Here is a 93,157-nt window from a genome sequence, read left to right as displayed (position 1 = left end):
CTCAACTAACTAACGACCTAGGCTAGATAGGGCGCGCATGACGATATCAATGTCTTTGTTTTCCAATTCAGCGATGATATGAAGATAGGTCTTTTGTGTGGTCGTCATACTGGAGTGGCCCAGTCGTCTAGCGACACTGGCGATAGAAGCTCCTGCAAAAAGTAAGATAGAAGCATGAGTATGGCGCAGACCGTGGAGACTAATCACAGGGATATGGACATGCTGGCAATGGCGCTCAAGACGCTTATTTGGTGTTGAATTCCAGATAGGACCGTGAACGAAAATGGGTTGATCTTCGGGTAAATCTTTGACGAGTTCACTAAATTGGATGACCGTTTGCCAGTCAATCGGAACCTTTCGAATAGATGACATATTTTTGGTCGGTAGAAAGCCCGTGTTTCGTTTGTAGTCCCAAGTTTTGGTGACACTCAAGGTCTGGTGGTTAAAGTCAAAATCCAGTGGTGTCAGTGCCAGGGCTTCTGAAAAGCGAAGACCAGTCTTTGCGATGAGGAGAATCATCCAATCCCAGTCGGGACTTGCCCCCAGCTCTAAGTCCTCCAGTAATTTATGAAGTTCGTACTGATTGAGGAATTTTTGTTTTTTAGGTCGAGGGGCTCGACCTTTGATAATGGCTTTGCGTGTAGGATCCTTTGCCACCCAACCCTCGTCTACACAGTCTAAAATCGCAGCCTTGAGTTGATGGTGAAAATCAAGCGTTGTTTGTCTTTCATGATAGTCAGCATAGTCATTCAGCAATTTCTGATAAGTGGTGCGACTAATCTCTTCTATTTTTAGCTTGGGAGCTAAGCGTCTGACCCACTGCAAGCTCATCTGATATTTTTGCAAAGTGACTCTTTGGACGGCCCCCTTCTTATAGGTTTCAATCCAATCCGCGTAAAACTGGTGAAATAACGAATGACTATGAAATGGTGCGGTAGACATATCCTTGTCCTCCTCTGTAAAAGTTGTATTGTGGTTTGGGATAGAACCACTTTCATTGTACTCCTTCCTTGAGATAGGAGCTGTTTTGAAGCCTTCTGATGTTCTCCACGGAATAAAGAAACCATCCCAGCTCGGAGAACTAGGATGGTGTGATGGACTAGTGGGAGTTAGGATTTCCTGTATCAAAAAATTGAAACAGAGCCATTCTTAAAACAGATCCCAGTTGGGATGAGCATGTTTTTTGACTTGGGTCATGTAAAAATGGATAGAGTGAGCCTCGGCTAGAAGACTTGCGAGCGTCGCGATGGCGATGACAAGCGTGGCGTTCGAAGCTAGCAACAAGGACAAGATATAGCTGACGAGTAGAGTCGTCAGTTGAAGGGCGTAAAAACTGGTAGGATAGCGGAGGTAGTCCTTGTTGTAGCGACCGTTGGCCAGAGTTGCCAGTTGCACTAGCCCAATTCCCAGATAAAAGGAAGTGGTGGCAAAGAGAGCGTTGGCACTGGGATCCTGAAGGAAACTCATGGAAACGGTGATGAGGATAAGACCGATAAAGATCGGATAGTGGCTATAGATGAGAAAGACGCCGCCGGTATCCAGACCCTCGTCAATGGCATGGTCAAACTGCCCAAAGTAAAAGAGAAAGAGCAGAATCATGAGGATAAAGTAGAGGACGGAGCTAAGAGAGAAGGTCTCAGGTGTGAAGAAATTCGCAAGTCCCATGACCATCTCGCCAAAGGTAATGATCACAAGGAGCGAAATCCGCTCGATCAGATGGGGGAAGTTGACACGAAAGGCATTGGGGGTCTGGTTCAGTGTTAGGGGCAGGAGAAAGGTTCCCAAAATCCCAATCAGAAAGACGGGGAAGGCCATAGCGAGGGGAAGGAGTGCCGCTAGATAAACACTGGCAAAGCGAAGCCCCGTGATCCAGAGGAAGCGTTTGAGAATGGGGCGGTCTTCTTGAGGATTACTTTTACGAAGGTATTCTACCAAGTATTGGAAAAAGAGGGTGAAGGAGAGGGTTCCGACTGCCCAACTAAAAGGGTAGAAATAACCTTGCCAGTCTGCTGTGATCATATTTGAAATCAGGAGCAGCATAGCCATATTGATAAACATGATGACCATGTTAAAGAGGGAATTTTTCCCATAACGATTGGTAAAAACGGTCTGGATCATCCAGCTATTGATCAGGATGATGAGGGTGATAAGAAAAGACAGGATGGATTCCCAGCCCAGCACTCCGTGATGGAGATGGTGGATGAGGGCTGTTGTTTTAGAAATAGCATAGACAAAAACGAGGTCGTAAAAGAGTTCACTGAACTCCACTCGCTTATGCTTGATAAGTGACGACATGAAATTTCCTTTCTGAAAATAAAGATGGGATTACTAGTCAAAAAGAGCCTTGATGTAGATGGAAAATCGACAAGAGAAGGCTCCTTGATACTTGGTATAAGTGCTGGTTGGAGAAGGTCTGGTAGCTCTGCTACTAACTGTGCGCTATTGGATTTTCGAGTTATACTCAATGAAAATCATTCGCAGCTTGCTTAAAGCAGGGCTTTGAGGTTGTCGATAGAACTGCCTAAGTTAGCGTAGTTTGAAGAGATTCTCAAGGGTATTAGTATTTGACAGGGATGGTTTTGATAACGCGAGCGGGATTTCCAGCAAGAACGACATTGTCGCCAAAGGACTTGGTGATAACTGCTCCTGCGCCAGCGACAACATTGTCTCCGAGGGTGACCCCAGGAAGTACGATGACACCACCGCCAGCCCAGAAATTATCGCCAATGGTGATAGGTGCTCCGTACTCGACGCCCGAATTGCGCTCCTCAGGATCCAAAGGGTGAAGAGGGGTCAAAAATTGACAGTTGGGCCCGATCATGGCATTGGATCCGATAGTGATAGGACAGACATCCAGCATGGTCAAATTCCAGTTGGCATAAAAGTGTTCCCCGACATGGATATTGACGCCATAGTCGGTGCAAAAGCCTGTCTCCATATGGAGGTGTTGGCCGGTGCTTCCAAACCAAGATTTGATGATCTCGCTGCGCTTTTGAGCATCCTGCTCATTATTAAAGGCGTTTTGATGTTGGCGCGATTTCTGAGCTAGCTGTCGTAATTCTGGATCGCTAGGAAAGTAGAATTCCCCTGCGATCATTTTTTGATATTCTGATTTCATGCTTGCCTCCAGAGCTTTCTTACTATTTTACCAAAAAGATGAGTATTTTGTAAAAAAATGACTAGTGAGGGTCGGCTTGCTGTCGTCTGGCAAAGTCCACAAAGCGAAACTTCTCCAATTTGTGCCGGCTTTCGGTGAACTGAAATTGGCGCCCGTCTTGGAGATAGACCTTGGATTTGACAGAAACCACATAAGGGTCCTTGCCAATATCCATGAGAATCTTGTCGTGATCGCGGGCCTTATCAATGGTGATTTCCTTTTGAGCGTAGGCGATGACTAGTTTTAACTCCCCTTCTAGATAGGCGTAGATGGACTGCTCTGCAATGTCACGGCTCAGTCTGGGGATCAATTCCATGTCCAGATAGTCGGTATCTAAAACAGAAACTTGGTCGTCAACGACCCGCTGGCGAACCACCTTCCAGACCAGGCGAAATTCTGGGAAACCAGTCAAGAGGGCCGTTTTTTTGTCAATGATAATTTTATCTAGGCTGACGACATTGGTTTTGGACTGGAGGCCCAGTTCTGTGACCAGTTCTTGGTAGCTGGTCAGGTTGGAAACGGGGAAATTGACCGTTTCTTCCTGGATAACCTGGGAACCTTGACCTCGGATCTTTCGGATGAGTCCCTCTTCTTGCAGATTTTTCAGCGCCTTACGAACGGTATCTCGACTGACGCCGTAGAGCGCCATCAACTCATGCTCGCTGGGAAGAAAGTTTCCAACAGGATAGGTTTCTGCTTGGATTTGCTGTTTAAGCTTATAAAAGATTTCTTGGTATTTTTTCATACAAATTCCTTTCTGAATTTGGATTTCCATCGATAAAAAGCCAACTTGTTTTTATTTTACCATACAAGCGTCAAAAATTTTATCAAAAACAGGAGAATTTTATCCAAACAAGTTGCAGACAAGTTTGGTATCGATTACAATAGAGTTATCAAGTCAATTACACATTGACCATAAGGAGACTCAAATGGGAAAATTTGAACAAGAAGCTAAAGATTTGCTGCTGGCAATCGGAGGCAAGGAAAACATCACAGCAGTGAGCCACTGTGCGACACGCATGCGCTTTGTCCTAGGCGATGATAAAAAAGCCAATGTCAAGGCTATTGAAGCTATTCCAGCTGTTAAAGGAACCTTTACCAATGCAGGTCAGTTTCAGGTTATCATCGGAAATGACGTGCCACTTTTCTACAACGACTTTACGGCGGTTTCTGGGATCGAAGGGGTATCAAAAGAAGCAGCCAAGTCCGCTGCTAAGAGCAATCAAAATCCAATCCAACGTGTCATGACAACCTTGGCGGAAATCTTTACTCCGATCATTCCAGCCTTGATCGTTGGAGGGCTGATCCTTGGTTTTAGAAATGTCCTAGAGGGCGTGCACTGGTCTATGCTAGATGGCAAGACCATTACGGAAGTTTCGCAGTTCTGGGCAGGGATCAATCACTTCCTCTGGCTTCCAGGAGAAGCCATCTTCCAATTCTTGCCAGTAGGGATCACCTGGTCGGTGTCACGCAAGATGGGAACCAGCCAAATCTTGGGAATCGTGCTTGGGATTTGTTTGGTCTCGCCTCAGTTGCTCAATGCCTATGCCGTAGCATCGACGCCTGCTGAGGTGATTGCAGCGGATTGGGTTTGGAACTTTGGTGCCTTTACTATCAATCGAATTGGTTACCAAGCTCAGGTTATCCCAGCTCTTCTTGCAGGTTTGAGCTTGTCCTACCTCGAAATTTTCTGGCGCAAGCATATTCCAGAAGTGGTCTCCATGATTTTTGTACCCTTCTTGTCCCTGATTCCAGCCTTGATTTTGGCGCATACCGTTTTGGGACCGATTGGTTGGACTGTTGGACAAGGCCTATCAGCTGTCGTTCTTGCAGGCTTGACGGGTCCTGTTAAATGGCTCTTTGGTGCTATCTTTGGTGCTCTCTATGCGCCCTTTGTCATTACAGGTCTTCACCATATGACCAATGCCATTGATACGCAACTTATTGCTGATGCGGGCGGGACTGGTCTTTGGCCTATGATTGCCCTTTCTAATATCGCCCAAGGGTCAGCTGTTTTTGCCTATTATCTGATTCACCGCAAAAATGAACGTGAAGCACAGATTTCATTGCCAGCCACTATTTCAGCCTATCTCGGAGTGACCGAACCTGCCCTCTTTGGGGTCAATGTCAAGTACATCTATCCCTTCGTTGCAGGAATGATTGGTTCTTCAATAGCAGGACTCTTATCCGTTACCTTTAACGTCACTGCTGCCTCTATTGGTATCGGTGGACTTCCAGGAATCCTCTCCATCCAACCTCAATACATGCTGCCATTTGCAGGTGTCATGTTGGTTGCAATCGCAGTTCCAATGATTCTCACTGTTTTCTTTCGTAAGGCTGGTCTCTTTACCAAGACAGAGGATGATACAGACCTTCAAGCAGAATTTGAAGCCCAGGAAGAGCCAGAATTTACCAGTCACCATGAAGCTGCTAGTGGGGAAGTGGTGAATATCTTGAGCCCTCTTGCTGGTCAAGTCAAAGCATTGAGCCAAGCGACAGACCCTGTTTTCTCATCCGGTGTCATGGGTCAAGGAGTGGTCATCGAGCCAAGTGAGGGGCGCTTGCTAGCGCCTGTCAATGGAACGGTTACGGTGCTCTTTCCGACTAAACACGCCATCGGCATCCTTTCTGATCAAGGAGTGGAGCTTTTGATGCACATCGGCATGGATACCGTGAGCCTAGATGGCAACGGTTTTGAAGCCCATGTGAGTCAAGGCGACAAAGTGACCCTTGGACAAGCTCTGATTAGCTTTGACATCGAGACGATTCACGCAGCTGGATTGGTCGCAGAAACCCCAGTGATCGTCACCAATCAGGATGCCTTCCAAGTGGAGATCCAAGGAGACTTGCCACGCACCATCCAACAGGGTCAGGAACTCTTGAAGGGAACACGGATTTAATCCAGACGATTAGAAAATCATCGCACGACCGCATAGGAAGTGGCGAGGAATCTGCTAATGATGAAAATCAGATCCCTTCTTTGGAAAAAATTAAAAAAGCAAATCAAGTAGTTGAAACGAACTAGAACAAGCAACCGGGGTGGTGGCGCAAGCCCTCCCCTTTTTAAAAAAGGAAACGAAGATGACATTTGATAAAACAAAGGTGGTCTACCAAATCTACCCAAAATCCTTTAAAGATACGACAGGAAATGGGGTGGGTGACCTCCGAGGCATTACCGAGAAGATTCCCTATCTAGCAGAACTGGGCGTGGATATGATCTGGCTCAATCCTTTCTATCCTAGCCCCCAACGGGACAATGGCTACGATATTTCAGACTATACAGCTGTCAACCCACTCTTTGGGGATATGGTGGATTTCGAAGAAATGATTCGGGTCGGAAAAGAGCACGGGATTGATTTTATGCTTGATATGGTGCTCAACCACTGTTCGATAGAGCACGAGTGGTTTCAAAAGGCTCTTGGAGGAGATCCCTATTACCAAGACTTCTTTTTCATCCAAGACCAACCAACCGACTGGGTCTCTAAGTTTGGAGGCTCTGCCTGGGCTCCCTTTGGCGATACAGGCAAGTACTATCTCCACCTCTTTGATGTGACCCAGGCGGATCTGAATTGGCGCAATCCCAATGTCCGCAAGGAATTGTTCAAGGTCGTCAATTTCTGGCGGGACAAGGGGGTCAAGGGCTTCCGTTTTGATGTGATTAATTTGATTGGCAAGGACGAGGTGTTGCGGGATTGCCCTGAAAATGAAGGGAAACCAGCCTACACAGACAAGCCCATCGTTCATGACTATTTGCGGATGATGAACCAAGCCACTTTTGGATCTGACGATAGCTTTATGACAGTTGGGGAAATGTCGTCCACAACCATTGACAACTGCGTGCTTTACTCAGCTCCAGAACGTGAGGAATTGTCCATGGCCTTTAACTTCCACCACCTCAAAGTGGACTATGAAGACGGCCAGAAATGGACCCTTGCAGCTTTTGACTTTGAGGAACTTAAGCGTCTCTTTCACACTTGGGGCAAGGAAATGAGCGAGCGTGGTGGCTGGAGTGCTCTCTTCTGGAACAACCACGACCAACCTCGGGCCCTTAACCGTTTTGTGGATATTCAAAATTTCCGTCAGGAAGGAGCTACTATGCTGGCTGCCAGCATTCATCTATCACGGGGAACTCCTTATATCTACATGGGAGAAGAAATCGGCATGGTTGACCCAGACTATGAGGGCATGAGTGACTATGTCGATGTGGAGTCGATCAATGCTTATCAATCGCTTCTGGAACAAGGAAAAACACCAGAAGAGGCCTTCAAGATCATCCAAGCCAAATCCCGGGACAACTCCCGCACGCCCATGCAGTGGGATGCGTCTCTAAATGCAGGATTCTCCACCGGGACTCCCTGGCTAAAAGCAGGCAAGTCCTATAAAGATATCAACGTTGAAAAGGAAATAGAGGGTCCTATTTTCAACTTTTACAAAGAGCTGATTCGCCTGCGCAAGGAATTGCCCATCATCTCAGAAGGAAGCTACCTGCCAGCCCTAGAAGAGAGCAATCAGGTTTACGCCTTTGAGCGTCATTATGAAGATCAAAAACTGCTGGTGCTCAATAATTTCTACGGTAGAGAGGTAGTGGTCACTCTCCCAGCCGACTACCAGAAGGGGCAGGTGCTCCTTTCCAACTATCGAGGGACAGAAGTGGCAGAAACAGTCACACTCAAACCCTATCAAACCCTGGCCCTTTATACAAAGTAAAGAATGCCAAAGAGTCTGCTTTCAGGCTCTTTTTTTGAAACGTAACCAAATGAGCAGGAAAGGTCAAACTAGTCAGTCGGGGGACTTTGTGGTATAATGGATACAGATAATACTCTTTCTAAAATCTCTTCAAACCACGTCAGCTCTATCTGTAACCTCAAAACAGTGTTTTGAGCAACCTGAGACTAGCTTCCTAGTTTGCTGATGATTTTCATGGAGTATAAAAAAGAAATAGGAGATACAAATGGATCTAATTTTAGCAATCGTTTTGATTATCGTGGCCTTCCTGGGTGGAGCCCTTGGAGGCATGTACTTGGTGCGCAAGCAAGTGGAAAAAGAATTTGCAGACAACCCTCGCCTCAATGCAGAAGCTGTACGGGCCTTGCTGTCGGCTAATGGACAAAAACCAAGCGAAGCAAAAGTGCAACAAGTCTACCACCAAATCATTCGCCAACAAAAGGCAGCCCTTGCAAATAGCAAGAAAAAATAAGCAAGAAACCATATAAAAGAGGAGGTTGGAGTGTCACTCCAACCCTATTTTTAGAAAGAAGAGCTGATGGATAATCGACCTATTGGATTTTTAGATTCGGGTGTGGGGGGACTGACGGTCGTCAGAGAGCTGATGAGACAGCTCCCTCATGAAGAAATTGTCTATATTGGTGATTCAGCCAGAGCACCCTACGGACCAAGACCAGCGGAGCAGATTCGGGAATATACTTGGCAGTTGGTCAACTTTCTCTTGACCAAGGATGTCAAGATGATTGTTTTTGCCTGCAATACAGCGACAGCTGTTGTTTGGGAAGAAATCAAGGAAGCCTTGGACATTCCTGTTTTAGGAGTGATCTTACCAGGCGCTTCGGCCGCTATTCAAGCCACCAAAGACGGGAAAATCGGTGTTATTGGAACTCCCATGACGGTCCAGTCAGATATTTACCGTGAAAAGATTCAGGATCTGGCACCGACCTTGCAGGTAGAGAGTCTGGCTTGTCCGAAGTTTGTGCCTTTGGTGGAGTCAGGGGCGCTTTCAACCAGCTTGACTAAAAAGGTGGTTTATGAGACCCTGCGTCCCTTGGTGGGGCGCGTGGATACCTTGGTTTTAGGCTGTACCCATTATCCGCTCCTTCGTCCTATCATCCAAAATGTCATGGGGCCTGAGGTCACCTTGATCGATAGCGGAGCGGAGTGCGTGCGGGATATTTCCGTCTTGCTCAATTATTTTGAGATCAATCGCAGTCGGAAAGATGTCACCTTGCATCACCGCTTTTACACTACAGCCAGTAGCCAGAGTTTTAAGAAAATCGCCGAAGAATGGCTGGAAAAAGACCTTCACGTGGAGCATGTAACATTATGACAAAGAAAATTTATGAATACAAGGACGACCAAGACTGGTATGTCGGGTCCTATAGTGTTTTTGGTGGGATTCGCACCTTGACGGATGAGGAGATTGATTTTCCTCTCTTTGAACTGTCTCAAATCTTTCGGGACGAAGAACGGGGCTTTCCGCTTTCTGTCACTGTTTTACGCTATAACTCTCCTTACCGCCTGCTTTCCTTTGTACTTGACATCTTGAACCAAGAAGCAGGTCGCAATCTAGAAGTCATCCAACGTCAGGGAGCTCTGCTCTTGATTGAAAATGGACAACTCCTGCATGTCGAATTGCCTAAAGAAGGAGTCGATGTAGAAACCTTCTTTGAAACTAGTAAGGTCAGAGAAACCTTATTGATTGCGACTCGCAACGAAGGCAAGACCAAGGAATTCCGAGCGATTTTTGATAAACTAGGCTACGATGTGGAAAATCTCAATGACTATCCAGATTTGCCTGAAGTCGCAGAAACAGGTATGACCTTTGAAGAAAATGCTCGCCTCAAGGCTGAAACCATTTCTAAACTTACAGGGAAAATGGTTCTAGCAGATGACTCAGGCCTCAAAGTGGATGTTCTGGGTGGGTTGCCGGGTGTCTGGTCAGCTCGTTTCGCAGGAGTCGGAGCGACAGACCGTGAAAACAATGCCAAACTCTTGCACGAATTGGCCATGGTCTTTGAACTCAAGGACCGTTCAGCCCAGTTCCATACAACCCTAGTCGTAGCTAGTCCAAACAAGGAAAGCTTGGTTGTCGAAGCAGACTGGCCAGGTTACATTAACTTTGAGCCCAAGGGTAAAAATGGCTTTGGCTACGATCCCCTCTTTCTCGTCGGAGAAACAGGTAAATCCTCGGCCGAGCTGACTCTAGAAGAAAAAAATAGCCAATCCCACCGTGCACTTGCGGTGAAAAAATTAGTGGAGGTATTTCCATCATGGCAAAGCAAACCATCATTGTAATGAGTGATTCCCACGGAGATAGCTTGATTGTGGAAGAAATCCGTGACCGCTATCTGGGGAAAGTTGATGCCATTTTTCACGATGGTGACTCAGAACTTCGCCCCGACTCTCCCCTATGGGAGGGAATCCAAGTTGTCAAGGGCAATATGGACTTTTACGGAGGTTATCCAGAACGCCTCGTGACCCAGCTAGGGCCAACCAAGATCATCCAGACCCACGGTCACCTTTTTGACATTAACTTTAGTTTTCAAAAACTGGACCTCTGGGCCCAAGAAGAGCAAGCAGACCTTTGTCTTTATGGGCATCTCCATGTGCCGGCTGCTTGGATGGAAGGAAAGACCCTCTTTTTAAATCCTGGCTCTATCAGCCAACCTCGTGGTCCCATCCAAGAATGCCTCTATGCCCGTGTGGAGATTGATGACAGCTATTTCAAAGTGGACTTTTTGACACGTGATCATGAGGTTTATCCAGGTCTGTCCAAGGAGTTTGCTCGATGATTGCCAAGGAATTTGAAGCATTTTTATTGGAGCAGGAAGAGACTTTTCTTACACCTGCTGAGAATCTAGCGGCCTTGATCGATACCCATAACGCTGACCATGCGATTTTAGTGCTGAGCCAAATCACCTATACCCGTATCCCTGTTGTGACCTTTGACAAACGCTTTGTCGGGACTATTGGTCTGAGAGACATTTTGGCTTATCAAATGGAGCAAGGTTTGACGGATGAGCAGATGGCAAAGACAGACATCGTCAATATGACTAAGACAGATGTGGCAGTCGTCGCTCCTGACTATAACATCACAGAGGTCCTCCATAAACTGGTAGATGAACCCTTCTTGCCAGTGGTAGATGATGAAGGGATTTTTCAAGGAATCATCACGCGCAAGTCTATCCTCAAGGTCGTCAATGCCCTCTTGCATGACTTTAGTAAGGAATATGAGATTCGATGCAAATGAGAGAGAGGATTTCAGACTTTTTAGAGGGAAAGCAGGGTTTGTCTGCCAATTCCAAGCAGTCCTATAAGTATGATTTGGAGCAATTTTTAGACATTGTAGATGAGCGGATCTCTGAAACTAGTCTCAAGATTTACCAAGCACAGCTAGCCAATCTAAAAATCAGCGCCCAGAAGCGAAAACTTTCGGCCTGTAACCAATTTCTCTACTTTCTCTATCGAAAAGGAGAGGTGGACAGTTTTTACCGTCTGGAATTAGCTAAGCAAGCTGAAAAGAAGACTGAAAAACCAGAGATTTTAGACCTAGAGTCTTTTTGGCAGGAAAGTAATTATCCAGAAGGACGCTTACTAGCGCTTCTTATCTTGGAAATAGGCTTGTTACCGAGTGAGATTTTAGTTCTCAAGGTCGCGGATATCAATCTGGATTTTCAGGTGTTGCGAATTAACAAGGCTTCCCAACAGAGGATTGTCACCATTCCTGCGCCCTTGATTCCAGAGCTAGAACCCTTGATGGGGCAGACCTATCTCTTTGAAAGGGGTGGGAAAGCCTATTCTCGTCAGTGGGCCTTTCGTCAGCTAGAGTCCTTTGTCAAGGAGAAAGGTTTTCCAGCCTTATCCGCCCAAGCCTTGCGGGAACAGTTCATTCTAAGACAGATTGAAAACAAGGTCGATTTGTACGAAATTGCAAAAAAACTAGGATTAAAAACAGTCCTGACCTTAGAAAAATATAGATAATGGATATTAAATTAAAAGATTTTGAAGGGCCCCTGGACCTGCTCTTGCACCTGGTTTCTAAGTACCAGATGGATATTTACGATGTGCCCATTACGGAAGTCATCGAACAGTACCTAGCCTATGTCTCAACTCTGCAGGCCATGCGTCTGGAAGTGACGGGCGAGTATATGGTCATGGCCAGTCAACTGATGCTGATCAAGAGCCGCAAGCTCTTGCCAAAGGTAGCGGAAGTGACAGACTTGGAGGATGACCTGGAGCAGGACCTTCTCTCTCAAATCGAAGAATACCGCAAGTTCAAGCTCTTGGGTGAGCACTTGGAGGCTAAGCACCAAGATCGGGCCCAGTACTATTCCAAAGCGCCAACAGAGTTGATTTACGAGGATGCTGAGCTTGTGCATGACAAGACGACCATTGACCTCTTTTTGGCTTTTTCAAATATCCTAGCCAAGAAAAAAGAGGAGTTCGCACAGAATCACACGACCATCTTGCGGGATGAGTATAAGATTGAGGACATGATGGTCATCGTAAAAGAGTCCTTGGCTGGACGAGACCAGTTGTGCTTGCAGGATTTGTTCAAGGAAGCCCAGAATGTCCAAGAGGTTATTACCCTCTTTTTGGCAACCCTAGAGTTAATCAAAACCCAGGAACTGGCCCTCGTGCAAGAGGAGAGTTTCGGAGATATCTATCTCATGGAAAAGAAGGAAGAAAATCAAGAGGCACAAAGCTAGACTTGATAGAGAGGAAAGATGAGTACTTTAGCAGAAATAGAAGCGCTCTTGTTTGTAGCAGGTGAAGATGGGATTCGAGTCCGCCAGTTAGCTGAACTCCTCTCTCTACCACCGACAGGTATCCAACAGAGTTTAGAAAAATTAACCCAGAAGTATGAAAAAGACCAAGATTCGAGCTTGTCCCTGATTGAGACAGGCGGTGCCTACAGATTGGTCACCAAGCCTCAATTTGCAGCGATTTTGAAGGAATACTCCAAGGCACCCATCAACCAGAGCTTGTCTCGGGCTGCCCTTGAGACCTTGTCCATCATTGCCTACAAGCAACCGATTACCCGAATTGAGATTGATGCCATCCGTGGGGTTAATTCTAGTGGAGCTCTAGCTAAGCTACAAGCCTTTGAACTGATAAGAGAAGATGGGAAAAAAGAAGTTTTGGGCCGCCCCAACCTCTATGTGACTACGGATTATTTCCTAGATTACATGGGGATTAACCATTTGGAAGAACTACCAGTGATTGATGAGCTTGAGATTCAAGCCCAAGAAAGCCAATTATTTGGTGAAAGGATAGAAGAAGATGAGAATCAATAAGTATATTGCCCACGCAGGTGTGGCCAGTAGGAGAAAAGCAGAGGAGCTGATCAAGCAAGGTTTGGTGACGGTTAACGGCCAAGTGGTGCGTGAACTAGCAACCACCATCAAGTCTGGCGATAAAGTCGAAGTTGAGAGCCAGCCCATCTACAACGAAGAAAAGGTCTACTATCTGCTTAATAAACCACGTGGAGTGATTTCCAGTGTAACAGACGACAAGGGTCGTAAGACTGTTGTCGACCTTCTGCCCAATGTCAAAGAACGCATTTACCCTGTGGGACGTTTGGACTGGGATACATCAGGTGTCTTGATTTTGACCAATGATGGTGACTTTACGGATGAGATGATTCACCCCCGTAATGAGATTGATAAGGTCTATGTCGCGCGTGTTAAAGGTGTGGCCAATAAGGACAATCTTCGTCCCTTGACCCGCGGTCTTGAGATTGATGGCAAGAAAACCAAGCCAGCTGTCTATGAGATTCTCAAAGTGGATCCAGTTAAAAATCGCTCAGTGGTACAGTTGACCATCCATGAAGGGCGTAATCATCAGGTTAAGAAGATGTTTGAAGCTGTCGATCTTCAAGTGGATAAGTTGTCACGGACACGTTTTGGACATCTAGACTTGACTGGTCTCCGTCCAGGTGAAGCCCGTCGCCTTAATAAAAAAGAAATCAGCCAACTGCATACCATGGCTGTAACCAAGAAATAATGAAACGAATCTTAATAGCGCCTGTGCGCTTTTACCAACGTTTTATCTCGCCAGCCTTTCCACCTTCTTGTCGCTTTGAGCCGACTTGTTCAAATTACATGATTCAGGCTATTGAAAAACATGGCTTCAAGGGTGTTCTGATGGGCTTGGCTCGAATTTTACGTTGCCACCCCTGGTCGAAAACAGGCCAGGACCCCGTCCCAGACCACTTTTCCCTCAAACGAAATCAAGAAGGAAAATAAACCCAACATCACCTGATGTTGGGTTTTCTTGCTTATTTCAAAGCTTTTTGTGCGTCTTCAATCATGAGTTTTGTTGATTCAAGGCCGCCTCCGCTTAGATACCAGAGGTCTGGTGTTAGTTGGATAATTTTTCCATTTTTAGCGGCAGGAGTTTCAGCGATGAGGGTATTTTCTAGGACGCCGTCGTTACTAGAGTTATCTCCACCGATGGCAAGGGTACGGTTGATGACAAAGAGGATGTCAGGATTCATTTCCTTGATACCTTCAAAGCTGACTTCTTGTCCATGACGAGAATCTTCGATTTTAGCATCTGTTGGTTTGAATTTCAAGGTTTGATACAAGAAAGAGAAACGAGATTGGGCACCAAAGGCAGCCATTTTTCCTTCATTGAGGAGGATAGCAAGGGCTTTTTTGTCAGAACTTTCGTTTTTAGTAGCGACTTCTTGGATGCTCTTGTCTAGGTTGGCCAATTCTTCTTTGGCTTTCTGTGTACCAGTTTCACCAAAGGCGCTTGCTAGAGATTCGATGTTAGCCTTGGTAGAAGTCCAGTAGTCGTCCTTACTTGCTTGGAAGAGAACAGTTGGAGCAATTTCTTTGAACTTGTCTACGAATTTTTGGGTACGTGGTGAAGCGATAATCAAATCCGGTTCAAGAGCAGCAATGGCTTCTAGGTCTGGCTCAACCATAGAACCCACATTGTTGACATTTCCTGCGAGATCTTTTAGGTAAGTCGGAACAGTTTTTGTAGGCATTCCGACGATATTCTTTTCAAATCCTAAAGCGCGAATAGTATCCGCAGCACCGAGATCAAAGGTTACAATCTTTTCAGGAACCTTTGAAAGTTTGACCTCATCTAGTGAACTTTTAATGGTTACCTCTGTTGGAGCAGAGCTACTTGTCTCTGTCTGGCTAGTGCTTGAGTTTGTATTTGTACTACATGCACCAAGTAGGAGCAAGAAGCTAGCCACTAGGGCAGTGAGATAAAGTTTAAGGGATGTTTTCATGATTTCTCCTTTTTAAAATGTGATAACGATGTAGGGAGTCTCTTAGATAGGCTTGTTAGCTAAGAGACAGAGGGTTCTCTAACATGAGTTCAGAATAGCTAGCTATAGATACAGATCTTTTTGCCATTGATATCAGCCAGCGTGATGGGAATCTCATAGAGTTGACTGAGCAGGTCAGCCTGCATGATTTGAGCAGTCCTTCCCTTGCAAAAGACTTGACCGTCTTTAAAGGCAACAATTTCATCCGCATACTGGCTAGCCATGTTGATATCGTGGAGGACGATGATAATGGTCTTCCCTAGTTCCTCCACCAGTCGCCGAAGAATCTGCATCATGCTGACACTTTGCTTGATATCGAGATTGTTAAGCGGTTCGTCCAGCAAGATAAAGTCTGTATCTTGGGCCAGTACCATAGCGATAAAGACACGTTGAAGCTGTCCTCCAGACAGACTATCGATGTAGCGATCTTTTAAGTTTGTCAGTTCCAGATAGTCCAGGGTTTCTCGGATTTTTTCCCAGTCTTCTGCTCTCAGTCGACCACGGCTGTAGGGAAAACGTCCAAAGCTGACCAGCTCTTCAACGGTCAATTTGGCTTGATAATTAATCTTCTGCTTTAGGATGGTGAGTTCTTTGGCCAGTTCTTGCGAATTCCAACTCTCAATTTCACGCCCTTTGATACTAAGTATTCCCTGATCCTTCTTAGTCAGTCTGCTCATGATGGAGAGGAGAGTCGATTTTCCAGCACCATTTGGACCAATGAAGGCTGTCAGTTTTTGAGGACTGACTTCAAGGGAAATGTCTTGCAAAATATCCTGTTTTTGAATGGATTTGTCAATGTTTTCCAGTTTCACCGACGTGCCCTCCTGTATAGTAAGATAAAGAATAAGACCCCACCCACACTCTCGATGATCATGCTGATGCGAATTTCCAGTGCAAAGACTCGTTCGATGAGGGCCTGCCCCAAGGTCAAACTAATAAATCCAATCAGAATGGCTACGATAAAGAGCAACTTGTGCCGATAATCTTTGACAATGAGGTAGGTGAGATTGGCTAGCATAAAGCCGAAGAAGGCCATAGGCCCTACCAAGGCAGTGGCTGTTGAGGTCAAGAGCACGATGCCCCAGAGGAGTTCTCTCTGTTCTTTTTCAACATCCAGTCCCAGTATCTGAGCCGTTTCTCTTTGCAGGTGCAAGACATCTAGAACGACTGCTTTTCGAAAGAAAAAGATTGTCAAAGCGAGGATGATCAGAGAACCGATGGCTAGGATGGAAGTGTTGAGATGCTGAAAGGAGGCAAAGAGACTGTTCTGCAGTTTATCGTATTCATTTGGATCCATCAGGACTTGGAGGAAGGTACTGATATTTCGAAAGAGACTTCCGAGTGCTAGACAGATTAGCAGGATGAAGACTAGATCTTGCTTCATCAGCGTCTTCAAGTAGCCTTGTAAGGCAAGAAAGAAGAGGGATTGAAGCAGAAGCAAGACTAGGAACTCTAAGATAGGAGACTTTCCAAGCTGTAGAAATTTGCTTTCAAATATCAGTAGCAGGGTCTGTAGCAAGACATAGAAGGACTCAATTCCTAAAATACTGGGTGTTAGAAAGCGATTTTCCGTCAGGGTTTGAAAACTAATGGTCGAAATTCCTGTCGCGATAGCTACCAAGAGATAAACGATGATTTTTTGGGAACGCAGTTTCCAGGCAAAGGCAGACAGTTGGGTGATAGGCCAAAAGTAGAGGAGACAAGCTCCGATGGCCAGAATAATGAGAAGGCAGAAGAGTTTGGTATGTTTGCTTTTAAACTGCATCTTTTCGTCCCCCTCTCCAGAGAAGTAGGATAAAGACGAGGCTACCAATGATTCCTAGTAGGAGACTGACAGACAGCTCATAGGGTCGAATCAAGATTCGAGAGAGGATGTCGCAGGCCAGAACCAGATTGGCGCCGACCAGAGAGACGATAAGTTTGGTTTGACTCAGATTATCTCCATAGCGCTTGCGGACGAGATTGGGGACGATAACCCCGAGAAAAGGCAAGGCACCCACGGTAATCATGGTGACACTTGTCGTTAGTGCCACCAGAAAAAGGGCCAGCTTTTCAAGTAGGGAGTAAGAAATCCCCAAACTCTCACTGGTTTCCTTGCCCAGACTCATGATGGTGAAGGTTTGGGACAATTTCCAAACGGCTATCAGGATGATGAGGCCTAAGAAGAGCCACTCATACTGATGGGTCTGAATCATGGAGAAGGAGCCCTGAGTCCAAGCAGTCATACTCTGAACCAGATTGAACCGATAGGCGATAACTTCTGTGACAGAACCGATAATCCCACTATAGATAATCCCGATCAAGGGCAACATCCACCTTTCCTTTATAGAAAAAATAGTCATAAAGGCTAGGAAGAAGAGGGTAAATAAAATGGATGAGCCAAAAGCAAAGAGCATCTTTTGGGTCAGACTAGCCGACGGAAAGACAAAGAGGCTCAGCACCATTCCCAGTTTAGCGGCTTCTGTCGTTCCGACTGTACTCGGAGCAGCAAATTGATTTTGAGTAATGGTCTGCATGAGGAGTCCTGCCATGCTCATACTGGAGGCTGCAAGGAGAATACTGATGGTCCTTGGAAGACGCGACTCTTGAAAGAGAAGCCAAGTCTGTTGATCAAAAGCAAAGAATTTTTCCCAAGAAAAATCACTGGTTCCAATACTAATGGAGAGAAAGACCAAAAATAGAAGTAAGCCAGTTAAATAATGAGAAAGTTTCATATCCCGTCCTTTCATGTAGATTTGGTATCGAAAGATACCTGCGGATATAAATGTAACATGATTTCTTTAATCTGTCAATAAATTTTCTGACAATTTAATGTAAAAAGAAAGAAAAATTCCTGAAATAATATCTGTCCCTCTATTTTATAGGATAAACTAGTAAAAACCAATCCACCTTCCCACTATCCTTCTCCTATAAAAAGTGGTAAAATGGAGGACAGAAAGAAGGAACTGATATGACAACATTATTTTCAAAAATCAAAGAAGTAACGGAGCTTGCTGCGATCTCAGGTCATGAAGCGCCTGTCCGGACTTATCTTCGTGAAAAGTTGAAACCGCATGTGGATGAAGTAGTGACAGATGGCTTGGGTGGTATTTTTGGTATCAAGCATTCAGAAGCTGCGGATGCACCGCGCGTCTTGGTCGCTTCTCACATGGATGAAGTTGGTTTTATGGTCAGCGAGATTAAGCCAGACGGAACCTTCCGTGTCGTTGAAATTGGTGGCTGGAATCCTATGGTGGTCAGCAGCCAACGCTTTAAACTCTTTACTCGTGACGGTCGTGAGATTCCAGTGATCTCAGGTTCTGTTCCTCCACATTTGACGCGTGGTACAGGTGGCCCAACCATGCCAGCTATCTCTGATATCATTTTTGATGGTGGGTTTGCGGACAAGGCAGAGGCAGAAAGATTTGGCATCCGTCCGGGTGACACTATTGTCCCAGATAGTTCCGCTATCTTGACAGCCAATGAAAAAAATATCATCTCAAAAGCTTGGGACAACCGCTACGGTGTCCTCATGGTAAGCGAGCTAGCAGAAGCCTTGTCAGGTCAAAAACTGGGAAATGAACTCTATCTTGGCTCTAACGTCCAAGAAGAAGTTGGGCTTCGTGGCGCTCATACTTCTACAACTAAGTTTGACCCAGAAGTCTTTCTGGCAGTTGACTGTTCACCTGCTGGTGATGTTTATGGTGGTCAAGGCAAGATTGGGGATGGAACTTTGATTCGTTTCTATGATCCAGGTCACTTGCTCCTCCCAGGTATGAAGGATTTCCTTTTGACAACGGCTGAAGAAGCGGGCATCAAGTACCAATACTACTGTGGAAAAGGCGGAACGGACGCTGGAGCAGCTCATCTGAAAAATGGTGGTGTCCCATCTACAACTATCGGTGTCTGTGCTCGTTATATCCATTCTCACCAAACTCTCTACGCGATGGATGACTTCCTAGAAGCTCAAGCCTTCTTGCAAGCCTTGGTGAAAAAATTGGATCGTTCAACGGTTGATTTGATTAAACATTATTAAATATAAGGGAAGGTGGTCAGGATGGCAGAAGAAAATCTAGAAAGTCTTATAAAAGATCTCTACAACCATGCCCGTCAGGGCTTGAGTGAAGATTTAGTTACTGCTCTTATAGAGACTGCTAAAAAGCTACCTACTACAAATGAGCAATTATTAGCAGTTCGTCTCTCAGGACTTGTCAATCGTGAATTGCTCATCAATCCCAAACACCCAGCACCTGAATTGATCAACTTGGCTCGCTTTATCAAAAGAGAAGAAGCCAAGTACAGAGGCACTGCAGCTTCTGCTATTATGTTTGGAGAACTCTTTAAAATGCTTTGATTCCACTGCGAATCAAAGCATTTTTCTATATGCTAGAAAAGAAATTCTTGATGAGGAGACGAAAAAGCCATCCCATTCAGGATAGCTTTTAGGTACTTAAATTTGTTCAGCGATGACCTTTTCAGCTAGGTTCATGGCATGGTCAGACACACGAGTGTAGTGGGAAATGATGTCGATGAAGTTGACCCCAGCTTGTGTAGAACACTCACCCCTGTTAAGGCGTTTGATGTGGGTCTTTCTGAGAACACGTTCCATATTGTTGATTTCTTTATGGCGTTCAATCAGGCTTTGAGCTTTTTCAATGTCGTTATTTTCCACACTATCAAGTGCATCCTTGATAAAGTCAGTTGTTTTTTGATAGATATCAGCTAATTCCTCTAGAGCAGCTTCAGAGAAATGAACATTCTTACGTTGAAGGTAGTCGGTTAGGTTGAGCAAGCCTTCTGCGTGGTCCCCAATCCGTTCCAAATCACGAGATGAATCCAGAATGTTGGTCAACACTTCGCTTTCCTTTTGACTCAAAGATTCGCTTGAGAGTCTGATGAGGTAACGAGTGAGTTTTTCATCGATAGTATTGATGGCTTCCTCTGTCTTGTGCCCTTTTTCAGCTACCTTTTCATCCAAACCGATGATATAGGTATAAGAAAGGTCAAAAGCTTTGGCTGCATAGTTCCCCAAGTGCAAGAGTTCCTTTTTGGCATTTCCTAGAGCAATAGAAGGAGATTGCTGGATAAGTTGTTCGTCGAGATAAAGAGGCTCGTACTTGACAACCTCGTCTTCACCAGGGATGAGCTTGGTTACAAAGTAGGCCAAGGCTCCGATGAATGGAAATTGTACAATGGTATTGCTTACGTTAAAGGCACCGTGAGAGAAGGCGATGGTCATCTCAGGTGAGAGATGAAGTAAAGCTTGGAAATACTCAATCATAGCAGTGAAGGGGCCTAACAAGATTAAGCAAAGGATGGTTCCTAAAACGTTAAAGGTAACGTGAGTTGCTGCAACGCGTTTCGCAGAGATATTGGCTCCAGCTGCCGCAATGATAACGGTTAGGGTTGTCCCGATATTATCCCCGAAGAGAACTGGTAGCGAACCTTTAAGGTCAAGGAACCCACCTGCATAGAGACCTTGTAGAATTCCGATAGTTGCAGAAGATGCCTGAATGAGGACGGTAATCACTGCACCAGCTACTACTCCCAAAATAGGATTTTGTCCCAAGGTTACCATATATTCCTTGAATTGTGGTAAATCTTTAAGCGGACTCATACCGGCACTGATGAGGTTGAGGGCGTAGAAGATTCCCCCGACACCAAACAGGATGCGCCCGATATTGTTTGCTGTTCTGTTTTTAGTAAAGAATAGCAACATGGTTCCAAGGAAAATCAAGGGTAAAGCATACTCGCCAAGCTTGAAACCGATGATAAAGGAAGTAACGGTGGTTCCAATATTGGCTCCCATGATAATTCCGATAGCCTGTCGAAGAGTGAGAAGACTAGCGCTGACCAGCCCAACCGTGATAACTGTAACCCCTGTACTTGACTGAATCAGGGCGGTCACGACAATCCCAACTAGAACGCCTAAAAAGGGATTGCTAGTGTACTTGTCAATGTAAAAACGAAGGCGATCTCCAGCAGCTTGTTGCAAACCGTCTCCCATGGTCTTAATACTGTATAAAAACAGTCCTAGACCTCCTAAAAAGTGAAATAAAATTTCCTGCCAATTAATGGACATTTCTTTTTCCTCCGGAAAATAATAACGGAATTTCTCCTATTCTATTTTAAAGGATAAAAGTAAATCTCACAAGTGTTTTTCTGCCATTTCAGTAGGAAATAACTAAATTTTTTAATTTCCCCTAAAAGAAGGATTTTATTTAAAATACAGATGTTAAAATAGAACTTATCCAAATTTAACTGTTTTTTATCCTAGTTATAGTTTTTATATTAAATAGATTGACATCGCTTTCATATGAGATAAAATGAAGATGATCCTGTTCTGATGTCTTGGCATGAGAACAGTTACTTTTTATCAAAAAAGTAAAGCGCTTACTTTATATTTTGTTAGGAGGATAAGATGAAAAATCTATTCTATGAAAAACGTTGCCGTTACAGTATTCGTAAGCTGTCAATCGGGGCTTGTTCCTTGATGATTGGTTCAGTTTTATTTGCGAGTCCAGCTCTTGCCGAACAGGTCGCTGTCCCTGAAACAGCTACTAATACGAGCGCTCAAGCGGCAAATGTGAGTGAAACTGCTAATCCAGACACCGCAGCTATCGAAAAACAATTATCGGAAACAGAGAACAAAGTAGCTGAGCAACCAATTTCAGAAAACACTCCAACAATAACGGATCTGGTTAATGAAAAAGAAGAAGCGAAGCCAACTCCGACAGATAAAGCTGAAAAACCTGCTCAACCAACTGAAAAAGAAGAAGTCAAACCAGAGGAAGCTCCTCAAGTGGTTGAGAAGAAAGCCGACAAACCGATTCTAGCAGACGTTCCTAAAAATGAAGAAAAGAGTCTCCGACCTAAAGAAATCAAATTTGATACTTGGGAGGATTTGCTCAAATGGGAACCGGGTGCGCGTGAGGATGATGCCATCAACCGTTCCTCAGTTGAACTCGCCAAGCGCCATAGAGGCCAGTTGGTTAATGAAAAAGCTAGTAGAAGAGCCAAAGTTCAAGCACTAGCAAATACCAATTCGAAAGCTAAAGACCACGCTTCTGTTGGTGGAGAAGAATTCAAGGCCTACGCTTTTGACTACTGGCAATACTTGGATTCGATGGTTTTCTGGGAAGGCTTAGTTCCAACTCCTGATGTCATCGATGCGGGGCACCGTAATGGGGTTCCGGTTTATGGTACCCTCTTTTTCAATTGGTCTAATAGCATTGCAGACCAAGAACGGTTTGCGGAAGCCTTAAAACAGGATGCAGATGGAACGTTCCCAATCGCTCGAAAACTCGTTGACTTAGCAAAATACTATGGTTATGATGGGTATTTTATCAACCAAGAAACAACAGGTGAATTGGTAGAACCACTGGGTGAAAAAATGCGTCAATTCATGCTCTATACAAAAGAGTATGCAGCTAAAGTCAACCACCCTATCAAGTATGCCTGGTACGATGCCATGACCTACAAATACGGTCGTTGGCACTATGATGGATTAGATGATAACAATTACCAATTCATGCAAAAAGAAGGCGATCAGGTTCCCGCTGACCAGTTTTTTGCCAACTTTAACTGGGATAAAGAAAAAAATGACTACACGGTCGCCATGGCTAAATGGATTGAACGGAGTCAATATGATGTTTTTGCAGGATTAGAGTTGCAACAAGGAGGATCTTATAGAACAAAGGTTAACTGGGATGCCCTCTTTGATGAGCGAGGGAAATTACGTCTTTCTCTTGGTCTTTTTGCTCCAGATACCATTACTAGTTTAGGAAAAACTGGTGAAGACTACCACAAAAATGAAGATATCTTTTTCACAGGTTATCAAGGTGATCCAACTGCTCAAAAACCAGACGACAAAGAGTGGTATGGGATTGCCAACTTGGTCGCTGACCGCACGCCAGCAGTAGGCCGGACATTCACTACTTCCTTTAATACAGGTCATGGTAGAAAGTGGTTTGTAGACGGTAAAGTTTCTAAGGATTCTGAGTGGAACTACCGTTCTGTTTCAGGTGTCTTGCCAACTTGGCGTTGGTGGCAAACTTCAACAGGTGAGAAACTCCGTGCGGAGTATGACTTTACAGACGCCTACAATGGTGGAAACTCCCTTAAATTCTCAGGTGATGTAACTGGCAAGACAGAGCAAGATGTGAAATTGTATTCTACTAAGCTAGAAGTGACCGAAAACACCAAACTCCGTGTAGCCCACAAGGGAGGAAAAGGCTCTAAAGTTTATATGGCCTTCTCTACGACTCCAGACTACAAGTTTGAAGACACAGTTGCTCGTAAAGAGCTTACTCTTTCTGACGATTGGACAAATGAAGAATTTGACCTCAGCTCATTAGCTGGAAAAACCATCTATGCTATCAAACTCTATTTCGAACATGCTGGAGCTGTAAAAGATTATCAGTTCAACCTAGGGCAATTAACAATTACAGACAATCATCAAGCGCCCCAAGCACCAACAGGCTTCTCTGTGGTGAAACAATCCCTCAAGAATGCCCAAGAAGCTGAAGCAGTTGTCCAGTTTGTGGGAAACAAAGATGCTGACTTTTATGAAGTCTACGAAAAAGATGGCAACAACTGGCGTTTATTGACAGGATCATCTGCTTCCACTATCTACTTGCCAAAAGTTAGCCGTTCTGCTAATGCGACTGGTACGACTCAGGAATTGAAAGTCGTTGCAGTTGGTAAAAATGGACTTCGTTCTGAAGTGGCGACGACATTCTTTAACTGGGGCATGACGGTTCAGGACACAACTCTTCCAAGACCATTGGCTGAAAATATCGTTCCAGGAGCAACCGTTACCGGTAGTACTTTCCCACAATCGGACGGCGGAGAAGGAATTGAAGGCATGCTAAATGGCACTATCACGAGTCTATCAGACAAGTGGTCTTCTGGACAATTGAGCGGTAGTGTGGATATTCGATTGACGCAACCTCGACGCATTGTGAGATGGGCGATGGATCACGCAGGAGCAGGTGGTGAGTCGGTTAATGACGGCTTGATGAATACCAAGGATTTTGATCTTTATTATAAGGATACAGACGGCGAATGGAAACTAGCAAAGGAAATTCGTGGAAACAAAGCCCATGTAACCGATGTGACCCTAGATAAACCAATTACAGCTCAAGAGTGGCGCTTAAATATCCTCACTTCTGATAATGGAACTCCTTGGAAAGCGATTCGGATTTATAACTGGAGAATGTACGAAAGTCTAGATACTGAGAGCCAAAATATTCCGATGGCTAAGGTCGCAGCACGTTCACTTGGAAACCATCAAGTTCAACTTGGTTTCTCAGATGTTCCAGCAGGTGCAACTATCACCGTTTATGACAAGGCAGATTCACAAACGCCAATTGCAACTTTGAAGACTGAAACTGGAGGCGACTTGGCAACAGCACCATTGGGCTTTGACAAGCAACCAACTCTCCTCTACTATCGTACCCAACTACCTGGCAAAGAAATCAGTAACACCTTGGCAGTAGCGATTCCACAGGATGAGAGAAAAATTGCTGCAGTTAGCCTTGAAAAAGGACCTAAGAAGACGGTTTACAAAGAGGGAGAAAAACTTGACCTTAGAGGTGGAACCCTCCGTGTTCAATACGAAGGGGGAGAAGCAGACGAGCTGATCAACCTTACTCACTCAGGTGTGACGGTATCTGGCTACGACGCTCGACAAAAAGGGGAACAAAAGCTCACAGTCAGCTACCTTGGACTTCCAGTTACTGGTGACTTAAAAGTGCAAGTGACAGGACAAGACCAAGCGAAACCGAAAGAAGTAGCAGGTCTGTACATTACTCAGAAACCGAAAACAGACTATCTAGTAGGTGATCAACTGGATCTTGCAGAAGGGCGCTTTGGAGTTCTCTATGATGATGAGACAGAAGAAAGCCATGCCTTTACAGATCAAGGTGTTGAAATTACGGGCTACGATGCTCAAAAGACTGGTCGTCAGACCTTGACCTTGCATTACAAGGGGCACACCGCTGAGTTTGATGTCTTGGTTTCTCCAAAAGCAGCTGTCAACGATGAGTACCTCAAACAAGAAATCACTGCTGTCCAAGGTCGTCAGTCAACCCTTGCCTACACCTTCTCAAGCGAAGACAAACAAGCAGCACTAGTAGAGAAGCTCAATGCAGCGAAAGCTGTAGCAGAAAACCACAATGCTAGCCAAGAAGAAGTCAACCGGGCTTTGAATGAGTTGAAACAAGCAGGGACAGACTTGGATGGCAATCAACGCTATCAAACTGCTAGAGAAGAATTAGAAGCCTTGCTTGAATCCGTCCGTGAAAAAGATCCTAAAGCTGACTTGATTGAACAAGCAGAAACTTTGTTAGCTTCAGAGATGCCAACTCCACAAGCTTTTGCGGAAATGAAAGAAAAGTTGAATAAGAAACTAGCCCCCGCAGAAGAAAGTCATCATGTTGGAAGCATGGATCCAAATGAAGTGGCCCCAACAGTTGAAGCTCTCCCTGAACTAGTTGTTGAAACTGAAACAACAGCCTTCGAACGCCAAGAACGACCAAACGCCGAGCTTCTCAAAGGACAACGCCGTGTTGTACAAGCTGGAGTTGAAGGCCAAGTTCGTCACTTTATAGAAGTGGATGCCCAAGGCAAACGGACTCTCCGTTCGGCCGAAGTTCTCAAGGAAGCTCTGCCTGAAATCACCGAAGTTGGAACGAAAGAAGAGCAAGTCTCACAAACAAGGGATCAAGCGCCTTTAGCAGTATCAGCAAAAGGTGAAGAGGCAAGCAAAGAGCTTCCAAATACGGGAGCGACAAGAGATGCTAGTCTAGTAGCGCTGGGACTCCTCGGAGTAATGAGTAGCTACGGCTTGCTTGCTGGAAAGAAGAGAGAAGACTAATCAGATTTACGAATCTTGGATTTTCTCATAAAAATAAAAAAACAAGGTTTGACTGTAGATTAGTCAGACCTTGTTTTTAGTTTTGAAATTGAAGAGTAAATTTGAAGCTAGATTTTTGTTATTCAATTCCTTGGATAAATTTTTGGAAACGATAGGTGTCGAAATAAATATTGGATGCAACTAATTTATCAAACTCATCGAATTTCAGAAATTCTGCGACATCCAGTTCTAGTTCTTTTCCTTGAGGAGAATGTAGACGGTAGCGATTTAAAGCTGAGACTGTTCGACCATCAACAAGTAATTGCTTTACTTCAAGATGCTGGCTCAAAGCATAGAATTGGCCTGCGCCTTGCAAATAAATATCACGTCCTTGTCGAATTTCTATACTATCGCACATGCCATAATCAAAGTTTTCAGCTACGAAATCTTCCCAGCCTCCCTCATTTACTGCCGTAAAATAGCTTTCTGCAAGTGTTTTTGTATCCATTTGGAACCTCCTGTAAAATAATTGGGCTATGATGAATATCATGAAATATTTTGCCCACTTAAGAGTATACAAAAGGCAATATGACTACAGGTTGTCATATTGCTGAAGATTTTTTTTGAGAGTACTGACCAGTAGATTTTGTAAGTGACTTGGAGATACGACCTTTACTTGATAACCAAAGCTTAAGAGTAAATCAAAAAATGCAGGAGTTAAAGCTCTGAATGCCTGAACTTTTATTATTTCGTCCTCGACTCTGATTTCTTCTTCCGTGAAGTGATCGTAGATTTTTGGGAGTGCAAATCTTGTAAAAACTAGTTCGATTTCTTCTCCTTGCCCCTCCACTTTATGTTTTGGGGGATTTAAAAAAAGCTCTAACTTTTCTTGAGATAAACGTGGATAATCGAATGGTTTATCTTTTATCTCCACTAGTTCTAGTTCACGAATTCGAGTTAATTTAAAAATACGAAAATCTAATTTTTCTAAGCAGTAACCGATAACATACCAAGCATTCAGTTTATAGATCAATCTGTATGGAATAACCGTTCGCTGACTTTTCTCTTGCTTTTTCGAATAGTAAGAAAAAGAAATCATCTGTTCAGTTTGTATCGCTTCCTCAATTTCTAGTAAATAATTTGTATTAAGAGTCCAGGAACTGAGATCAAAGTAAAAAGGACTGTTTGCTCTCGTAATTTCTTGAGAAGACAGCTTGTGTTCGATACTGTCAAGACTTGAATGACCAACGATTTTACTAACATTTTGGCTCATATTAATGATAAACTGTCTCTCTTCCTCAGTGAAAAAGTTCCTGTCTATCTTATAGTCGCTTGGTATATAGAAACCTCCCTTATCTCCGCGTTCTGAATAGATTGGGATCCCCGCTAAACTGAGCGTATCCATGTCTCTATATACAGTTCGAGTAGATATTTCAAACCTATCTGCAATCTCTTTAGCTGTTATTCTTTTCTTATTTAAAAGAGACAGTAAAATATAGATTAGTCTTTCTAACTTCATGATAGCAATTCCCCTTCTTTTAATCTCAAATAGCACAAACTGAAGAAACTATTTTAGTTATATTGTATAATAAGAAACCCAGCAATTCAAAAAGAAGGACTGTAGAGTTTAGAATATTAAGGATTAAAATCTTAGAAAAAGAATGGTATAGAAGTAATTAGGCAGATCAATCAAGAAATTTGCCTAAATTATTCCAACCGAATTATGTGAAGATTACTCTTTTCCGGACTGCAATCCTAGGTTTTTAGGTTAATAGATAGAAGAATGAACAAGAAAAGTTTAGGGTTTTTCTATCTCTTTTGCTGATTTTGTGATATAATTAACACGTATAAAAAAAGAAGGAGTCATATCTAATGGCAAAATTGACTGTTAAAGACGTTGACTTGAAAGGGAAAAAAGTTCTCGTTCGTGTTGACTTCAACGTACCTGTTAAAGATGGCGTGATTACCAACGACAACCGTATCACTGCAGCTCTTCCAACTATCAAGTACATCCTTGAACAAGGTGGACGTGCAATCCTCTTCTCTCACCTTGGACGTGTAAAAGAAGAAGCAGACAAAGAAGGTAAATCACTTGCTCCTGTAGCTGCTGACTTGGCTGCTAAATTGGGACAAGAAGTTAAATTTATTCCAGGTGTTACACGTGGTGCTGAATTGGAAGCCGCTGTTAACGCTCTTGAAGATGGACAAGTTCTCTTGGTTGAAAACACTCGTTTCGAAGATGTTGACGGCAAAAAAGAATCTAAAAATGATCCTGAACTTGGTAAATACTGGGCATCACTTGGAGATGGTGTCTTTGTAAACGATGCATTCGGTACAGCTCACCGTGCACACGCATCTAACGTTGGTATCTCAGCAAACGTTGAAAAAGCTGTTGCTGGTTTCCTTCTTGAAAACGAAATTGCCTACATCCAAGAAGCAGTTGAAGCTCCAGAACGTCCATTCGTAGCGATCCTTGGTGGTTCAAAAGTATCAGACAAGATCGGTGTTATCGAAAACTTGCTTGAAAAAGCTGATAAAGTTCTTATCGGTGGTGGGATGACTTACACATTCTACAAAGCTCAAGGTATCGAAATTGGTAACTCACTTGTAGAAGAAGACAAATTGGATGTTGCGAAAGCTCTTCTTGAAAAAGCAAACGGCAAATTGATCTTGCCAGTTGACTCAAAAGAAGCAAACGCATTTGCTGACTACACTGAAGTGAAAGACACTGAAGGTGAAGCAGTAGACCCAGGCTTCCTTGGTTTGGATATCGGTCCTAAATCTATCGCTAAATTTGACGAAGCTTTGACTGGTGCAAAAACAGTTGTATGGAACGGACCTATGGGTGTATTTGAAAACCCAGACTTCCAAGCTGGTACAATCGGTGTCATGGATGCTATCGTGAAGCAACCAGGTGTTAAATCAATCATCGGTGGTGGTGACTCAGCTGCTGCAGCCATCAACCTTGGCCGTGCAGACAAGTTCTCATGGATCTCTACTGGTGGTGGAGCATCAATGGAACTCCTTGAAGGTAAAGTTCTTCCAGGATTGGCAGCTTTGACTGAAAAATAAATAGTTAACTAAAAGAAGATGGTGTGACCATCTTCTTTTTAATTTAATTTATAAATATGTGGAATTTTTCTATAAATAAAAAGAAAAAAGAGTAAATATTTGCATCCTGCCTTGTAAAGTGCTAGTATAAGAAGTAACGACTAAATTTAGATAAGGAAAGGGATTATAATGAAAAATAAAAAAGAAGTCTATGGATTTCGTAAAAGCAAAGTTGCGAAAACTTTGTGTGGTGCTGTTTTAGGAACTGCTTTGATTGCTTTTGCAGACAAAGCAGTATTTGCTGATGAAGTTACAGAGACAACTAGTACAAGTACAGTTGAGGTAGCTACTACAGGAAACCCAGCCACAAATCTACCTGAAGCTCAGGGGGAAATGAGCCAAGTTGCCAAAGAAAGCCAAGCTAAGGCTGGTTCTAAAGACTCAGCTTTGCCAGTAGAAGTATCATCAGCTGATTTGGATAAAGCAGTTGCTGATGCAAAATCTGCAGGAGTTAAGGTGGTTCAAGATGAAACAAAAGACAAAGGAACAGCCACAACTGCTACAGAGAATGCTCAAAAACAAGATGAGATTAAAAGCGACTATGCTAAACAGGCTGAAGAAGTAAAGACAACAACTGAAGCATATAAAAAAGAAGTTGCAGCTCATCAGGCTGAAACAGATAAAGTCAATGCTGAAAATAAAGCAGCGGATGACAAGTATCAAAAAGATCTAAAAAGTCATCAAGAAGAAGTTGAAAAAATCAACACTGCCAATGCAACAGCTAAAGCAGAATATGAGGCTAAGCTAGCACAATATCAAAAAGATTTAGCAACTGTCAAAAAAGCAAATGAAGATAGTCAACAGGATTATCAAAATAAACTTTCAGCTTACCAGACAGAATTAGCTCGAGTACAAAAAGCTAATGCTGAAGCTAAAGAGGCATATGATAAAGCAGTAAAAGAAAATACTGCAAAAAATGCAGCACTTCAAGCTAAAAATGAAGAAATTAAGCAACAGAATGATAAAGCCAAAGCAGACTATGAAGCTAAAGTTGCGAAATATGAAGCAGACCTTGCCAAGTATAAGAAAGAGTTGGCTGAGTATCCTACTAAATTAAAGGCTTATGAAGATGAGCAGGCCAAAATTAAGGCTGCATTGGTAGAACTTGAAAAAAATAAGGATCAGGACGGGTACTTGTCTAAGCCATCTGCTCAGAGTTTGGTTTATGATTTAGAACCGAAAGCTCAACTGGACCTCAAAACAGAAGGAAAACTTCTTACAGCAGCAGCTGTTGATGAAGCCTTCAAGAAAGATACTGACCAATATGGCAAGAAAAATCTTCAGTTAGACAATCTCAATGTCAAGAACTTGGAGAACGGTGCAACTACTTCTTCAGTGGAATTGTATGGTAATATTGGAGACAAATCAGACTGGACAACCAATGTAGGGAATAAAACGGAGGTGAAATGGGGCTCAGTTCTTCTAGAAAAAGGGCAAAGCGTAACTGCAACTTATACCAACCTTCAAAATTCATACTACAACGGTAAAAAGATTTCCAAGATTGTTTACAAATATACTGTAGATCCTTCTTCACAATTTAAAAATCCTAGTGGAAAAGTTTGGTTGGGGATCTTTACCGACCCTACTCTAGGAGTCTTTGCTTCAGCCTATACGGGTCAAGTAGAAAAAGACACTTCGCTTTTCATTAAAAATGAATTCACCTTCTATGATGAAAATGATCAGCCAATTAATTTTGACAACGCCCTTCTTTCTGTAGCATCGCTTAACCGTGAGCACAACTCTATTGAGATGGCCAAGGATTATAGTGGTAAGTTTGTCAAAATCTCCGGTTCATCCATCGGTGAAAAGAATGGCATGATTTATGCAACTGAGACGCTCAACTTTAGACAAGGACAGGGTGGAGCTCGCTGGACCATGTATACTAGAGCGAGCGAGCCGGGTTCTGGTTGGGATACTTCTGATGCACCAAACTCTTGGTATGGTGCAGGAGCTATTAGTATGTCTGGAACTACGAATCATGTTACGGTTGGCGCAACGTCTGCTACCAATGTGATGCCTGTAGCGGAAATGCCTCAAGTACCTGGACGAGACAATACTGAAGGTAAAAAACCAAACATTTGGTACTCACTTAATGGTAAAATTCGTGCGGTCAACGTTCCAAAAATTACTAAGGAAAAACCAACTCCACCGGTAGCACCAACTGAACCACAAGCTCCTACTTATGAAGTAGAGAAACCATTGGAACCAGCTCCAGTAGCACCAAGCTATGAAAATGAGCCAACTCCACCGGTAAAAACTCCAGATCAACCAGAGCCATCAAAGCCAGAAGAGCCAAATTATGATCCATTGCCAACACCACCGGTAGCACCAACTCCTAAGCAGTTGCCAACACCACCAGCGGTGCCAACAGTTCACTTCCATTACAATCGTCTTTTTGCACAACCTCAGATTAATAAAGAAATTAAAAATGAGGATGGAGTAGATATCGACCGTACCCTAGTTGCTAAGCAGTCTGTAGTGAAGTTTGAGTTGAAAACGGAAGCTTTAACTGCAGGGCGTCCAAAAACAACTTCGTTTGTATTGGTAGATCCACTTCCAACTGGCTATCAGTTTGATTGGGAAGCAACCAAGGCTGCAAGCAAAGGGTTTGAAACAAGCTATGACAAAGCTAGTCACACTGTAACCTTTAAGGCTACTGAGGAGACCTTGGCTGCTTTCAATGCGGATTTGACAAAATCCTTTGAGACTCTATATCCAACTGTTGTTGGTCGTGTCTTGAATGATGGGGCGACTTATACAAATAACTTTACATTGACAGTCAACGATGCCTACGGTGTCAAGTCAAACATTGTTCGTGTAACGACTCCAGGTAAACCAAATGATCCTGACAATCCAAATAACAACTACATCAAGCCTTTGAAAGTTAACAAGAACAAGCAAGGTGTGAATATTGATGGCAAAGAAGTTCTAGCTGGTTCAACGAACTACTATGAACTCACATGGGATTTGGACCAATACAAGGGAGATAAATCTTCTAAAGAAGCAATTCAAAATGGTTTCTACTATGTGGATGATTATCCAGAAGAAGCCTTAACCCTTCATCCAGAATTGGTTAAGATTCGTGATCTAGAGGGCAACCTTGTATCAGGTATCAGTGTTCAACAATATGATAGTTTAGAAGCTGCGCCTAAGAAGGTTCAAGAGCTGTTGAAGAAAGCCAACATCACTGTTAAAGGTGCTTTCCAACTCTTCTCAGCTGATAATCCAGCTGAATTCTACAAGAACTATGTAGCAACAGGAAAATCATTGCTCATCACAGATCCGATGACAGTTAAACCTGAATTTGGTCAAACGGGTGGTAAGTATGAAAACAAAGCCTACCAAATTGATTTTGGAAATGGCTATGCTACAGAAGTAGTTGTCAACAACGTACCGAAAATCACACCGAAAAAAGATGTGACAATCAGTATGGATCCAAGTAGTGACAATATCGATGGTCAAACCATTCCGTTGAACCAGTACTTCAATTATCGTTTGATTGGTGGTTTGATTCCACAAAATCATTCTGAGGACTTGAATGACTATAGTTTTGTAGATGATTATGACCAAAAAGGTGATCAATACACTGGAAATTATAAAGTTCTTGCCAAGGTTGATATCCGATTGAAAGACGGTCGTGTTATCAAGGCAGGGACAGACTTAACAGCTGAAACACAGGTTGAACATGATCAAGATAAGGGAATGATTACAATTCGCTTCAAGGAAGAATTCCTTCAAGAGATTCAGTTGGATTCTCCATTCCAGGCTGAGACTTATATTCAAATGAAACGAATTGCTGTCGGAACCTTTGAAAATACCTATGTAAATACTGTGAACAAAGTTGCTTACGCTTCAAATACAGTTCGCACGACAACGCCAGAACCTAAGAAACCAGAGGAGCCAACAACTCCTACTCCAAATCCAAAAGGTAACCCTACTCTACCTCAAACAGGTACAAATGATTCAAGCTACATGCCATATCTTGGTCTAGCAGCTTTAGTAGGAGTTTTAGGACTTGGTCAGTTGAAACGTAAAGAAGACGAAAGCAACTAAGCTCTAAAAGTTAAATAGAAAAGAGGAACTCTGTTTCCTCTTTTTTATAGTCTAAATTAAAAAACGCTTCCTATTGATTTTCACTCATAAAATCAACTAATTTATGTTAAAATGGTAGTAGAAAGTTGAAATTATGGGCTATTTTAAAAAATATAAATTTGATAAATCACAGTTCAAACTTGGCATGCGAACCTTTAAAACCGGTATTGCTGTTTTTCTAGTTCTCTTGATTTTTGGTTTTTTTGGCTGGAAGGGGCTTCAAATTGGAGCGTTAACAGCGGTCTTCAGTTTACGAGAGAGCTTTGATAAGAGCGTCCATTTTGGAACTTCGCGTATCTTAGGAAACAGTATTGGCGGTTTTTACGCCCTTGTCTTTTTCCTCTTAAACACTTTATTTCATGGAGCCTTTTGGGTAACCTTACTAGTTGTTCCAATTTGCACCATGTTAACCATTATGACAAATGTTGCCATGAACAACAAGGCAGGAGTTATTGGTGGTGTAGCGGCTATGTTGATTATTACCCTATCAATACCAAGCGGAGAAACATTTTTGTACGTGTTTGCGCGCGTATTTGAAACATTTATGGGAGTTTTTGTCGCAATCCTTGTGAATTATGATATTGAGCAACTGAAACTCTTTTGGGAGAAAAAAAGAAAATAATGTTACATTTTATGACATTATTCGTTGACGTTTGTCTTTTTTTAGACTATAATAGACAGAAAGAAGGAAATTGTAAATGAAGGAAAGAGAATTTCGCCGAAATATGGCTGTTTTTCCTATCGGCAGTGTTATGAAATTGACCGATCTCTCGGCGCGTCAGATTCGTTATTATGAAGATCAAGAGTTGATTAAACCTGATCGAAACGAAGGAAACCGTCGCATGTATTCATTGAATGACATGGATCGTCTACTTGAAATCAAAGATTATATCTCTGAAGGTTTTAATATCGCTGCCATTAAGAAGAAATATGCTGAACGTGAGGCGAAGTCCAAGAAAGCCGTGAGTCAGACGGAAGTGCGTCGTGCACTTCACAATGAACTCCTCCAGCAGGGGCGCTTTGCTTCAGCGCAGTCACCTTTTGGTCGCGGTTAGGCAATCGCAAGTAGTCAGATATTAAGGAGAAAACCCATGCCAATCACAGCTGCAGATATTCGTCGTGAAGTCAAGGAAAAAAACGTTACCTTTATCCGTCTCATGTTTTCAGATATCTTGGGAACCATGAAGAACGTCGAAATTCCTGCTACAGATGAACAGTTAGATAAAGTCTTGTCAAACAAGGCTATGTTTGATGGATCTTCTATTGAAGGTTTTGTACGTATCAATGAGTCAGATATGTACTTGTATCCAGACTTGGATACATGGACAGTATTCCCTTGGGGGGATGAAAATGGAAGTGTTGCAGGTTTGATCTGTGATGTCTATACAACAGAAGGAGAACCATTTGCAGGTGACCCTCGTGGCAATTTGAAACGTGCTCTTCGTCACATGGAAGAAGCGGGATTCAAATCTTTTAACCTTGGTCCAGAGCCTGAGTTCTTCCTCTTTAAACTGGATGAAAATGGGGACCCAACCCTTGAAGTGAATGACAAGGGGGGCTACTTCGACTTGGCCCCTACTGACCTTGCGGACAATACGCGTCGTGAGATTGTGAATGTCTTGACCAAAATGGGATTTGAAGTAGAAGCGAGTCACCACGAAGTGGCCGTTGGTCAACACGAAATCGACTTCAAGTATGATGAAGTCCTCCGTGCCTGTGACAAGATTCAAATCTTTAAACTCGTTGTTAAAACTATTGCTCGTAAACACGGCCTTTACGCAACCTTTATGGCAAAACCAAAGTTTGGTATTGCTGGATCAGGTATGCACTGTAACATGTCCTTGTTTGATGCAGAAGGAAACAATGCCTTCTTTGATCCAAATGATCCAAAAGGAATGCAGTTGTCTGAAACGGCCTACCATTTCCTTGGTGGTTTGATCAAGCATGCTTACAACTATACTGCTATCATGAACCCAACAGTTAACTCATACAAACGTTTGGTTCCAGGTTATGAAGCACCTGTTTATATTGCTTGGGCTGGTCGTAACCGTTCGCCACTTGTTCGCGTACCAGCTTCACGTGGTATGGGAACTCGTCTTGAGTTGCGTTCAGTGGACCCAATGGCAAACCCATACATCGCTATGGCGGTTCTTTTGGAAGTTGGTTTGCATGGTATTGAAAACAAAATCGAAGCACCAGCTCCTATCGAAGAAAATATCTACATCATGACAGCAGAAGAGCGTAAGGAAGCTGGAATCACAGACCTTCCATCAACTCTTCACAACGCCTTGAAAGCTTTGACTGAAGATGAAGTGGTCAAGGCAGCCCTAGGTGAGCACATCTACACTAGCTTCCTTGAAGCGAAACGTATCGAGTGGGCTAGCTATGCGACCTTCGTTTCACAATGGGAAGTTGATAATTATTTAGATCTTTATTAATATAGAAGAAAGATTGCCTGAGGGCGGTCTTTTTTATTACTGCAAATTTTAAATGTATTTTGATGTTGTTTTTAGTATAGTTATTATATTTAAAAATAGGAAATAAGAAAGGGTTGATTATGCATTAAAAAGAAATAATATTCCGAAAATAACTCCCAAGAATTTTCGTTATACCTATTTAATACATTGATATAGAGGATTTAGTGTGGGAAAGAAAAAGTTTACAATTTGGCAACATATTTCTTGAAATACGAATTAGTAAATGATAAAATGTTTTTTGGAATAGATGAGTTTTGGAGGATTTATAAATTTTTTAATATATTATTCATTTAAATTCTACTCGCCATATTTCATTAAAATTAAAAAGGAAAGGAGATTCTATGCAAAAAGATAAGTGGTGGCTTCCGTTTTTAGCAGTGGGAGTCATCATCGGATTGTCGGTGGGTTTGATTTATTATACTAGCCCCGTTAAGGACGGAGAAGTAGGGACTTCATCAGTTTCGCAATCAACTTCAAGTGCTGAGAAGAACACTGCCTTGAGTCTGAAAGGTCAACAATTACCCGAATTTAAAATGACCACTCGAGAAGGCGGTGTGATTGCCAGTTCAGAACTGTATGATAAACCCATGTTAGTTGTTGAATGGGCGAGTTGGTGTCCAGATTGCCAGAAACAACTGCCCATTGTTCAAAAAATGTATGAAAAGTATGGAGGACAGGTTCATTTTGTGTTGCTAAACATGAGTGATCCAGATAGGGAGACAAAGGAGAATGCTGATCGCTATATCAAAGAAAAAGGTTATACTTTCCCGTATTATTACGATATAGACCAGTCAGCAGCTGATACTCTACAGGTCCAAACCATTCCTAGTATGTATCTCGTAGATAAAAAACAAGAAATCAAGAATGTCTTGATTAGCCATACCACGTCAGAAACTTTCACGAAAGAGCTACAAGCGATACTAAACTAGCCATACAGTATAGGTATATAGAAAATAAGGAGGTAAAAGAAATCGTAATAGGATTTCAAAGGAGACAATGAGAGATTTTATTAAAAAAGTTTCCATTTTGTTTATGATTCTGTTTCTGTCTATTCCTTTAACGTTAGCAAGCATGCTGTTTGGAAGAACAGCTGCGGCTGAGGGGATTGATACGACACAAGTAGGAAGTGATACAACAATCACACAAAATGGATGTTACCGAAAAATTGAAAAGAAAGAAAAAATCGCTTGGCAATTGCCAAGACAACCAATTGACTTGGTTATCTTGCAGGATGCCAGCGGATCGTTTAAAAATACAATTGGCAACGTTCAGTCTGCTTTAAAGACCTTGACTGAACCAGTTGCTCTTGAAAAATACGATGAAAAAAATCCGCGTTTAGTATTTACAGGTGACGAGAAAACAACAGACCGTGTATTTATGTCTACTTATCAAGGTATTGATGCTATCCGCTATTATACTACAGTAGATAATAATGACTATGCTACATACTACGGAACGTATAATATGACTAGTGGTAGATATAGTTATCAAAATACAGGGTTGGTTTCAGATTATGACACTGTGCGAAATTTTGTTGATAATATTAATGTGGATGGTGGTACTCCTACAGTGCCAGCTATTTCAGACACTCTGATGCAATATAATGCTGCAAAATATCAGGGCGGTGGAATGGCTAATAATCGTAAAACAGTATTCTTACTGATTACGGACGGTGTTGCCAATGGTTACCGAAGAGAAAATGATAGTACTGTGTATTTTGATTCCAGTGAGAGAAGAAGACAGATACTAGCTTCGAATTACTTTAGTAATCATTTGGAAGCTACGCAAAATTATGTTGATCGTGCTAATGAATTAAAACAAGCTGGAGAAACAATTAAGGCTTCTATTGGGGATAACGGCACAGTAGTTGTTGGTTTTTGGGAAGATTTGCCATCGTTTATCACAAAGGGGCAATATGGGGAGTATTATCAAGGAACGGGATTAGATCCTAATGATACTCGTCCAGTTCAAACGATTTTCCATGAGGCTTTACGATCAGTGGCTTCTCCTGATAAAGATGTTAATGGGCAACAGGCTTCCTTCTATGTCAACGAGCAATCAGATCCAAAACGCTTTGCAGATAATATCCTTAAGGCTGTAACAGCTGCAATGGTGAAAGAAAACGTTGCCGGGGAATTTACTGTAACCGACGGTTACAAGGTTGATCAGGTACGGATTAATGGCAAAGTTGTTGTTGATAAAGTAACGGATGACTCTAAACAAATCCAAGGTACAGTGAAACAAAATGGCAATAATGTCACAATCTCTGTTCCGGAGAGTGTCTTTAATCCAGGAAACAATGAGTTTGATTATGATTTGAGTAAAGAAGCTCGTACTCCTGAAACAAATGAAGATGACGAAGTTGACCCACCGGCAGGTTATACTCCAAAGACAGAAGAGATTGAGTTGCCACAACTTGTTGGTAAGTTCAAGGTAGGTGATTATGAGACGACAGAAATTGGAAGTAAACAACCAGAGAAAGTTTCTGTTACAGAACTAGCCTACTGTTACCCAAGTGCCACCAAGAAAATTGCAGACCAAGATCAAAGCAATGATACTGGTACTATTGAAGATCCGCTTCAATTAACTAAAAAACCATCCTATGCAGCGAACTTGTCTGCGAAAGATGAAACATTTACTTATACAGTAGATTACAACTTTAACAACGTTCCTTATGAGTTTAAGCAAAACGTTATGTTGACAGACCCTCTTGACTATCGTTTGGAGGTTGTAGGTCACCATGCGTCTGGCCCAGAAGGTACTATCCTGACACGTGTTGTGAAGCAAAAGGATGATCTTGGAAACGACCGAGAAGTTGTTGTTGCGGACGTACCAAGTGTGAATGGTTATGATTACTTACTCTTTAAGAAGGCTCAAATGACCATTACGGTTCGCTTGAAGGAGCAATATCGCAATAATCAAGCGAGCAAAGAATTTATGGCTCTTCTTCAGGATAATGATGGCTTTGGTTTGCTGAACCAAGGTAATATCATGTGGAATGGTGAGGATAACACACCAGACCAAAGTAAACATGCTAAAACCGCTGATAAACCAAGTACAATCCGTCGCTCAAATCCAGTCTATGTGAAACCACCAGTTGAAACAGAGATTGAAAAGAAAGTAAACGACAAGGAACATGAAGATCTTAAGACGGAAGATGAAGTCTTCAAGTATAAGGTATCTGTTCCATGGCCAGGTATTGCGAATAACTTTAGCATTACCGATACAGTTGTTCCAGAATTGGAAGTTCAACCAAATTCTGTGAAGGTAACTATTGGCGGAAAAGATAATGCTGAATTGACAAAAGCGACAACAGTTTCAGGTCAAACTGTTTCAGTTTCATTGGATAAGACTGATCTTGAAAAAATTACACGTAAGGTAACGCGTCGTAAGACCAAAGACATCCAATATGTCGAACTGATATTTGATGCTAAAATTCGTCCTGGTGCGGACCTTTCTAAGTACAAGAAAGATGGTCAGGTTAAAGTGCCAAATACGGCAGATGTTGCCTTGAATGATATCAAGAAAACTTCTAATGAAGTAACGGTTACCCCACCAAAACCAAAAGAACCTTCTATTGATAAGAAGATTAATGAGAACTTGGATACATTCCAAACATTTGATGGACAACCATACAACTACAACATTACTACAGCTGTGCCGAGTGATGTTGCTAATTACAAGAAATTTGTGATTCGTGATACACTGGATGCTAATTTGGAACTTGCAGGAGACGTAAGTATTAAAGGTTCTGCAGCGGCCCTCTTTGATATCCACACCAATGGCCAAGAGATTACGGCAACGGTGAAGGATGGTCAGTTTGGTGAACTTGCAAAATACTCAACTGTTGAACTAGTCATTCCTGCAAAAGTTAAAAATGGTGTGACAGGTACAACCATTGAAAACAAGGCTTCTATTTCCTTTACAAATGAGAATAATGTAGAGAAAGAAGTTGAAACGAAACCTGTCACCGTAACGCCACCTCCTGTAACGAAGAAGATCAATGAAACCCTTGATCACTTAGATATCGCGACAGGTCAAGCGTATAACTACAACATTAAGACAAAACTTCCAACAGATATTACAGATTACAAGAAATTTGTGATTACAGATACACTTGAAGGAGATTTGTCAGTTATCAATGAAACTTCAAGCAAACCAGTTATCAAAGGAGCGGCTGCAGCCTTCTTCGATGTAACAGTTGAGGGTCAAACCGTGACTGCAACGATGAAGGACTTTGCGAACGCTACAGCTCTTGCTGGTCAAGAAGTGGAATTGATTATTCCGGCTAAGATCAATGATGGAGTGACTCGTATCAACATTCCAAATACTGCGAAGTTCAGCTTCACAGATAAGAACGATCATAGCGGAGAAAAAGAAACGAAACCTGTCACCGTAACCCCTCCATCAGAACCAGGTGTTGATAAGAAAATCAATGAAACACTGACAGAGGCAACAATCGGGGCAGAAACCGACTTTACTTATAATATCAAAGCGAAATTGCCAAATGATATTACAACGTACAAGTCCTTCGTTGTAACGGATACCTTGGATGAGAACTTGACTCCAGGTCAAGCTGAAATCAAGGGAGCGGCAGCGAAATTCTTCGATGTAACAGTTCAAGATCAAACAGTGACTGCAACGATGAAAGATTTTGCGAATGCGGGTGACTACGGTAACCAAGAAGTAGAGCTCGTGATTCATGCCAAAGTGAAGAAAGGCTCAACTGTTCCATCTATTGAGAACAAAGCTAAGATTACTTACACCAACAAGAATGACCAACAAGGTGAGAAAGAAACCAAGCCGGTCACTGTTACACCACCACCAATCACTAAGAAGGTGAATGGTCAGGAACACGCAGATCTTGGTAAGTTATCAGAAAGCTTTACTTATACGATTGACTCAACGGTTCCACATGTGGCAGATAGCTTCACCATTTCAGATGATATCGTCAAAGAATTGGCATTTGAAGGAGAAGCAACGGTCACTGTTGATGGCCAAGCTGTTCAAGACCTCACTGTAACAACAGAAGGTCAACGTTTGACGGTCACATTTGGTAAAGAGCAAGTGAAACAATATGCTGGTAAAGCTGTACAAGTTTCATTTAAGGCTAAGGTGAAGGAAGGCATTACCTTTGATGCACTCTTAGCAGCTTATCCAAATGAATCAAAAGACAAGCCGGTAGTACCAAATACTGCTAGCTACATCATTAATGATAATCCTGATTCTAAGAAAGAATCAAAACCAGTTACCGTTACACCACCACCAACCACTACTCCAGAGCTTAAGAAGGAAGTAAACGGAGCAGAACGTTATGATCTTGCAAAACGTAATGAAGAATTTACTTATACTTTGAAAACAACAATGCCTGCCAGCGCAACTGTGTTTGAGATGACAGACGAGTTGAAAGAAGTTCTAGAATTTGTCGGTGAGAATGCTTCAGCTACTGTTAAACTTGATGGTGAGGATGCAGGATCGAAGGCGACAGTGACACTTTCTGGTCAAGTCATCAAAGTTGCCTTTACAGAAGCTTCTGTAAAAGCAGATGCCGGTAAGTCAATTGAAGTGAATTTCAAGGCTAAGATTAGAGATAATGCCAACTTATCAGCTTATGTGAATAAAGATGGTAAGACAGAGATTCCGAATAAGGCTTCTTATGATATTGATCATAATCCAAAATACCACAAGGATTCAAATGAAGTTCCAGTAACGCCACCAACACCAGAAGAGCCAGAGATCAAGAAAGATGTGAATGGCAAGGCAGAAGCAACACTTGCGAAACGTGATGAAGTCTTCACTTATAATGTGAAAACAAGTGTAGCGCAAGATGCGACAGCCTTCAGCGTAACCGATAAGATCGAAGATGTTCTTGAGTTCGCAGGGACTTCAAGTGCTAAATTGAATGGTCAAGCTCTTGATGCTAGCCAAATCAAGGTAGAAGGTCAAACCATCACCTTGACGCTTACAGAAGACCAAGTGAAAGCCAATGGCGGTCAAGCAGTTGAATTAACATTCGACGCCAAGATCAAAGCTGGCGTAAACTTGTCTGCATATGTGAAGGAAGACGGCCGTACACAGATTCCAAATAAGGCTTCTTACGACGCAAGCTTCCCACACAAACCAGGTGTGCACAAAGACTCTAACGAAGTCCCAGTAACGCCACCAACACCAGAAGAGCCAGAGATCAAGAAAGATGTGAACGGCAAGGCAGAAGCAACACTTGCGAAACGTGATGAAGTCTTCACTTATAATGTGAAAACAACAGTAGCGCAAGATGCGACAGCCTTCAGCGTAACCGATAAGATCGAAGATGTTCTTGAGTTCGCAGGGACTTCAAGTGCTAAATTGAATGGTCAAGCTCTTGATGCTAGCCAAATCAAGGTAGAAGGACAAACCATTACCTTGACGCTTACAGAAGACCAAGTGAAAGCCAATGGCGGTCAAGCAGTTGAATTAACGTTCGACGCCAAGATCAAAGCTGGCGCAAACTTGTCCGCATATGTGAAGGAAGACGGTCGTACACAGATTCCGAATAAGGCTTCTTATGACGCAAGCTTCCCACACAAACCAGGTGTGCACAAGGATTCGAATGAAGTTCCAGTAACGCCACCAACACCAGACGAGCCAGAGATCAAGAAAGATGTGAATGGCAAAGAAGCTGAAACTCTTGACAAACGCGATCAAGTCTTCACCTATAACGTGAAAACAAGTGTAGCGCAAGATGCGACAGCCTTCTCAGTCACAGACACACTAGTGGACGTTCTTGAATTCGCAGGAACTTCAAGTGCTAAATTGAATGGTCAAGCTCTTGATGCTAGCCAAATCAAGGTAGAAGGACAAACCATTACCTTGACGCTTACAGAAGACCAAGTGAAAGCCAATGGCGGTCAAGCAGTTGAATTAACATTCGACGCGAAGATCAAAGCTGGCGTGAACTTGTCTGCATATGTGAAGGAAGACGGCCGTACACAGATTCCGAATAAGGCTTCTTACGACGCAAGCTTCCCACACAAACCAGGTGTGCACAAGGATTCGAATGAAGTTCCAGTAACGCCTCCAACACCAGAAGAGCCAGAGATCAAGAAAGATGTGAATGGCAAAGAAGCTGAAACTCTTGACAAACGCGATCAAGTCTTCACCTATAACGTGAAAACAAGTGTAGCGCAAGATGCGACAGCCTTCAGCGTAACCGATAAGATCGAAGATGTTCTTGAGTTCGCAGGAACTTCAAGTGCTAAATTGAATGGTCAAGCTCTTGATGCTAGCCAAATCAAGGTAGAAGGTCAAATGATTACCTTGACCCTTACAGAAGACCAAGTGAAAGCCAATGGCGGTCAAGCAGTTGAATTAACATTCGACGCGAAGATTAAAGCTGGCGTAAACTTGTCTGCATATGTGAAGGAAGACGGCCGTACACAGATTCCGAATAAGGCTTCTTACGACGCAAGCTTCCCACACAAACCAGGTGTGCACAAGGATTCGAATGAAGTCCCAGTAACACCTCCAACACCAGACGAGCCAGAAATCAAGAAAGATGTGAATACTAAAGCTGAGGAAACCCTCGCTGATCGTGACCAAATTTTCACTTACAACGTGAAAACAAGTGTTCCAACAGATGCGACAGCCTTCAGTGTAAGCGATACACTTGAATCTGTTCTTGATTATGCAGGTTCAGTAAAAGCGAGCTTGAATGGTCAAGCCCTTGATGTAAATCAAATCAAGGTAGAAGGTCAAACGATTACCTTGACGCTTACAGAAGACCAAGTGAAAGCCAATGGCGGTCAAGCTGTTGAATTGAGCTTCACTGCGAAGATTAAAGCGGGAGCTGATTTGACTCCATATCTAACAGATCGTGGATTCACTGTTCCAAATACGGCTTCTTATGATGCGAAGTTCCCACACAAACCAGGGCTACACAAAGATTCGAATAAAGTTCCGGTTATCGTTCCAAAAGAACCAGAACCAGAAATTACGAAGAAAATCAATCGTACCTTGGACCACTTGGATGTCGAATACGATGCACCTTACATGTACAATGTCAATACAGCTTTACCAAAAGATATTGATAAGTACAAAGAGTTCACCGTAGCGGATACTCTTGAATCTGTTTTAGCAATCGCTGATACGCCAGTAGCCTATGTGGATGGTCGTGATGCAAATGGAGCTCTTGAAACAAGTGTTAAGGGAAATACTGTCACTGTAAAAGTGAAAGATTTCGCTCGACTAAAAGGCTTCAAAGAGATTCAATTGTACATCCCAGCTAAACTCAAAGCGAATAGCGATTTGAAAGCTTATAAGGACCAATTGGTACCAAACAAAGCAACTGTCAACTTCAAGGATGCCAATGGTCAATCTGGTAGCAAGGAATCAAAACCGGTAACGGTGAAACCACGTGACCCAGAAAAACCAACAGATCCGACGCCAGGTGAACCTGCTAAGACAGTTGGGCCAGAAAATGGATCAACACCAGGGACTTCATATAACTTGCCAAATGCAACAGATACTTTCCGCTTCGATATCACTACTCCGGTTCCAACGGATCCAGTGGATGAAAATGGAAATGCCAAGAAAGATCAATATGGTCGTCTTGTCAAGACAGATTTGACGAACTTCACGATCAGTGATGAAATCCATTCAGTTTTGAAAGTCAATAAAGACCGCATCGCTCTTAAAGTTGAAAATGCTCAGTTTGACAAGCTCAAAGCAGCTCTTCAAGCCCAAGTTGAACAGGCAGAGAAGGAACTGAAAGCTTTGACAGGTAAGTCAACTGATGAGACCTCAACAGAGAATAACAAGAAGGAAGACCTAAAAGCGGCGGAAGCTAAAGTGGCTGAATTGAAAGCGAAGTTGGAAGCAGCTAAGGCAGCGCAACCAGCTAAACCAGCTGAAGCGGAAACGCCGGCAACTCAAGCTACATCTGATTCTTCTGCAACAGAAGATAAGAAACCTGCTGACACCGAAACAAGTCAAAATCTTGCAAGCCTAGAGGCAGAGTTGAAAGCAGCTGAAGAAAACTTGGCTAAGCTTCAAGCACCAGCGGAGAAAGAAGCAGAATTAGCGCCAGCTGATAAGAAACAACAACAAGAGAAACTTGAAAATGAAATCAAGAACCTGAAAGAAGCTCAAACTAAGCTTCAAGCAGCTATTGATAAATTGAGTAAGGTTTCAAATGATCGTAGTGAATTAGTAGGTAAAGAGTTGGAAGCAATTGCCACTGTTACTTACGATGAAGCTCAAAACATTGTAACTCTTGAAATCAGCGATAAGGATGTTCTTGAAGCCTTGAAGGGAAGTAAAGTAACTCTCGTTCTTTATACAAACTTCAGAGAAGGAACAGATTTTGCACAATTCGCGACAGGTGTACCAAATACGGCAAAAGTAAGCTTTAACGATAAATCAAAAACTACCAACAAGGTTGTGGTGACACCACCGGTTCCGGTAACGCCACCAGCTCCAAATATCCCACCAGCAGAGGGGGATATTCCGAAAAAACCAACAGAACCAGGTAAAACATTGCCAAATACAGGTTCTGAAGTTTCTACAGTTCTTGAAGTATTTGCAGCTCTTGCTGCAGGACTTGCAGGACTTCTGGTTTGGAAACGTAAAGCTGAACGTTAGTACCATGTAGTAAGAGGAGAGTAGAAAAATTTACTCTTCTCCTTACTGTATATTGAAAGTGTTAAGGGAAAAAATAATGAGTAGAAAAAAATTATTAAAGTTAGGGATTTCTATACTTGCTTTAAATGCTCTTGGAGTAGCAACTTATCATGTAGCTCCTGGCTTGTATCGAATTCCAACAGTGCATGCAGAAGAGACTCCGGCAGAAGATGAAGAAATTCCAGACGGACAAGAGCGAAACATTGCAAATACGTTCAAAAGAATGCTCAATAATATAGAATCTTCGATTAAAGATTATACAGATAATCCAGAAGAGGAGAATAAAGAACTCCTAGAGGGTGATGTAGAAGAAGCAAAGAATTTTTTTGAGACTGCAAAGAAGGCAATGAAGAGTCCAGAAGGTCAAAAAAGTTTTGCGGCACTTGAAGCTCGTTACAATGAGTTGAAAGCCAAGGCTGAGGCGCTTCTCTCAGGGGGAGATTTAAAAGAAGAACATCAAGAAGTCACAACTACTGAGGAGATTCCTTACCCATCTCGCACAGAAAACAATGCAGACCTTGCCGAAGGTACTCGAAAGGTAAAACAAGCGGGAGAAAAAGGTCAGAAGAAAGTTGTTTGGGATGTTACTTTGGTAAATGGCGTTGAGAAAAAACGTGATAGAAAGAGCCAAACGGTAATTAAAGAACCAGTAGAAGAAATCATCGAAGTTGGAACTAAGAAAATAGGTGTAGAAACCAAAGAAACAGTGACTGTAGAGGAGAAAGTTGCTTTCAAAGAAGAAACGAAAGTAGACCCAGCACTGGATAAAGGTCAAACACATGTTGAAGAAGGTGAAGAAGGTATCGATGAAGTCACTTATGAAGTGACAAAAGTGGATGGTGTTGAAAAATCTCGTAAAGAAGTTTCACGCAAGACTAAGAAAGCAGCAAAAAACAAGATTACTTACACCGGTGGGAAAGCTGTTGTAACCACTAAAGAAGTAACCAAAACTGAAGAAGTCGCCTTCCAGACTCGTGAGGTTGAAAATGCACTCTTAGCTGAAGGTGTTCGCCGAGTGAAAACAGCTGGGCAAAAAGGTGTTCGTACCATTGTTGAAACAGTGACTTACACAGACGGCGTTGAAACAGGTCGCGTTGAGAAATCAAACACAATCACTACTCCAGCAGTAGACGAAGTTGTCGAAGTTGGAACTAAGAAAGTAGTAGACCCAGTTGTAACGACTAAGGAAGAGACCAAGTCAGAAGAAGTTGCTTTCCAAACTAAGGAAGTAACAAATCCAGATCTTCCAGAAGGAAGTCGTCAAGTGAAGACAGCTGGTAAGAAGGGTGTTCGTACGATTGTTGAAACTGTCACTTACACAGATGGCGTTGAAACAGGTCGCGTTGAGAAATCAAACACAATCACTACTCCAGCAGTAGACGAAGTTGTCGAAGTTGGAACTAAGAAAGTAGTAGCCCCAGTTGTAACGACTAAGGAAGAAACGAAGACAGAAGATGTTGCCTTCCAAACTAAGGAAGTACCAAATGCTGACCTTCCAGAAGGAAGTCGTCAAGTGAAGACAGCTGGTAAGAAGGGTGTTCGTACGATTGTTGAAACTGTCACTTACACAGATGGCGTTGAAACAGGTCGAGTTGAGAAATCAAACATAATCACTACTCCAGCAGTAGACGAAGTTGTCGAAGTTGGAACTAAGAAAGTAACTTCTACAACAACCAACGGTAATAAGAATGATACTGCAACAACAGGGAACCAAGCTGAAAGCACTAAGAAAGAAGAAACTGCAAGCCAAGATAAGAAAGTTCTACCAAGCACAGGTACAGCTTCTACCAGTCTTCTTTCAATGATTGGTTTATTTATCGCCGGTCTAGTAGGCTTTGTCGTTCGTAAGAAGGACTAATAAACTTTCATCTGAAAGTTCTTACAGGCTTAATTTTTAAAAGAATTCAAGATTTTTCTTGAGTTCTTTTTTATTTGGGTGAAGGCTGAGATATCGTATAGTGATTAGCAGAAAAAAGTTATTTTTATGAATAAACCGAAAAGTTTCATTTTAAAGTTTCATAGTATATTTTTCATAGTATATTAAAAATGTAAGTTGATATATTGTAAACGATGATAGTATACTAATACAAAATAATAAATTTTTATCTATAATCTACTTTTAATTGCCCCCTTTTTGTGTTAGAATGAGATGAACATTTCTTTTTAAAATGATTGTATATAAATCATTTTTAGTTTGGAGGTTAATTATGAAATGGAGAAGAGGCATGAAAGTGCCGTTTTCTACTAATTTTAGTAGAAAAACAAAGGCTTATATCGGCCTAGTCGTTTTACTTTTTTCTATTTTTCTTCTTCCGGTTCAGTCTTATGCTGCATTAGAAGAGATTAAAAATGGAACGGATATCTCTACCTTGGATATTCGTAAGTTTAATTTAAATATTAACAATGCTAGTGTTTTATCTAAATCACAGTCTGTTGATCAGTTTCATCTATCGAATCCCCATTATGAATATCTAAGTGGGGGTGCTTATCCAGGTAAGATGGAAAACTTTACTCTCAAAGTAGATAAAAGTAAAAAACAAGATCAAGTTTTTGAGAATCCTTTATCTCTAAAATTCACAAATATTGGTAACGTTCACGGAAAGCAAGTAGATGCTTATTTAAAATTTAATAAGGTCACTCTTCACTATCTAAATACTGCTCAAGCAGAGTCTGAAATGAATAGTGCTCAAAAATCTACTGTCGAATTTTTCTCAATTTCTGAATTATGGGAAAGTAGTGCTTTTGAAATTGGGAATGTTCCTTATGTGGATGCGAATCATGACTACATCATGAATAAAGCGTTTTGGATTGATGCTGATGTTACAGCCGAAATTCGCTATGCTGATGGAACAGAAACAGACTTGAAATTGGTCATGAAACCAACAGATATTGATGCAATTGATGCAAACAATTTGAAGGAAACCTTCTATGTAAAAAACTATAATAATGATGTGAACCTTCGATTAATGAATAATGCCAATGTCTTGCAACAGGAAGAAGCAAGTGACCGTACTTCATGGATTGCCACTCAAATAACGGGAGGTAGTTACTATGAAAACAATGTTTCCGGTTTAGCGCTTCGTTCAAATAGTAACAGTTTGAATTTCGGTTATTCATCTACGGAAACCTGTTCGGCGGTGTTTGGACTGTATGTTGAAAAGATTGACCCAAGTCCAGTTCTAGAGGTGGAACCAACTGAGATTCCAGCTAAAGAGGGGCAGGATGTAACTTATAAGGCTACTTTTAAAGTTCCGGTTCCAGGTAAAGATCTTTTAGCAGCTCCATCATCTATTGAAATGGTTCAAAATTTTGATGATCGCTTGGACTATAAAGAACTTAAAGTTGAATCAGGTGGAGTGACTCTGCAAGAAGGACGTGACTATGCGATTGAGAAGTCAGGTCAAACAGTTACTGTTAAAATGACACCTGAGTACATAAAATCAAATTCTGTCGCTGAGATTATTATCACTTATAAAACAGTTACAAACAAAACAGTGGAAGAAAAGAGACCTGAAAAAATTAACAACACTGTAACCTTGCATGTTGATAACTTATCAGCTCCTTCTAATCAGGTGAGCACTGCTCTTCTTTACGAAAAACACCATGAATTTGTCAGTGGAACTCCAGGTAAAGAGTTGCCACAAGAAGTGAAAGACTTGCTTCCAGCAACAGAAAAGAATTTACCTAATGGCAGTCAAGTAACGCCAACACAACCAAGTCAAACGGAAGTTGAGACAACGGAAGGTACTTGGAGCTTCAAGTCCTATGACAAGACATCTGCAACCATCAATGGAGCAGACGCACACTTCGTAGGCACTTGGGAATTCACCCCAGCGCCAACCTATAAGGCAACTCACGAGTTTGTCAGCGGAACTCCAGGTAAAGAACTTCCACAAGAAGTTAAAGTCTTGCTTCCAGCAGACCAAACAGACTTGAAAGATGGCAGTCAAGCAACGCCAACGCAACCAAGTCAAACAGAAGTGAAAACAGCAGAAGGTACCTGGAGCTTCAAGTCCTATGACAAAGCATCCGAAACCATCAATGGATCAGATGCACATTTCGTAGGAACATGGGAATTCACTCCAGCGCCAACCTATAAGGCAACTCACGAGTTTGTCAGCGGAACTCCAGGTAAAGAGCTTCCACAAGAAGTGAAAACCCTACTTCCAGCAGACCAAACAGACTTGAAAGATGGCAGCCAAGCAACTCCAACACAACCAAGTCAAACAGAAGTTAAGACAGCAGAAGGCACATGGAGCTTCAAGTCCTATGACAAAGCATCCGAAACCATCAATGGAGCAGACGCACATTTCGTAGGAACATGGGAATTCACTCCAGCGCCAACCTATAAGGCGACACACGAGTTTGTCAGTGGAACGCCAGGAAAAGAGCTTCCACAAGAAGTAAAAGCCTTGCTTCCATCAGATCAAACAGATCTAAAAGATGGAAGTCAAGCGACTCCAACGCAACCAAGTCAAACAGAGGTTAAGACAGCAGAAGGCACCTGGAGCTTCAAGTCCTATGACAAGGCATCAGAAACCATCAATGGAGCGGATGCCCACTTTATCGGTACTTGGGAATTCACCCCAGCTCCAACTTACAAGGCAACACATGAGTTTGTAAGTGGAACGCCAGGAAAAGAACTTCCGCAAGAAGTGAAATCCTTACTTCCGTCAGACCAAACAGACTTGAAAGACGGTAGTCAAGCGACTCCGACTCAACCAAGTCAAACAGAAGTTAAGACCGCAGAAGGCACCTGGAGCTTCAAGTCCTATGACAAGACTTCAGAGACTGTCAACGGTTCAGATGTTAAGTTTGTAGGTACATGGGAATTTACAGCAAGCCCAGTTCCAACAGTGACTCATAAAGCGGTTCACGAGTTTGTCAGCGGAACTCCGGGTAAAGAGCTTCCACAAGAAGTGAAAGCCTTGCTTCCAGCAGACCAAACAAACTTGAAAGATGGCAGTCAAGCAACGCCAACGCAACCAAGTCAAACAGAAGTGAAGACCGCGGAAGGTACATGGAGCTTCAAGTCCTACGACAAGACATCGGAAACAATTAACGGATCAGATGTTAAGTTTGTAGGCACATGGGAATTCACCCCAGCGCCAACAGTGACTCATAAAGCGGTTCATGAGTTTATCAGTGGAACCCCTGGTAAAGAACTTCCACAGGAAGTGAAGGCCCTTCTTCCAGCAGACCAAACAAACTTGAAAGATGGCAGCCAAGTAACACCAACTCAACCAAATCAAACAGAAGTGAAGACCGCAGAAGGCACCTGGAGCTTCAAGTCCTATGACAAGACTTCAGAGACTGTCAACGGTTCAGATGTTAAGTTTGTAGGTACATGGGAATTTACAGCAAGCCCAGTTCCAACAGTGACTCATAAAGCAGTTCACGAGTTTGTCAGCGGAACTCCAGGTAAAGAACTTCCACAAGAAGTGAAAGCCTTGCTTCCATCAGACCAAACAAACTTGAAAGATGGCAGTCAAGCAACGCCAACGCAACCAAATCAAACAGAAGTGAAGACAACAGAAGGTACATGGAGCTTTAAGTCCTACGATAAGACTTCTGAAACTATTAATGGAGCGGACGTACACTTCGTAGGCACATGGGAATTCACTCCGGCCCCAGTTAAAGATTCTGGAAATAATAGTCAACCAGAAGAAAGAAGTAGTCAAAATCAGAACTTGTTGCCAAACACAGGTTCAGCAGTATCTGGTCTTCTTTCAATCATCGGTCTTGCCTTTGCAAGCCTAGCAGCTTTTATCCTTCGTAAGAAAGACTAAGCCATTCTTAGTAAATAAGAAAGTGAATTCTTAATTCCTGAGTCTAAGAAGAGAGGACGAGAAATCGTTCTCTCTTTTTCTTGCATTTTATATCGAGATGTAATATAGTTTATATAACGAAGTGCGATATATCGAATTAAATAGGAGGTGTGGTTAAATGGAATTAACGGATAAGATTCGTCGAGTTTATCTTCCGATGACGGAAACAGGATTTTATATCTTGTTTTGTCTACAGAAGGAGAACCATGGATATGGTATCACACAAAAGGTCAAGGAGATGACAGATTCGCAAGTTTCGATCAGTCCTGGAACTATGTATGGAACCTTGTCAAAAATGGAAAAGGATGGCTTGATTTCCTTTGTCCAAGAAGAGGAGAAGCGTAAAATCTATCAGATCACAGACTTGGGACGAAAGGTTTTGGAGATAGAATTGAAACGAATCGAACGGCTCTATAGAAACAGTCTGGAGGAAGGATGATGGAAAAGAAGGTTGTTTATAGAATTGCTACCATTGCGGATTATGATAGAGAGGTTTTATATCTTAGAAAAATGCATGCTGAGGGCTGGAAACTCAAGGAAGTAACCTACTCTAACTTAGTAGTTGCGGTTAAGTATACTTTTGAAAAGTGCCAACCAGAGCAGGTGTCTTATCAGTTGGACTTTTATCCCATGAAAAAATCAGAGAGAGCCTCTTATTTACAATTTTTTAAAGACTGTGGCTGGGAGCATATTACAGACTTTAATGGTTTTTCCTACTTTAGAAAACTTCATTCTGGAATTGAGTCGGATGCCGAGTTTGAAATTTATAATGACGCGGCCGGGAAGTTAGCTATGGTCAAACGGATTTTAACAATGCGGATGCTTCCTATTTTACTTCTCTTTTTAGCTCTACTACCGGTTTTCTCAAAGTTTGTCACTGGAGGTAGTTCTTTCAGTTGGGAAATGTTTTTGATTGTTATAATAGATGGTGTTTTATTGGTAGTTCATACGATTCAGATTTCTTATATTTTTTGGAAATTGTTTCAAAAATGGAAAGAATTATCTGATAAATAAAACCATATTTGTTTTCTGATTTGGAGGTAAGATAATGAATAGCAAGGTACAATTTCGGATTTTTACAATAGTTGATTTGGACAAGGAAGAAGAGTATTTGTACGAGATGCACTTGAAAGGCTGGAGATATAGAACGAGTCGTTTTGGATTTTTCTATTTTGATCAATGTCAACCAGACGATGTCATCTACCGTATCTATGATTCTAGATTTCTTAAAAAGTATCAGCATGAACTGCAAGATTTTCAAAATAGCGGTTGGGAATTGATAGAAAGAGGTTCTTGTTCGATTCTTCGTAAACCAACTTCTGATATACTTTCAGCGGATCAAGTCTATATGAGTAAGGGTCTTGGATGGGAAGCTATGCGGTCTAGACTCCGTTCCTGTACAGCTGCTTTCTCGGCTGGTCTTGTTGTTTGCATGAGTCTATTTCGAGAAGATTTGTATCAATCTTTCTTTATTATTTTTGTTTTATATGCTTTTCTGATTTCTTATCTAATCTATGGTTTTTTTCAGGCTTAAAAGGAAATACCAAGTATATGAGAAGTGATATTCTAGGTCTTCAGACTGATTTTTAGCACTCTTGGCAAAAGAGTGCTAATTTTTTGAGTTTTTGCCTTGACATTCTTTTTCAAGGGTGTATAATAGAATCATAAGTTAGCACTTGAACACATAGAGTGCTAATTGGTCAGACAGAGAGGAGTGATGAGATGGTTACAGAGCGTCAGCAGGATATTTTAAATCTGATTATTGACATCTTTACCAAAACGCACGAACCTGTCGGATCCAAAGCCTTGCAAGAGTCTATCAACTCTAGCAGTGCTACCATTCGTAATGACATGGCGGCTCTAGAAAAGAAAGGGTTGCTTGAGAAGGCTCATACTTCAAGCGGTCGGATGCCAAGTGTTGCTGGTTTTCAGTACTATGTAAAACACTCGCTGGATTTTGACCGACTGGCTGAAAATGAGGTCTATGAGATTGTCAAAGCCTTTGATCAGGAGTTCTTCAAATTGGAGGATATTCTGCAAGAGGCTGCTAATCTACTGACAGACTTGAGCGGCTGTACGGTAGTAGCACTGGATGTTGAACCGAGCAGGCAACGGTTGACAGCCTTTGATATCGTTGTTTTGGGACAACATACAGCCTTGGCAGTATTTACCCTAGACGAGTCGCGAACGGTTACCAGCCAATTTCTGATTCCAAGGAACTTCTTGCAGGAAGATTTGCTGAAACTGAAGAGCATCATTCAGGAACGTTTCCTCGGTCATACTGTTCTGGATATTCACTACAAGATTCGGACAGAGATTCCGCAGATTATCCAGCGTTACTTTACAACAACGGACAATGTCATGGATCTCTTTGAACACATCTTTAAGGAAATGTTCAACGAAAACATTGTAGTGTCGGGCAAGGTCAATCTCTTGAATTTTGCCAATCTAGCAGCCTATCAGTTCTTTGACCAACCGCAAAAGGTGGCTCTAGAGATTCGTGAGGGTCTGCATGAAGATCAGATGCAAAATGTGCGTGTTGCGGACAGTCAAGAGTCTTGTCTAGCTGATCTAGCAGTGATTAGCAGTAAATTCCTCATCCCTTATCGTGGTTTTGGAATTTTGGCGATTATCGGTCCGGTCAATCTGGATTACCAGCAATTGGTCAACCAAGTCAATGTGGTCAATCGTGTTTTGACCATGAAGTTGACAGATTTTTACCGCTACCTCAGCAGTAATCATTACGAAGTAAATTAATTTTGAAATCATTAAAGGAGGCGAAAATGGCCCAAGATAAAAAAAATGAAGAAATGAAAGAAGAGGAAGTTGTTGAAACAGTAGAAGAGACAACTCCTGAGAAGTCTGAGTTGGACTTGGCAAATGAACGTGCAGATGAGTTTGAAAATAAATACCTTCGCGCTCATGCAGAAATGCAAAATATTCAACGTCGAGCCAATGAAGAACGTCAAAACTTGCAACGTTATCGTAGCCAAGACTTGGCAAAAGCAATCTTACCATCGCTTGACAACTTAGAACGTGCACTAGCAGTTGAAGGTTTGACAGACGATGTCAAAAAAGGATTGGAGATGGTGCAAGAGAGTTTGATTCACGCTTTGAAAGAAGAAGGAATCGAAGAAATCGCAGCTGACAGCGAATTTGACCATAACTATCACATGGCCATCCAAACTCTCCCAGCAGACGATGAACACCCAGCAGACACCATCGCGCAGGTCTTCCAAAAAGGCTACAAACTCCATGACCGCATCCTCCGCCCAGCCATGGTGGTAGTGTATAACTAAGATACAAAGCCCGTAAAAAGCTCACAGTAAAAATAGGAGATTGACGAAGTGTTCGATGAACACAAGAAAATCTATCTTTTTTACCCAGAGCTTAGGGCGTGTTCGATTAGGCAATTCTGACGGTTGCTGAAGCAACTCGTCAGAAAACGGCAATCGCTATGGCGTTTGCCTAGCCTCCTTACTAACTCGTTGTCGAAATAAAATCAATTTCGACTCCTCGTGTCGTAACATAATAGGAAACTTGTCCGAAACGACAATAAACTATGAAGAAAGATAAAAAGCAAGCCGGAGGCTTGCAAGGAAGATATTTCCCGCCGTGGTGAAAGTTTCAGTAGCTTTTGCTACTGAAACAGGGGATTTTTGAGACAATAGGCTCAAAAATAAGTGATGAAATCCCGTAGGGAGTTGCTCACGTCCCCACCACTTAAGGGGAATATCAAAAAATCAAAATTCGAATTAAAATTTAAGGAGAAAAACACATGTCTAAAATTATCGGTATTGACTTAGGTACAACAAACTCAGCAGTTGCAGTTCTTGAAGGAACTGAAAGCAAAATCATCGCAAACCCAGAAGGAAACCGCACAACTCCATCTGTAGTATCATTTAAAAATGGTGAAATCATTGTTGGTGACGCTGCAAAACGCCAAGCAGTAACAAATCCAGATACAGTTATCTCTATCAAATCTAAGATGGGAACTTCTGAAAAAGTTTCTGCTAATGGAAAAGAATACACTCCACAAGAAATCTCAGCTATGATTCTTCAATACTTGAAAGGTTATGCGGAAGACTATCTTGGTGAAAAAGTAACTAAAGCAGTTATCACAGTTCCTGCATACTTCAACGATGCGCAACGTCAAGCCACAAAAGACGCTGGTAAAATCGCTGGTCTTGAAGTAGAACGTATCGTCAACGAACCAACTGCAGCAGCCCTTGCTTATGGTTTGGACAAGACTGACAAAGAAGAAAAAATCTTGGTATTCGACCTTGGTGGTGGTACATTCGACGTATCTATCCTTGAATTGGGTGACGGTGTCTTCGACGTATTGTCAACTGCAGGGGACAACAAACTCGGTGGTGACGACTTTGACCAAAAAATCATCGATCACTTGGTAGCAGAATTCAAGAAAGAAAACGGTATTGACTTGTCTACTGACAAGATGGCAATGCAACGTTTGAAAGATGCAGCTGAAAAAGCGAAGAAAGATCTTTCTGGTGTAACTTCAACTCAAATCAGCTTGCCATTCATCACTGCTGGTGAAGCTGGACCTCTTCACTTGGAAATGACTTTGACTCGTGCGAAATTTGACGATTTGACTCGTGACCTTGTAGAACGTACAAAAGTTCCAGTTCGTCAAGCATTGTCAGATGCTGGACTTAGCTTGTCAGAAATCGACGAAGTTATCCTTGTTGGTGGTTCAACTCGTATCCCAGCCGTTGTAGAAGCTGTTAAGGCTGAAACTGGTAAAGAACCAAACAAATCAGTGAACCCTGACGAAGTGGTTGCCATGGGTGCTGCTATCCAAGGTGGTGTGATCACTGGTGATGTTAAAGACGTTGTCCTTCTTGACGTAACACCATTGTCACTTGGTATCGAAACAATGGGTGGCGTCTTCACAAAACTTATCGATCGCAACACTACTATTCCAACATCTAAATCACAAGTCTTCTCAACTGCGGCAGACAACCAACCGGCCGTTGATATCCACGTTCTTCAAGGTGAACGCCCAATGGCAGCAGATAACAAGACTCTTGGACGTTTCCAATTGACAGATATCCCAGCTGCACCTCGTGGAATCCCTCAAATCGAAGTAACATTTGATATCGACAAGAACGGTATCGTATCTGTTAAGGCCAAAGACCTTGGAACTCAAAAAGAACAAACTATTGTCATCCAATCTAACTCTGGTTTGACTGATGAAGAAATCGACCGCATGATGAAAGATGCAGAAGCAAATGCTGAGGCAGATAAGAAACGTAAGGAAGAAGTTGACCTTCGTAACGAAGTAGACCAAGCAATCTTTGCGACTGAAAAGACAATCAAGGAAACTGAAGGAAAAGGCTTTGACGCAGAACGAGACGCTGCTCAAGCTGCTCTTGATGAGCTTAAGAAAGCCCAAGAAGACAACAACTTGGACGAAATGAAAGCAAAACTCGAAGCGTTGAACGAAAAAGCTCAAGGCCTTGCTGTTAAACTCTACGAACAAGCCGCGGCAGCCCAACAAGCTCAAGCAGGAGCAGAAGGCGCACAAGCAACAGGAAACGCAGGCGATGACGTCGTAGACGGAGAGTTTACAGAAAAGTAAGATGCAAAGCCCGTTAAAACCTCACAGTGAAAATAGGAAATCTGACGCAGAAACTTTAGTTTCTAGGAAGATTTGTCTTTTTCACTAAGAGGTTAGGGAGTGCTCAATTCGGTAAGATGTTGAGGCGTTAAGAAAACGAAAGAAAAATAGGAAGCCATCGCCTTGTGCGATGCACAAAAGATGGCTTATCTTTTTTCCGAAGTTTTTAGCCGAAACTCAGTTAAGCATTACTAGTTTAATTTTTAAAACTTGAATGTCGTCATGATAAAAAGAAATCCAGAGGTTGCAACCCAGCCTCTGTTTTTCGATAAAAAGGGATGAAACCTAATTTGTTTGGGATTTGTCTTATCAATATAAAAGAAAGGAATTGAATCCGACCTAAATCGTGGTTTCATTCCGCAATATTAACAGAAAGGAATAAGGGTGTTCGTAATTGAACTCGAGCGGAAAGCTTGGAAATTAGATAAACCTCCTAAGAAATCAGGATTTCTTGTCGGTTTCCTAAATTTCAGTCGCTTTCTGTTCGCTCTTAGTATCTTGTATGAACAATACTGAATTTTATGATCGTCTGGGGGTGTCAAAAAACGCTTCGGCAGACGAGATCAAAAAGGCTTATCGTAAGCTTTCGAAAAAATACCACCCAGATATCAACAAGGAGCCTGGTGCTGAGGAAAAGTACAAGGAAGTTCAAGAAGCCTATGAGACTTTGAGTGATGACCAAAAACGTGCAGCCTACGACCAATATGGTGCTGCGGGTGCCAATGGTGGCTTTGGTGGTGCTGGCGGTTTTGGCGGCTTTGACGGAGCAAGTGGCTTCGGTGGTTTTGAAGATATCTTCTCAAGTTTTTTCGGGGGAGGCGGAGCTTCGCGCAATCCAAACGCTCCTCGTCAAGGGGATGACCTCCAGTATCGTGTGAACTTGACCTTTGAAGAAGCTATCTTCGGAACAGAAAAGGAAGTTAAATACAATCGTGAAGCCAGCTGTCGTACATGTAATGGATCTGGTGCTAAACCAGGGACAAGTCCAGTCACTTGTGGACGCTGTCATGGCGCTGGTGTTATTAACGTCGATACGCAGACTCCGCTTGGTATGATGCGTCGCCAAGTAACCTGTGATGTCTGTCATGGTCGCGGAAAAGAAATCAAAGATCCATGTACAACTTGTCATGGAACAGGTCATGAAAAACAGGCTCATAGCGTACATGTAAAAATCCCTGCTGGTGTGGAAACAGGCCAACAAATCCGTCTCGCGGGTCAAGGTGAAGCAGGCTTTAACGGTGGACCTTACGGAGACTTGTATGTAGTGGTTTCTGTAGAAGCAAGCGATAAGTTTGAACGTGAAGGAACGACTATCTTCTACAATCTGAACCTCAATTTTGTCCAAGCAGCCCTTGGTGATACTGTGGAAATTCCAACCGTGCATGGAGATGTTGAATTGGTCATCCCAGAGGGAACTCAGACTGGCAAGAAATTCCGTCTACGTGGCAAGGGAGCACCGAGCCTTCGTGGCGGTGCTGTTGGTGACCAATACGTTACTGTCAATGTTGTGACTCCGACAGGTTTGAACGACCGCCAAAAAGCAGCACTTAAAGAGTTCGCTGCTGCAGGCGACTTGAAAGTCAATCCAAAGAAAAAAGGCTTCTTTGACCATATAAAAGATGCCTTTGAAGGAGAATAAAGTAAAAAGAGCCGGCGGGCTCTTTTTTGTATAATCTTGGGAAATTTAGCATCGAGAAATCATTCTCCAGCTAGTCTACTATTTATACTTTTGAGTGAGCAAGCCAGTCTCATCCATCTCCTGAATGAGTTGCTTAAGTTCCGCTTCTTTACCAGGTTTCACAGTGACAGTATCGATATGTTTGATCGCCGAATTATCCTGAATATCCACCAAAGTCAAAGCTTTTTCATAGAATGAAATTCCCTTTTTAAAACTTTCCTGATCATTCCAAAAGAGAAGTGAGTAATTAGGGTTAAATTTCTTTCCTTTTTCTTGGAAATACTTTTCACTTTCCTCCTCTAAAAATTGGAATAAGCCATGATTGAACAAGTTGTCTCCTACTTTATAGTAAGAGATATCTCCCGCCTGTAGGACATAGATTTCGAGTCGGTTTTTGGTGAGTTTTGGACTTTCTTTTAGGACGGGGTGGCTATTGATGACCTCATCTGGGAAAGTAACATAAAAATTTAAACCTCCACCCTCGTATTGATAGTGTCCATCCGATTCGACTTTCTCAGGAGGCATGTCAAGAGAGATAAAGATTTGTTTTAAGTCGTCATTCCCTTTTTGGATGTCACTCGGGGAGGCCTTGAAAAGATTCATAAGTAGTAGAAATGCTAGGGCTGCAAGCAGGCAGAGACAGCCACAAGGGATTGCGATGACCTTCGCTAGAACTTTTAAAAACTGTTTCACTTTCATTGCCTCCTTTTTCTGTTCAAACCTAGTATCCAAAAAAGAGTTTAAGGAAAGTTGGAGGCTTTCTTATTCTTGTTTTTCTTCTTGAAGGACCGCCATTCTGGTTTGGAAATCTTTTTCTAAGACTTTGAACTTGTAGGTCAAGTCTTTTTGGTATTCCTTGATAAGGGCTTTTTGTTGGTCGATGATTTGTAGGCTGTTTTGGATGATATCCAAATCATCCTTGATAGCTTCGACGCGGTCAGTTGTATCTAGCACTTCATCCTGAATGGCTTGGCGATTTTTCACGACAAAATAACTTCCAGCTGCAGCTCCTGCGAATAGCAGTAGATTTGATAGTTTCATGGCATCTCCTTAAGCGTTTTTAATGGTTTCAGAGACTTGGGCAAGTTTGTCAAAGTCAGGTTCGTGGGCGATAAAGTCAATCTTGAGGTCATCTTCTGCACCGTAGCGAGGTACGAGATGCACGTGAGTATGAAAGACTGTTTGACCAGCAACTTCCTCGCAGTTAGCAATGATATTCATGCCGACAGCCTTGGTAGCCTTCATGACTTTTTGAGCCACTGTTGGCACTTGGGCGAAGAGTTGGCTGGCACTCGCAGCATCCATTTCTAAAAGATTGCGATAGTGCTCTTTTGGTACAATGAGGGTGTGTCCAGGTGTTACTTGAGAGATATCAAGAAAGGCAAGAACTTGCTCATCTTCGTATACTTTTGAAGCAGGAATCTCCCCTGCGATAATCTTACAAAAAATGCAATCTGACATAAAATCCACCTCTACTGTATTGAATTTTGATATAATATAGCTACATTATACCAGATTCGGAGAAAATATGTTAGAAATTAAAAACCTGACAGGAGGCTATGTTCACGTTCCTGTCTTGAAAGATGTGTCCTTTACAGTTGAAAGTGGGCAGTTGGTCGGTTTGATTGGTCTCAATGGTGCTGGGAAATCAACGACAATCAATGAAATTATCGGTCTTCTGACACCTTATAGTGGGGAAATCAAGATTAATGGTTTAACCCTGCGAGAAGATGCGACTAGCTACCGCAAGCAGATTGGCTACATCCCAGAAACGCCTAGCTTGTATGAGGAATTGACTCTTAGAGAGCATATCGAGACGGTTGCCATGGCTTATGGTATTGAGCAAAAAGCGGCTTTTGAGCGAGTAGAATCTTTGTTAAAAATGTTTCGTTTGGATCAAAAATTAGATTGGTTTCCTGTGCATTTTTCCAAAGGAATGAAGCAGAAGGTCATGATTATCTGTTCTTTTGTCGTAGATCCGAGTCTTTTCATCGTTGATGAACCTTTTCTTGGGCTCGATCCGCTGGCTATTTCTGACTTGATTCAGCTTCTAGAAGTAGAAAAGAAAAAAGGCAAGTCCATTCTCATGAGTACCCACGTGCTAGACTCAGCAGAAAAGATGTGTGATGCCTTTGTCATTCTCCGTAAGGGAGAGGTGCGGGCTCAGGGGAACCTCCAGCAACTCCGTGAAGCCTTTGACATGCCTGAAGCGAGTTTGAATGATATTTACTTGGCTCTGACCAAAGAGGAGGAGCTATGAAAGACTTGTTTTTAAAGAGAAAGCAGGCTTTTCGTAAGGAGTGTGTCGGTTATCTGCGTTATGTTCTCAATGACCACTTTGTCTTGTTCCTGCTTGTCCTGCTGGGCTTTCTAGCCTTCCAGTACAGTCAACTCTTGCAAGATTTTCCTGAAAATCATTGGCCTATCCTTTTGTTTTTAGTAATAGTATCTACCTTGCTTTTGGCTTGGGGAGGAATCGCAACCTACATGGAAGCACCAGATAAGCTCTTTCTTTTGGTCAGTGAAGAGGAGGTTAAGTCTCACCTCAAAGGGCAGACGATGCGCTCACTGGTCTTTTGGCTCTTTGTCCAAACCCTTTTCTTGCTTTTATTTGCGCCCTTGTTTTTAGCCATGGGCTATGGCTTGCCAGTTTTTTTCATCTATGTGCTTTTATTGGGAGCTGGGAAATATCTCCTCTTTCGTCAAAAAGCCAGTAAATTTTTTACTGTAAATGGGGTTGACTGGGATTATGTCATTGCCCAAGAAAGCAAACGCAAGCAAGTTTTGCTCCGTTTCTTTGCTCTCTTTACCCAAGTTAAGGGAATTTCCAACAGCGTCAAACGTCGTGCTTATCTGGACTTTATCCTAAAGGCCGTTCAGAAGGTGCCCGGAAAGATTTGGCAGAATCTCTACCTGCGTTCGTATTTGCGAAATGGGGACTTATTTGCCCTTAGTCTCCGTCTTCTCTTTCTCTCTTTATTGGCTTTAATTTTTATCGAGCAAGCTTGGATTGCGGCGGCAGTAGTGGTTCTATTTAACTACCTCTTGATCTTCCAGTTGCTAGCCCTTTATCACGCCTTTGATTACCAATACTTGACCCAGCTCTTTCCACTAGAAAGAGGGGAGAAAGAGAAAGGATTGAAACAGATTGTGCTTGGTGTGGGAAGTGCAGTTCTCTCGCTGGAATTGCTGGTCGGAGCAGTGGTTTTTCAAGAGAAAATAGCCTTGTTGGCTCTTGTAGGGGCTAGTCTCTTCCTACAATTGTTTTATTTGCCTTACCAACTAAAAAGATTGGTTGACGAATAGACCAAAAACTAGTAGAATAGTAAGGAAACTTTATACGGAGGAAAGAAATGGACTTGGGTGATAATGAGCTAACGCTGACCCCTATCCCTGGGAAGAGCGGTAAAGCTTATATGGGAAGCTACCCTGATGGGAAGCGCGTCTTTGTAAAAATGAACACCTCTCCAATCCTACCTGGCCTAGCCAGAGAACAAATCGCTCCTCAATTACTATGGACTCGTCGTTTGCCAGATGGCCGTGATATGTGTGCTCAGGAATGGCTGACGGGCAAAATCTTGACCCCTTACGATATGAATCGCAAGCAGATTATCAATATCTTGAACCGCCTTCACCGCTCGCGTCCTTTGATGAAGCAGTTGAGCCGTTTGGGATATACCATGGAAACACCAGTTGATTTGCTACGTTCTTGGCAGCAAGGAGTTCCAGAAATCTTGAAGCAGAACCACTATTTGAACAGTGTGATTGCTGAGCTAGGTAAGACGGTTCCAGGTTTTAGGGAAGACCATGCAACGATTGTGCACGGGGATCTTCGTCATAGTAATTGGATTGAGACAGAGAGTGGACTCGTTTATCTAGTGGATTGGGATTCGGTTCGTCTGACGGATCGTATGTTTGATGTGGCGCATTTGCTATGCCACTACATTCCAGATCATCAGTGGCGTCAATGGTTGAGAGACTACGGCTATAAGTACAATCAGACAGTGTTAGATAAATTGTATTGGTATGGTCAGTATTCTTATTTGAACCAGATTGCCAAATACTGTGAAAATCAAGATTTAGACAATGTAAACCGGGAGATTTACGCCTTGCGCGTCTTCCGTGACAAGTATGGAAAGAAGAGATGAGAGTTAGAAATCGTAAAGGGGCGACAGAATTACTAGAGGCAAATCCCCAGTATGTGGTCCTCAATCCCTTAGAAGCAAAAGGGAAATGGCGAGACTTGTTTGGAAATGATCATCCTATTCATGTTGAAGTTGGAAGTGGGAAAGGGGCCTTCGTATCTGGAATGGCCAAGCAAAATCCTGACATCAACTACATCGGGATTGACATTCAAAAGTCTGTTTTGAGTTATGCTTTGGACAAGGTGCTTGAAGTTGGAGTGCCTAATATCAAGCTCTTGTGGGTGGATGGTTCTGATTTGACAGACTACTTTGAAGATGGTGAGATTAATCGCTTGTATCTGAACTTTTCAGATCCCTGGCCTAAAAAACGCCATGAAAAACGTCGTTTGACTTACAAGAGTTTCTTGGATACCTTCAAGCGCATCTTACCTGAGAATGGGGAAATCCATTTCAAGACAGATAACCGTGGCTTATTTGAGTACAGCCTGGTGAGCTTTTCTCAGTATGGGATGAAGCTCAATGGTGTCTGGCTAGACTTACATGCCAGTGATTTTGAAGGCAATGTCATGACAGAGTATGAGCAAAAATTCTCCAGCAAAGGTCAAGTGATCTACCGAGTTGAGGCAGAATTTTAAGAAATAGCTTGAAAACCAGCTGTTTGAGTGCTAATGCTTTACATAAATTGACAAACGTGCTATACTGATAGTAAGAATATGAGAAAGAGAGGCGGGGAAATATCTTCGCCTCTTGCTTATGAGGAGGTGGACGCAATCGCAACAATCGTAGAATTAGTCAGAGAAGTTGTAGAACCTGTCATAGAAGCGCCTTTCGAGCTCGTGGATATCGAGTATGGAAAGATTGGCAGTGACATGATTCTCAGTATTTTTGTAGATAAATCTGAAGGAATTACCTTGAACGACACGGCAGACTTAACAGAAATCATTAGTCCTGTCCTAGATACCATCAAGCCTGATCCCTTCCCAGAACAATATTTCCTAGAAATTACCAGTCCAGGCTTGGAACGTCCTTTGAAAACTAAGGATGCTGTTGCTGGAGCAGTTGGGAAATACATTCATATCGGGCTCTACCAAGCCATTGATAAACAAAAAGTCTTTGAAGGTACCTTGGTATCCTTTGAAGAGGATGAGTTGACTATGGAGTATATGGACAAGACACGTAAGAAAACCGTCCAAATTCCATACAGTTTAGTATCAAAAGCACGTTTAGCAGTAAAACTATAGAAAAGAAAGGATAGCTTTTGAGGATTCAAAAGTAAAAAGAACATGAGTAAAGAAATGCTAGAGGCCTTCCGCATTTTGGAAGAAGACAAGGGAATCAAAAAAGAAGACATCATCGACGCAGTAGTAGAGTCGCTTCGTTCCGCTTATCGCAGACGCTATGGTCAATCAGACAGCGTAGCTATTGACTTCAATGAAAAAACAGGTGACTTTACAGTTTATACTGTCCGTGAAGTTGTTGATGAAGTATTTGATAGCCGTTTGGAAATCAGCTTGAAAGATGCCCTTGCCATTAATTCAGCCTATGAGCTTGGTGACAAGATCAAGTTTGAAGAAGCACCAGCTGAGTTTGGTCGTGTAGCAGCCCAATCTGCTAAACAAACCATCATGGAAAAAATGCGCAAGCAAACACGTGCCATCACCTACAATACTTATAAAGAACATGAACAAGAAATCATGTCTGGTACTGTAGAACGATTTGATAATCGCTTTATCTACGTCAACCTTGGCAGTATCGAAGCCCAATTGTCAAAACAAGACCAAATCCCTGGAGAAGTGTTTGCTTCCCATGATCGTATCGAAGTCTACGTTTACAAGGTTGAAGACAACCCTCGTGGCGTCAACGTCTTTGTTAGCCGTAGTCATCCAGAAATGATCAAACGCTTGATGGAGCAAGAAATTCCAGAAGTGTATGATGGAACTGTTGAAATCATGAGCGTAGCTCGCGAAGCTGGTGACCGTACGAAAGTTGCCGTTCGTAGCCACAATCCAAACGTGGACGCTATCGGGACAATCGTTGGACGTGGTGGTGTTAATATCAAGAAAATCACCAGCAAATTCCACCCTGCTCGTTACGATGCCAAGAGTGATCGTATGATTCCTGTCGAAGAAAACATCGACGTTATCGAGTGGGTAGCAGATCCAGCTGAGTTTATCTACAATGCTATCGCACCTGCAGAGGTTGACCAAGTTATCTTTGATGAAAACGACAGCAAACGTGCCTTGGTCGTTGTACCTGATAACAAGCTTTCTCTTGCGATCGGTCGTCGTGGACAAAACGTTCGCTTGGCAGCTCACTTGACGGGTTACCGTATCGATATCAAGTCTGCCAGTGAATTTGAAGCTATGGAAGAAGCAGGTCAAGTGGATTACGCAGCTGCGGACGAATTGATTGAAGAATAAAAGCTGCTAGAGGAGGGAAAGATGAAAACAAGAAAAATCCCTTTGCGCAAGTCTGTTGTATCCAACGAAGTGATTGATAAACGTGATTTGCTCCGCATTGTCAAGAACAAAGAAGGGCAAGTCTTTATCGATCCGACAGGCAAGGCCAATGGCCGTGGCGCTTATATCAAGCTAGACAATGCAGAAGCCCTAGAGGCAAAAAAGAAGAAAGTCTTTAACCGCAGCTTTAACATGGAAGTGGAAGAAAGCTTTTATGACGAGTTGATCGCTTATGTGGATCACAAAGTAAAAAGAAGAGAGTTAGGACTTGAATAAGCAAAAGATAAGCAATCTCTTGGGACTTGCTCAACGAGCATGCCGGATCATATCAGGTGAGGAATTGGTGGTCAAAGCCATCCAAGACCAGAAAGCCAAGTTAGTCTTTCTAGCCCATGATGCTGGTCCTAATCTGACCAAGAAGATTCAAGATAAAAGTGACTATTATCAAGTAGAAGTTATAACCGTGTTTTCAACACTGGAATTAAGCATAGCAGTCGGAAAATCGAGAAAGGTTTTGGCTGTGACAGATGCTGGATTTACAAAGAAAATGAGGTCTCTTATGGAATAGAAGAGGAGGACATGATTTGTCTAAGAAAAGATTGTACGAAATCGCAAAAGAACTTGGAAAAGAAAGTAAAGAAGTTGTAGCGCGTGCAAAAGAGTTGGGCTTGGATGTGAAAAGCCACTCATCGAGCGTGGAAGCTGCTGCTGCTGAACAAATCGCAGCTAGCTTTAAACCTGCACCTGCTCCTAAGACAGAAGCAAAACCTGCGACACCAAAAGCAAGTGTAGAAAAGAAAGCGGAAAAGTCTGCATCAGCTAAACCAGCTGCCGCTAAGGAAGAAAGTAAACCAGTTGCACCTGCAGCTCCTAAGGAAGAAAAAGTAGTGGCCGCAAGACCACAAAGTCGAAACTTCAAGGCGGAGCGTGAGGCGCGTGCCAAAGAGCAGGCAGAGCGACGCAAACAAAACAAGGGCAACAACCGTGACCAACAACAAAACGGCAACCGTCAGAAAAACGACGGCCGTAATGGTGGCAAACCTGGTCAAGGAAACCGCGACAATCGCCGATTTAACGACCAAGGGAAAAAACCACAAGGTCAAGGGAATCGTGGCAATGATCGACGTCAGCAACAAGACTTCCAGCCAAAACAAGCTGGTCCACGTGTTGACTTTAAAGCCCGTGCAGCAGCCCTAAAAGCAGAGCAAAATGCAGAGTACGCACGCTCAAGCGAGGAGCGCTTCAAACAATCGCAAGCTGCCAAAGAAGCCTTGGCTCAAGCTAACAAACGCAAGGAACCAGAGGAAATCTTTGAAGAAGCTGCTAAGCTAGCTGAACAAACGCAGCCAGCCGTAACAGTAGCTCCTGTAGCGAAAGAAGCGCCAGTGGATACACGTCGTAAAAAACAAGCTCGACCAGACAAAGAACGTGACGATTATGATCACGAAGAAGATGGTCCTAGAAAACAACAAAAGAATCGAAGTAGTCAGAATCAAGTGAGAAATCAAAGAAATAGTAACTGGAATAACAACAAGAAAAATAAAAAAGGGAACAAGCAAAACAACCGTAACCAGACTCCAAAACCTGTTACAGAGCGTAAGTTCCACGAATTGCCAACAGAATTTGAGTATACAGATGGTATGACTGTTGCGGAAATCGCAAAACGTATCAAACGTGAACCAGCTGAAATCGTTAAGAAACTCTTTATGATGGGTGTCATGGCCACACAAAACCAATCCTTGGATGGGGAAACAATTGAGCTCCTCATGGTGGATTATGGTATCGAAGCCAAACAAAAGGTTGAAGTGGACAATGCCGACATCGAACGTTTCTTCGTCGAAGATGGGTATCTCAACGAAGATGAATTGGTTGAGCGTCCACCAGTTGTAACCATCATGGGACACGTTGACCATGGTAAAACAACCCTCTTGGATACCCTTCGTAATTCTCGTGTTGCGACAGGTGAAGCGGGTGGTATCACTCAGCATATCGGTGCCTACCAAATCGTGGAAAATGGCAAGAAGATTACCTTCCTTGATACGCCAGGACACGCGGCCTTTACATCTATGCGTGCGCGTGGTGCATCTGTTACCGATATTACCATCTTGGTCGTAGCGGCAGATGACGGGGTTATGCCTCAGACTATCGAAGCCATCAACCACTCAAAAGCAGCGAACGTTCCAATTATCGTAGCCATCAACAAGATTGATAAACCAGGTGCCAACCCAGAACGCGTTATCGGTGAATTGGCTGAACACGGTGTTATGTCAACTGCTTGGGGTGGAGATTCTGAATTTGTTGAAATCTCAGCTAAATTTAACCAAAATATCGATGAACTCTTGGAAACAGTCCTTCTTGTGGCTGAAATCCAAGAACTCAAGGCAGACCCAACAGTTCGTGCGATCGGTACCGTTATCGAAGCGCGCTTGGATAAAGGAAAAGGTGCGGTCGCAACCCTTCTTGTTCAACAAGGTACCTTGAATGTCCAAGATCCAATCGTTGTCGGAAATACCTTCGGTCGTGTCCGTGCCATGACCAATGACCTTGGTCGTCGTGTTAAGGTTGCTGGACCATCAACACCAGTATCTATCACAGGATTGAACGAAGCACCAATGGCGGGTGACCACTTTGCCGTTTACGAAGATGAAAAATCTGCTCGTGCAGCAGGTGAAGAGCGTGCGAAACGTGCCCTCATGAAACAGCGCCAAGCTACCCAACGTGTCAGCCTTGAAAACCTCTTTGATACCCTTAAAGCTGGTGAGCTTAAGTCAGTTAACGTTATCATCAAGGCAGACGTACAAGGTTCGGTTGAAGCTCTTTCTGCCTCACTTCAAAAGATTGATGTAGAAGGTGTCAAAGTGACCATCGTTCACTCAGCAGTCGGTGCCATCAATGAATCTGACGTGACTCTTGCGGAAGCTTCTAATGCCTTTATCGTTGGTTTCAACGTACGCCCTACACCACAAGCTCGTCAACAAGCTGAAGCTGACGATGTAGAAATCCGTCTCCACAGCATTATCTACAAGGTTATCGAAGAGATGGAAGAAGCCATGAAAGGGATGCTTGACCCAGAATTTGAAGAAAAAGTTATCGGTGAAGCAATCATCCGTGAAACCTTCAAGGTATCTAAAGTGGGAACTATTGGTGGATTCATGGTTACGAGTGGTAAAGTTACCCGTGACTCTAAAGTCCGTGTTATCCGTGACGGTGTTGTTATCTATGACGGCGAACTCGCAAGCTTGAAACACTACAAAGACGACGTGAAAGAAGTTACTAACGGTCGTGAAGGTGGATTGATGATTGATGGCTACAATGATATCAAGATGGATGATGTGATTGAGGCGTATGTCATGGAAGAAATCAAACGTTAAGATTTTTGCTCCTTTCTTAGGTGGTGAGGGACGCAAGCAAACCGATGGTTTCATTGCTTATTTTTGAGCCTAGAGTCTCAAAAATCCCCTGTGATGGGACTGATAAATCAGTTCCATCACTTTCACCACGGCGAAAGAAGCGAATGAGTTCAAATTGAACTTCGTTTCAATTTGAACTGAAAATCAAAAAGTTTAAAAATAGCTAGGTCTGCTGGCCTAGCTTTTGGTTCAAAGTAGAGAAAGGAATATCATGGCAAATCATTTTCGTACGGATCGTGTGGGCATGGAAATCAAGCGTGAAGTCAATGAGATTTTGCAAAAGAAAGTCCGTGATCCGCGTGTCCAAGGTGTGACCATTACAGATGTTCAGATGCTGGGTGACTTGTCTGTTGCCAAGGTTTACTACACCATTTTGAGTAACCTTGCTTCAGATAACCAAAAAGCTCAAATCGGGCTTGAAAAAGCAACTGGTACCATCAAACGTGAACTTGGTCGCAATTTGAAATTGTACAAAATCCCAGATTTGACCTTCGTCAAAGATGAGTCCATTGAATATGGAAATAAGATTGACGAGATGCTACGCAATCTGGATAAGAATTAAGAAAGAGGGGGGACCCTCTTTTTTGGTGGTTGAAAATGATCAACATGAAAGATAATGGAAGAAGATACATGATAAGCGAAATTCTCTATTTAAAATGAAATCCAAGCAGAAAGTGCTTTTTTTTTTATAGGGAATATGATATGATAAGATGCGAAAAAAGAAATAGGGAGATAGAAATGGCTGAACAAGATGTAGCTATGCAAGTATTGCAACAAGTGGTGAAATTACCGGTTGTAAAGGTTGAACGATCAAAATTTTTAGTGGATAAGTTTTCTAAAGAATTAGATCCGAAGGATATTACAACATTATTGGAACAGGGTCCATCTAGTTTACTACCACAGGAAACTTTGGATAGAGTTGCAAATGCTTGTATTATGGATAATGTCTTGCTGGCTAGTGGGACATCGGTTTTAGCAGGTCTACCTGGAGGACTGGCTATGGCAATTACCATACCAGCGGATGTAGCCCAGTTTTATGCTTTTTCATTGAAATTAGCTCAAGAATTGGGATATATTTACGGTTACGATGACCTTTGGGCTTCTCGTGATGAATTGAGTGAAGATGCTCAAAACACGCTCTTGCTGTATCTCGGTGTAATGCTGGGGGTAAATGGTACAGCTGCATTGCTTCGAGCAGGAGGTGTTGCGGTTGCTAAGCAAGTGATGAAAACAGTTCCCCAGAAAGCCTTGACAAAGACCCTTTGGTATCCGATTTTGAAAAAAGTTTTGAAAATTTTTGGAGTCAACTTGACAAAAGGAGGTTTAGCCAAAGGAATGGGGAAAGTGATTCCTATCCTAGGTGGAGTCATTTCTGGTGGCCTAACCTTTGCGACCATGAAACCGATGGGAGAAAGATTGCAACAGGAATTGTCCAAGCTAGTCAACTACAATGAAGTGCAATATCAAAGAGACGTTGATACTATCCGAAAAGAGGTCGAAATCATCGAAGGAGAGTAATATGGGACTTATAAAAACTCTAGCTAAAACTTATGGGAATTACTTTTTCGTGATGCAAAGCGTCAAAGTTCTGAAGAACATGAAAAAAGATGACAATGCTCTAGTAGGTTCCGGGAAAGTACTGCTTGCTGACAAGCTGATGGATGTAGCCCAGTGGCTCGCAAAACCAGAGGATAAAGAATGAAAATCTTTTTGAGTATTTTTGTTTTACTTTTTATAAAACCAATTTTAGGTCTTATTAGGCTATTTTGGGAAATTCTAAAATTTTTCTTTCAAATAATTTTTTATAAAGCTGTTTTCAAAATTATTGATTGGATATTTAAGATATTATAAAACTATGTAGGCATATAGTTAAGGGCTATTTCGTTTTCATCAATTAATAAACCTTATTGCAAAGAAATAGCAATTTGTACGAAACTTAAATCACTACTGGTGCAGAGATTTCACCTCCAAAGAGGTTACTCCAAGGCAAATGAAAGAAACTAGCAGGAATTCCACTGCTAGTTTTTTAATCTCTTCCCATATGGTATAATATAAGCAGTAAAATCATTTTATACTCAATGAAAATCAAAGAGCAAACTAGGAAGCTAGCCGTAGGTTGCTCAAAACAGTGTTTTGAGGTTGTAGATGAAACTGGCGAAGTCAGTAACATATATACGGTAAGGCGACGCTGACGTGGTTTGAAGAGATTTTTGAAGAGTATTAGAACATACATGGAGGTCGTCATGGACAATATCATTGATGTGTCAATTCCCGTTGCAGAAGTGGTGGACAAGCATCCAGAAGTCTTGGAAATCCTAGTGGAGCTAGGTTTTAAACCACTTGCTAATCCCTTGATGCGCAACACTGTCGGTCGCAAAGTATCGCTTAAGCAGGGTTCTAAACTTGAAGGAACGCCTATGGACAAGATTGTCCGCACACTGGAAGCGAATGGTTACGAAGTGATTGGATTAGACTAATGGCAGATGAACGGATTCATATCCTACGGGATATTTTGTTAGAATTGCATAATGGTGCCTCTCCTGAGTCGGTTCAGGAGCGTTTTGATGCGACCTTTACGGGTGTTTCAGCTATCGAGATTTCCCTCATGGAGCACGAGCTGATGAACTCAGACTCAGGAGTTACCTTTGAAGATGTCATGGAACTCTGCGATGTCCATGCCAATCTTTTTAAAAACGCTGTTAAGGGCGTCGAAGTAGAGGATACCGAGCACCCAGGTCACCCAGTTCGCGTCTTCAAGGATGAAAATCTGGCTCTCCGTGCAGCTTTGATTCGCATTCGGAGGTTGTTAGATACCTATGAGTCTATGGAAGACGAGGAAATGCTGGCAGAGATGCGCAAGGGTTTGGTTCGTCAAATGGGACTTTTGGGGCAATTTGATGTTCACTACCAGCGCAAGGAAGAGCTCTTTTTTCCCATCATGGAGCGTTATGGTCACGATTCACCCCCTAAAGTCATGTGGGGAGTGGATGATCAGATCAGAGAACTCTTTCAAACAGCTCTAGAGACGGCTAAGGCATTACCAGAAGTGTCGATTAGCAGTGTAAAGGAAACTTTCGAAGCTTTTGCGACAGAGTTTGAAAGTATGATTTTCAAGGAAGAGTCTATCCTTCTCATGATTCTTCTTGAGTCCTTTACTCAGGATGACTGGATTCAGATTGCGGAGGAGAGTGATGCTTATGGCTATGCCATCATCCGTCCGTCTGAGAAATGGGTGCCAGAACGACAGAGTTTCGTTGAGGAAAAGAGTGCAGAGGATCCCGTGCAACTAGACACGGCTGAAGGTCAAGTTCAGCAAGTTATCGATACACCAGAAGGCCAGTTCACCATCACCTTTACCCCTAAGGAAAAGGAAGCGGTGCTGGACCGTCATAGTCAACAGGCTTTTGGCAATGGCTATCTCTCCGTCGAGCAGGCCAACCTCATCCTCAATCATCTCCCTATGGAGATTACCTTTGTCAATAAAGGCGACATTTTCCAGTACTACAATGACAAAACGCCAGCTGATGAGATGATTTTCAAACGGACACCGTCCCAAATCGGGCGTAATGTAGAACTCTGCCATCCGCCCAAGTACCTAGATAAGGTGAAGGCCGTTATGAAAGGTCTTCGTGAAGGGGTCAAGGACAAGTACGAGATGTGGTTCAAGTCAGAGTCGCGAGGCAAGTTTGTCCACATCACCTATGCCGCGGTACACGATGAAAACGGGGAATTCCAAGGCGTGCTAGAGTATGTTCAGGATATCCAGCCCTACCGTGAGATTGATACGGACTACTTCCGTAGATTAGAATAAGGAGAATCAATGAGTTACGAACAGGAATTTATGAAGGAATTTGAAGCTTGGGTTAATACCCAGATTATGATCAACGACATGGCGCACAAGGAAAGTCAAAAAGTCTACGAGGAAGATCAAGACGAGCGTGCCAAAGATGCCATGATTCGCTACGAGAGCCGTTTGGATGCCTACCAGTTCTTGCTTGGTAAGTTTGAAAATTTCAAGGCAGGCAAGGGATTCCATGATTTACCAGAAGGATTGTTTGGCGAGAGAAACTACTAATCGTTACAAATCAAAAAGTGCGTATGAACGCACTTTTTCTGTTTATACGTGATGTGTGTGTTTGGTGATCCATTGTTCCATTTTGATATGCAACCAGAATGAATAGATGCCCAAGGTGATGATGGTGAGCAAGAACCACTTGATCCAGTTCCCGAATAATTGAGAACCTGTTCCGTCAAAATAGAGGCGACGCCCATCGATGACAGTGTGCTTAACCTTCCAGTTTTGCATCATACAAACTGCCCATGGTGTAGCGATTCCAACAGTAAATCCCATGATAAGCATGGCTAGGATAGCATGTCCAACGTAGCTCAAAAGACCACCATCAAAGTAACTTTCGTTATTCATATTGTTCTCCTTATCAGCTTTTTACGTGAATCAGTCTTGCACATTACTGCATATTTTATCAAAAAGTCGAATTATTGTCAAATTAGTTTGAAAGGAAAAAACGGCTAGATTTTTAAGGGGAATCTTATTTCCTTTCTTGATTTTTTCCCAAAATCTTGATAGAATATCTTTATTAAATCCTTGTCAGAGCAGGGATTTTTTATTGAAAGGATTTTATCATGTCAAAGAAACTCCAACGTAAAAAACAATTGCGAAATAGCCTTCGTCGCTCAGGTGCATTTTCAAGTACGGTGACCAAAGTTGTCGAAGAGACCAAGAAAGTCGTGAAACACGCAGAAAAGTCTGCCAGCGAAGCAGGAAAAGTTGTCTCTAAAAAAGTGGAACAAGCAGTAGAAGCGACTAAGGAACAAGCTCAAAAGGTTACAAACTCCGTAGAAGAATTCGCAGCCAACCTAGGTGGACTTTCAGTCGACCGTGCCAAGACTTTCTACGATGAAGGAATCAAGTCTGCTGCTGATTTCAAAAATTGGACAGAAAAAGAACTCCTTGCCTTGAAAGGAATCGGCCCAGCTACCATTAAGAAATTAAAAGAGCACGGAATCAGCTTCAAGTAATCTTTCTTGTCCCTTGCATTTCCGTGAAAAACCTGTTACAATAGAGCCATCAGAGGTGTTTTGAATCCCACATTTTACAGAAAGTGGCGGTGCTGAGAAGTCCACAAATGTGTCAAAACTGGTTGCTGATGGATAAAAAATGAAATAATATTGTCTTTTTATTATAAAGACGAGAGTTGCGGGCTCTGCCCGAAATTGGGTGGTACCGCGGATAAACACATTCGTCCCTGTCATAGTTATGGCAGGGATTTTCTATATCTTTTAAAGAACTAAGACCGAAGGTCGCAGGTGAATTTAGAGATATTGATGCAGACGGAGCGAAAGTGAGGTCTACGTTCATATCAAAGGAGGTTTTCATGAAGCAATCCTTTAAAACCAGTAAGCTCTACTATGGTTTTCCTATCTTTATTTTAGGCTATCAGGACCAGAACTTTGGTCACAATATTACGACCTGCAGTTCCTCTTATAGCCTAGGAGATTGGCTAGTCATCGGTGTCGGTGCTGAGGAAAATGCAGCTGAGCAAATCAAGCATTATCAACAGTTCACCGTGAACATACCTGATGAAAACCTCATGCTCGAAATGGAGCAGGCTGGTTTTATTAGCCATCGAGAAAAGTTGGGACACTTGGGGCTAGACTATGAGATTTCTGAACAGACGCAGGCACCAATTTTAAAGGCCTGTCCAGTCGTATTGGACTGTCAGGTAGATAGGATTATCGAGGAAGATGGCATCTGTCATATCTTTGCTAAGATTCTTGAGCGACTTGCTGATCCTGAGCTCTTGAATGACAAGGGGCATTTTAAAAATGACCGTTTTTCGCCAACTTACTTTATGGGGGACGGCCACCAGCGCGTTTATCGTTATTTAGATGATCGTGTCGATTCTATGGGGAGTTTTATAAAGAAAGCGAGGAAGAAGAATGACAGGAGCAACATTACCTGAACGAATCGAGACCGAGCGTCTGGCCTTGCGAGTCCGAACAGTGGATGATGCAGTGGATATCCATGCCTACGCTAGTCTCCCAGAGGTCGCCTATCCAGCAGCATTTCACCCAGTCAAGACCTTGGAAGATGAGATTTATTATCTGGAGCACATTCTTCCCGAGCGCAATCAAAAGGAAAATCTCCCAGCTGGCTACGGGGTTGTCGTCAAAGGGACTGACAAAATCGTTGGCTCTGTTGATTTCAACCATCGGCATGAAGATGATGTCCTAGAAATCGGCTATACCTTACACCCAGACTATTGGGGCCGAGGTTATGTACCAGAAGCGGCGCGGGCTTTGATTGATCTAGGTTTTAAGGATTTGGGGCTCCACAAGGTAGAACTGAAATGTTTTGGCTACAATGTCCAAAGTCAACGTGTCGCTGAGAAGCTTGGCTTCACTCTTGAAGCTCGCATAAGGGACCGAAAAGATACCCAAGGAAACCGCTGTGACAGTCTGATATATGGCTTGCTGAAGAGTGAGTGGGAATGCAATGACAGGCATTTTAAAATCTAAGGAGTTTTTGTTTTGATAGTAGCTTCAGAATTGTTAGCTTTAAGCCTATATAAATTTGATGAACTGCCTAAAGGAAGAAAAAAAGATGTAGAGTATTATGAAAAAAATAGAACTTACTATATTCCTTCTAAAGGGGATGTTCATTTATATAGAACATTAGATGAAGACTATCTAGTAGTCAATAAAGATTTGTGGTCGAATTCTAAAATAAAAGAAATTTATGGTAATAGAGTGTATAGAACAAATGATGATAGTTTTGATACTCTATTATGTAGTATTTTAACTAAGTTATCACTTAAGAACGGCTTTTCTACATTTTCTACAGATAGTTTGCTTAAACTTATTACTAGTTTTAACTCAATTCTCGAAAAATGGGATTACAATGTTTGGAAATTTTATCATTGGCTATTGTTTGTTGATGATTTTTTGGATATAAAATTTGATGATTCATTATTGAAAACTATTAAGTTTTTTAATGTAGTCGAATTATTAATTTTCAATAAATCCAAAAATAACACAGAAAACTGTAAAGATATTTTACCTCAATTCTTACTTATAGATAAGCCAGAACAGCTTTATATTTGGCCATGTTTTCTATTAGAAAATTATCAACCAACTAGAGATAAGAGCGAAGAAATATGTGAAAAAATCGCTATTATTCGTAATAAGGTTACGCATAATGATTTTCAAAAGGTTTTTGAATCGCTAGAAGGACTATTTAGTCAAAAATCACTCACTGAAGATGCAGAGTCTAATGGAAATTTTGATCAAGTTAGATTATATAATATGATTTTGGATACTATTATAGTAAATATTGTTGAAATGTTAATTAATTCTCCACAAGAGGTTTTAAATTTAAGTAATTAACTAGAAAGGACACACATATGTCTAAACAACTTTCACCGAAATACAATCCAGCCGAGGTTGAGGCTGGTCGTTACCAAAAATGGCTTGATGCCGATGTTTTCAAGCCTTCAGGCGATAAAAAGGCTAAGCCTTATTCAATCGTCATTCCACCACCAAACGTAACAGGGAAACTCCACCTTGGTCACGCTTGGGATACAACGTTACAGGATATCATCATCCGTCAAAAACGTATGCAAGGTTTTGATACACTTTGGCTTCCAGGGATGGACCACGCGGGGATTGCGACTCAGGCTAAGGTTGAGGAGCGCTTGCGTGGTGAGGGCATTAGCCGTTATGACCTTGGTCGTGAAAAATTCCTGGATAAAGTCTGGGAATGGAAAGACGAATATGCGACGACCATCAAGGAGCAGTGGGGCAAGATGGGGCTCTCTGTAGACTACTCTCGTGAGCGTTTCACTCTTGATGAAGGCTTGTCAAAAGCGGTTCGCAAGGTCTTTGTGGACCTTTACAAGAAAGGCTGGATCTACCGTGGTGAGTTTATCATCAACTGGGACCCGGCAGCTCGCACAGCCCTTTCTGATATCGAGGTCATCCACAAGGATGTCGAAGGTGCCTTCTACCACATGAACTACATGCTAGAAGACGGCTCACGCGCCCTTGAAGTTGCGACAACTCGTCCTGAGACCATGTTTGGGGACGTTGCGGTTGCGGTCAATCCAGAAGACCCACGCTACAAGGACTTGATTGGTAAAAATGTTATCCTTCCAATCGCTAATAAATTGATTCCAATCGTTGGGGATGAACACGCAGATCCTGAGTTTGGTACGGGTGTCGTGAAAATCACGCCTGCCCATGATCCAAACGACTTCTTGGTCGGTCAACGCCACAACTTGCCACAAGTCAACGTCATGAACGACGACGGAACAATGAACGACTTGGCCTTCGAATTTGCAGGTATGGATCGTTTCGAAGCTCGTAAGGCAGTCGTTGCTAAGTTGGAAGAAATCGGTGCCCTCGTTAAAATCGAAAAACGTGTCCACAGTGTTGGTCACTCAGAGCGGACTGGCGTTGTGGTTGAGCCACGCTTGTCTACGCAATGGTTCGTCAAGATGGATCAATTGGCGAAAAATGCCATTGCCAACCAAGACACAGATGACAAGGTAGAATTTTACCCACCTCGTTTCAACGATACCTTCCTCCAATGGATGGAAAATGTCCACGATTGGGTAATCTCTCGTCAGCTCTGGTGGGGTCACCAAATCCCTGCTTGGTACAATGCTGAGGGTGAAATGTACGTCGGTGAAGAAGCTCCAGAAGGTGACGGATGGGCTCAGGACGAAGACGTCTTGGATACATGGTTCAGTTCTGCCCTTTGGCCATTCTCAACTATGGGCTGGCCTGATGTCGACTCAGAAGACTTCAAACGTTACTTCCCAACTTCAACCTTGGTAACAGGTTACGACATCATCTTCTTCTGGGTGTCTCGTATGATCTTCCAATCTTTGGAATTCACAGGCCGTCAGCCATTCCAAAACGTTCTTATCCACGGTCTCATTCGTGATGAGCAAGGACGCAAGATGTCTAAATCTCTCGGTAACGGGATTGATCCAATGGATGTTATCGAGAAATATGGTGCCGATGCCCTTCGTTGGTTTCTTTCAAACGGTTCTGCACCAGGTCAAGACGTGCGCTTCTCTTACGAGAAAATGGATGCTTCTTGGAACTTCATTAACAAAATCTGGAACATCTCTCGCTACATCCTCATGAACAACGAAGGTTTGACCATTGAGCAAGCAACTGCCAATGTCGAAAAAGTTGCCAACAAGGAAGCTGGAAATGTCACTGACCACTGGATTCTCCACAACCTCAATGAAACTATCGGAAAAGTCACTGAAAACTTTGATAAGTTTGAGTTTGGTGTGGCTGGACACATCCTCTATAACTTCATCTGGGATGAATTTGCGGACTGGTATGTTGAGTTGACTAAGGAAGTCCTTTATAGCGATAATGAAGAAGAGAAAGTCATCACACGTTCTGTTCTCCTTTATACTTTGGACAAGATCCTTCGTCTCCTTCACCCAATCATGCCATTCGTGACAGAGGAAATCTTTGGACAAATCTCAGAAGGCTCTATCGTTACAGCGGAATACCCAACTGTCAACCCAGCCTTTGAAGACTTTGCTGCCCACACTGGTGTGGAAAGCCTCAAAGACTTGATCCGTGCCGTTCGTAATGCGCGTGCGGAAGTAAACGTAGCACCAAGCAAGCCTATCACCATCCTTGTTAAGACCAGCGATAGTGACTTGGAAGCCTTCTTTAACAGCAATGTCAACTACATCAAACGCTTCACAAATCCAGAACACTTGGAAATCGCATCAACCATCCCTGCACCTGAGCTCGCTATGTCAAGTGTCATCACAGGAGCAGAAATCTACTTGCCCCTCGCAGACCTCCTCAATGTCGAAGAAGAATTGGCTCGTCTCGACAAAGAACTGGCTAAATGGCAAAAAGAACTGGATATGGTCGGTAAGAAGCTCTCTAACGAACGCTTCGTAGCTAATGCCAAACCAGAAGTCGTCCAAAAAGAACGCAACAAACAAGCCGACTACCAAGCAAAATACGATGCGACCGTAGCTCGTATTGATGAGATGAGGAAGTTGGTGAAATAAACACACAAACACGGTGATAAACCGTGTTTTTTTGGTATAATGAAAATATTAAAACAATAGAAAAGAGAAGGTCTATGCCAGAAGGCGTCACTTTATTTCAAGATACCTTGATCAAATCTTTAAAGTTTGGATTTATTGATAATATTAAATTTCAAGAAGGGGGATACTCTCCTCAAATTTTAATTAATGACCCAGAGTCCAAGCGATATGTATTGAAGGATATTCAAGAAGAATTATCAAAATGCCAAGCCTTTTATATTTCGGTAGCATTTATTACCCAATCAGGAATTGCTCTGATAAAATCCCAATTATCAGATTTAATGGATAAAGGAATAGAAGGTAAAATTCTTATATCTCCTTATCTTGATTTTAATGATCCGGTTGCCATGCAAGAATTACTCAAGTTGAAAAATGTTGAAGTTCGACTTACTCCAGAGAGTCTGCAGATGCACGCTAAGTTTTATCTTTTTGAACATCAGGGGAAACAGGTTCTTATTTCTGGAAGTTCAAATTTAACTCATAATGCATTGAAAATCAATTACGAGTGGAATATTAAGTTGACATCAACTTACAATGGAGAGTTAATTCAAGCTACTAAAAAAGAGTTTAAAAAAATTTGGGAAAAGTCGGATGTTTTAACTACAGAAAAGATTGATTCTTACGCTAGAAAGCGTCAGAAAACAATTCGAGTGGACCAGATTCGAGAAGAGGAAATAGCAGAATATCAGGTTACAAGTATTGAACCTAATAAGATGCAAAATGAAGCACTGAAAGGTCTGCAGGCTATTCGCGATTCAGGGAAAAAGAAAGCTTTAGTTATCAGTGCTACAGGGACAGGAAAAACATATTTATCAGCTTTTGATGTTCAACAATTTGAGCCGAAAAGAATGCTCTTTATCGTTCATAGGGAGCAAATTCTTCAAAAGTCTTTAAAGGATTTTCAAAAGGTTTTACAGTTCCCGGAATCAGAAGGTTTGATTTATCATTCTGGTGCTGATTTGACAAATAAGAAATACATTTTTGCTACGATTCAAACTTTGTCACGTGATTATCATTTGAATCTATTTTCAGAAGATTATTTTGACTATATTTTAATTGATGAGGTTCATAAAGCTGGAGCTGATTCATACAAAAAAGTGATGGCACATTTTCATCCTGAGTTCTTTTTAGGAATGACTGCAACTCCCGAACGAACTGATGGGCAAAATATTTATGAACTGTTTGATTATAATATCGCCTATGAAATTCGTCTGCAGGATGCTCTTGATAATGATATGCTTTGTCCATTTATTTATTTTGGGGTAAAGGATATTGAGATAGATGGACATCTAATCGATGAGAAGACAAATATATCAAACTTAACATCTAACGAACGAGTTAAACATATTCTACAAAAGATTGATTTTTATGGAGTAAGTGGTGAAAAAGTAAAAGGATTGATATTCTGTTCCTCTAAACAGGAAGCGCATGAACTCGCTTCAAAATTGAATCAGAATGGGAAAGTTTGTAGGGCTCTAACAGGCGATGATAATATTGAAACACGAAATGAAGTCGTTTCTCAACTTGAAAAAGGAAAACTAGACTACATTTTGACAGTGGATATTTTTAATGAAGGTATTGATATTCCTTCTGTCAACCAGGTAGTCATGTTAAGAAATACTCAGTCTAGTATTGTTTTTGTTCAACAACTAGGGCGTGGTCTTCGTAAACATGAGAGTAAAGAATACGTCACGATCATTGATTTTATTGGTAATTATAAAAATAACTATTTGATTCCAATTGCTTTATTTGGAGATAAATCAATGAATAAAGATAATTACCGAAGAGAGCTAAGAGAACCCAATATTTTAAATGGTCTAACAACTATCAATTTTGAAGAGGTTGCTAAAGAACAAATCTTTAAGTCTATTACTAATATAAATCTTTCCAATCGAGCTATCCTAAAAGAGGCCTATATGGAAACAAAGAACCGCTTGGGACGTACTCCGAATCTCAGTGATTTTTTGGAACTAGATAGTCTAGATCCCTATGTTTTCTTTGATACTTTTAATCATTATGGAGAGGTTATTGCTTCCTTTGAAAAAGAGGATCGGTTTATTAAAATTCCTGAATTAAATGGTTTTCTAACTTTCCTCTGCAAAGAACTATCTAATGGTAAACGAAAAGAAGAACTCTATCTTTTAAAAATATTACTAGAAAAAGGAAAGATTTCCCAATCTGAATTTAAACAAATCTTAACAATGAAGCAATTAGGATCCTCCGAACAGTTATTTAAATCTATCGAAAACTGTTTAGACTATAACTTTTTCGTTAAAAGAGATCAAGAAAAGTATGGTTTGTCAGCCTTAAGCATTGAAGATGACACTTATCAACTAGCAACAGATTTCACTCAATTTCTTACAGAGGAATACAAAAAATTTATCTTAGACATCATTCAGACTGGTCTAGAGCGATCTCAAAAATATCCGCAGGAACCATTGACAATAGGTGAAAAATACTCTCGAAAAGATGCTGTGAGACTTCTTAACTGGGACAAGGATGAGAGTTCTACTGTATATGGATACAAGGTCAAACATGGAACGTGTCCTATCTTTGTAACTTATCATAAGGATGACGATATTACAGAAACAACCCAGTATCAAGATGGATTCTTATCCAACAAAGTCTTTCATTGGTATTCTCGGAGCAATCGAAGCTTTAAGTCTAAAGAAGTTGCTGATATTATGCAATCTAATCAAACCGGTTTGGCTCTTCATCTCTTCGTAAAAAAAGAAGACGGTGAGGGAAGTGATTTCTATTATCTAGGGCCAGTTAGTTATTTGGAAGATAGTGCTACTGAAACTAGGATGCAGGATGGAAAAACTCCTGTAGTTACAATGAATTTTGAATTAGCCAATGAGGTTTCTTCCGCACTTTATGATTATTTGACAAAAAAATAAGAGAATAATCTCTTATTTTTTGTTTAATAATTCTACAGCTGGACGATCTACTGGAGCCCAGTTGAGAGTATCTAGTTCATTGGGAGCTAACCAAGTTGAATTTTGGTGTTCAAGCAACTCTAGTTTCCCTGATATTAGCTTTGCATGATAGGTCTTCATGACAACTGTCCCAAAATTATAATCATATGAAGCTTCATTGATGTAAGAAACAATCTCAATTTCAGAATTTAGTTCTTCTTTAATTTCACGGACTAAAGCTTGTTCAGGAGATTCTCCTACTTCTAATTTCCCACCTGGAAATTCCCAAAAACCTCCTAAACTTTTACCTTCAGGTCTTTGTGCACAGAATATTTTTCCATCTCGTTCTATAGCCGCTGCAACAACATTTATTATTTTTTTTGACATAAGCTACCTCCAAGTAATATTTTAACAAATATTTTTAAATTTACCATGTGTTAAAATCAATTGATTTTTACTTAATAAATCATAGATAAATCTATTTTAACCTTTGACTATTCCGCAAAATTATCGTACAATAAAGAGTACATGATAAAATGAGGTCAGAGTCTGTTCGCTCTGGCGATAGTAGTAAAAATGAGGAGAAACGCTTTGGAATTAGAAGTATTTGCTGGGCAAGAAAAAAGTGAACTATCTATGATTGAGGTAGCGCGTGCTATCTTGGAACTTCGTGGTCGCGATCATGAGATGCATTTTAGCGATCTTGTAAACGAAATTCAAAACTACCTTGGAACATCAAACAGCGATATCCGCGAAGCTTTGCCTTTGTTCTACACAGAGTTGAACTTTGATGGTAGCTTCATCTCACTTGGAGACAACAAATGGGGGCTTCGTTCATGGTATGGTGTGGACGAAATCGACGAAGAAATCATCGCTCTTGAAGAAAGTGACGACGATGAAGTAGCACCAAAAGCTAAGAAGAAACGTGTCAATGCCTTCATGGATGGTGATTCAGATGCTATTGACTACAATGCGGATGATCCAGAAGACGAAGATGCATACGAAGCAGATCCAGCTCTTTCATATGATGATGAAAATCCAGATGATGAGAAAAATGAAGTGGAAGCTTACGATGCAGAAATCAACGAAATCGCTCCTGATGACTTGGGTGAAGACGTGGATCTTAACGAAGAAGACGACGAGTTTTCTGACGATGATGCTGAAACGAGTGAAGAAGAGTAAAAGACTTCACAGAGGAGATCGTCTGATCTCCTTTTTTGTTGCTAGAGCAGGTCATCCGTTGGGATGCGGATCTTTATACTCTTCGAAAATCTCTTCAAACCACGTCAACGTCTCCTTGCCGTATATATGTGACTGACTTCGTCAGTCTTATCTACAACCTCAAAACAGTGTTTTGAGCAACCTGCGGCTAGTTTCCTAGTTTGCTGATGATTTTTATTGAGTATTAGTTGGTTTTCTGAAAATAATCTCCTTTTTTCATCTTTTACCAATTCGGGTTGACAAATGTTCTGCTTTAAGGTATTATATTGTTCGGGCACCTCTTTTAGAGGTCGGGGCTCCCTAGTTACTAGGGAGCTATTTTTATTTTTCAGGAAGTTTTCTTGAAAAGTCGTTATTCATAAGGGTCTTGTTTTCAATCTCCCCTCGTAGTTAACAAGGCCTTGAGCATTTTAGAAAGAGGAATCTATGTCTACGAAATATATTTTTGTAACTGGTGGTGTGGTGTCGTCTATTGGGAAAGGGATTGTCGCAGCAAGTCTGGGCCGTCTCTTGAAAAATCGTGGTCTCAAAGTAACCATTCAAAAGTTTGATCCTTACATCAATATCGATCCAGGAACCATGAGCCCTTACCAGCACGGGGAAGTCTTTGTGACAGATGATGGGGCTGAGACTGATTTGGACTTGGGTCACTATGAACGTTTCATCGATATCAATCTCAACAAATATTCCAACGTAACAACTGGTAAAATCTACAGTGAAGTTCTTCGTAAAGAACGCCGTGGCGAGTACCTTGGTGCAACTGTTCAAGTCATTCCTCATATCACAGATGCTTTGAAAGAAAAAATCAAGCGTGCTGCTGTAACGACTGACTCGGATGTCATTATCACAGAGGTTGGTGGAACTGTTGGGGATATCGAGTCCTTGCCATTCCTAGAGGCCCTTCGTCAGATGAAGGCAGATGTGGGGGCAGATAATGTCATGTATATCCATACAACCTTGCTTCCTTATCTAAAGGCTGCTGGTGAAATGAAAACTAAGCCAACTCAACACTCTGTAAAAGAATTGCGTGGTTTGGGAATCCAGCCAAATATGTTGGTCATTCGTACAGAGCAACCAGCTGGTCAAGGTATTAAAAATAAACTAGCACAGTTCTGTGATGTAGCTCCAGAAGCTGTTATCGAGTCTTTGGATGTCGAACACCTTTACCAAATTCCATTGAACTTGCAGGCACAAGGCATGGACCAAATTGTCTGTGACCATTTGAAACTAGATGCACCAGCAGCGGATATGACAGAGTGGTCAGCCATGGTGGACAAGGTCATGAACCTCAAAAAACAAGTCAAAATTTCCCTTGTTGGTAAGTATGTGGAGTTACAGGATGCCTACATCTCTGTGGTTGAAGCCTTGAAACACTCTGGTTATGCCAACGACGCAGAAGTGAAGATTAATTGGATAAATGCCAATGATGTGACAGCAGAGAATGTAGCAGAGCTCTTGTCTGAAGCGGACGGAATCATCGTGCCAGGCGGTTTCGGTCAACGTGGTACGGAAGGAAAAATTCAAGCCATCCGCTATGCGCGTGAAAATGATGTCCCAATGTTGGGAGTCTGCTTGGGAATGCAGTTGACTTGTATCGAGTTTGCTCGTCACATTTTGGGTCTTGAAGGTGCCAATTCAGCAGAGCTTGCACCAGAAACAAAATACCCTATCATTGATATCATGCGCGATCAGATTGATGTTGAGGATATGGGGGGAACCCTTCGCTTGGGACTTTATCCATCTAAGTTGAAACGTGGTTCTAAGGCAGCAACTGCTTATCACAATCAAGAAGTGGTGCAACGCCGTCACCGTCACCGTTATGAGTTTAACAATGCCTTTCGTGAACAGTTTGAGGCAGCAGGCTTCGTCTTTTCAGGAGTTTCTCCAGACAATCGTTTGGTAGAAATCGTTGAGATTCCTGAGAATAAATTCTTTGTGGCTTGTCAGTATCACCCTGAACTTTCCAGCCGTCCAAACCGTCCAGAAGAACTCTACACTGCCTTTGTCACTGCAGCGGTTGAAAATAGCAATTAGAAAAATTCGAACCTTTGAGAAGAATCTCAGAGGTTTTTTATTCATTTAGAAAAGTCTTGCTAACTCAGGCGCTTGATAATAAGAATCAGAACTCTTTTTCCTTCACCGAGGGAAGAGGAGTTTTACTTGTTTTTCTGCTACTTCCTCATTTGTCCTAGAGCCCTTTTTGTGTTACAATGAATGGTATGAAAGCTAAGAAATTATGGATGACTGGCTTGACTGTGGCTGGTCTAAGTGCCCTCGCTTTGGGTGCCAAAAAAGCAGCAGATAACCACAAACTCATGAAGACTCAGGAAGAGTTGACAGCGATTGTACGAGACTATTTCTCAGATATGGGTGAGATTGCGACTCTCTATGTTCAAGTCTACGAAAGTAGCCTAGAGCGACTCGTCGGAGGAGTCATTTTCGAGGATGGCCGTCATTATACCTTTGTCTATGAAAATGAAGACCTAGTCTATGAGGAGGAAGTCTTATGATTACTCCAAATAGTATAGAAGAACTTGCAGGTTTTGTTGAGCAAGATGGCAAGAAGGTCTTCCTTTTTGTGGCAGACTGGTGTGGCGATTGTCGTTATATCTATCCTGCCTTGCCAGAAATTGAGGAGACCAATCCAGAGTTCACCTTTATTCGAGTGGACCGTGACCAGTACATGGATCTGGCCAAACTCTGGGATGTGTACGGCATTCCTAGCCTTGTTGTGCTAGAAAAGGACAAGGAAATCGGCCGATTTGTCAATCGCGACCGTAAAAGCAAGGAACAGATTAATGACTTTTTAGCAGGACTGAAGTAGGAGAAAAGGAAAGAATGATTTTTACATATAACAAAGAATATGTCGGAGATGTCCTTATGGTCATCATTAAAAATAGCGGAGATGCTAAACTAGATGTGGAGCGCAAAGGCAAGGTAGCCCGTGTTTTTCTCAGAGAGAATGGAGAAACAGTAGCTTGGAATATTTTCGAAGTTTCAAGTTTATTTGCAATTGCAGAGCGCGGTCAAATCTTTTTGACAGATGAGCAAGTAGAACGTTTGAACCAAGAATTGCAGGCGGAAGGCTTTGTGGAAGAAATTATCAACGACAAAGAGCCCAAGTTTGTTGTCGGTGAAATTGTCGAGATGGTAGCTCATCCTGATAGTGACCACCTCAATATCTGCCAAGTTGCAGTCGCAAGTGACAAGATCGTGCAAATCGTTGCAGGAGCACCCAATGCGCGTGTTGGGTTGAAAACCATTGTCGCTCTTCCTGGAGCGATGATGCCAAAAGGCAACCTCATTTTCCCAGGTGAACTTCGTGGTGAAAAGAGTTTTGGCATGATGTGTAGCCCTCGTGAATTGCATTTGCCAAATGCTCCACAAAAACGTGGGGTTATTGAATTATCAGAAGACCAAGTTGTCGGAACTCCATTTGACCCAGCCAAACACTGGACTGCCTAGGAAATTGTCAGTATTTAATAGACCAGATAGGGGGATAAGATGGCGAAAAATGTAGTGATTACAGGAGCGACCTCAGGAATCGGTGAAGCGATTGCGCGTGCTTATCTGGAGCAGGGGGAGAATGTCGTTCTAACAGGGCGACGGACAGACAGACTAGAGGCCCTCAAGTCAGAGTTTGCAGCAACCTATCCAAATCAAACAGTTTGGACCTTTCCACTGGATGTCACGGATATGGCTATGGTAAAGACTGTCTGCTCCGATATTCTAGAAACGATAGGGCAGATTGATATCTTGGTCAATAACGCTGGACTAGCTCTTGGCTTGGCTCCCTACCAAGACTATGAAGAATTGGATATGCTGACCATGTTGGATACCAATGTCAAAGGTTTGATGGCAGTCACTCGCTGTTTCTTGCCAGCAATGGTCAAAGCCAATCAGGGTCATATTATCAACATGGGGTCAACCGCAGGAATCTATGCCTATGCTGGGGCAGCTGTTTACTCAGCCACCAAGGCTGCTGTCAAGACTTTTTCAGATGGTCTGCGAATTGATACCATTGCAACGGCTATCAAGGTGACCACCATTCAACCAGGGATTGTCGAAACAGATTTCTCTACAGTTCGTTTTCATGGTGACAAAGAGCGAGCTGAGGCGGTCTATCAGGGAATAGAAGCCCTACAAGCACAAGACATCGCAGATACGGTGGTCTATGTGACCAGTCAGCCCCGTCGTGTGCAGATTACAGATATGACCATTATGGCCAATCAACAGGCGACAGGTTTCATGGTTCATAAAAAATAAAGAATTTTCTCGAAAAGTTACAAATTTCTGTAACTTTTTTTGATTTCCTGCGAATAGATAAGTAGGAGGAAGAAAATATGTATAATAAAGTTATTCTTATTGGACGTTTAACGTCTACACCAGAATTGCACAAAACCAACAATGACAAGTCAGTAGCGCGTGCAACTATCGCTGTGAACCGTCGTTACAAAGACCAAAATGGCGAACGTGAAGCTGACTTTGTCAATCTTGTTCTTTGGGGAAAATTGGCTGAAACCTTGGCAAGCTACGCAACTAAAGGTAGTCTTATCTCTGTGGATGGAGAACTTCGTACCCGTCGCTTTGAGAAAAATGGCCAGATGAACTATGTGACTGAAGTCCTTGCCACAGGATTCCAACTTTTGGAAAGCCGAGCCCAACGTGCTATGCGTGAAAATAACGCAGGACAGGATTTGGCAGATTTGGTTTTGGAAGAGGAGGAATTGCCATTTTAAGCATTGAAAAGTCTGAGTTGGTCTCAGGCTTTTTATCTTGAGAAAGTCAGACTTTTTTCTTGACTATTTCTGACCAAGTGATACAATAGAACTATGAATTAGCACTCAGATATAAAGAGTGCTAATAATATGTAGTTTATCATGGAGGAAAACAGATGTTGAAACCATTAGGAGACCGTGTGGTCTTGAAAATCGAAGAAAAAGAACAAACTGTTGGAGGCTTTGTCCTTGCAGGCTCAGCCCAAGAAAAAACAAAAACAGCCCAAGTTGTAGCTACTGGACAAGGTGTTCGTACCTTGAACGGTGACTTGGTAGCTCCAAGCGTTAAGCCTGGAGACCGTGTCTTAGTTGAAGCTCATGCAGGTATTGATGTCAAAGAAGACGATGAAAAGTACATCATCGTTGGCGAAGCTAACATTTTGGCTATCATTGAAGAATAGAAGGAGAAAGTAAGTATGTCAAAAGAAATTAAATTTTCATCTGATGCTCGTTCAGCTATGGTCCGTGGTGTCGATATCCTTGCAGATACTGTTAAAGTAACTTTAGGACCAAAAGGTCGGAATGTTGTGTTGGAAAAATCATTTGGTTCACCTTTGATTACCAATGACGGTGTGACCATTGCCAAAGAAATCGAGTTGGAAGACCATTTTGAAAACATGGGTGCCAAATTGGTATCAGAAGTAGCTTCAAAAACAAATGATATCGCAGGTGACGGGACTACGACTGCAACTGTTTTGACCCAAGCAATTGTCCGTGAAGGAATTAAAAATGTCACAGCAGGTGCTAATCCAATCGGCATTCGCCGTGGGATTGAAGCAGCAGTTGCCGCAGCTGTAGAAGCCTTGAAAAACAATGCCATTCCAGTTGCTAATAAAGAAGCCATCGCTCAGGTTGCTGCCGTATCTTCTCGTTCTGAGAAAGTCGGCGAATACATCTCTGAAGCTATGGAAAAAGTTGGCAAAGATGGTGTCATCACCATCGAAGAGTCGCGTGGTATGGAAACAGAGCTTGAAGTTGTTGAAGGAATGCAGTTTGACCGCGGTTACCTATCACAGTACATGGTGACAGATAGCGAAAAAATGGTGGCTGACCTCGAAAATCCTTACATTTTGATTACTGATAAGAAGATTTCAAATATCCAAGAAATCTTGCCCCTCCTAGAAAGCATTCTTCAAAGCAATCGTCCACTCTTGATTATTGCAGATGATGTAGATGGCGAAGCTCTTCCAACACTTGTATTGAACAAGATTCGTGGAACCTTCAATGTCGTAGCTGTCAAAGCTCCAGGTTTTGGTGACCGTCGCAAAGCGATGCTTGAAGATATCGCCATTTTGACAGGTGGAACAGTCATCACAGAAGCTCTTGGTCTTGAGTTGAAAGATGCTACTATTGAGGCGCTTGGTCAAGCAGCGAGAGTAACTGTGGAAAAAGATAGCACTGTTATCGTAGAAGGTGCTGGAAATCCTGAAGCGATTTCTCACCGTGTTGCAGTTATCAAGTCTCAAATCGAAACTGCAACTTCTGAATTTGACCGTGAAAAATTGCAAGAACGCTTGGCAAAATTGTCAGGTGGTGTCGCAGTGATCAAGGTCGGTGCTGCAACTGAAACGGAGTTGAAAGAAATGAAACTCCGCATTGAAGATGCCCTCAACGCTACTCGTGCAGCCGTTGAAGAAGGAATCGTTGCAGGTGGTGGAACTGCTCTTGCCAATGTCATTCCAGCCGTAGCTGATTTGGAATTGACAGGAGATGAAGCAACAGGACGTAATATTGTTCTCCGTGCCTTGGAAGAACCTGTTCGTCAAATCGCTCACAATGCAGGATTCGAAGGATCTATTGTCATCGATCGTTTGAAAAATGCGGAAGTTGGTACAGGCTTCAACGCAGCGGCTGGCGAGTGGGTCAACATGATTGAAGAAGGAATCATTGACCCAGTTAAAGTGAGCCGTTCTGCCCTTCAAAATGCAGCCTCTGTAGCCAGCTTGATTTTGACAACAGAAGCAGTCGTAGCCAATAAACCGGAACCAGCATCCCCAGCTCCAGCAATGGATCCAAGCATGATGGGCGGGATGATGTAAAAACACTTATAAAAAACACAAAAGGAGGGAACATACATCCCTCCTTTTAAGGTTTTCTCTTCTAAATAGATTTGAGCTCTCCTAACTTATATGATAAAATAAGACTAGAAGAAGGAGAAGAACATGATCGATGTAGAAGAAATTCTGAGCAAGATGAATCCCAATCAGAAGATTAATTATGACCGTGTTATGCAAAAAATGGTTCAAGTTTGGGAGAAAAATGAGCAACGTCCCACTATTCTCATGCATGTTTGCTGTGCTCCTTGTAGTACCTATACCTTAGAATATCTGACTAAGTATGCAGATGTGACCATCTATTTTGCCAATTCCAATATCCATCCTAAGGCAGAATACCACAAGCGAGCTTACGTCACCAAGAAATTTGTCAGTGATTTCAATGAGCGAACAGGAAATACGGTCCAGTATTTAGAAGCCCCATATGAACCAAATGAATACCGGAAGTTAGTCAGAGGACTGGAAGAAGAACCTGAAGGCGGTGACCGTTGCAAGGTTTGTTTTGACTACCGTCTGGACAAAACAGCGCAAGTGGCTATGGACTTGGGCTTTGACTACTTTGGTTCAGCTTTGACCATCAGTCCTCATAAGAATTCTCAAACCATCAACAGCATCGGAATCGATGTACAAAAGATTTACACCACCCACTATCTTCCAAGTGATTTCAAGAAAAATCAAGGCTACAAGCGCTCGGTGGAGATGTGCGAGGAGTATGATATCTATCGTCAATGTTATTGTGGATGCGTCTATGCAGCTCAGGCTCAGAATATTGATTTGGTTCAGATTAAGAAGGATGCCACGGCTTTCTTGTTGGATAAGGATGTTGAAAAAGACTATTCTCATATCAAGTTTACTGTCACTAAATTAGATATATAGAAATTAACCCAGCTTCCAGGCTGGGTTTTTCAAATAAAAAACCAGGGCTCTCACCCCGGTTTGACAACTTTACCGATTCTTTAGTTCTATGTAGCGTTTGTACCAAATGTTGACATAGGCCTCTGAGAAAGGACCGCGTCCATTGTTAATCCACTCAACAAGGATTTTAACATGCTCTTTCAAAATATAGTCTAAATCATCAGAATACTTCATTTTGCGTTTATGGCGTTCATATTCTTCAACGTCCAAGAGACGCTTTTCACCATCAGTGAAGACCTTAACATCCAAATCATAATCAATGTATTTCAGGGCTTCCTCATCTAGATAGTAGGGGCTGGCCATATTGCAATAGTAGGAAATTCCATTATCGCGAATCATGGCAATGATATTAAACCAATATTTTTTGTGAAAGTAAACAATAGCCGGTTCTCGAGTCACCCAACGACGACCGTCACTTTCGGTAACAAGTGTGTGGTCGTTGACGCCAATAATAGCGTTCTCTGTTGTTTTTAGTACCATGGTGTCCCGCCAAGTACGGTGAAGACTCCCATCATGCTTATAACTTTGAATTGTAATAAAGTCGCCTTCTTTTGGAAGTTTCATAACTAACCAACTTTCTACAATTTATAAGTTTATCGTCTACTATTATATCATAAATTGGTCTATTTTTTTTGAATTTTACTTGAAAATGTTAAAGATATTCTCTGAGAGCGCTGGCTATATCCGAAAAATCATAGCCTTTTCGAGCCAAAACTTGGGTTAAACGCTGTTTAAGTTCGTATCCTTCATACTTTCGAGCATACTTAGCATATTGTTTGTCTAGCTCTTTAAAAATGAGTTCTTGAGTCGTTTCTTGGTCGACTTGACTGTCCAAGTCGTCAAAGGCATTCTTAGCATCAGAATAGGAGAAGCCTTTGTTCGTTAAGTTTTGGATAATCTTATCTTGCAAGGCACGAGCGGGAAGCTTTCCCGTGTATTTTTTTAGAAGTTTCTCCGCCACACGTTGAGCAACCTCCGAAAAATCAAATTCTTTCAGGGTAACTTCTATAGTAGATTTTGAAATCCCTTTTTGTGCTAGTTTCTGAGTCAGTATATAAGGTCCCTTGTCTCCTGAAAGTTGATTGGCATTGATGATAGAGTAGGTATACTGACGATCATTAATCCAGTTATCTTCTTTAAGATTAGCAATAACTTGACTAGTGATTTTTTTATCAAGATCATACTTTTTCAGATACTCACGAACTTCCTTTTCGGTTCGAGCTTTAAATGATAGATGGTAGAGGGCGAGATTTTTACCATAAGAGAACTGGGCAAAGTCCTGAATCTCGGTCAATTCTTCCTTGCTAATGACCTTATCTTTAGACAACATAAAACGGACAATGGTATCCTCCGTGATATAAGAGGTTTGCTGTCCATCTAACTCCATCAAGTAAAGACGTTTTTTCTTTTCAAGTTTTGTGATTTTCATAGTTCTATTATACCCTAAAATGTGATAAGATAGGGGTATGAATCTGAAAATCAAACAAAAAATACCTTTAAAAATCAAGCGGATGGGTATCAATGGTGAGGGAATCGGTTTCTACCAGAAAACTCTCGTTTTTGTGCCAGGCGCCCTCAAAGGAGAAGATATCTATTGTCAGATTACTTCTATTAAACGTAATTTTGTTGAAGCAAAATTACTAAAGGTTAATAAGAAGTCGAAATTTCGAGTCGTACCGGCTTGTACGATTTATAATGAATGCGGAGGGTGCCAGATCATGCACCTCCACTATGATAAACAGTTAGAGTTCAAAACGGATTTGCTTCATCAAGCCCTGAAAAAATTTGCCCCTGCAGGATATGAAAACTATGAAATCCGTCCAACTATCGGAATGCAGGAACCAAAGTACTACCGTGCTAAGCTTCAATTTCAGACTCGAAAATTTAAAAATCAGGTCAAGGCAGGTTTGTATGCGCAAAACTCTCATTACCTCGTAGAGTTGAAAGACTGCTTGGTGCAAGATAAGGAAACCCAAGTGATAGCGAATCGCCTAGCTGAACTTCTTACTTGCCACCAAATTCCAATTACAGATGAGAGAAAAACGCTTGGTGTTCGCACTATCATGATACGTAGAGCAAGAAAAACGGGGCAAGTTCAGATAATCATTGTCACGAATCGCCAGCTTAATTTGAATCAACTAGTCAAAGACCTAGTCAATGATTTTCCAGAAGTTGTCACGGTTGCTGTCAATACAAATACAGCAAAAACAAGTGAAATCTATGGTGAAAAGACGGAAATTATCTGGGGCCAAGAGAGTATTCAAGAAGGAGTACTGGACTATGAGTTTTCTCTCTCGCCCCGAGCTTTTTATCAGCTTAATCCGGAGCAGACAGAAATTCTCTATAGTGAAGCAGTTAAGGCTCTGGATGTCAGTAAAGAAGACCATCTGATTGATGCCTATTGTGGTGTTGGTACGATTGGATTTGCCTTCGCAAAGAAGGTCAAGAGTCTCAGAGGAATGGATATTATTCCAGAAGCCATTGAAGATGCCAAGCGAAATGCTAAAAAAATGGGATTTGACAATACCCATTACGAAGCTGGAACAGCTGAAGAGATTATTCCACGCTGGTATAAAGAAGGCTACCGAGCAGATGCCCTGATAGTCGACCCTCCTCGTACAGGCTTAGATGATAAGCTGTTGGAA

80 protein-coding genes and 1 pseudogene are annotated in these 93,157 nt (G+C 42.1%); 63 read left to right on the top strand and 18 right to left on the bottom strand.

The genetic code is table 11. The features are described 5' to 3' along the window. Nucleotides 1–9: 9 nt before the first annotated feature. The 4 genes from SORDD15_RS06840 to treR all read right to left on the bottom strand — a co-directional run bounded on the left by SORDD15_RS06840 (nt 10) and on the right by treR (nt 3,902). Nucleotides 10–942, bottom strand: coding sequence for a site-specific integrase (locus SORDD15_RS06840; RefSeq protein WP_061415856.1), 933 nt, complete (start codon nt 940–942; stop codon nt 10–12). Nucleotides 943–1,149: 207 nt separating this feature from the next. Further along, nucleotides 1,150–2,295, bottom strand: coding sequence for a low temperature requirement protein A (locus SORDD15_RS06835; RefSeq protein ID WP_061415854.1), 1,146 nt, complete (start codon nt 2,293–2,295; stop codon nt 1,150–1,152). Between the two features lie 262 nt (nt 2,296–2,557). Beyond that, nucleotides 2,558–3,118 (bottom strand): sugar O-acetyltransferase, encoded by a 561-nt coding sequence (locus SORDD15_RS06830; protein WP_061415852.1) that lies wholly within the window; start codon nt 3,116–3,118, stop codon nt 2,558–2,560. 61 nt (nt 3,119–3,179) lie between these two features. Then, a complete protein-coding gene (treR, locus tag SORDD15_RS06825; protein ID WP_061415850.1) occupies nt 3,180–3,902 on the bottom strand; it encodes a trehalose operon repressor in 723 nt (240 codons plus the stop codon). A 184-nt stretch (nt 3,903–4,086) separates the two neighbouring features. Here treR and treP point away from each other — a divergent pair, with 184 nt between their 5' ends. The 12 genes from treP to yidD all read left to right on the top strand — a co-directional run bounded on the left by treP (nt 4,087) and on the right by yidD (nt 14,136). Next, nucleotides 4,087–6,057: a PTS system trehalose-specific EIIBC component gene (gene treP, locus SORDD15_RS06820; RefSeq protein WP_061415848.1), complete on the top strand. Its 1,971-nt coding sequence runs from the start codon at nt 4,087–4,089 to the stop codon at nt 6,055–6,057. 181 nt (nt 6,058–6,238) lie between these two features. Next, nucleotides 6,239–7,864, top strand: coding sequence for an alpha,alpha-phosphotrehalase (treC, locus tag SORDD15_RS06815; RefSeq protein WP_061415846.1), 1,626 nt, complete (start codon nt 6,239–6,241; stop codon nt 7,862–7,864). Between the two features lie 244 nt (nt 7,865–8,108). Next, entirely contained in the window at nt 8,109–8,354 is a 246-nt protein-coding gene (locus tag SORDD15_RS06810) for a YneF family protein (protein ID WP_061415844.1), read from the top strand. A 66-nt stretch (nt 8,355–8,420) separates the two neighbouring features. After that, nucleotides 8,421–9,215, top strand: coding sequence for a glutamate racemase (gene racE, locus SORDD15_RS06805; protein ID WP_061415842.1), 795 nt, complete (start codon nt 8,421–8,423; stop codon nt 9,213–9,215). Beyond that, nucleotides 9,212–10,183: a nucleoside-triphosphate diphosphatase gene (locus tag SORDD15_RS06800; RefSeq protein ID WP_061415840.1), complete on the top strand. Its 972-nt coding sequence runs from the start codon at nt 9,212–9,214 to the stop codon at nt 10,181–10,183. Before racE ends, SORDD15_RS06800 begins: the two co-directional genes overlap by 4 nt. Then, nucleotides 10,159–10,680, top strand: a complete 522-nt coding sequence (locus SORDD15_RS06795) for a metallophosphoesterase (RefSeq protein ID WP_061415838.1) — start codon at nt 10,159–10,161, stop codon at nt 10,678–10,680. The genes SORDD15_RS06800 and SORDD15_RS06795 overlap by 25 nt, the downstream gene beginning before the upstream one ends. Beyond that, nucleotides 10,677–11,138, top strand: a complete 462-nt coding sequence (cbpB, locus tag SORDD15_RS06790; RefSeq protein ID WP_061415836.1) for a cyclic-di-AMP-binding protein CbpB — start codon at nt 10,677–10,679, stop codon at nt 11,136–11,138. Before SORDD15_RS06795 ends, cbpB begins: the two co-directional genes overlap by 4 nt. Further along, nucleotides 11,135–11,869: a site-specific tyrosine recombinase XerD gene (gene xerD, locus SORDD15_RS06785; protein WP_330996576.1), complete on the top strand. Its 735-nt coding sequence runs from the start codon at nt 11,135–11,137 to the stop codon at nt 11,867–11,869. Before cbpB ends, xerD begins: the two co-directional genes overlap by 4 nt. Further along, nucleotides 11,869–12,597 (top strand): segregation/condensation protein A, encoded by a 729-nt coding sequence (locus SORDD15_RS06780; protein ID WP_061415832.1) that lies wholly within the window; start codon nt 11,869–11,871, stop codon nt 12,595–12,597. The genes xerD and SORDD15_RS06780 overlap by 1 nt, the downstream gene beginning before the upstream one ends. An 18-nt stretch (nt 12,598–12,615) precedes the next feature. Beyond that, nucleotides 12,616–13,185, top strand: coding sequence for an SMC-Scp complex subunit ScpB (gene scpB / locus SORDD15_RS06775; RefSeq protein WP_061415830.1), 570 nt, complete (start codon nt 12,616–12,618; stop codon nt 13,183–13,185). Beyond that, nucleotides 13,172–13,894: a pseudouridine synthase gene (locus tag SORDD15_RS06770; protein WP_061415828.1), complete on the top strand. Its 723-nt coding sequence runs from the start codon at nt 13,172–13,174 to the stop codon at nt 13,892–13,894. The genes scpB and SORDD15_RS06770 overlap by 14 nt, the downstream gene beginning before the upstream one ends. Next, on the top strand, nt 13,894–14,136 hold the full coding sequence (yidD, locus tag SORDD15_RS06765; RefSeq protein WP_061415826.1) for a membrane protein insertion efficiency factor YidD: 243 nt from the start codon (nt 13,894–13,896) through the stop codon (nt 14,134–14,136). Before SORDD15_RS06770 ends, yidD begins: the two co-directional genes overlap by 1 nt. 32 nt (nt 14,137–14,168) lie before the next feature. Here yidD and SORDD15_RS06760 read toward each other — a convergent pair whose 3' ends face one another. The 4 genes from SORDD15_RS06760 to SORDD15_RS06745 form a co-directional block, all read right to left on the bottom strand. Beyond that, complete coding sequence (locus tag SORDD15_RS06760) at nt 14,169–15,140, bottom strand: siderophore ABC transporter substrate-binding protein (protein ID WP_061415824.1); 972 nt, start codon at nt 15,138–15,140, stop codon at nt 14,169–14,171. 98 nt (nt 15,141–15,238) lie between these two features. Beyond that, on the bottom strand, nt 15,239–15,991 hold the full coding sequence (locus SORDD15_RS06755) for an iron ABC transporter ATP-binding protein (protein ID WP_061415822.1): 753 nt from the start codon (nt 15,989–15,991) through the stop codon (nt 15,239–15,241). Beyond that, a complete protein-coding gene (locus tag SORDD15_RS06750; RefSeq protein ID WP_061415820.1) occupies nt 15,988–16,944 on the bottom strand; it encodes an iron chelate uptake ABC transporter family permease subunit in 957 nt (318 codons plus the stop codon). The genes SORDD15_RS06755 and SORDD15_RS06750 overlap by 4 nt, the downstream gene beginning before the upstream one ends. Continuing rightward, on the bottom strand, nt 16,934–17,893 hold the full coding sequence (locus SORDD15_RS06745) for an ABC transporter permease (protein ID WP_061415818.1): 960 nt from the start codon (nt 17,891–17,893) through the stop codon (nt 16,934–16,936). The genes SORDD15_RS06750 and SORDD15_RS06745 overlap by 11 nt, the downstream gene beginning before the upstream one ends. 236 nt (nt 17,894–18,129) lie before the next feature. On the opposite strand from SORDD15_RS06745, the gene pepA reads away from it, so the two are divergent. Further along, nucleotides 18,130–19,194, top strand: coding sequence for a glutamyl aminopeptidase (pepA, locus tag SORDD15_RS06740; RefSeq protein ID WP_061415816.1), 1,065 nt, complete (start codon nt 18,130–18,132; stop codon nt 19,192–19,194). A gap of 21 nt (nt 19,195–19,215) precedes the next feature. Then, nucleotides 19,216–19,512 carry a bacteriocin immunity family protein gene (locus SORDD15_RS06735; RefSeq protein WP_061415814.1) on the top strand — a complete coding sequence of 99 codons (297 nt, stop codon included), beginning with the start codon at nt 19,216–19,218 and terminating at the stop codon, nt 19,510–19,512. A gap of 96 nt (nt 19,513–19,608) precedes the next feature. Here the strand turns inward: SORDD15_RS06735 and SORDD15_RS06730 are convergent, their stop codons facing one another. After that, nucleotides 19,609–21,240 (bottom strand): Na/Pi cotransporter family protein, encoded by a 1,632-nt coding sequence (locus SORDD15_RS06730; RefSeq protein WP_061415812.1) that lies wholly within the window; start codon nt 21,238–21,240, stop codon nt 19,609–19,611. Between the two features lie 339 nt (nt 21,241–21,579). Between SORDD15_RS06730 and SORDD15_RS06725 the strand changes: the two genes are divergently transcribed. Continuing rightward, nucleotides 21,580–26,037 carry an endo-beta-N-acetylglucosaminidase gene (locus SORDD15_RS06725; protein ID WP_061415810.1) on the top strand — a complete coding sequence of 1,486 codons (4,458 nt, stop codon included), beginning with the start codon at nt 21,580–21,582 and terminating at the stop codon, nt 26,035–26,037. Nucleotides 26,038–26,155: 118 nt separating this feature from the next. On the opposite strand, the gene SORDD15_RS06720 is transcribed toward SORDD15_RS06725, so the two are convergent. Then, nucleotides 26,156–26,524, bottom strand: a complete 369-nt coding sequence (locus SORDD15_RS06720) for a hypothetical protein (RefSeq protein ID WP_025168475.1) — start codon at nt 26,522–26,524, stop codon at nt 26,156–26,158. Between the two features lie 84 nt (nt 26,525–26,608). Then, a complete protein-coding gene (locus SORDD15_RS06715) occupies nt 26,609–27,535 on the bottom strand; it encodes a helix-turn-helix transcriptional regulator (protein WP_061415808.1) in 927 nt (308 codons plus the stop codon). 353 nt (nt 27,536–27,888) lie between these two features. On the opposite strand from SORDD15_RS06715, the gene SORDD15_RS06710 reads away from it, so the two are divergent. The 16 genes and pseudogenes from SORDD15_RS06710 to dnaJ all read left to right on the top strand — a co-directional run bounded on the left by SORDD15_RS06710 (nt 27,889) and on the right by dnaJ (nt 58,461). Continuing rightward, nucleotides 27,889–29,088: a phosphoglycerate kinase gene (locus SORDD15_RS06710; protein ID WP_061415806.1), complete on the top strand. Its 1,200-nt coding sequence runs from the start codon at nt 27,889–27,891 to the stop codon at nt 29,086–29,088. A 168-nt stretch (nt 29,089–29,256) separates the two neighbouring features. Next, a complete protein-coding gene (locus tag SORDD15_RS06705; RefSeq protein ID WP_061415804.1) occupies nt 29,257–33,180 on the top strand; it encodes an antigen I/II family LPXTG-anchored adhesin in 3,924 nt (1,307 codons plus the stop codon). A gap of 133 nt (nt 33,181–33,313) precedes the next feature. Continuing rightward, entirely contained in the window at nt 33,314–33,841 is a 528-nt protein-coding gene (locus SORDD15_RS06700) for an FUSC family protein (RefSeq protein WP_061415802.1), read from the top strand. Between the two features lie 76 nt (nt 33,842–33,917). Then, nucleotides 33,918–34,274 (top strand): transcriptional repressor GlnR, encoded by a 357-nt coding sequence (glnR, locus tag SORDD15_RS06695; RefSeq protein WP_038805783.1) that lies wholly within the window; start codon nt 33,918–33,920, stop codon nt 34,272–34,274. Nucleotides 34,275–34,310: 36 nt separating this feature from the next. Beyond that, nucleotides 34,311–35,657: a type I glutamate--ammonia ligase gene (gene glnA / locus SORDD15_RS06690; RefSeq protein WP_061415800.1), complete on the top strand. Its 1,347-nt coding sequence runs from the start codon at nt 34,311–34,313 to the stop codon at nt 35,655–35,657. Nucleotides 35,658–36,037: 380 nt separating this feature from the next. Beyond that, nucleotides 36,038–36,625 carry a TlpA family protein disulfide reductase gene (locus SORDD15_RS06685; protein WP_061415799.1) on the top strand — a complete coding sequence of 196 codons (588 nt, stop codon included), beginning with the start codon at nt 36,038–36,040 and terminating at the stop codon, nt 36,623–36,625. Nucleotides 36,626–36,692: 67 nt separating this feature from the next. Beyond that, the gene (gene padA, locus SORDD15_RS06680) at nt 36,693–45,314 is read left to right on the top strand and encodes an LPXTG-anchored isopeptide-forming adhesin PadA (RefSeq protein WP_061415797.1); all 8,622 of its coding nucleotides are present in this window, start codon (nt 36,693–36,695) and stop codon (nt 45,312–45,314) included. A gap of 76 nt (nt 45,315–45,390) precedes the next feature. Continuing rightward, nucleotides 45,391–47,211, top strand: coding sequence for a G5 domain-containing protein (locus tag SORDD15_RS06675; RefSeq protein ID WP_061415795.1), 1,821 nt, complete (start codon nt 45,391–45,393; stop codon nt 47,209–47,211). A 349-nt stretch (nt 47,212–47,560) separates the two neighbouring features. Then, nucleotides 47,561–51,142: an LPXTG-anchored SHIRT domain periscope protein gene (locus tag SORDD15_RS06670; protein ID WP_061415793.1), complete on the top strand. Its 3,582-nt coding sequence runs from the start codon at nt 47,561–47,563 to the stop codon at nt 51,140–51,142. 157 nt (nt 51,143–51,299) lie between these two features. After that, complete coding sequence (locus SORDD15_RS06665) at nt 51,300–51,620, top strand: PadR family transcriptional regulator (RefSeq protein ID WP_061415791.1); 321 nt, start codon at nt 51,300–51,302, stop codon at nt 51,618–51,620. After that, nucleotides 51,620–52,195, top strand: coding sequence for a DUF2812 domain-containing protein (locus SORDD15_RS10635; RefSeq protein WP_081102391.1), 576 nt, complete (start codon nt 51,620–51,622; stop codon nt 52,193–52,195). The genes SORDD15_RS06665 and SORDD15_RS10635 overlap by 1 nt, the downstream gene beginning before the upstream one ends. Nucleotides 52,196–52,229: 34 nt before the next feature. Continuing rightward, nucleotides 52,230–52,743: pseudogene (locus SORDD15_RS06655) on the top strand (DUF2812 domain-containing protein). Nucleotides 52,744–52,903: 160 nt separating this feature from the next. Then, nucleotides 52,904–53,938 carry a heat-inducible transcriptional repressor HrcA gene (hrcA, locus tag SORDD15_RS06650; RefSeq protein ID WP_061415789.1) on the top strand — a complete coding sequence of 345 codons (1,035 nt, stop codon included), beginning with the start codon at nt 52,904–52,906 and terminating at the stop codon, nt 53,936–53,938. A gap of 26 nt (nt 53,939–53,964) precedes the next feature. Continuing rightward, nucleotides 53,965–54,480 carry a nucleotide exchange factor GrpE gene (gene grpE / locus SORDD15_RS06645; RefSeq protein WP_061415787.1) on the top strand — a complete coding sequence of 172 codons (516 nt, stop codon included), beginning with the start codon at nt 53,965–53,967 and terminating at the stop codon, nt 54,478–54,480. Between the two features lie 479 nt (nt 54,481–54,959). Beyond that, complete coding sequence (gene dnaK / locus SORDD15_RS06640) at nt 54,960–56,783, top strand: molecular chaperone DnaK (RefSeq protein ID WP_061415785.1); 1,824 nt, start codon at nt 54,960–54,962, stop codon at nt 56,781–56,783. A gap of 541 nt (nt 56,784–57,324) precedes the next feature. Beyond that, the gene (dnaJ, locus tag SORDD15_RS06635) at nt 57,325–58,461 is read left to right on the top strand and encodes a molecular chaperone DnaJ (RefSeq protein ID WP_001066318.1); all 1,137 of its coding nucleotides are present in this window, start codon (nt 57,325–57,327) and stop codon (nt 58,459–58,461) included. 78 nt (nt 58,462–58,539) lie between these two features. On the opposite strand, the gene SORDD15_RS06630 is transcribed toward dnaJ, so the two are convergent. The 3 genes from SORDD15_RS06630 to SORDD15_RS06620 all read right to left on the bottom strand — a co-directional run bounded on the left by SORDD15_RS06630 (nt 58,540) and on the right by SORDD15_RS06620 (nt 59,961). Further along, nucleotides 58,540–59,199: a hypothetical protein gene (locus tag SORDD15_RS06630; protein ID WP_061415783.1), complete on the bottom strand. Its 660-nt coding sequence runs from the start codon at nt 59,197–59,199 to the stop codon at nt 58,540–58,542. Nucleotides 59,200–59,262: 63 nt separating this feature from the next. Beyond that, a complete protein-coding gene (locus SORDD15_RS06625) occupies nt 59,263–59,541 on the bottom strand; it encodes a hypothetical protein (RefSeq protein WP_000777740.1) in 279 nt (92 codons plus the stop codon). 9 nt (nt 59,542–59,550) lie between these two features. Then, complete coding sequence (locus SORDD15_RS06620; protein ID WP_061415781.1) at nt 59,551–59,961, bottom strand: HIT family protein; 411 nt, start codon at nt 59,959–59,961, stop codon at nt 59,551–59,553. Nucleotides 59,962–60,028: 67 nt separating this feature from the next. On the opposite strand from SORDD15_RS06620, the gene SORDD15_RS06615 reads away from it, so the two are divergent. From SORDD15_RS06615 to SORDD15_RS06545, 15 genes are all read left to right on the top strand, one after another. Continuing rightward, nucleotides 60,029–60,760: an ABC transporter ATP-binding protein gene (locus SORDD15_RS06615; RefSeq protein ID WP_061415780.1), complete on the top strand. Its 732-nt coding sequence runs from the start codon at nt 60,029–60,031 to the stop codon at nt 60,758–60,760. Next, nucleotides 60,757–61,806 carry an ABC transporter permease gene (locus tag SORDD15_RS06610; RefSeq protein WP_061415778.1) on the top strand — a complete coding sequence of 350 codons (1,050 nt, stop codon included), beginning with the start codon at nt 60,757–60,759 and terminating at the stop codon, nt 61,804–61,806. Before SORDD15_RS06615 ends, SORDD15_RS06610 begins: the two co-directional genes overlap by 4 nt. 47 nt (nt 61,807–61,853) lie before the next feature. Next, nucleotides 61,854–62,648 (top strand): cell cycle regulator CcrZ, encoded by a 795-nt coding sequence (gene ccrZ / locus SORDD15_RS06605; RefSeq protein WP_000363019.1) that lies wholly within the window; start codon nt 61,854–61,856, stop codon nt 62,646–62,648. Beyond that, nucleotides 62,645–63,280, top strand: coding sequence for a tRNA (guanosine(46)-N7)-methyltransferase TrmB (gene trmB, locus SORDD15_RS06600; protein ID WP_061415776.1), 636 nt, complete (start codon nt 62,645–62,647; stop codon nt 63,278–63,280). Before ccrZ ends, trmB begins: the two co-directional genes overlap by 4 nt. 126 nt (nt 63,281–63,406) lie before the next feature. Further along, entirely contained in the window at nt 63,407–63,886 is a 480-nt protein-coding gene (gene rimP / locus SORDD15_RS06595) for a ribosome maturation factor RimP (protein ID WP_081102390.1), read from the top strand. Between the two features lie 42 nt (nt 63,887–63,928). Continuing rightward, complete coding sequence (gene nusA / locus SORDD15_RS06590; RefSeq protein ID WP_061415772.1) at nt 63,929–65,065, top strand: transcription termination factor NusA; 1,137 nt, start codon at nt 63,929–63,931, stop codon at nt 65,063–65,065. Nucleotides 65,066–65,086: 21 nt separating this feature from the next. After that, nucleotides 65,087–65,380, top strand: a complete 294-nt coding sequence (gene rnpM, locus SORDD15_RS06585; protein WP_000857560.1) for an RNase P modulator RnpM — start codon at nt 65,087–65,089, stop codon at nt 65,378–65,380. Next, complete coding sequence (locus SORDD15_RS06580) at nt 65,373–65,672, top strand: YlxQ-related RNA-binding protein (RefSeq protein ID WP_061415770.1); 300 nt, start codon at nt 65,373–65,375, stop codon at nt 65,670–65,672. The genes rnpM and SORDD15_RS06580 overlap by 8 nt, the downstream gene beginning before the upstream one ends. Nucleotides 65,673–65,688: 16 nt before the next feature. Beyond that, a complete protein-coding gene (gene infB, locus SORDD15_RS06575) occupies nt 65,689–68,475 on the top strand; it encodes a translation initiation factor IF-2 (protein ID WP_061415768.1) in 2,787 nt (928 codons plus the stop codon). A 250-nt stretch (nt 68,476–68,725) separates the two neighbouring features. Further along, nucleotides 68,726–69,076: a 30S ribosome-binding factor RbfA gene (gene rbfA, locus SORDD15_RS06570; protein WP_001273601.1), complete on the top strand. Its 351-nt coding sequence runs from the start codon at nt 68,726–68,728 to the stop codon at nt 69,074–69,076. Nucleotides 69,077–69,252: 176 nt separating this feature from the next. Continuing rightward, nucleotides 69,253–70,032 carry a hypothetical protein gene (locus SORDD15_RS06565; protein ID WP_061415766.1) on the top strand — a complete coding sequence of 260 codons (780 nt, stop codon included), beginning with the start codon at nt 69,253–69,255 and terminating at the stop codon, nt 70,030–70,032. A 1-nt stretch (nt 70,033) separates the two neighbouring features. After that, nucleotides 70,034–70,216, top strand: a complete 183-nt coding sequence (locus tag SORDD15_RS06560) for a hypothetical protein (protein WP_061415764.1) — start codon at nt 70,034–70,036, stop codon at nt 70,214–70,216. 541 nt (nt 70,217–70,757) lie between these two features. Beyond that, a complete protein-coding gene (locus SORDD15_RS06555) occupies nt 70,758–70,991 on the top strand; it encodes a DUF1858 domain-containing protein (RefSeq protein ID WP_000368739.1) in 234 nt (77 codons plus the stop codon). Next, nucleotides 70,991–72,325, top strand: a complete 1,335-nt coding sequence (locus tag SORDD15_RS06550; protein ID WP_061415762.1) for a DUF438 domain-containing protein — start codon at nt 70,991–70,993, stop codon at nt 72,323–72,325. Before SORDD15_RS06555 ends, SORDD15_RS06550 begins: the two co-directional genes overlap by 1 nt. Nucleotides 72,326–72,334: 9 nt before the next feature. Further along, on the top strand, nt 72,335–72,589 hold the full coding sequence (locus SORDD15_RS06545) for a DUF1912 family protein (protein WP_000119707.1): 255 nt from the start codon (nt 72,335–72,337) through the stop codon (nt 72,587–72,589). Nucleotides 72,590–72,631: 42 nt separating this feature from the next. Here the strand turns inward: SORDD15_RS06545 and SORDD15_RS06540 are convergent, their stop codons facing one another. After that, nucleotides 72,632–72,937 carry a DUF898 family protein gene (locus SORDD15_RS06540; protein ID WP_001058555.1) on the bottom strand — a complete coding sequence of 102 codons (306 nt, stop codon included), beginning with the start codon at nt 72,935–72,937 and terminating at the stop codon, nt 72,632–72,634. 218 nt (nt 72,938–73,155) lie between these two features. On the opposite strand from SORDD15_RS06540, the gene SORDD15_RS06535 reads away from it, so the two are divergent. The 6 genes from SORDD15_RS06535 to SORDD15_RS06510 all read left to right on the top strand — a co-directional run bounded on the left by SORDD15_RS06535 (nt 73,156) and on the right by SORDD15_RS06510 (nt 81,526). After that, a complete protein-coding gene (locus tag SORDD15_RS06535) occupies nt 73,156–73,551 on the top strand; it encodes a helix-hairpin-helix domain-containing protein (protein ID WP_061415761.1) in 396 nt (131 codons plus the stop codon). A gap of 356 nt (nt 73,552–73,907) precedes the next feature. Continuing rightward, nucleotides 73,908–74,495 (top strand): flavin reductase family protein, encoded by a 588-nt coding sequence (locus SORDD15_RS06530; RefSeq protein WP_061415759.1) that lies wholly within the window; start codon nt 73,908–73,910, stop codon nt 74,493–74,495. Continuing rightward, nucleotides 74,473–75,051, top strand: coding sequence for a GNAT family N-acetyltransferase (locus SORDD15_RS06525; RefSeq protein WP_061415757.1), 579 nt, complete (start codon nt 74,473–74,475; stop codon nt 75,049–75,051). Before SORDD15_RS06530 ends, SORDD15_RS06525 begins: the two co-directional genes overlap by 23 nt. A gap of 12 nt (nt 75,052–75,063) precedes the next feature. Beyond that, nucleotides 75,064–75,918: a hypothetical protein gene (locus SORDD15_RS06520; protein WP_061415755.1), complete on the top strand. Its 855-nt coding sequence runs from the start codon at nt 75,064–75,066 to the stop codon at nt 75,916–75,918. Nucleotides 75,919–75,935: 17 nt separating this feature from the next. Then, nucleotides 75,936–78,587, top strand: a complete 2,652-nt coding sequence (locus tag SORDD15_RS06515) for a valine--tRNA ligase (RefSeq protein ID WP_061415753.1) — start codon at nt 75,936–75,938, stop codon at nt 78,585–78,587. A 74-nt stretch (nt 78,588–78,661) separates the two neighbouring features. Further along, nucleotides 78,662–81,526, top strand: a complete 2,865-nt coding sequence (locus SORDD15_RS06510; RefSeq protein WP_061415752.1) for a DEAD/DEAH box helicase — start codon at nt 78,662–78,664, stop codon at nt 81,524–81,526. A 12-nt stretch (nt 81,527–81,538) separates the two neighbouring features. On the opposite strand, the gene SORDD15_RS06505 is transcribed toward SORDD15_RS06510, so the two are convergent. Next, nucleotides 81,539–81,931 carry a (deoxy)nucleoside triphosphate pyrophosphohydrolase gene (locus SORDD15_RS06505; RefSeq protein ID WP_061415750.1) on the bottom strand — a complete coding sequence of 131 codons (393 nt, stop codon included), beginning with the start codon at nt 81,929–81,931 and terminating at the stop codon, nt 81,539–81,541. A 204-nt stretch (nt 81,932–82,135) separates the two neighbouring features. Between SORDD15_RS06505 and rpoE the strand changes: the two genes are divergently transcribed. The 10 genes from rpoE to SORDD15_RS06450 all read left to right on the top strand — a co-directional run bounded on the left by rpoE (nt 82,136) and on the right by SORDD15_RS06450 (nt 90,473). Continuing rightward, nucleotides 82,136–82,726 carry a DNA-directed RNA polymerase subunit delta gene (rpoE, locus tag SORDD15_RS06500; RefSeq protein ID WP_000418415.1) on the top strand — a complete coding sequence of 197 codons (591 nt, stop codon included), beginning with the start codon at nt 82,136–82,138 and terminating at the stop codon, nt 82,724–82,726. Between the two features lie 465 nt (nt 82,727–83,191). Then, the gene (locus tag SORDD15_RS06490; RefSeq protein ID WP_061415746.1) at nt 83,192–84,799 is read left to right on the top strand and encodes a CTP synthase; all 1,608 of its coding nucleotides are present in this window, start codon (nt 83,192–83,194) and stop codon (nt 84,797–84,799) included. 176 nt (nt 84,800–84,975) lie between these two features. After that, a complete protein-coding gene (locus tag SORDD15_RS06485; protein WP_061415744.1) occupies nt 84,976–85,275 on the top strand; it encodes a DUF4651 domain-containing protein in 300 nt (99 codons plus the stop codon). Further along, nucleotides 85,272–85,589 carry a thioredoxin family protein gene (locus SORDD15_RS06480; protein ID WP_061415742.1) on the top strand — a complete coding sequence of 106 codons (318 nt, stop codon included), beginning with the start codon at nt 85,272–85,274 and terminating at the stop codon, nt 85,587–85,589. Before SORDD15_RS06485 ends, SORDD15_RS06480 begins: the two co-directional genes overlap by 4 nt. A gap of 14 nt (nt 85,590–85,603) precedes the next feature. Further along, nucleotides 85,604–86,230, top strand: a complete 627-nt coding sequence (gene ytpR / locus SORDD15_RS06475) for a YtpR family tRNA-binding protein (RefSeq protein WP_061415740.1) — start codon at nt 85,604–85,606, stop codon at nt 86,228–86,230. Between the two features lie 39 nt (nt 86,231–86,269). Further along, entirely contained in the window at nt 86,270–87,031 is a 762-nt protein-coding gene (locus SORDD15_RS06470; RefSeq protein WP_061415738.1) for an SDR family NAD(P)-dependent oxidoreductase, read from the top strand. Between the two features lie 77 nt (nt 87,032–87,108). Continuing rightward, nucleotides 87,109–87,504 (top strand): single-stranded DNA-binding protein, encoded by a 396-nt coding sequence (locus SORDD15_RS06465; RefSeq protein WP_000282436.1) that lies wholly within the window; start codon nt 87,109–87,111, stop codon nt 87,502–87,504. Between the two features lie 155 nt (nt 87,505–87,659). Beyond that, nucleotides 87,660–87,944: a co-chaperone GroES gene (gene groES / locus SORDD15_RS06460; RefSeq protein WP_061415736.1), complete on the top strand. Its 285-nt coding sequence runs from the start codon at nt 87,660–87,662 to the stop codon at nt 87,942–87,944. Between the two features lie 15 nt (nt 87,945–87,959). After that, nucleotides 87,960–89,582, top strand: a complete 1,623-nt coding sequence (gene groL, locus SORDD15_RS06455) for a chaperonin GroEL (RefSeq protein ID WP_061415732.1) — start codon at nt 87,960–87,962, stop codon at nt 89,580–89,582. A 123-nt stretch (nt 89,583–89,705) separates the two neighbouring features. After that, nucleotides 89,706–90,473 (top strand): epoxyqueuosine reductase QueH, encoded by a 768-nt coding sequence (locus SORDD15_RS06450; protein ID WP_000567566.1) that lies wholly within the window; start codon nt 89,706–89,708, stop codon nt 90,471–90,473. Between the two features lie 69 nt (nt 90,474–90,542). On the opposite strand, the gene SORDD15_RS06445 is transcribed toward SORDD15_RS06450, so the two are convergent. Together SORDD15_RS06445 and recX are read right to left on the bottom strand one after the other, a co-directional pair. Next, nucleotides 90,543–91,076, bottom strand: a complete 534-nt coding sequence (locus tag SORDD15_RS06445) for a nucleoside tri-diphosphate phosphatase (protein WP_061415731.1) — start codon at nt 91,074–91,076, stop codon at nt 90,543–90,545. A gap of 88 nt (nt 91,077–91,164) precedes the next feature. Then, nucleotides 91,165–91,941, bottom strand: coding sequence for a recombination regulator RecX (gene recX / locus SORDD15_RS06440; RefSeq protein ID WP_061415729.1), 777 nt, complete (start codon nt 91,939–91,941; stop codon nt 91,165–91,167). A gap of 37 nt (nt 91,942–91,978) precedes the next feature. Here recX and rlmD point away from each other — a divergent pair. Further along, nucleotides 91,979–93,157 (top strand): 23S rRNA (uracil(1939)-C(5))-methyltransferase RlmD (rlmD, locus tag SORDD15_RS06435; RefSeq protein WP_061415727.1); only part of this gene is annotated, 1,179 nt, incomplete at its 3' end.

The sequence above is a fragment of the Streptococcus oralis genome, from assembly GCF_001578935.1.
GTDB lineage: Bacteria > Bacillota > Bacilli > Lactobacillales > Streptococcaceae > Streptococcus > Streptococcus oralis_R.
This window is presented reverse-complemented; position numbering and strand designations above follow the sequence as displayed.

Excerpts from the sequence above, each read along its gene's own strand:
- treC (WP_061415846.1), top strand. The coding sequence starts at position 6,239 with ATGACATTTGATAAAACAAAGGTGGTCTACCAAATCTACCCAAAATCC.
- SORDD15_RS06750 (WP_061415820.1), bottom strand. The coding sequence starts at position 16,944 with ATGCAGTTTAAAAGCAAACATACCAAACTCTTCTGCCTTCTCATTATT.
- SORDD15_RS06710 (WP_061415806.1), top strand. The coding sequence starts at position 27,889 with ATGGCAAAATTGACTGTTAAAGACGTTGACTTGAAAGGGAAAAAAGTT.
- treP (WP_061415848.1), top strand. The coding sequence starts at position 4,087 with ATGGGAAAATTTGAACAAGAAGCTAAAGATTTGCTGCTGGCAATCGGA.
- SORDD15_RS06835 (WP_061415854.1), bottom strand. The coding sequence starts at position 2,295 with ATGTCGTCACTTATCAAGCATAAGCGAGTGGAGTTCAGTGAACTCTTT.
- SORDD15_RS06780 (WP_061415832.1), top strand. The coding sequence starts at position 11,869 with ATGGATATTAAATTAAAAGATTTTGAAGGGCCCCTGGACCTGCTCTTG.
- SORDD15_RS06445 (WP_061415731.1), bottom strand. The coding sequence starts at position 91,076 with ATGAAACTTCCAAAAGAAGGCGACTTTATTACAATTCAAAGTTATAAG.
- SORDD15_RS06715 (WP_061415808.1), bottom strand. The coding sequence starts at position 27,535 with ATGAAGTTAGAAAGACTAATCTATATTTTACTGTCTCTTTTAAATAAG.
- dnaJ (WP_001066318.1), top strand. The coding sequence starts at position 57,325 with ATGAACAATACTGAATTTTATGATCGTCTGGGGGTGTCAAAAAACGCT.
- SORDD15_RS06760 (WP_061415824.1), bottom strand. The coding sequence starts at position 15,140 with ATGAAAACATCCCTTAAACTTTATCTCACTGCCCTAGTGGCTAGCTTC.
- SORDD15_RS06535 (WP_061415761.1), top strand. The coding sequence starts at position 73,156 with ATGTCAAAGAAACTCCAACGTAAAAAACAATTGCGAAATAGCCTTCGT.
- SORDD15_RS06735 (WP_061415814.1), top strand. The coding sequence starts at position 19,216 with ATGGCAGAAGAAAATCTAGAAAGTCTTATAAAAGATCTCTACAACCAT.
- SORDD15_RS06745 (WP_061415818.1), bottom strand. The coding sequence starts at position 17,893 with ATGAAACTTTCTCATTATTTAACTGGCTTACTTCTATTTTTGGTCTTT.
- yidD (WP_061415826.1), top strand. The coding sequence starts at position 13,894 with ATGAAACGAATCTTAATAGCGCCTGTGCGCTTTTACCAACGTTTTATC.
- SORDD15_RS06615 (WP_061415780.1), top strand. The coding sequence starts at position 60,029 with ATGTTAGAAATTAAAAACCTGACAGGAGGCTATGTTCACGTTCCTGTC.
- cbpB (WP_061415836.1), top strand. The coding sequence starts at position 10,677 with ATGATTGCCAAGGAATTTGAAGCATTTTTATTGGAGCAGGAAGAGACT.
- SORDD15_RS06505 (WP_061415750.1), bottom strand. The coding sequence starts at position 81,931 with ATGTCAAAAAAAATAATAAATGTTGTTGCAGCGGCTATAGAACGAGAT.
- scpB (WP_061415830.1), top strand. The coding sequence starts at position 12,616 with ATGAGTACTTTAGCAGAAATAGAAGCGCTCTTGTTTGTAGCAGGTGAA.
- SORDD15_RS06840 (WP_061415856.1), bottom strand. The coding sequence starts at position 942 with ATGTCTACCGCACCATTTCATAGTCATTCGTTATTTCACCAGTTTTAC.
- SORDD15_RS06770 (WP_061415828.1), top strand. The coding sequence starts at position 13,172 with ATGAGAATCAATAAGTATATTGCCCACGCAGGTGTGGCCAGTAGGAGA.
- SORDD15_RS06795 (WP_061415838.1), top strand. The coding sequence starts at position 10,159 with ATGGCAAAGCAAACCATCATTGTAATGAGTGATTCCCACGGAGATAGC.
- SORDD15_RS06540 (WP_001058555.1), bottom strand. The coding sequence starts at position 72,937 with ATGAATAACGAAAGTTACTTTGATGGTGGTCTTTTGAGCTACGTTGGA.
- SORDD15_RS06490 (WP_061415746.1), top strand. The coding sequence starts at position 83,192 with ATGTCTACGAAATATATTTTTGTAACTGGTGGTGTGGTGTCGTCTATT.
- SORDD15_RS06685 (WP_061415799.1), top strand. The coding sequence starts at position 36,038 with ATGCAAAAAGATAAGTGGTGGCTTCCGTTTTTAGCAGTGGGAGTCATC.
- SORDD15_RS06485 (WP_061415744.1), top strand. The coding sequence starts at position 84,976 with ATGAATGGTATGAAAGCTAAGAAATTATGGATGACTGGCTTGACTGTG.
- nusA (WP_061415772.1), top strand. The coding sequence starts at position 63,929 with ATGAGTAAAGAAATGCTAGAGGCCTTCCGCATTTTGGAAGAAGACAAG.
- xerD (WP_330996576.1), top strand. The coding sequence starts at position 11,135 with ATGAGAGAGAGGATTTCAGACTTTTTAGAGGGAAAGCAGGGTTTGTCT.
- recX (WP_061415729.1), bottom strand. The coding sequence starts at position 91,941 with ATGAAAATCACAAAACTTGAAAAGAAAAAACGTCTTTACTTGATGGAG.
- SORDD15_RS06730 (WP_061415812.1), bottom strand. The coding sequence starts at position 21,240 with ATGTCCATTAATTGGCAGGAAATTTTATTTCACTTTTTAGGAGGTCTA.
- rbfA (WP_001273601.1), top strand. The coding sequence starts at position 68,726 with ATGGCAAATCATTTTCGTACGGATCGTGTGGGCATGGAAATCAAGCGT.
- rnpM (WP_000857560.1), top strand. The coding sequence starts at position 65,087 with ATGAAAACAAGAAAAATCCCTTTGCGCAAGTCTGTTGTATCCAACGAA.
- SORDD15_RS06555 (WP_000368739.1), top strand. The coding sequence starts at position 70,758 with ATGGACAATATCATTGATGTGTCAATTCCCGTTGCAGAAGTGGTGGAC.
- SORDD15_RS06810 (WP_061415844.1), top strand. The coding sequence starts at position 8,109 with ATGGATCTAATTTTAGCAATCGTTTTGATTATCGTGGCCTTCCTGGGT.
- groL (WP_061415732.1), top strand. The coding sequence starts at position 87,960 with ATGTCAAAAGAAATTAAATTTTCATCTGATGCTCGTTCAGCTATGGTC.
- glnR (WP_038805783.1), top strand. The coding sequence starts at position 33,918 with ATGAAGGAAAGAGAATTTCGCCGAAATATGGCTGTTTTTCCTATCGGC.
- SORDD15_RS06450 (WP_000567566.1), top strand. The coding sequence starts at position 89,706 with ATGATCGATGTAGAAGAAATTCTGAGCAAGATGAATCCCAATCAGAAG.
- pepA (WP_061415816.1), top strand. The coding sequence starts at position 18,130 with ATGACAACATTATTTTCAAAAATCAAAGAAGTAACGGAGCTTGCTGCG.
- dnaK (WP_061415785.1), top strand. The coding sequence starts at position 54,960 with ATGTCTAAAATTATCGGTATTGACTTAGGTACAACAAACTCAGCAGTT.
- hrcA (WP_061415789.1), top strand. The coding sequence starts at position 52,904 with ATGGTTACAGAGCGTCAGCAGGATATTTTAAATCTGATTATTGACATC.
- glnA (WP_061415800.1), top strand. The coding sequence starts at position 34,311 with ATGCCAATCACAGCTGCAGATATTCGTCGTGAAGTCAAGGAAAAAAAC.
- SORDD15_RS06705 (WP_061415804.1), top strand. The coding sequence starts at position 29,257 with ATGAAAAATAAAAAAGAAGTCTATGGATTTCGTAAAAGCAAAGTTGCG.
- SORDD15_RS06510 (WP_061415752.1), top strand. The coding sequence starts at position 78,662 with ATGCCAGAAGGCGTCACTTTATTTCAAGATACCTTGATCAAATCTTTA.
- SORDD15_RS06720 (WP_025168475.1), bottom strand. The coding sequence starts at position 26,524 with ATGGATACAAAAACACTTGCAGAAAGCTATTTTACGGCAGTAAATGAG.
- SORDD15_RS06545 (WP_000119707.1), top strand. The coding sequence starts at position 72,335 with ATGAGTTACGAACAGGAATTTATGAAGGAATTTGAAGCTTGGGTTAAT.
- SORDD15_RS06465 (WP_000282436.1), top strand. The coding sequence starts at position 87,109 with ATGTATAATAAAGTTATTCTTATTGGACGTTTAACGTCTACACCAGAA.
- SORDD15_RS06550 (WP_061415762.1), top strand. The coding sequence starts at position 70,991 with ATGGCAGATGAACGGATTCATATCCTACGGGATATTTTGTTAGAATTG.
- SORDD15_RS06620 (WP_061415781.1), bottom strand. The coding sequence starts at position 59,961 with ATGTCAGATTGCATTTTTTGTAAGATTATCGCAGGGGAGATTCCTGCT.
- SORDD15_RS06560 (WP_061415764.1), top strand. The coding sequence starts at position 70,034 with ATGGGACTTATAAAAACTCTAGCTAAAACTTATGGGAATTACTTTTTC.
- groES (WP_061415736.1), top strand. The coding sequence starts at position 87,660 with ATGTTGAAACCATTAGGAGACCGTGTGGTCTTGAAAATCGAAGAAAAA.
- SORDD15_RS06515 (WP_061415753.1), top strand. The coding sequence starts at position 75,936 with ATGTCTAAACAACTTTCACCGAAATACAATCCAGCCGAGGTTGAGGCT.
- SORDD15_RS06665 (WP_061415791.1), top strand. The coding sequence starts at position 51,300 with ATGGAATTAACGGATAAGATTCGTCGAGTTTATCTTCCGATGACGGAA.
- SORDD15_RS06630 (WP_061415783.1), bottom strand. The coding sequence starts at position 59,199 with ATGAAAGTGAAACAGTTTTTAAAAGTTCTAGCGAAGGTCATCGCAATC.
- treR (WP_061415850.1), bottom strand. The coding sequence starts at position 3,902 with ATGAAAAAATACCAAGAAATCTTTTATAAGCTTAAACAGCAAATCCAA.
- grpE (WP_061415787.1), top strand. The coding sequence starts at position 53,965 with ATGGCCCAAGATAAAAAAAATGAAGAAATGAAAGAAGAGGAAGTTGTT.
- SORDD15_RS06565 (WP_061415766.1), top strand. The coding sequence starts at position 69,253 with ATGGCTGAACAAGATGTAGCTATGCAAGTATTGCAACAAGTGGTGAAA.
- SORDD15_RS10635 (WP_081102391.1), top strand. The coding sequence starts at position 51,620 with ATGGAAAAGAAGGTTGTTTATAGAATTGCTACCATTGCGGATTATGAT.
- ytpR (WP_061415740.1), top strand. The coding sequence starts at position 85,604 with ATGATTTTTACATATAACAAAGAATATGTCGGAGATGTCCTTATGGTC.
- SORDD15_RS06525 (WP_061415757.1), top strand. The coding sequence starts at position 74,473 with ATGACAGGAGCAACATTACCTGAACGAATCGAGACCGAGCGTCTGGCC.
- padA (WP_061415797.1), top strand. The coding sequence starts at position 36,693 with ATGAGAGATTTTATTAAAAAAGTTTCCATTTTGTTTATGATTCTGTTT.
- SORDD15_RS06480 (WP_061415742.1), top strand. The coding sequence starts at position 85,272 with ATGATTACTCCAAATAGTATAGAAGAACTTGCAGGTTTTGTTGAGCAA.
- SORDD15_RS06625 (WP_000777740.1), bottom strand. The coding sequence starts at position 59,541 with ATGAAACTATCAAATCTACTGCTATTCGCAGGAGCTGCAGCTGGAAGT.
- SORDD15_RS06610 (WP_061415778.1), top strand. The coding sequence starts at position 60,757 with ATGAAAGACTTGTTTTTAAAGAGAAAGCAGGCTTTTCGTAAGGAGTGT.
- ccrZ (WP_000363019.1), top strand. The coding sequence starts at position 61,854 with ATGGACTTGGGTGATAATGAGCTAACGCTGACCCCTATCCCTGGGAAG.
- trmB (WP_061415776.1), top strand. The coding sequence starts at position 62,645 with ATGAGAGTTAGAAATCGTAAAGGGGCGACAGAATTACTAGAGGCAAAT.
- SORDD15_RS06800 (WP_061415840.1), top strand. The coding sequence starts at position 9,212 with ATGACAAAGAAAATTTATGAATACAAGGACGACCAAGACTGGTATGTC.
- SORDD15_RS06675 (WP_061415795.1), top strand. The coding sequence starts at position 45,391 with ATGAGTAGAAAAAAATTATTAAAGTTAGGGATTTCTATACTTGCTTTA.
- SORDD15_RS06530 (WP_061415759.1), top strand. The coding sequence starts at position 73,908 with ATGAAGCAATCCTTTAAAACCAGTAAGCTCTACTATGGTTTTCCTATC.
- SORDD15_RS06670 (WP_061415793.1), top strand. The coding sequence starts at position 47,561 with ATGAAATGGAGAAGAGGCATGAAAGTGCCGTTTTCTACTAATTTTAGT.
- SORDD15_RS06725 (WP_061415810.1), top strand. The coding sequence starts at position 21,580 with ATGAAAAATCTATTCTATGAAAAACGTTGCCGTTACAGTATTCGTAAG.
- SORDD15_RS06470 (WP_061415738.1), top strand. The coding sequence starts at position 86,270 with ATGGCGAAAAATGTAGTGATTACAGGAGCGACCTCAGGAATCGGTGAA.
- racE (WP_061415842.1), top strand. The coding sequence starts at position 8,421 with ATGGATAATCGACCTATTGGATTTTTAGATTCGGGTGTGGGGGGACTG.
- SORDD15_RS06830 (WP_061415852.1), bottom strand. The coding sequence starts at position 3,118 with ATGAAATCAGAATATCAAAAAATGATCGCAGGGGAATTCTACTTTCCT.
- SORDD15_RS06700 (WP_061415802.1), top strand. The coding sequence starts at position 33,314 with ATGGGCTATTTTAAAAAATATAAATTTGATAAATCACAGTTCAAACTT.